The 115,343-nt window shown below is 45.1% G+C and carries 93 protein-coding genes, 1 tRNA gene and 2 pseudogenes (1 of these 96 only partly in view); 28 read left to right on the top strand and 68 right to left on the bottom strand.

Annotated features, from left to right (window positions below; all coding sequences use genetic code 11):
• From ACDZ28_RS15850 to sigK, 20 genes are all read right to left on the bottom strand, one after another.
• Positions 1–501: the beginning of a glycoside hydrolase family 66 protein gene (locus ACDZ28_RS15850; protein WP_375105155.1), read on the bottom strand. It extends 1,215 nt beyond the left edge of the window; the window shows 501 of its 1,716 coding nt (coding positions 1–501); the start codon lies at positions 499–501; its stop codon lies beyond the left edge, outside the window.
• Between the two features lie 122 nt (positions 502–623).
• Positions 624–2,198: an ABC transporter substrate-binding protein gene (locus tag ACDZ28_RS15845; RefSeq protein WP_042125256.1), complete on the bottom strand. Its 1,575-nt coding sequence runs from the start codon at positions 2,196–2,198 to the stop codon at positions 624–626.
• A gap of 80 nt (positions 2,199–2,278) precedes the next feature.
• A complete protein-coding gene (locus ACDZ28_RS15840) occupies positions 2,279–3,157 on the bottom strand; it encodes a carbohydrate ABC transporter permease (protein ID WP_042125254.1) in 879 nt (292 codons plus the stop codon).
• Positions 3,158–3,169: 12 nt separating this feature from the next.
• Positions 3,170–4,132: a sugar ABC transporter permease gene (locus ACDZ28_RS15835; protein ID WP_076207802.1), complete on the bottom strand. Its 963-nt coding sequence runs from the start codon at positions 4,130–4,132 to the stop codon at positions 3,170–3,172.
• Between the two features lie 75 nt (positions 4,133–4,207).
• Positions 4,208–5,830 carry a helix-turn-helix domain-containing protein gene (locus tag ACDZ28_RS15830; protein ID WP_076107173.1) on the bottom strand — a complete coding sequence of 541 codons (1,623 nt, stop codon included), beginning with the start codon at positions 5,828–5,830 and terminating at the stop codon, positions 4,208–4,210.
• Positions 5,831–5,836: 6 nt separating this feature from the next.
• Complete coding sequence (locus ACDZ28_RS15825; protein WP_375105154.1) at positions 5,837–7,585, bottom strand: sensor histidine kinase; 1,749 nt, start codon at positions 7,583–7,585, stop codon at positions 5,837–5,839.
• Positions 7,586–7,674: 89 nt separating this feature from the next.
• On the bottom strand, positions 7,675–8,667 hold the full coding sequence (locus ACDZ28_RS15820; protein ID WP_076099586.1) for a carbohydrate ABC transporter permease: 993 nt from the start codon (positions 8,665–8,667) through the stop codon (positions 7,675–7,677).
• Complete coding sequence (locus ACDZ28_RS15815) at positions 8,664–9,533, bottom strand: carbohydrate ABC transporter permease (protein WP_375105153.1); 870 nt, start codon at positions 9,531–9,533, stop codon at positions 8,664–8,666. The genes ACDZ28_RS15820 and ACDZ28_RS15815 overlap by 4 nt, the downstream gene beginning before the upstream one ends.
• Positions 9,530–11,812, bottom strand: coding sequence for a DUF5696 domain-containing protein (locus ACDZ28_RS15810; RefSeq protein WP_042125243.1), 2,283 nt, complete (start codon positions 11,810–11,812; stop codon positions 9,530–9,532). The genes ACDZ28_RS15815 and ACDZ28_RS15810 overlap by 4 nt, the downstream gene beginning before the upstream one ends.
• Complete coding sequence (locus ACDZ28_RS15805; protein ID WP_375105152.1) at positions 11,806–13,842, bottom strand: YIP1 family protein; 2,037 nt, start codon at positions 13,840–13,842, stop codon at positions 11,806–11,808. Before ACDZ28_RS15805 ends, ACDZ28_RS15810 begins: the two co-directional genes overlap by 7 nt.
• Before the next feature lies 1 nt (position 13,843).
• Positions 13,844–14,704 (bottom strand): carbohydrate ABC transporter permease, encoded by an 861-nt coding sequence (locus ACDZ28_RS15800; protein WP_076119313.1) that lies wholly within the window; start codon positions 14,702–14,704, stop codon positions 13,844–13,846.
• A gap of 39 nt (positions 14,705–14,743) precedes the next feature.
• Positions 14,744–15,688 (bottom strand): carbohydrate ABC transporter permease, encoded by a 945-nt coding sequence (locus ACDZ28_RS15795; protein ID WP_375105151.1) that lies wholly within the window; start codon positions 15,686–15,688, stop codon positions 14,744–14,746.
• Positions 15,678–18,677 carry an extracellular solute-binding protein gene (locus ACDZ28_RS15790; RefSeq protein ID WP_375105150.1) on the bottom strand — a complete coding sequence of 1,000 codons (3,000 nt, stop codon included), beginning with the start codon at positions 18,675–18,677 and terminating at the stop codon, positions 15,678–15,680. The genes ACDZ28_RS15795 and ACDZ28_RS15790 overlap by 11 nt, the downstream gene beginning before the upstream one ends.
• Positions 18,678–18,774: 97 nt before the next feature.
• Entirely contained in the window at positions 18,775–20,361 is a 1,587-nt protein-coding gene (locus ACDZ28_RS15785) for an ABC transporter substrate-binding protein (protein ID WP_042125234.1), read from the bottom strand.
• 48 nt (positions 20,362–20,409) lie between these two features.
• The gene (locus tag ACDZ28_RS15780) at positions 20,410–22,194 is read right to left on the bottom strand and encodes a glycoside hydrolase family 66 protein (RefSeq protein ID WP_375105149.1); all 1,785 of its coding nucleotides are present in this window, start codon (positions 22,192–22,194) and stop codon (positions 20,410–20,412) included.
• Between the two features lie 218 nt (positions 22,195–22,412).
• Positions 22,413–24,044 carry an extracellular solute-binding protein gene (locus tag ACDZ28_RS15775; RefSeq protein ID WP_375105148.1) on the bottom strand — a complete coding sequence of 544 codons (1,632 nt, stop codon included), beginning with the start codon at positions 24,042–24,044 and terminating at the stop codon, positions 22,413–22,415.
• Positions 24,045–24,068: 24 nt separating this feature from the next.
• Positions 24,069–25,475, bottom strand: coding sequence for a response regulator (locus tag ACDZ28_RS15770; protein WP_375105147.1), 1,407 nt, complete (start codon positions 25,473–25,475; stop codon positions 24,069–24,071).
• Positions 25,476–25,477: 2 nt separating this feature from the next.
• On the bottom strand, positions 25,478–27,133 hold the full coding sequence (locus tag ACDZ28_RS15765; RefSeq protein WP_306082147.1) for a sensor histidine kinase: 1,656 nt from the start codon (positions 27,131–27,133) through the stop codon (positions 25,478–25,480).
• A 1,296-nt stretch (positions 27,134–28,429) separates the two neighbouring features.
• Positions 28,430–28,615, bottom strand: a complete 186-nt coding sequence (locus ACDZ28_RS15760; protein WP_076099596.1) for a hypothetical protein — start codon at positions 28,613–28,615, stop codon at positions 28,430–28,432.
• A 450-nt stretch (positions 28,616–29,065) separates the two neighbouring features.
• Complete coding sequence (gene sigK / locus ACDZ28_RS15755) at positions 29,066–29,767, bottom strand: RNA polymerase sporulation sigma factor SigK (RefSeq protein ID WP_375105146.1); 702 nt, start codon at positions 29,765–29,767, stop codon at positions 29,066–29,068.
• Between the two features lie 289 nt (positions 29,768–30,056).
• Between sigK and ACDZ28_RS15750 the strand changes: the two genes are divergently transcribed.
• The 5 genes from ACDZ28_RS15750 to ACDZ28_RS15730 all read left to right on the top strand — a co-directional run bounded on the left by ACDZ28_RS15750 (position 30,057) and on the right by ACDZ28_RS15730 (position 34,858).
• Positions 30,057–30,728 carry a response regulator transcription factor gene (locus ACDZ28_RS15750; protein WP_339289755.1) on the top strand — a complete coding sequence of 224 codons (672 nt, stop codon included), beginning with the start codon at positions 30,057–30,059 and terminating at the stop codon, positions 30,726–30,728.
• Entirely contained in the window at positions 30,725–31,792 is a 1,068-nt protein-coding gene (locus ACDZ28_RS15745) for an ATP-binding protein (protein ID WP_375105145.1), read from the top strand. The genes ACDZ28_RS15750 and ACDZ28_RS15745 overlap by 4 nt, the downstream gene beginning before the upstream one ends.
• Before the next feature lie 210 nt (positions 31,793–32,002).
• Positions 32,003–32,536 (top strand): hypothetical protein, encoded by a 534-nt coding sequence (locus ACDZ28_RS15740; protein WP_375105144.1) that lies wholly within the window; start codon positions 32,003–32,005, stop codon positions 32,534–32,536.
• A gap of 76 nt (positions 32,537–32,612) precedes the next feature.
• The gene (locus ACDZ28_RS15735; protein WP_375105143.1) at positions 32,613–33,245 is read left to right on the top strand and encodes a hypothetical protein; all 633 of its coding nucleotides are present in this window, start codon (positions 32,613–32,615) and stop codon (positions 33,243–33,245) included.
• A gap of 164 nt (positions 33,246–33,409) precedes the next feature.
• Positions 33,410–34,858: a DHA2 family efflux MFS transporter permease subunit gene (locus ACDZ28_RS15730; RefSeq protein ID WP_375105361.1), complete on the top strand. Its 1,449-nt coding sequence runs from the start codon at positions 33,410–33,412 to the stop codon at positions 34,856–34,858.
• Between the two features lie 96 nt (positions 34,859–34,954).
• Here the strand turns inward: ACDZ28_RS15730 and ACDZ28_RS15725 are convergent, their stop codons facing one another.
• The 4 genes from ACDZ28_RS15725 to ACDZ28_RS15710 all read right to left on the bottom strand — a co-directional run bounded on the left by ACDZ28_RS15725 (position 34,955) and on the right by ACDZ28_RS15710 (position 42,665).
• The gene (locus ACDZ28_RS15725; RefSeq protein WP_375105142.1) at positions 34,955–39,304 is read right to left on the bottom strand and encodes a glycoside hydrolase family 3 C-terminal domain-containing protein; all 4,350 of its coding nucleotides are present in this window, start codon (positions 39,302–39,304) and stop codon (positions 34,955–34,957) included.
• Positions 39,305–39,434: 130 nt separating this feature from the next.
• Positions 39,435–40,340, bottom strand: coding sequence for a carbohydrate ABC transporter permease (locus ACDZ28_RS15720; protein ID WP_081389895.1), 906 nt, complete (start codon positions 40,338–40,340; stop codon positions 39,435–39,437).
• Complete coding sequence (locus tag ACDZ28_RS15715; protein ID WP_339289749.1) at positions 40,337–41,218, bottom strand: sugar ABC transporter permease; 882 nt, start codon at positions 41,216–41,218, stop codon at positions 40,337–40,339. Before ACDZ28_RS15715 ends, ACDZ28_RS15720 begins: the two co-directional genes overlap by 4 nt.
• An 88-nt stretch (positions 41,219–41,306) precedes the next feature.
• Positions 41,307–42,665, bottom strand: coding sequence for an ABC transporter substrate-binding protein (locus ACDZ28_RS15710; RefSeq protein WP_375105141.1), 1,359 nt, complete (start codon positions 42,663–42,665; stop codon positions 41,307–41,309).
• 150 nt (positions 42,666–42,815) lie between these two features.
• Between ACDZ28_RS15710 and ACDZ28_RS15705 the strand changes: the two genes are divergently transcribed.
• From ACDZ28_RS15705 to ACDZ28_RS15695, 3 genes are read left to right on the top strand one after another with little or no spacing between them, the layout of a single operon-like run.
• Positions 42,816–44,609, top strand: a complete 1,794-nt coding sequence (locus tag ACDZ28_RS15705) for a sensor histidine kinase (RefSeq protein WP_339289747.1) — start codon at positions 42,816–42,818, stop codon at positions 44,607–44,609.
• Between the two features lie 20 nt (positions 44,610–44,629).
• On the top strand, positions 44,630–46,192 hold the full coding sequence (locus ACDZ28_RS15700; protein WP_375105140.1) for a response regulator: 1,563 nt from the start codon (positions 44,630–44,632) through the stop codon (positions 46,190–46,192).
• The gene (locus tag ACDZ28_RS15695) at positions 46,192–47,184 is read left to right on the top strand and encodes a helix-turn-helix domain-containing protein (RefSeq protein WP_375105139.1); all 993 of its coding nucleotides are present in this window, start codon (positions 46,192–46,194) and stop codon (positions 47,182–47,184) included. Before ACDZ28_RS15700 ends, ACDZ28_RS15695 begins: the two co-directional genes overlap by 1 nt.
• Positions 47,185–47,240: 56 nt before the next feature.
• Here the strand turns inward: ACDZ28_RS15695 and ACDZ28_RS15690 are convergent, their stop codons facing one another.
• Positions 47,241–48,818 (bottom strand): sugar hydrolase, encoded by a 1,578-nt coding sequence (locus ACDZ28_RS15690; RefSeq protein WP_375105138.1) that lies wholly within the window; start codon positions 48,816–48,818, stop codon positions 47,241–47,243.
• 299 nt (positions 48,819–49,117) lie between these two features.
• On the opposite strand from ACDZ28_RS15690, the gene nrdI reads away from it, so the two are divergent.
• Genes nrdI through nrdF form a run of 3 tightly spaced genes read left to right on the top strand, consistent with a single transcriptional unit; the run spans position 49,118 to position 52,547 of the window.
• Positions 49,118–49,477: a class Ib ribonucleoside-diphosphate reductase assembly flavoprotein NrdI gene (gene nrdI / locus ACDZ28_RS15685; protein WP_042125226.1), complete on the top strand. Its 360-nt coding sequence runs from the start codon at positions 49,118–49,120 to the stop codon at positions 49,475–49,477.
• Positions 49,464–51,548, top strand: a complete 2,085-nt coding sequence (gene nrdE / locus ACDZ28_RS15680) for a class 1b ribonucleoside-diphosphate reductase subunit alpha (RefSeq protein ID WP_375105137.1) — start codon at positions 49,464–49,466, stop codon at positions 51,546–51,548. The genes nrdI and nrdE overlap by 14 nt, the downstream gene beginning before the upstream one ends.
• A gap of 39 nt (positions 51,549–51,587) precedes the next feature.
• On the top strand, positions 51,588–52,547 hold the full coding sequence (nrdF, locus tag ACDZ28_RS15675) for a class 1b ribonucleoside-diphosphate reductase subunit beta (protein ID WP_375105136.1): 960 nt from the start codon (positions 51,588–51,590) through the stop codon (positions 52,545–52,547).
• A gap of 64 nt (positions 52,548–52,611) precedes the next feature.
• Here the strand turns inward: nrdF and ACDZ28_RS15670 are convergent, their stop codons facing one another.
• From ACDZ28_RS15670 to ACDZ28_RS15655, 4 genes and pseudogenes are all read right to left on the bottom strand, one after another.
• Entirely contained in the window at positions 52,612–52,971 is a 360-nt protein-coding gene (locus ACDZ28_RS15670) for a hypothetical protein (RefSeq protein WP_042125220.1), read from the bottom strand.
• A 466-nt stretch (positions 52,972–53,437) separates the two neighbouring features.
• Positions 53,438–54,211 carry an SDR family NAD(P)-dependent oxidoreductase gene (locus tag ACDZ28_RS15665; RefSeq protein WP_076119925.1) on the bottom strand — a complete coding sequence of 258 codons (774 nt, stop codon included), beginning with the start codon at positions 54,209–54,211 and terminating at the stop codon, positions 53,438–53,440.
• A 538-nt stretch (positions 54,212–54,749) separates the two neighbouring features.
• Positions 54,750–55,748 carry a Ger(x)C family spore germination protein gene (locus ACDZ28_RS15660; RefSeq protein WP_375105135.1) on the bottom strand — a complete coding sequence of 333 codons (999 nt, stop codon included), beginning with the start codon at positions 55,746–55,748 and terminating at the stop codon, positions 54,750–54,752.
• A gap of 222 nt (positions 55,749–55,970) precedes the next feature.
• A pseudogene (locus ACDZ28_RS15655) lies at positions 55,971–57,485 on the bottom strand (spore germination protein).
• A gap of 144 nt (positions 57,486–57,629) precedes the next feature.
• Between ACDZ28_RS15655 and ACDZ28_RS15650 the strand changes: the two are divergent.
• On the top strand, positions 57,630–58,748 hold the full coding sequence (locus ACDZ28_RS15650; protein WP_375105134.1) for an endospore germination permease: 1,119 nt from the start codon (positions 57,630–57,632) through the stop codon (positions 58,746–58,748).
• 62 nt (positions 58,749–58,810) lie between these two features.
• Here ACDZ28_RS15650 and ACDZ28_RS15645 read toward each other — a convergent pair whose 3' ends face one another.
• A complete protein-coding gene (locus ACDZ28_RS15645) occupies positions 58,811–59,224 on the bottom strand; it encodes a zinc ribbon domain-containing protein (protein WP_042125211.1) in 414 nt (137 codons plus the stop codon).
• Positions 59,225–59,512: 288 nt separating this feature from the next.
• Between ACDZ28_RS15645 and ACDZ28_RS15640 the strand changes: the two genes are divergently transcribed.
• Together ACDZ28_RS15640 and ACDZ28_RS15635 are read left to right on the top strand one after the other, a co-directional pair.
• Entirely contained in the window at positions 59,513–59,731 is a 219-nt protein-coding gene (locus ACDZ28_RS15640; protein ID WP_375105133.1) for a PspC domain-containing protein, read from the top strand.
• A gap of 47 nt (positions 59,732–59,778) precedes the next feature.
• On the top strand, positions 59,779–60,462 hold the full coding sequence (locus ACDZ28_RS15635) for a PspA/IM30 family protein (RefSeq protein WP_375105132.1): 684 nt from the start codon (positions 59,779–59,781) through the stop codon (positions 60,460–60,462).
• Between the two features lie 39 nt (positions 60,463–60,501).
• On the opposite strand, the gene ACDZ28_RS15630 is transcribed toward ACDZ28_RS15635, so the two are convergent.
• The 4 genes and pseudogenes from ACDZ28_RS15630 to ACDZ28_RS15615 form a co-directional block, all read right to left on the bottom strand.
• Positions 60,502–61,203: a DNA alkylation repair protein gene (locus ACDZ28_RS15630; protein WP_375105131.1), complete on the bottom strand. Its 702-nt coding sequence runs from the start codon at positions 61,201–61,203 to the stop codon at positions 60,502–60,504.
• 22 nt (positions 61,204–61,225) lie between these two features.
• Positions 61,226–61,843 (bottom strand): DNA-3-methyladenine glycosylase family protein, encoded by a 618-nt coding sequence (locus ACDZ28_RS15625; RefSeq protein WP_375105130.1) that lies wholly within the window; start codon positions 61,841–61,843, stop codon positions 61,226–61,228.
• 163 nt (positions 61,844–62,006) lie between these two features.
• Positions 62,007–62,678 carry a VWA domain-containing protein gene (locus ACDZ28_RS15620; protein WP_375105360.1) on the bottom strand — a complete coding sequence of 224 codons (672 nt, stop codon included), beginning with the start codon at positions 62,676–62,678 and terminating at the stop codon, positions 62,007–62,009.
• 111 nt (positions 62,679–62,789) lie between these two features.
• Positions 62,790–63,305: pseudogene (locus ACDZ28_RS15615) on the bottom strand (TerD family protein); the annotation flags it as partial.
• Between the two features lie 110 nt (positions 63,306–63,415).
• Here ACDZ28_RS15615 and ACDZ28_RS15610 point away from each other — a divergent pair.
• A complete protein-coding gene (locus ACDZ28_RS15610) occupies positions 63,416–64,054 on the top strand; it encodes a 3'-5' exonuclease (protein WP_375105129.1) in 639 nt (212 codons plus the stop codon).
• 142 nt (positions 64,055–64,196) lie between these two features.
• On the opposite strand, the gene ACDZ28_RS15605 is transcribed toward ACDZ28_RS15610, so the two are convergent.
• Positions 64,197–65,153: a 3'-5' exoribonuclease YhaM family protein gene (locus ACDZ28_RS15605; RefSeq protein ID WP_042125202.1), complete on the bottom strand. Its 957-nt coding sequence runs from the start codon at positions 65,151–65,153 to the stop codon at positions 64,197–64,199.
• Positions 65,154–65,352: 199 nt separating this feature from the next.
• Positions 65,353–67,662, bottom strand: a complete 2,310-nt coding sequence (locus tag ACDZ28_RS15600; RefSeq protein ID WP_375105128.1) for an FMN-binding protein — start codon at positions 67,660–67,662, stop codon at positions 65,353–65,355.
• Between the two features lie 492 nt (positions 67,663–68,154).
• Between ACDZ28_RS15600 and hemH the strand changes: the two genes are divergently transcribed.
• Entirely contained in the window at positions 68,155–69,168 is a 1,014-nt protein-coding gene (gene hemH / locus ACDZ28_RS15595) for a ferrochelatase (protein ID WP_375105127.1), read from the top strand.
• Between the two features lie 86 nt (positions 69,169–69,254).
• Here the strand turns inward: hemH and ACDZ28_RS15590 are convergent, their stop codons facing one another.
• The 18 genes from ACDZ28_RS15590 to ACDZ28_RS15505 all read right to left on the bottom strand — a co-directional run bounded on the left by ACDZ28_RS15590 (position 69,255) and on the right by ACDZ28_RS15505 (position 90,168).
• The gene (locus ACDZ28_RS15590; protein ID WP_042125196.1) at positions 69,255–69,707 is read right to left on the bottom strand and encodes an IDEAL domain-containing protein; all 453 of its coding nucleotides are present in this window, start codon (positions 69,705–69,707) and stop codon (positions 69,255–69,257) included.
• A gap of 324 nt (positions 69,708–70,031) precedes the next feature.
• Positions 70,032–71,843, bottom strand: coding sequence for an adenine deaminase (locus tag ACDZ28_RS15585; protein ID WP_375105126.1), 1,812 nt, complete (start codon positions 71,841–71,843; stop codon positions 70,032–70,034).
• Positions 71,844–72,081: 238 nt separating this feature from the next.
• Positions 72,082–73,314, bottom strand: a complete 1,233-nt coding sequence (locus ACDZ28_RS15580; protein ID WP_339289734.1) for an alanine--glyoxylate aminotransferase family protein — start codon at positions 73,312–73,314, stop codon at positions 72,082–72,084.
• A gap of 132 nt (positions 73,315–73,446) precedes the next feature.
• Positions 73,447–74,688 (bottom strand): Zn-dependent hydrolase, encoded by a 1,242-nt coding sequence (locus ACDZ28_RS15575; RefSeq protein WP_339289733.1) that lies wholly within the window; start codon positions 74,686–74,688, stop codon positions 73,447–73,449.
• Entirely contained in the window at positions 74,685–76,079 is a 1,395-nt protein-coding gene (locus ACDZ28_RS15570) for an allantoinase (protein ID WP_042125190.1), read from the bottom strand. The genes ACDZ28_RS15575 and ACDZ28_RS15570 overlap by 4 nt, the downstream gene beginning before the upstream one ends.
• Before the next feature lie 33 nt (positions 76,080–76,112).
• The gene (gene uraH, locus ACDZ28_RS15565; RefSeq protein ID WP_042125188.1) at positions 76,113–76,499 is read right to left on the bottom strand and encodes a hydroxyisourate hydrolase; all 387 of its coding nucleotides are present in this window, start codon (positions 76,497–76,499) and stop codon (positions 76,113–76,115) included.
• Positions 76,499–77,449 carry a factor-independent urate hydroxylase gene (pucL, locus tag ACDZ28_RS15560; protein ID WP_339289730.1) on the bottom strand — a complete coding sequence of 317 codons (951 nt, stop codon included), beginning with the start codon at positions 77,447–77,449 and terminating at the stop codon, positions 76,499–76,501. Before pucL ends, uraH begins: the two co-directional genes overlap by 1 nt.
• Positions 77,450–77,467: 18 nt before the next feature.
• Complete coding sequence (uraD, locus tag ACDZ28_RS15555) at positions 77,468–77,989, bottom strand: 2-oxo-4-hydroxy-4-carboxy-5-ureidoimidazoline decarboxylase (protein WP_339289729.1); 522 nt, start codon at positions 77,987–77,989, stop codon at positions 77,468–77,470.
• Between the two features lie 4 nt (positions 77,990–77,993).
• A complete protein-coding gene (locus tag ACDZ28_RS15550) occupies positions 77,994–78,530 on the bottom strand; it encodes a (2Fe-2S)-binding protein (RefSeq protein ID WP_339289728.1) in 537 nt (178 codons plus the stop codon).
• Positions 78,517–80,811 carry a xanthine dehydrogenase subunit D gene (pucD, locus tag ACDZ28_RS15545; RefSeq protein WP_375105125.1) on the bottom strand — a complete coding sequence of 765 codons (2,295 nt, stop codon included), beginning with the start codon at positions 80,809–80,811 and terminating at the stop codon, positions 78,517–78,519. Before pucD ends, ACDZ28_RS15550 begins: the two co-directional genes overlap by 14 nt.
• 33 nt (positions 80,812–80,844) lie before the next feature.
• Positions 80,845–81,744 (bottom strand): FAD binding domain-containing protein, encoded by a 900-nt coding sequence (locus ACDZ28_RS15540; RefSeq protein ID WP_375105124.1) that lies wholly within the window; start codon positions 81,742–81,744, stop codon positions 80,845–80,847.
• A gap of 55 nt (positions 81,745–81,799) precedes the next feature.
• Entirely contained in the window at positions 81,800–82,729 is a 930-nt protein-coding gene (locus ACDZ28_RS15535) for an ABC transporter permease (RefSeq protein ID WP_375105123.1), read from the bottom strand.
• Positions 82,730–82,732: 3 nt separating this feature from the next.
• Complete coding sequence (locus ACDZ28_RS15530; RefSeq protein ID WP_375105122.1) at positions 82,733–83,875, bottom strand: ABC transporter permease; 1,143 nt, start codon at positions 83,873–83,875, stop codon at positions 82,733–82,735.
• Complete coding sequence (locus ACDZ28_RS15525) at positions 83,872–85,404, bottom strand: ABC transporter ATP-binding protein (RefSeq protein WP_076119944.1); 1,533 nt, start codon at positions 85,402–85,404, stop codon at positions 83,872–83,874. Before ACDZ28_RS15525 ends, ACDZ28_RS15530 begins: the two co-directional genes overlap by 4 nt.
• A 108-nt stretch (positions 85,405–85,512) precedes the next feature.
• On the bottom strand, positions 85,513–86,679 hold the full coding sequence (locus ACDZ28_RS15520) for a BMP family ABC transporter substrate-binding protein (RefSeq protein WP_042125171.1): 1,167 nt from the start codon (positions 86,677–86,679) through the stop codon (positions 85,513–85,515).
• Positions 86,680–86,916: 237 nt separating this feature from the next.
• Positions 86,917–87,468 carry an NTP transferase domain-containing protein gene (locus ACDZ28_RS15515; RefSeq protein ID WP_375105121.1) on the bottom strand — a complete coding sequence of 184 codons (552 nt, stop codon included), beginning with the start codon at positions 87,466–87,468 and terminating at the stop codon, positions 86,917–86,919.
• Entirely contained in the window at positions 87,431–88,555 is a 1,125-nt protein-coding gene (locus tag ACDZ28_RS15510) for an XdhC family protein (RefSeq protein WP_052414502.1), read from the bottom strand. Before ACDZ28_RS15510 ends, ACDZ28_RS15515 begins: the two co-directional genes overlap by 38 nt.
• A gap of 38 nt (positions 88,556–88,593) precedes the next feature.
• The gene (locus ACDZ28_RS15505) at positions 88,594–90,168 is read right to left on the bottom strand and encodes a PucR family transcriptional regulator (protein ID WP_042125168.1); all 1,575 of its coding nucleotides are present in this window, start codon (positions 90,166–90,168) and stop codon (positions 88,594–88,596) included.
• Positions 90,169–90,408: 240 nt separating this feature from the next.
• Between ACDZ28_RS15505 and ACDZ28_RS15500 the strand changes: the two genes are divergently transcribed.
• Both ACDZ28_RS15500 and ACDZ28_RS15495 read left to right on the top strand, forming a co-directional pair.
• Positions 90,409–90,792 carry a RidA family protein gene (locus tag ACDZ28_RS15500; RefSeq protein ID WP_375105120.1) on the top strand — a complete coding sequence of 128 codons (384 nt, stop codon included), beginning with the start codon at positions 90,409–90,411 and terminating at the stop codon, positions 90,790–90,792.
• A 71-nt stretch (positions 90,793–90,863) separates the two neighbouring features.
• Positions 90,864–91,556 (top strand): hypothetical protein, encoded by a 693-nt coding sequence (locus ACDZ28_RS15495; protein ID WP_375105119.1) that lies wholly within the window; start codon positions 90,864–90,866, stop codon positions 91,554–91,556.
• Between the two features lie 239 nt (positions 91,557–91,795).
• Here the strand turns inward: ACDZ28_RS15495 and ACDZ28_RS15490 are convergent, their stop codons facing one another.
• Both ACDZ28_RS15490 and ggt read right to left on the bottom strand, forming a co-directional pair.
• Complete coding sequence (locus ACDZ28_RS15490; RefSeq protein WP_375105118.1) at positions 91,796–93,190, bottom strand: amidase family protein; 1,395 nt, start codon at positions 93,188–93,190, stop codon at positions 91,796–91,798.
• A gap of 478 nt (positions 93,191–93,668) precedes the next feature.
• A complete protein-coding gene (gene ggt / locus ACDZ28_RS15485) occupies positions 93,669–95,246 on the bottom strand; it encodes a gamma-glutamyltransferase (protein ID WP_375105117.1) in 1,578 nt (525 codons plus the stop codon).
• 207 nt (positions 95,247–95,453) lie between these two features.
• Between ggt and ACDZ28_RS15480 the strand changes: the two genes are divergently transcribed.
• Positions 95,454–96,032, top strand: coding sequence for a chromate transporter (locus tag ACDZ28_RS15480; RefSeq protein WP_339289715.1), 579 nt, complete (start codon positions 95,454–95,456; stop codon positions 96,030–96,032).
• Entirely contained in the window at positions 96,032–96,568 is a 537-nt protein-coding gene (locus tag ACDZ28_RS15475) for a chromate transporter (RefSeq protein ID WP_375105116.1), read from the top strand. The genes ACDZ28_RS15480 and ACDZ28_RS15475 overlap by 1 nt, the downstream gene beginning before the upstream one ends.
• Positions 96,569–96,573: 5 nt before the next feature.
• On the opposite strand, the gene ACDZ28_RS15470 is transcribed toward ACDZ28_RS15475, so the two are convergent.
• A complete protein-coding gene (locus tag ACDZ28_RS15470) occupies positions 96,574–96,951 on the bottom strand; it encodes a PH domain-containing protein (RefSeq protein WP_042125154.1) in 378 nt (125 codons plus the stop codon).
• 180 nt (positions 96,952–97,131) lie between these two features.
• On the opposite strand from ACDZ28_RS15470, the gene ACDZ28_RS15465 reads away from it, so the two are divergent.
• The 3 genes from ACDZ28_RS15465 to ACDZ28_RS15455 all read left to right on the top strand — a co-directional run bounded on the left by ACDZ28_RS15465 (position 97,132) and on the right by ACDZ28_RS15455 (position 99,883).
• Positions 97,132–97,299 carry a hypothetical protein gene (locus ACDZ28_RS15465; RefSeq protein WP_156114741.1) on the top strand — a complete coding sequence of 56 codons (168 nt, stop codon included), beginning with the start codon at positions 97,132–97,134 and terminating at the stop codon, positions 97,297–97,299.
• 122 nt (positions 97,300–97,421) lie between these two features.
• Positions 97,422–99,386 (top strand): ABC-F family ATP-binding cassette domain-containing protein, encoded by a 1,965-nt coding sequence (locus ACDZ28_RS15460; RefSeq protein ID WP_375105115.1) that lies wholly within the window; start codon positions 97,422–97,424, stop codon positions 99,384–99,386.
• 26 nt (positions 99,387–99,412) lie between these two features.
• Positions 99,413–99,883, top strand: a complete 471-nt coding sequence (locus ACDZ28_RS15455; RefSeq protein WP_339289712.1) for an ASCH domain-containing protein — start codon at positions 99,413–99,415, stop codon at positions 99,881–99,883.
• Between the two features lie 101 nt (positions 99,884–99,984).
• On the opposite strand, the gene ACDZ28_RS15450 is transcribed toward ACDZ28_RS15455, so the two are convergent.
• The 4 genes from ACDZ28_RS15450 to ACDZ28_RS15435 form a co-directional block, all read right to left on the bottom strand.
• A complete protein-coding gene (locus ACDZ28_RS15450) occupies positions 99,985–100,137 on the bottom strand; it encodes a hypothetical protein (protein ID WP_170880319.1) in 153 nt (50 codons plus the stop codon).
• A gap of 201 nt (positions 100,138–100,338) precedes the next feature.
• The gene (locus ACDZ28_RS15445) at positions 100,339–100,956 is read right to left on the bottom strand and encodes an NUDIX hydrolase (RefSeq protein ID WP_339289711.1); all 618 of its coding nucleotides are present in this window, start codon (positions 100,954–100,956) and stop codon (positions 100,339–100,341) included.
• A gap of 34 nt (positions 100,957–100,990) precedes the next feature.
• Positions 100,991–101,869 carry a TRM11 family SAM-dependent methyltransferase gene (locus tag ACDZ28_RS15440; protein WP_375105359.1) on the bottom strand — a complete coding sequence of 293 codons (879 nt, stop codon included), beginning with the start codon at positions 101,867–101,869 and terminating at the stop codon, positions 100,991–100,993.
• A 117-nt stretch (positions 101,870–101,986) separates the two neighbouring features.
• A complete protein-coding gene (locus ACDZ28_RS15435; RefSeq protein ID WP_375105114.1) occupies positions 101,987–102,382 on the bottom strand; it encodes a winged helix-turn-helix transcriptional regulator in 396 nt (131 codons plus the stop codon).
• Between the two features lie 305 nt (positions 102,383–102,687).
• Between ACDZ28_RS15435 and ACDZ28_RS15430 the strand changes: the two genes are divergently transcribed.
• Positions 102,688–104,043 (top strand): dipeptidase, encoded by a 1,356-nt coding sequence (locus ACDZ28_RS15430; protein WP_042125142.1) that lies wholly within the window; start codon positions 102,688–102,690, stop codon positions 104,041–104,043.
• A 141-nt stretch (positions 104,044–104,184) separates the two neighbouring features.
• Here ACDZ28_RS15430 and ACDZ28_RS15425 read toward each other — a convergent pair.
• The 3 genes from ACDZ28_RS15425 to ACDZ28_RS15415 all read right to left on the bottom strand — a co-directional run bounded on the left by ACDZ28_RS15425 (position 104,185) and on the right by ACDZ28_RS15415 (position 107,838).
• Positions 104,185–104,258 (bottom strand) — tRNA-Gly (locus tag ACDZ28_RS15425).
• 166 nt (positions 104,259–104,424) lie between these two features.
• On the bottom strand, positions 104,425–106,551 hold the full coding sequence (locus ACDZ28_RS15420; protein ID WP_042125140.1) for a bifunctional diguanylate cyclase/phosphodiesterase: 2,127 nt from the start codon (positions 106,549–106,551) through the stop codon (positions 104,425–104,427).
• A gap of 327 nt (positions 106,552–106,878) precedes the next feature.
• Entirely contained in the window at positions 106,879–107,838 is a 960-nt protein-coding gene (locus ACDZ28_RS15415; protein ID WP_170880320.1) for an aldolase catalytic domain-containing protein, read from the bottom strand.
• Between the two features lie 285 nt (positions 107,839–108,123).
• Between ACDZ28_RS15415 and ACDZ28_RS15410 the strand changes: the two genes are divergently transcribed.
• From ACDZ28_RS15410 to ACDZ28_RS15395, 4 genes are all read left to right on the top strand, one after another.
• Positions 108,124–108,345 carry a FeoA family protein gene (locus ACDZ28_RS15410; protein WP_042125136.1) on the top strand — a complete coding sequence of 74 codons (222 nt, stop codon included), beginning with the start codon at positions 108,124–108,126 and terminating at the stop codon, positions 108,343–108,345.
• Positions 108,342–110,354, top strand: a complete 2,013-nt coding sequence (feoB, locus tag ACDZ28_RS15405) for a ferrous iron transport protein B (RefSeq protein ID WP_042125135.1) — start codon at positions 108,342–108,344, stop codon at positions 110,352–110,354. The genes ACDZ28_RS15410 and feoB overlap by 4 nt, the downstream gene beginning before the upstream one ends.
• A 45-nt stretch (positions 110,355–110,399) precedes the next feature.
• Positions 110,400–110,579, top strand: a complete 180-nt coding sequence (locus ACDZ28_RS15400) for a FeoB-associated Cys-rich membrane protein (RefSeq protein WP_081954019.1) — start codon at positions 110,400–110,402, stop codon at positions 110,577–110,579.
• Between the two features lie 103 nt (positions 110,580–110,682).
• Entirely contained in the window at positions 110,683–110,829 is a 147-nt protein-coding gene (locus tag ACDZ28_RS15395; protein WP_170880321.1) for a hypothetical protein, read from the top strand.
• A 107-nt stretch (positions 110,830–110,936) separates the two neighbouring features.
• Here the strand turns inward: ACDZ28_RS15395 and ACDZ28_RS15390 are convergent, their stop codons facing one another.
• The 4 genes from ACDZ28_RS15390 to ACDZ28_RS15375 form a co-directional block, all read right to left on the bottom strand.
• Positions 110,937–112,442, bottom strand: a complete 1,506-nt coding sequence (locus ACDZ28_RS15390; protein ID WP_375105113.1) for a leucyl aminopeptidase — start codon at positions 112,440–112,442, stop codon at positions 110,937–110,939.
• A gap of 123 nt (positions 112,443–112,565) precedes the next feature.
• Complete coding sequence (locus tag ACDZ28_RS15385; protein WP_375105112.1) at positions 112,566–113,669, bottom strand: ATP-binding protein; 1,104 nt, start codon at positions 113,667–113,669, stop codon at positions 112,566–112,568.
• A gap of 354 nt (positions 113,670–114,023) precedes the next feature.
• Positions 114,024–114,431 carry a hypothetical protein gene (locus ACDZ28_RS15380; protein ID WP_042125131.1) on the bottom strand — a complete coding sequence of 136 codons (408 nt, stop codon included), beginning with the start codon at positions 114,429–114,431 and terminating at the stop codon, positions 114,024–114,026.
• A gap of 228 nt (positions 114,432–114,659) precedes the next feature.
• A complete protein-coding gene (locus ACDZ28_RS15375; protein ID WP_076119962.1) occupies positions 114,660–115,199 on the bottom strand; it encodes a peroxiredoxin in 540 nt (179 codons plus the stop codon).
• Positions 115,200–115,343: the final 144 nt, after the last annotated feature.

Genomic DNA, 115,343 nt, shown 5'->3' with positions numbered 1-115,343 from the left:
TCGACCCATCGGATCGAGAAATTCATCTTGATGCGGTACAAGATCATCATGTCGGTACATCCAATCATAGAACTGTATAACATTCAAATGGAATTTGTTCATACTTTCGACGTCACGTAATTCTTCGGATTCTTCCTTGCGAAAATCGCTTAAGAATCCATACCGAGGCGCCCGACTCCAATGATCGGCAATATCGTACGAAGTATAAGCTGTTGACACTGCAAATTTATCGTAAAAAACTGTAGCCTTGACCCCGTACCCAGCCCACTCGGTATCTTCAGTGAACAGGGGAATGCGCGCAATTTGTCTCAATCCTTTTTCCAGGCTGATCTCAAATGTTTCTTCAGCAACCTGCTTTTCTAATTTGTAGAACTCAACAACCAGTTCCAGAACCCTATCCTCTTGGGTCTCCAGCTCGACTATAATACTGCCTGCTTGGCCGGATTTGTACTGGGCTTGATCGGGATACATATCTATATAAGTCAGCATCGAATATTCCATATGAATACTCCACTCCTCTTCGCTGTATGATCCATTACAATCAAAAGGGGCATAACTAACGCATTATGCCCCTTTTGTCCGTCAGATCCGTTTAACAAATGAAATTATTGATCACACTCTGCTTATTTCTTGCCGTTTTCAGCCAGCCAAGCATCCAACTGCTTTTGCGCTTCCGCAATTACTTTGTCTGATCCCGCTGCTTTTTGTTTTTCCAGCATCTTAGGAAGAGCTTCTTCCGGATCGAGTTGGCCGGACTTCAACCCGTCAACAAAGGTTTTATTTGCGTTGTCGATCGAGATTAGTTCATTTTTGACCGGCTCCGGATCAAAGATAAATCCAAAAATCCGCGAAGGGTTTGCGGTAATCTGTTCGTTGAATTTCTCATAGTTCTGGTATTTATTCGGGTCTTCGCCTACACGTGTATAGTTAAGCATTTGATTGCCCACTTGCCACATAATATCATGGTAGTAGCCGACATTTTCTGTAGTTTTGCCTTCCGGCAGCGCAATTTGTCCGTCTTTAAGCACATAATGTGTTCCTTCAATACCGAAGTTGAAAAGGGTCAGAAGCTCCTTGTCCTTATAGAAAAGATTAAGCAGCATCATGGCGCGTTCCGGATCTTCAGAGCTTTTTGAAATCGCATACATGGTTGCCGTCATTTTACCGGTCTGCAGACGGTCAATATTGAGCGGAATCTGCAGCATCTCGCGGCCCGCTTTAATCGAACCATTCGGTGAAACGGCAGCTTTGCCAATCTCCATATCAGCGATAATATCCATGTCAGTAACAAATGCAAATCCTTTACCCGCTTGAATTTTTTTCCAGGCATCCAGACCTGGTGTCAGTGCGTCCTTGTTAATATACCCCGCCTTGTACCATTTGTTGGTCAGCTTGGCAAGCTCCATATAACGTGGAGTAGTGAACGAGTTGATTACAGTATAGTCATCTTTTGCTGTTCCCACGGTGTTAATAACCGCAATGCTTGCAATGGAATCTAGATTCGTAGATGAATAGTAAGCTTCAAGCGGAAAGCTTGGCGCTACCAAAGGCGTAATCCCCGGTTCGTTCTCCTTGATTGTCTGCAGCATCGGTTCCAGATCTTCGACCTTTCCGGACTTCAAGACACTGAGATCAAAGTTGTATTTGTCCACCAACTCTTTGTTCAAATAAACTCCTTGTGTGCCGCCCAGCTCTTGGTGGGTATGGATACCGTACAGCTTGCCGCCGCGTTTAGCCGGATCATGATAATCCTTCTCAACAGCTTCGATATCCGGGCCGTATTTGGCGAGCAAATCATCAAGCGGCAGCAAGCCGCCCTTTGTCACCTGTTGCTGGAATCCGAGCCAATCCGCTGTAAACAGCAGATCCATTTTATCTCCGGAGGCCATCATCAGGTTTGTTTTATCGCTCCATGCGCCCCAGTCGATGGGATTCAGTTTGACCGTCATGTTCATTTCCGGATATGTTTTTTTCAGATAATCATTCATTGCATCCTGTACCAGCTGATTGTCATTCTGAGGCGCATCGGGGAATACCATTACGACTTCGTAAGGCTTCAATTCGGAGCTGGCCGTCCCCTCCGGCTGAGCTGTGCCCGCCGGAGAATTCGCAGCATTATTTCCGCCACAGCCGGTTGCCACAACTGAAGTCAGCACCAACGATGTCAGTACAACAGAACTCTTTTTCAACCACTTCATAAATAATAGACCTCCCTGGAATACTTCTGTTTTTCTTTAAATCCTTTACTTGCATATACTAATCCAGCATTATGCTGGGATCAGCCTTTCACAGCGCCTACGGTAAGACCTTTTACGAAATACTTCTGCAGGAAAGGGAATACCAGCACCAACGGTCCGATTGCAATCATCGCCATCGCCATCCGAATGGATTCCAGCGGTGTTGTGACCTGTGCGGTGGAACTATAAGCCTTATTCGCAATCGTCTGCAGGAACGAAGCGTTCATTAAGGTTTTGGTCAATAGATATTGCAGAGAGAACAGTTTCTCATTCTGGATGAAGACCAGGCTTGTAAACCAGTCGTTCCAGTAGGATACGGTGGTGAATAGTCCAATTGTAGCCATTACAGGCAAGGACAGCGGCAGAATAATGCTGAAGTATGTCCGGAATTCACCTGCACCATCTATCTGGGAAGAATCAATCAGTGAAGGCGGTATACTGTTCGTGAAGAATGTCCGCATGATGATAACGTTGAAGCCGCCGATCAAACCCGGAATAATAAGGGCCATCAACGTATCCTGAACATGCAAGAACCGGGTGTAGATAAGATACCAGGGCAGCAAGCCTCCCGAGAACAACATCGTAATCAGGATGTAGAAGCTCAGCGCCCCCCTGAGCGGAAACTCTTTCCGCGACAGCGCATAGGCCATTGCCGAAGTCACAAACAAACTGATGACAACACCAATCAACGTTACCGAGGCAGAAACGCCATAAGCCCGCAATATTTTTTCTGCATCTTCAAACAAATACTGATAAGCGACAAGACTGAATTTGCCGGGCCAGAAGCTGTATCCATTAACAGTTACCCAGTCTTCATCAGCAACCGAGATCATGAATACAAGCCAAAACGGGATCAAGCAGGCAAGGCTAAACAAAGACAGGAAAATAATGATAAAGGGATTAGTTCGTTTTTTTTCCATGGTTTTCTCCTTTTAGAACAAAGCATTTTCTTTGCTGAATTTACGGACAATCAGGTTGACGGTAATGACAAGTGTAAAACCAACAACAGACTGCAGCAGCCCTGCCGAGGAGGCGAGTCCCGTATCGCCGGTAACCATTAACGCCCTGTATACATAGGTATCGATAACATCAGTTGTCTCTTTGATCATCCCGGATGCCATGGTTGCCTGATAGAACAGACCGAAATCGGCGTTGAAAATCCGGCCAATCGCCAGCAATGTCATGATGATAATGATCGGAGCAATCAGCGGAATCGTAATTTTCGTCATTTGCTTCCAGCGGCTGGCTCCATCAATGACGGCTGCTTCATAATATTCAGAGTCTATCCCGACAATGGCTGCGAGGTAAACTACGGCCGAGTAGCCCACACCCTTCCAGGTGTTGACAATGGTCAAAATATAAGGCCAATGCTGCGCTTCCGCATACCAGTTTCTAGGATCTATCCCGAAGGGCTCCAGAATAAATTTATTGATGAACCCCAGTTCCGGATTTAAAAATCCATAAACGATGTAGCCGACAATGACCATGGAAATAAAGTTAGGCAGGATCACTGTGCTCTGAAAGAATTTGGAGGCAAATTTATTCTTGACCTCGTTGAGGAGAAGGGCCAGCATCACTGCCAATATCGTATTGATAAGCAAAAAGCTAATGTTGTACAGCAATGTATTCCTAATGATCAGCCAAGCATCGTTTGAAGCAAACAGAAACTTAAAGTTGTCCAGTCCGATCCATTTGCTTCCCCATATCCCTGCCGTATAATTCAAGTCCTTGAAAGCCAAGAAAATACCGAACATGGGCAGATAGTTATTGATCAGCATCAACAGCACACCTGGCAGTGCCAGAACGATCAAGGCTCTGTACTTCCATATGGTTTTCCATTTTAATTTGCGCTGCGAGATGCCAGATTGTGTCAGTGTTGCTTTTTCCGAAGCCATAGTTCCACACCTTCTTATTGGGTTATGGCTTTATTATAAGGAGATGCCAACAACTGCTCTGCCGTTTTTATAACCTCAGTCTAATCGTTTTGTGACTTTGCGATATTCCTGAGGATTGACGTCGAACTGCTTGCGGAACATTTTGGTGAAATGTGAAAAATTACTGTATCCTACCTGCTGCGCTATCGCGCTTACCGACATATCCGTGGTATCCAAAAGCTCGCGGGTGCGGTTCATCTTCACTGAGATCAGGAAATCAATGAGGTTCTGGCCGGTCTCTTTTTTGAACAGTCTGGAGAGATACGCCGGGTTCAATCCAACATAATCAGCGACGCTGACCCTGGAGATCTCTTCCTCTATATTCTGCTGGATGTAGCGAATGGACCGCTCAATTACACCGCCCTTTTCCTGCCGCTCGAATTCCGCCTCCATGACCGCCGATACAATCCCTTCTGCCCAATGCCTGTACTGAAGCAGTCCCCGTATGCGGGCGGTTGTCCAGTCTGTAAACAGGACTATGCTTCCCGCATTGATTCCTCTTACCTGCAAGAAGTGATATATAATCTGCAAGGTATCCTGATGCAAGGCGTCTAGATTTCTTCCCTGAAAGCAAGGATTGGCTTCCAGTTTCTCTGTCAGATTATGAATAAACTGCACAGCGGACTCACGCTTGCCATTCAGCATATAAGAGATCAAATCATTGAGCAGGATATCATCCGAATTAGGTGATAATAACATCTGGTCCTGTGGCATGTATAAAAGCACCGATTGTGTGCGAGAAATATTGTCACGCTCCATGATTTTTAAGCTTTCGCACATTCCCGGCAGCTCTTGAAGGGGTTTGAATGAGCCGACATAGCAGGTTACGATGCTGTAGAACAGCTCCCGGCAAGCTTTGATAAAACGTTTACCTATGTCCGTGAGCTGCTGAATTCTGAGCTTCCTAGTCGCCTGTTCTCCCATCGCGCCTTTGGCATACAGCAGAATGAACAAAACCCCGTTTTTGTCTGTGACGGCCTCCCCTTGATGCTCTTCTGTAAAAAATTCCTCCGCCGCTTTCTTCACGGCATATTCCATGATTTCCTGATCCCGCGGACTGAGCGGTTTAGTCCACTCCTCAATACTGATCAGAATAGGAAGCACCAGATCGTCAGAATTTAACCCCACGCCAGCCTCCGCCAGCTCCCGGTCAACAAAATCCCCAAAAGACAGGATACTGCGGGACAACAAATCCTGCCAGAAACGTTCCACACGCTTCGGCTTTTCTTTTTGCCATAAATTTAGATACTTATGATACATTTGGTTGTAGGACGCATACTCTTCCTTCTCACGGTTGGCTGCTATCATACCTGATACGACAGTCAACAGCTCATCTGTGTCAACAGGCTTCAGCAAATAATCAAAACTCCCGAGGTTAACGGCTTTCTTGGCGTAGGAAAATTCGGAATGACAGGTCAGAAATATCGATTCCGTCCAGGGAGAATATTCCCTAACCCAGCCAACCAGTGAAAGCCCATCTTCATCCGGCATTTCAATATCGCAAATCAGCAATTCTATTCTGTGTTCATTCAGAATCTCCCTGGCCTTGTCGGCTCTATTCGCCGTCAAGACCTCTTCAATCCCATACGCTTTCCATTCGCAGCAGTAGAGAAGCCCCTCTACAGCGAACTGTTCATCATCTACAATCAATAAACGCATCTCTCATCATTCTCCTTCCATATATTCAATGGGCAGGCTAAGCCGCACACGGAATCCGAACGGCTCATTTTCACTGAAGTGAATGTTGGCTTTGCCCTGATAGCGCATAGCCAATCTTTGTTTCACATTCCAGATACCAATGTGGCCGTCATCAGTTTCTGGCCTATAATCAGGTGAATTCAGCTCTTGTAGTTTTTGTTGAGTACTACCTCTTCCGTTATCCGAGATTTCAATAATCATTGTATCGGTGTTCTCTTCTGACTTGACTGCACAAATTTCCAGATAGAATGTTTCTGCTTTCAAACTTATGCCATGAAGCATGGCATTTTCTACAAAGGGTTGTACAATCAAGGAAGGTATAGAAGCGAGGATGATGTCTTCATCTATTGTGATTTGAAAATCAAAAGACTGCTGGTATCGCATCTTTTGAATTTCAAGATAATTGCGGAGATGATCAAGCTCCTGTTCCAAAGTAATGCTGTTATCCTTTACCTGAAGCATGAATCTGAAATACTGCACCAGATGCCGTACTGTCTTTTTTACTAATTCAAAGCGTTTCAGATCGGCGAGTTGGAAAATGATATTGAGCGTATTTAGAAAAAAGTGAGGATTAATTTGCATTTGCAAATGCTTCATTTCCGCTTTTTGAGCATTTAGCCGTTCCTCATACACGTCAATTTTCAGATTTTGTATTTCTACAACCATGGTATTAAAGGCCTGATTCAGCGCTTGAAACTCTAACAAGTTAGAAGAAGGAAGCTGGGCTTCCATAGACCCTTTTCTGATGCGGTGAATGCCGCCCAACAAATTCAGAATCGGACGAATGACTATACGGCGAAAATAATATAAGTAAACCAGTAAAATGATCAAAATAAAGAAGGGCAGTACATTAATAATCATTTGGAATGTATTCAAGCCCTGGAGTAGCTCGGAATCGGGGATTACCACAGATAGATTGATCCCCAGGGTGGATGACTGGCTAGACACAACTAACCATTTCCGGCCATCATGCATATAAGAAAATGAAGAATTCTGATTCATCTTATCGTGTGGCAGCTTGAAGTCGTAGCCCATCGATTTCGAAGAACTGGTTAAGATATTTCCTTCATTATCCACAATAAGCACATCACCGCCTGATTGCAGGTTCAGATTGCCCAGCGGTGAGCGCATAGAATCGATTCGGATGAGCGCGCCGATATAACTGGGATTGCTCAGGTTATTACCGACTGTCCGGTTTATATAGTAATCCCCGGCTATATTAACTATTGTCCATTTGTACCGGAGTGGTTCCATTTTATCTTCATTGTGAACCTTGCCCGTGATCCAGGCTCTGATTTCATCCATATATTCCTCCGTGTTCCCTAATACATTGGATAATGTCAACATATCATTGACGCCGGAGTACAGATAGAACATATCCACGCTATGATAATAGGCCTGATAGGCTTGATTTCTTTGCATAATTCCCATACGGGCAAAATAATAATCGGAATCTTTCAGCCCTGGACGGTTGAATTGAAGGAAATTCTCGTCATGATCAACAATATCTACCAGATTAATAGTTATATCCTCGAGACTTCTCTCCATCATTTTCAGATTGGAGTTGACCAAATTCTGATAGGATCTGGATACCTGAGCCAATACATTTTCCTTGGCATAGTATCCCCCTGCAAAAAGAACGGAAAGAAGCGGAATCGTTATAGCAGCAAAAAGTTGAATAAGCCTTACACCGAGCGAATTTTTCTTATTTTTCATAATTCGTCCTTTCCGTTTGTTTGTTCCACAACAAAAAGAAAGGGCCACTATTGTGACCCCGACAGATTTGTTCCTTCTTCCTTCTGTTGTCACTCCCCGGTAATCCCTGTCTTGTCAATGCTCTCCACAAACCATCTTTGAACAATCAGATATAAGGTAACGAGCGGAATAATGGATAATAACGTTCCCGCAAAGGCCTTCGCCTCCGTAAAGTTCAAATTCGGATTTTGGTTGAAGTCTCCGCTTTGACTGGCTTTGACCGCAGCGCCGTAAGTGTTCTGTAGATCTCCGAGCAGCATCGGAACCGTCCGAATTTTGCCGTCCAGATAGAATGAAGTCAGAAAGGTCTCATTCCAATAGAGCGAGAAGGCATAGACGCCTACGATAATAAAGGCCGGCCCCGCCATAGGGATAGCGATTCTCCAGAACGTTCTAAATGCACCTGCCCCATCGATAAATGCCGCCTCTTCCAACGCCTTCGGAATCATTTTGAAGAACTGGAAGAAGATCAAAATAAACAAAGCCGCCTGCTCTCCCTGTCCGGTCAATGCCGGTATAATAAGCGCACCCAGATTCCCCTTCAGACCGAGCTCCATAAAAATCTGAAACCGCGGAATAAAAAACAAAGTCTTCGGGACGATATAGGTGAACAACAGCAGCAGCAACACGATATTTTTCCCTTTGAACTGGAAACGCGCTAGTCCGTAGCCCACTAGAGCGGAAGAAATGATTACACTTATTGTCGAAGCACCCGCCACCATAGTCGTTGTCAGGAATGAGCCGGGCAGCTGCAATGCCTTCCAGGTCATTTCATAGTTGAACGTATACAGACTGCTCGGCAGCCATTTCACCGTGCTGTCGACCAAGTCCACGTTTGACATGAAGCTGGCCGATAACATATAAAGCAGCGGATACAGGAATATAAATCCGAAGATGGTCAGAATCGTATAGGTTGCCGCCTTATATACGAATCCGTCGCTGATCTGCATACCGAACAGAAACTTTTTGAGCGGAGGCGTGCGTCTTCCGATTTGCTGCTTCAATTGCTTATACGGCTTGATTTGGACCGGTTGTTGAGTCATTTGGCCACCCCCTCTTTGGAATTTCTGCTGCGGGTCGCAAAATACAGGATAAGTATGAGTGCGATTTGGATTAAGGAATACAGCAGGGATAGCGCGGAAGCATAGCCTTCACGTCTGGACCCGTCGAATTTGGACTCCATAATGATGGTATTGATCGGATTCAAATCAAAATTTGCCAGGAAAACCACCAGATAAATTACGCATATGCTTACCAGTGGATAAATGGTGGGCAAGGTAATCTTCCAGAAAGAAGTCCACGGCGATGCCCCGTCGATGGATGCCGCTTCGTACATATCCTTGCTGATTTTTTGCAGCGCTGCGAGGAAAATCAGGATTGGCACTGCACTATACCACATCAACTGCAGAATCAGCTCAAACAGATTCACAATCAGCAGCAAAGCTCCCTTAGATGGAATAATCGTCCCCAGCGTCTCAAGGATGAAGTGATTGGCAGTGATGGACATGCCTCCATATGTGCTCATATTCTCAATCAGTTTCCCATTCAAAATAATAATTGGCAGGAAGAACATCAACCGGTAGATTGCCTTTCCCCTTATTTTCTGGTTAAGCAGCATCGACACAATAATGGACAGAGCAATAATAACCGGGACATACACTAATGTGCCGATAAAATAATTTTGTGCTTCAATGACAAAGTCTGGCTCCTCTAACAGGATTCGTTTGTAGTTCTCTATACCCACCCAATTGTATCTCCACCCGGACTTCGATCCGAAGGATACCTTGTAGAAGCTCATATAGATCGTTCTGTACAGCGGATAAGCGACAAAGGCTAGAAAACCGAGAATCCAGGGACTTATAAAGAGAACGCCCATTAAACCTTGCTTGGTTTTTATGCTCAATTTCATAGAATCACGAACCCTTTTGATTTAATTCTAACGTCTTGATAGCGATACTCTGTATCCTTGTAATTAATCACTATTTTGCGGCCGTTGTCGTACTCTACAAGGACAACACCGTCGTCAATGATCGTATGGTTGATCATTTCACTACCCATTACATTATTTAGAGCTTCACTAACAACCGAATAATAATTGTCAATACGGTCCTCCAGAGTCTTCAGCTGCGAGACATAGACATCACTTGAACCTGTCCGTTTGATCTCATACGTCGATTCACCTGTCAGTACAAACGAAGGGAATACCCCGAATTCAATCAGCTTAAGAATGGCCTCCGCATCATTGGATGAGAAGTTCATGTAAGGCGAATACATATCCATATAACCGCTCAGGACTAACGGCACCAATGGAACTGTAGCATCAATGAAAATCAGATTGGAGGATACGATCGACGTGTCGTAATAATCACTGGCATATTTGAACAGATAAGCATCAGGCATATACAGGCCTGTTTTAATTCCATTATCATTCAAATACTTCAGAGTCTTCTCAGTGTACGCCATTCCCTCATTCGCATAACCGACTGTTCCATGATCATAGTGAGTAAATGGACTATTCCCGAATCCGTCCAGGGCCAGTTCGCCGATCTTATATTTCTTGAATGCCTCCAGATCCCGTTCAGCGAGGAAGGAATAGTACTTAGGATTATTCAGATAATTATACTGTGCCTTGTTTTCATTCAGGACGCTCATATCCTTGCGGTTTAACTTGCTCGCCGTATATTTCGTCTTCTCGTACCAGGATCTCGCGTAGTCCACATAATGGCTGAACTTGATATCATTCACGGAGAAATAATCCACGGCTTCTTTAAACGCCTTGCTTCCGCCAAGCTGATTCATCATGGTGAAACGATAAGCCCACTCATCCTTGACGAACATCTTGAATGAAACACTCAGCTCTGAGTAACCCTTCTCCTTCAATTTCCTTACGAGCTCCTGCGCCTGTATATATGTTGTTGCCGGCACGTTCTCCACGCCCAGTGTTCCCATCGCCAATTCATTATTGACGAAATCAATTTTCATCGGAACCTGGTCGTGTGTCCTCCCCTTATCTTGTTTCAGCAGCCCGTCTTGCTGGATCAGGAAGCTGCGGAAGCCCTTGGCTACCCCGACATAGTTCGATTGGTCGCCCTCCAGAAAAACATAGCGCTGCACCAGCTCAAACCGATTCGGCTCCTCCTGAAAGCTGAGAACAGATTGTTCCTGATTTGTCCGACTCTGCACCTGCGCATACTGTGTACGATAGGTATAAGTAAAATAGGACTGATAGAAATTCGTCTGCAAATCACGGGATACATAATTATAATTCGCATACCCCTCACCGCCCTCGGCAATCACAAGCAAGCCGGAGCGGCCTTCCTCGTGAATAATGCCATAAATCGGCAGCGTTATCCGTTCAAGCGGCTTCACAACGGTACGCCTGGGTGTGAACTCCGGAGTATCTTCATATCCCGGATCCGGACCATAGACAGGTGCCGAATAGCCAGTCGCATACTTCGGAATTTCTCTCAGCTTCACAATAGCTCCGGCCCCATCAGGCAAGACGATATAACCGTTCTCTTTATGAGTAGCACTGCCAAAAAACGGATATGGAATAATCTCGCTTAGCCGGATGTCGTTGTTTCCCGGCTTGCCAAGCTTGGGGTTATATTCCTCGATACTTCTGCGCGGGACATGAATAATTAAATCTCCCTCTTGTAGTGCAACAACAAGGTCAAACTTGATCTTAGCCTTGGTGAAATCTATCGTTGCTGTAAAGCCCTCGTCCCTGTACTGGTAAGTCAGCTTCGCATTATCTCCCAATATAGTTCTTCGGCCGGAGGTGAATTTGTTATACGTGACAATGGAAATCCCGGATTTAATATAGGCTGCAACCTCATTGCTGTACTTGTTACCTTTCGTATTCACACTGACATCATAAGAGAACCACGTGCTGCCGTTGCACTTGTCCTTAACCGCTATGGCTGCCGTTTCTTCCTCCAGATAAAGCTCCAGCTTCTCGTTGCCGGCCACCATCCTGAAGGCAGCCGGAATTGGAGCGGCACTGCCGGCGGCAGCGCCGCTATTGAAGCAAGTCTGCTGTGCATTGTTCACAATAATATCTTTATAATCATTCTGGGCAGCGGCTATGCCGTATTCGACCTTCTGGCTGTCGCCAATTAAATAATTTATACCGAGTGCCGCTGCAATCAGAAGAACTATTCCGTATTTCAACCATCTCTTTACCATTTTTTGCTCGCCTCCGTAATCACGTCATACCCGAAATCAAGTAATTGACTGCCCAGCGAGTACAATACAAACAGGAACAATCCGATGATAAGCATCGTAAACGTACTCTTGAACACGACGTTAACCGTCTCTCCAACCTCATAGCTGTGAATGTCCTTGATCATAAAAAACATCAGAAAGGCAATCCATAGCATCATGGCCTGAATCGGCAAGTGATAGAAGACCGATTGTTCCAGCGTCAAGCCGTTGCTGAACAAAACAAGCGGAGGCAAAACAACCAGAATTGGACTCAGCGCATATGCCGTGGCATTATAGACATCCCTGAATCTACCTTCCCCATCGCTGATGGAGCAAATGAGATAATTGGAAACCATCCATAACACCGCAAGCCCGAAAATGATCCATAACTGATGAAGAAAGTACCCTTGTTTTTCAACAAACAGACCGCTGGTGTGATCATGATGCAGAATGAATACGGCGAATATCAGCATGTAGATCAGAGTGGCCGATTTTCTGGATACTCTGTTCTGATATTTAATTTGGTAGAATCCATCCAGCGGATGCCTCAGAAAGGTGAAGATGAACATCAGATCGCTAATGACTTTGACCTTGTAGATAACCTTCAGCCGATCCTTAATCTTGGTCCAATATTGATATTTCCGGTTCGTAAATTTATGGGCATATCCAATAATCAATAAACTAAGTAACAGTGCGAAAATAACATCCAGATGGTTCTGCAGCCAGGACTGGCGGATTTCCCAGAATGCTTCCGATACGCCTGCCTTGTACTGGGCATCCTTGAATTCTTCATAGGCCTCACCAGCCTCTCCATCCCGAAGGTAAGCCTCACCCAGACCAATTCGCGCCTTGTCAAAAGTTGAATTGTATTTCAACGTATATTCCCAAAGCTTCTGGCTCTTGGCGTACTCCCCGTTCTGATAGGCGTCCATTGCTTGATGTACCGCACTTGAGAATTCGGACGAACGGTAGATTTGGAGCAATTTCATCCCTTGATCGACTACGATCACTTCATCCGTCGAATTGGAGGCAATGCTTACAGGCCGATTCAGAAGCCCGAGGCGGCTGGAGTTGAAATCCTTCCCTCCGAACATAAAGAGCAGATTGCCATTGGCATCATATTCAAAGATCCAGCCATCCGAGCTCACGGAATAGACAGTGTTATGACCTCCAACCCATACACTTTCCATGGAATAGGTCCCGATGATAGCATCTGGATAATAATTCGTTCCCGAGACATTGAACTTCTTGATCGGGTTAGATTCCACAGAAGATGTAACAGTGTAAATAAAGCCCTTCTTGTCAATCGCTAAATTGCTGGGAACGTCAGGAAGAACCTTCTCCAGTTTGTCTTTTTGAGTCTTGGTCAGAAGACTGGACCGCAATTGATCAAGAAAAGGAACCTTTAACGGATTCCCTCCAAAGAAAGTGATAAATTCTCCATCCCTGTTCAACATGATCAGACCGTTGACCGAGCCAGCGCTTCTTACGTAAATATTGCCTCTTAAATCAACCGCGATATGGGTCGGGCTAAAATCGTAGCCTTCAGTAAAAATCGGCGAATCCGGCTTGCTGATTTCCTTTTTGAATGCGAAAGAGGATTTGTCAAAGATATAAATCTGTCCTGCCCCGGCATCCACCACATAGATGGAATCCTTCGTTACAAATGTGCTTTGGACCGCGGAGAACTTATCACTTGTGAGTTCCTTGTAGAATCGTAATTTCCCGTCCAAAACAAATACCTTGTTCAATGCGCTGTCCGTAATATATACGTAGTCTTGCTCATCCACAAACACATGCTCGGGCGTATCCAGTCTTTGCCCGTTGATTTCTCCAATCTGCGTGACTGGCGTATAGGCGTCCTGCGTCCGGATCGTATAACCTTCACTGTCACTGGTGTAAGTGAAGTAGGGAGCATCCGAGGCCGCATAAGCCTGTGACGTACTGAGAAACACCATGATCAGCGCAACCGTCACCAATTTCAGCGTTCTTTGCATTGTCCACTTTCCCATATCACTTAATCCCCGTATGAGCCATGGAATCCATGACCTTATTTTGTAAAATTATAAACAGTATCAGATTCGGCAGGAACATGACTAGTCCGGCTACGGCCGACAATCCCGCCCCAGCAACGATGTTCCCCGATTGCGCCACCAAGGTGTTCAAGTAGAAGGGCAGTGTGCGCAGGGATTCATCGTTCATGAAATTGGCAGAGCTCTCAGCATTGCCCCAGCTGGCCTGGAAGGTCAATATCGCGACAGTCACGAGGGCCGGCTTCACCATCGGCAGCATCACGCTCCAATATACTCGCCAGTTTCCTCCTCCATCCATTTTGGAGGCTTCAATCAGATCATCCGGAACCTGATCCATAAATTGCTTGAGCAAGAAAATACCGATTGGCATCGCCAGCATCGGGATAATGTGCGCGAAGTAGGTATTGAACACACCCATTTTCTCAATAATGAGAAAACGCGGAATCGCTACAGCGACCGGCACAAACATCAGAGCCAGCGTGTTAATCTTGTTAAAGGTCTCCTTGCCTTTGAAATGCAGCTTCGACAGTCCGAAGGCCGCCATGGAACTAACCGCTAACGTCGACAGAATAACAATCGTTGTCGTGAGGACACTGTTAAATACGTATCTGGATAACGGAAGTCCTGATTCCGCGGAAAAATGAAGCAGTAGACGGAAATTCTCAAAAGTCGGCTGGCTTACGAAAAACCTAGGCGGATACGCAAACAACTCCGTAAACGGTTTGAATGAATTATTAATGATAAACACAATCGGAAGGACCATAAATATGGACAACACAAGCAAAAATATATGAAAGCCCAGCTGGTCTTTATGCAGTTTATCGGGATTGAACTTGACCATTCTTCTCACCACACTAACGAAAGGATAAACACTATTTATTTATTCTCCGAACAGCTTGTAGCTGACCTTGTTGAATAAAATAACAATGCATAACAAAGCTACAGTAACCGCAGAGGCATAGCCCATCTCATAACGGACAAAACCGAAATCGTTGGCATGGTCAACGATCAGCCATCCAACGTATTGGGGGGGCGGTGTCCCTCCGCTAAGTGTAGCGGCCATCCCCGCTGCATTAAATGTGCCGATAATAGCCATCACTGCACCGAACAGCATTTGCGGCTTCATGGACGGAATCGTAATGTAGAATATCTCCTGCCAACGGTTGCGGATGCCATCCATATAAGCAGCCTCGTACATTGTCCTGTCAATATTGAGCAGACCAGCCAGCATCGCCAGAAAGCCTACACCCATGCTTCCCCAAAGCGCGATAAATATCATGATCGGCATCAGCAGCTCCGGAGACTGCAACCATTGCACCGGCTCCCGGACGATGTTCAGCTTCAGCAGCCAGTAGTTTAGATAGCCGGCCTGATCTCCGCTGAACAGCACTTTCCATACAACCGCCATCATGACAGGGCCTGTTATGGAAGGAGAATAGATAATAACGGTATACAGGGTTCTCATTCTGTGAGTCACCTGGGACAGCATCCATGCCAGCATAAAAGCCAGCATGTATCCGAAGGGCCCTACGATAATGCCGTACAGCAGCGTATTCGGCACCGCATTCTGGAGAAACACCGTATCACCTGTAAACAAGTCGATGTAATTCCGGAACCCGACAAATCTAGGGAATTCAACTGTATTAAAGTACGTAAATGACATCACCGCGGCAATGACTACCGGAAGTACAATCAACAACAAAAACAATATGGCATAAGGCATGATGAACAGATAAGGAGAATCTGCTACGCGTTTAAAGCGGCTTTCGGTTTTTCCGCTCAGGCCAGGCTTCAATCTCCGGTTAATCGGGGTGCTACTTTCCATTTTCTCTCACCCAATTCTCTACATTATCAATGGTCGGAACCTTATAGGGTTTGACCAATTTCCCGTCAGCAATGTACCCAAATTCCTTCAGCTTCCTTTCAAGCTCCCGGTTGATGGTTTTGACCGCATTATCCAGAGCCGTTCGCGGATTTTGCTTACTAAAGACGACCGCATTCCATGCATTGCTGATCTCACGTTCCACCACGTAATCGCCCGGGACCTTCCCGGTCGCTTGAATCCATTCCCACTGCTCCATGATCGCGTCCTTCGAATCGGAAGGCCATGCACTGTCGGCAAAGCCCTTCAAATTCGCAGTCATATAGAGGAACTTCTCTCCCAGGGTCGATTTGATATTGTAAGAGAAATCACTTTGCACATTTGCGCTTTCCCACCACCTGATAAACTCCCAAGCCGACTTTTTCTTGTCACTGTTCTTAAAAATGATGCTGGAGGAGCCGTACGTAGGATCCCAGCGTTCAATTACACCCGCATCATTTCTGACACCCGGAATCGGAAGAACTCCCCATTGTCCTGCAAGATCCGGTGCAGCATACTTCAATTGAATGTAGGTATTAGCATCGCCAATTCCTACTGGTGCCTTCCCGTTTCTGAAGTTTTGGAAGAATTCTGAGGTTGTAATCGGCACGTTATAGACCGTGAATAGGTCTGTCATGAATTCAAAACCCTTGTAGGCGCCTTCTTTGTTGATGGCGGTCTTACTTCCGGTTTCATCGTACAATTGCCCGCCAAACTGGTATAGAAATGGCGTCGTGGTATCGAATCCCTTAAAGGAATTATTTGATCCCAGCGGAGTATAGAAGTTCATATCATATTTCTGCAGCATTGGGACAAGGCCCGCTACATCCTCCCAGGTCTGCGGAGGCTCTTCACCCAGAAATTTTAGGATATCCTTCCGGTAGAATAACAGCTTGACATCCTGAGTTTCCGGAAATGCATAAACACCTTCATCGTAAATAAAAGGAATAAATGCTCCAGGATGGAACTCTTCAGCCAATTTGTAAAAACCGTCGTAACCCCTTAAATCCTCAATAATTCCCCGAATGGCCAATTCAAAGGGTTTGCCAAAGCTGACACCCATCGCTGCATCAGGGGTGCTGTTAGCCGCATTGGAGAGCACGATCTTGTTTTCGTCCGGCAATATGGACAGATTGATCTTGATTCCAGTAGCAGGCGTAAACTCCTCATCGATCATCCGCTGCATAATTTCTACATACAATCTGGACTGATTGACCCAAATCTCAACCGTGTCATCATCTATCTCTCCGGCCTTTGCATACCGGGGATTGCCAAAGGAATAGAAGAAAGCTTTAACATTCTCGACAGAGCTTGTAAGCAAGCCGGAATCTGCCTTGGGCAATTCCTCGCTGTTGCCAACATAGATCTTGTCCAGATGCATCGGATTATACACCAGCATAGGCAGGACCGATTTAATCCGTCCGTAAGCGGAGGATTGGTCGCCCATAAATTTGCCCATGTAATGGGGCAGCTCATTCGAATCCCCAATAAATTCCTCCACCAATTGCTTGGCTACTTCAAGCTGTGACAGCGCAGGTAAATCCCTATTACCTGTCTCTTCGATCAGGGCGAGCTTCTGCTCCTCAAGCTTTGCAGAAATTCCTTCCAGATAAGTTGAGATTTCAGGAATATATTTTTGTATATTCCATTTCCTCTCTTTATCGACAAGCCCTCCTGTCAAGCGGTTAACGCTTTGACTTGTGGAATCAATCATCTCAGCCGTTTTGAGCAGTTCATGATAAATATCTCTTATCCGAGTATTATCAATGGACAGCGACAGGGTATGTTTCCCTTTTTCCAGATATATTTCATAAGGAACACCTTGTTCATCCTGAAGAGTTGCATTCGTCCAGCCGCTGGAATAGTCAAATGAATAAGACTTCAGTTCACTGAAGGGAACTTCTCCGTCAATTTCAATACGCCGGTGTGTCGGCATCCCGTTATTGGTATCTTGGGAATACTTGAAGGTCAGATGATAGAAGCCGCTTTCCTTAACCTCAAGCGGATAAGAGACCTTGTCACCGCTTTCTCCGAACGAATAACCATCCAGCACATTCAACAGCCGGTGTTTGTATGAATAGGGAGTAATGCTCGAATTACGGACATATTTGGCCCGAATGCTTTGTCTGCTTTTCACGGCGATATCTTCGGCTTCAATCGTCACAACAGGTTCTGAAACCGGCTTCTCTGCCCCATGTGCCGCCGCATATTCATTATAAGAAAGCTCGGGACTGGCCGTATTGTTCAACCACGCCTTCCCGATCAGCACATATCCCTCCTTCAGCGTGAACGAAATGAGATTTTTGCCTTTGTTCAAATGGAATTTCATGGGCTCCGTATAAAAGAAGTTAGGATCAGAAAGTCCTTCATTCCGCCAGGACGCAGAGATCTCCGACTTGGGAGTCAGTTCGTCCCCGTAACGGTCAACCTTGTGCTCCGTATTCTGTGTTTTCCAATCTATTGCGAGCTTCAGCTCATTCATTTCGTTATACTGCTTCTTGCCGTTGATCTCTACCTGGAGCTCAGGGTTTAAAGTAGACTGCTCTAAAATATAGTCGTCGAGCCAAATTTCATACAGACCCTCGTCCTGGACCTCTACTTCATAAGTCAGAACATCCTTTGGTGCAGCGTAAAGGACATCGCCGCCATAGCCTTCACTTCGCGAAGAACTATAGATTTGCCCGCCCTTGACAAGCTTCATTGGAATGCTCTCAGGCAGTATCGGAGCAGCAACCTGGTCTTTGGTCCACTGTTTGAGAACATTGTAGTAGTTACTGTCACCGCTTTTGTTGGTCATATAGGCCTCGACAGCCGCTATGCTCCGTTGAGATTCGGCTTGCGACAACACGGTTCGGGCATCGTTATCCGTTAAGCTGACGGCAAGTACTCCGGCAGCCACTGCAATGAATCCAAAACCGGCTATTACATACCCGATTTTTCCCTTGGTTTGCACTTGATCACAACCTTACATCGTCAAGTTTTACTAAAGTGACCATAACTACCGATCGGATTCCGCCTAACCGGTAGTTATGGGTATTGCAGTGTTTGTTTTATTTAGCGTTATACTCGCCCAGGTAATCATCAAGCGTTTTGTTCATCATTGAATCCCATTCCGCTGCGACATCACTGTACTTTTTGCCTTTGTCTCTGATCTGATTTCTGATTTCCCACGGGTTCAAGGTATCATAAGCTTTAACGACGCCCGGAAGCTGTCTCGGGTAAGGCACCGGATTGGACAGCATTTGCTGGAAGTCGACATTCTGGAATGCCTGGAAGTTAAAGATGGCCAATTCACTATCTTCCGGGAAGCCCTTAACCAGGGGGTGGTTCTTCAAGACTTCAGGATTGGTCGTAACCGGCCAGCCCTGAATGAAGTCCATCAGCTGATCCTCCGCCCGTATTGGCGCATCTTCGGGAAGACCCATATACTCGTCGATCAATGCCCAGCGGGATTTCAACCCCTCTTCACCGTAGGTCAGCCATTTAAGCAATTGATAGGCTGCTTCAGCTTTGACCGGATCTTCATCCAGTGCGCTGGACAAGCTTAATGTGTCATAATATCCATGCAGATCCGTGATGCCCCCCTCAGGTGCAGTCGGCATCGGGTAAATATCGATATCCATTTTCCGGGTTTTGATCATTTCATTCACATCCGTACTCAGTGAATACAGCCAGAAGTTTCCGACCGCTTCCAAACCGTCTGCCCAAGGGTTGGTAGATTCGCCAACCTTCTTCTTCCTGACATCTTCCGGCAAATCCCAGAACCATAAGCCTTGCTTATCTTCCTTTGCGAACTGGTCTAGCCACATACCGTATTTCTTGCTGTTCGCGAAATCAAATCTCTTGGTTTCGGAGTTAAACCCTTTCCAGCCGTTTGGAATACCGTCAAAATAGTGTGGGCCATGGTCGATAAAACCGATGCCTCCCGGGAACACCGGATTATTCGGAGTAAGTTTGGCGACCTCCGAACGCAGGTGTTCATAATCTGCATAGGTCCAGTTGTAAGGCGGTATAGCGATATTATTTTCCTTCAGCAGATTCAGGTTTACTGCAGGGAATTCGGACACAGACTGGAACGGAATCCCATAAATCCCCTTCCCGTCATACGTGGTCATAAAACTTTTCGCATTTTCAGAAATCCATTTGGACTCCGGGTCTTTGTCAAGATAGGATGTTAAATCTAGCGTAAGCTCACGGTCATAGGATTCGGCGGCCAGCGGCGAATAGAAAATATCGGGCAGCGTTCCCTCCATCGCTCTCGCCGTCAGAATTTCGAGTTCATCCGTATCTGACTGCTCAATGGCGAACTGGGAATCACGGACAACCGTGATGTTCGGATACTTCTCCATGAATTTGCGGATGTTCAAGAACATCGGGTTCGTATCATCATTTTCACCGTAGAAGCGCATGGCATAATCCAGTTCAATTTGCTTTTCCTGCCAGTCAGCTACGCCGTTTCCATCCTCGTCTGTCCAGTTCGTTTCGGCTTCCTGGCCTTCTGTATTCTGATTATTTCCACCATAGACTTCCGAGTTGTTTACATTTGCCGAGTTCGTGTTAGCGTTACCGGAGCAAGCGGATAGCAGAAGTGAGAAAACTAACATGATTGAAGAAACAACAGTTATTCTCTTTTTCATAAGACCCTCCATAATTTGCATATTGATTTCGTTGAAGCTTAAGCTCCATCATTCGTATTCGACGGTGATTAGATCCCAGTATTTTAGTTTCGGCAGTTGCAGGAATACGTTTCCATCCTTCTGCTCAAATTTCAGTATGATTGGGGAGCCCTGATAATAATCAGGGGAAGCAAACATGACTTTGCTTACCTTCCGTTTCGCAGGGAAGACAACGTCTACCTTTTCAAGCTCGGGCGGTTCAGCTTGCTCCGCCTGATTGTCCTTCCACTCCATCGTTGTCGCACCGATGAAATTGATGAAATGAATAATATCAGTATCAGCCTTGTGCTTTGTGAACGACCAAATTCTCCCTTGTTCAGGTTGCGGTTTTATTTCAACGTCTGCCGACCCGGAGACCTTAAGCTCCAAATTCTTCAGGCCGTCCCGTAAAATGTTTTGGTAAGCTGTGAGGAAGTCGTAGTAACGAATCAGCTGTGCTTCAAGCTCAGGCGGCACAGACAAATTTTTGTTGGGGAAATATTCATTTGACAGCATATTTTCCCCAAGCTCCAGATGAGACCCGCCCGATGCAAATATCACTGCATCCGTCAGCAGCACGCCCGGTGTATTGAACATTCCCTGTCCGGATTTGGAATGCTCATAGTTCATATAAGCAGCTAGGACCGTATTTAATTTATTTCTGCCGGCGCGGTTATTGCTGTCAATAACCTCTTTCAGATCCCCATATTCAGGATAGGACCAGACCTCTGTATAGAGAAAATCAACAGGTGCCAATGCCGCCAGTAATCCTTGTCCGTACTGATCAACCGCATTCATGACATAATCGACGTCCAGCTCTTTTTTAGCTGCTTTTAGAAATGAAACGTAAGCTTGCGGAAGCTTGACGATCTGCCCCTCCGAATTATAGAGCGTTCCCCGGTCTCCCAATTGATCAACATGCCATCCGTCGAACGGCAAGTGCTCAAGCACTCCCTTTTCTTTCGCAATCAGATAGCTCTGCCATTCAGGATTGCTCGGGTCATACAGCATAATATCACTGATCCAGCCCGGAAGTGGATGCTTATCCTGATCAGTTAGGTCGCGGTCTTTAAACAACCCCCATTCCTTACTGACCCCATCTTTGGCCGCATCCTCATAAGCGCCAAAAATGAGATTATAATTCATGGCCTTCATATTTCGGCTGTGGGCCAGATTGATATAGCTTTTCACTGTATTGAAGGAAATCTTCCTGCTCGCGATATCCTCCCATTCTTTCGCAGGTTTGCCGTCAAAGGTTTTGATCGGGTCATGATGCTTGTATTGCCAATCGTAGAATTGGATTCCATTAATATGGAATCTGTTCAAGCGTTCAATGACTTTCTCCACTTGTCCCTGACCCATACTCGGGAAATCAGACAAGTAACCATAACGCGGAAATTTGCTCCAATCCGAGGAAACGTCAACCGCAATATTCATCTGATCTGTAATCTTGTAATCTCGGGACACAAAAACTTCCACCATGTATCCTTTATAGTCTTCCTTGGGTGGAGTCCAGCTCCAGGAGGCCTGACCTTCATCCGTTTTCACCTTTTGACTGCCAATCTTCTCACCTAAATGCCGGTACTGGATGATCAGCTCCGCCTTAGGCGCCGGCGAACTCAACTGGAGGGAGAAGCTCACAGATTCACCGGGTTTATAGTTGGCCTTATCTGTTGTTAAAGCCTTCACCCCTCCTTGACTTACCACTTGCACAGCGGAAATTTCACTGATCGGCCTGCATCCAGATACTGCGAGCGTCATGAAGCAGGCCAGCAAAATTCGGGAGTGTTTCACTTTCGTCAGATGCAATTTCATCCATTTAAACACCTCTCATATTAATAAAGGAATACTGCTGCAGCCGCAAAACAGCTTTGCAATCGCTTTCAATTCAATTCGATTCCTATATATTAAGGATACAAGGAAAGGACGGATTCCTAAGATAGGAATCCGTCCCGAGATAAGGTGGATAAATGATTAGTGCCAGACGACATTCCCCCTCCTGATGAGCGACGTATGTCTACCTTCAGATCCTCTTAAGGGGATATTGCCTTTGCAATCCCATCGGTAATCTGCTCGCCTCCCTGGAGCTTCCAATTTTGGACCCACTGATCGAACGTTTCCAGCGGAACCACCCCCATAATGATTTGTGTAAACACATCCATCTCCTCATCCGCAAGATACTTCCATTGTTTCGCGAAAGAATTCCTGCCTTCATTGTAGATGCTGTAAACCTTATTCAAATTCGGATCATACAGGTTCTTTCCTCCGACCAGCAAGGAATAGGCACGTCTGAAATTACCGTCCCGTAGATTCCAATATTGAATATCGGTGTTATCGTAAGGAGGCCGTTTGACATTATAAATAGTTTCCAGATCACTTGCCAGCATCGGATACTCTTCCTTCCCCTGAAAATTGCCCGCCTCCTGCCTTCCGGCCATCACGTCTTGAATAGCTCTTACCGAAAAGGCAACTTCATCCCGTGGTACGAGCATATTCTGTAAAGGTTGAAAAACATCCCCATATTTCTCCCTGTCTCTCAATGTCAAGTTCGCAATTTTGATAATAGCCTCAGGATGTTCATAGCCCTTGCGCACAACAATATAAGATTGCGTCGGCCGGAATATCTTCACATTAAATTTGCCTGCGATATCAAGTGGCAAGGCGTAAGCCTGCCAGTTCGCCCGCGGATTATTCTTCAGCGCTTCCGGGATTGGCCAATCTCCCCCGAAGGAAGGAGCGAAGAATATGCCTGCCTTACCCTCGATCACGACCTCCGCCTCCGTCTCACGGATTCCCATTTCACGATCAATCAGCCCCTTGGCATACAGCTCACGAAGTGCGGCCAGCGCAGTTCGGGTTTCCGGCTGAATCGATCCGTAAACTGGCATTCCGTTCTTACCTTTCAGCCAAAAACCCGGGTATGAATCATAGGCAGAGAATATTGGATTCAGGTTAAAACTTCCTGGCCCTGCATTGTATTCGTCATAAAGGGAAGTTCCAGCGGCAATGCCGATTGTGTCCTTTTGCCCATTGCCATCAGGATCTTGTTCAACAAACGCCTTCGCTACACTCTCCAATTCTTTCATTGTGGATGGAGGTGCCAATCCCAATCTGTCCAGCCAATCTTTCCGTATCCACATCATGCTAAAATCTTCAGGATTAGCTGAAGGTAAAGCAAGCATTTTTCCGTTTATCATAACGTCTTCCTTTAGTCCCGCGTTAGTGCCTTCAATAATGCGTTTCATGATCGGTGAGGCGTACTCCTCATAAGCTTTTGTCAGATCCTCCAGTTCATCCGCCTCAACCATTTGATTAAATTGATAGGGAGAAACCACCATTGCATCAGGAAGCACATTACTGGAAATCGCCAAGTCAATTCTTTGATCCATATTCTCATGTGTAGCAAACCAGTCGATATGGATATTCACATTCAACTTGGCTTTAATTGTCTTAATCCACGGATTATTAGCGGGGGTTTCCCCTGTATATGACTTGTAGTTGGGATCAACTCCCATTACGATATTCAGCGTAGTCGGTACTTCGTATTTCTCGAACGCTGGATCCTCCCCCCTTTCCTTGATGATATCGGTTTTGTTATGACTGCAAGCGGATACAGATAATATTAGCGATATGAGTAACAGAATCATTAAACTTCTTTTCAGCATGCGGTCCTCCTTAAACACAACGATTTATTGGGGAATACGTTTACGAACCCGATATTCACTCGGAAGTAGTCCGGTTAAATCGCGAAAGGTGCGGCTGAAATATTTTTCATCCGTATATCCAGTATGCTCGGCAATCCATTGAATCGTATTGTTCGTATGCACCAGATACTGCTTCGCCTTTTCCATCCGTAATTCACGAACGTAATCCTTGAAAGTACGTCCAATGATATCTTTAAAGCACTGACTAAAATAACTCCGGCTCATATTCATTTCTTTCGCCACCTCGGCAGAGGTCAACGGTTGATCTAATCTCATCCGCACCTTTTTCTCCGCTTTCAGCACACAGTTGACAATCTCCGGGGAGTAATTAGTTTGAAGCGCTGTGTACCGAATCATTGTGCGGGTATCCTCCAGCCAACGCTCAATCTGAAACCAGGAATGAAGTGTCTCATCAAGCTTGATCTTTCCAAACACCGTTCCGGCAAAAGCTCTGTTCCATTCGTTAACAAAAGAATATAATAAACCGATCAGTCGCGTTTGCGGTATACGAAGCATCTTTAATTGTATTAATAGCCGCTGGAACAATACATCATCGTAAAGCCACTCCCCAGACAACAACAGTTCCTTCGGCTCTTCCAGTTGATCTCCTACTCCCCGATTCTGTTCATACAGATCGTCATAATTCTTATTAATGCACACCGACAGAATCGTGTTGTCGGGATTATATTCATAGAATAACTCTTTTTCCGTAAAGCTTCTAACCCATCGCTGAACTTGAGTCAATGTGAATTGTTGCAGATCCGACAATTGAATTAGCACAACGTTCTGCAACAAACGGATACGTTTTGATAGTTCATCAAATAGATCGCGCTCATTTCCATTTAAAGCAAGCACTAACCAGTTGTTTCGATCCACTTCAACCACCTTGATATCAGGGATATATTTCAATTCCTCGGCCCAGTCTTTTAAATCCTTGTGATCAAGAACCACGACGGAATATCCTTGCTCCAATGCCCCATCTTGGTGGACTATTCCTTGACGTGCTTGCCCTTGTATTCTGTCGGCAATTCTTCCGAGCATGTCTTCAAGCTGCTCCTTCTCTAAATCTAGATCGACCTTGGAAATATAATCTATAGCCCCAAGCCGAAGCGCCTCTTGCACATATTCAAAATCCTGATGCACCGTAAGAACGACAACGTGAAGTTCTGAATAACGTTTGCGTAAAACCCGCATTAACTCAATGCCCGACATGACTGGCATGCCTAAGTCAGTCAATACTAAATCAACAGAATGAGACTCTAAAAACTGGAGGGCCTTTTCCCCATTGCTCGCCTCACCAACAACCTTCATATCAAATTCCTGCCATGGCATCATTGAAATTAGTCCTTTACGGACCAATTTGTCATCATCCACAACAAGTACCTTAATCATGTTTATACTCTCTCCTCTTCTAGCGGTAGCGTTAGGAAAATACTAGTTCCTTTGCCTGGTTCGCTTTTAATCTCCAGCTTGGCCAGCTGACCATAACGGGATTCAATCGTCCGTTTAACGTAATTCATTCCGATTCCCATCCCTGACTTCTGTTGCTCTGATGTCTTGTTGGTCAACAGTTTTTGAATATGTTCATCGGACATTCCCACTCCATTGTCATGTACGGCAATCTCTATACCTTGGTTCAGCCTGACAATAACCAGGATGTATCCTTCATCGTCAAGCCCATGGTACAGGGAATTCTCAACGAGCGGTTGAAGGATAAACCGGGGTACCTCTTTTTTTAGCAAGACTTCGTCAACCTGGATACGGACATCGAATTGAAAATCATATCGAATTTGCTGCAGCGTCAAATACTGCTTAATAGCATTAATCTCTTCCTCAATGGTAGAAGGACGGCCTAATTTCCCCAGATTATAATATAATAATTTATTCAAAGCCTGGATGAGGCGGTCAATTTCATGCTGACCGTTCATAACCGCCAGCCAGTGTGCGGTATCTAAGGTATTCATCAAAAAATGGGGGTTGATTTGGTAGAGCAGCTTTTCCACTTCCAGATCAACGCGTTGCTTTTCTTTTTCCTTAACTTCGCCGAACAATTCCCAAATGTTTTTCTTCATATTTTGAAATTGTCGCAGTAAACTGTCGAATTCCGGGATCTTCGTTGACTTAAGAGTCACTTGATGCTCGGCGTGCGTCATCATCTTGATTTCGTTATGGAACAAATTAAGCGGCCTGTAGACCATTTTCCACAAGACCCAGGCCATGATTAATGCCACGCTAAGGAACACTAAAGAGAATAGAGAAATTTGAAGGAACCACCTGTTCTTTTCCCGGTTGAAATCCGCTTCCGCAAAAACTGAAATTGCGCTCCAACCTTGCTTACTCTTTTGTTGGAACCAGTAATAATCGTTGCTATGGCCGGAATTTTTTCCTTTGTCAGATTCAGGGAAAAATGTTCCACTCTTGAACAGACGTGGAACTTCACTGTATATGATCCTCCCCTCCGCATCCAGAAGAATCAAGCGTGAAGAGTTGTTTTGTGCCTCCTCATTATCAAGCATGTTTTTCAATAATTGAAATCCTGATTCAATATAGACATACACATCATCCCGTCCGGGAAAATTCACTTTTCTAAGTACAGACAATACGTATTCATTATCAAGCCGGTTAAAACTTTCGTGCGGCCCGTAGTAAGTAATGCCATAAGATTGGGCAAAAAGAGGCAGTTTGTTGGGAGAAAAACTATACTTTACTGGGAAATTGGTGAAATGATAGGTTTGATCTTTATCAAAATAGTACATAGCAAGGCCGATCTCCGGATTAGTGAAGGTGATCAAATTCAATTTACTTTTGAACTGATGCTGCAATTTCATCCGACGAAACGGTTCCTCCGTCCGCATTAGCTCATCCAGTTCTTTCAGGATGGTGCCTTCGTAAGCAAACTGTTGCGAGATGTGATTAAGGCTACTGAGCGAGTTATCCAAGGATAAGGTCACTTGCTTAAGATTACTTTGGATACCTGTTTCAAGTTTATTGGTTAGAATCGAATTGATCGTATAATATGAGATCAAGCTGATAAAAACAAACGGAATCAACGAACTTATTAAATAAATGAAAAAAATCCTTTTCTTCAAAGTCATCTCAGGAACACCTTGTTTTCTATAGAATCGTAGTCAAGAGATATCAGTGTTTTCAATTCCCTTAGTAGATTGGTATAAAAGCTCTATCACTGAGAAATATACTATGTATGTAAAAGTAACTTATATCTCTGCAATAGATTTAGTGTATTATGACAGACTGGAAACGATACCTTTCCAGATTGTAACATACTAACTATAAGGAGTTGAACTAAGTCAATTAATATTTATTTATAACTTTCAATTCAACACTTTTGAAAATTAAGGACCTAGATAAGATATTTACTGACCCTATTGTATTGCTCGTAGACCTTCTTTATCAGTCTCTTATCATCAAGATCTCGATCGAATTCTTTGTGTTTTAGAGGAGCGTGATACCCATTTCTTGCGACCACAGAACCTTGCAATGATGAGTAATTAGACATTCATTTCGAATTTTTCAATCTTTTCATACCACTCTTTTTCATGTCCTGCATCCAGACCTACGAGCACTTTTTAGCATTTCTTTCTTCTACTTCAACCGCTCGATTTACCTATTTTGTCGACATATTTCCTCTTAGTCCTCGCTGATCCCCAAGTCCAAACTCTCCAAGTTCCTGATATTCTTAATCCAAGCCTTCAATTGAAGTCTGTTCGTTATTCCAAAACTACTCTATATTTTTGTGATAGATCTTCAACGACTTGAAGATGTATTTCCTTCACCTTTATCTGACATATCACTATAAATCTTTAATAGTTTTCTTTTCAGATGTTCTATTATAGATTCGATTAGGAATCAGAAAAATCAAATTTCCGGTTGATTATTCTACCAATTAAACTAACATCCTTATTGAAATTGATATTAACTAAAGAAAGTAAGTTAATCAAATAAGAAAAATTTTCCGAATTATCTATATCTTTAACAAGTCCATCTACTGATCCTTCTAACTCTTCAATTCGATCTCTTAATCACTAATAGTTTCCTCCGCACTGGGTAGCCCCACTAAAGACAAGACCTTGAAGGGTTAATTCCGTTCAATACAAATTGAACGGTGAGAACGTATCCTTACTTATATGCGCACCTTTAATAGCGAGCGTTGTTATAACTTTCAACGAAACATAGAATTAATCAAGAGCTTCTTCAAAAGGAAGTTGCCCATTGCTCTTGGTATTTTTATTTACCTTTAATAATATGACTTTTCCGACTTTTTAAATCTCCTATGAAGATTTGATTAGGGTCAGACGGATCATATTTTCGGTTAACTGCTTTATTAATTAAATCAATTCCTTAGCAAAATCGTAAGAATTGAGTCGGAATCCCAACGTCCTCTTTAGCGGTCTATAGTATTTGATTAGTATCTGTTTAGCTTGAACTTCCTCATAACCAAGAAGACTAAGTTCACGAATGACTTCTTTAATATAGGGTCTATCCATCATATGTCTGCTTTTCGAATTGTCCATGCTAATTAACTCCATTTCTTTTCCTTAATCTACTCATTGGTCTTTAATTTAGGCTTAATGTATATCTTCACTTAAAGTATTCTTCTGAACACCACTTTATCATTAGTTCTCTACTTTTCTCATGAATTTTTATTAACTGGTTTAAAACAAAAATTCGTTGAACTATATCTTCAGCTATAAAAAACTGTCTCTTAAAATAATTAAGTTGCTTCTGATATGGACCTTGGTACTTTTCATTATTTTCATATACATGTAACAATTGAATATGTAGATCATATATTTCTTTATATGACATAATAGCACCCCTCAGCAGTTAAAAGTTAATTTTCTGAATTTGCTTTTTTTATGTTCAATTAGCCCAACTATTTGAATTAACAAAAAAGCAACCCCCTTGTTGGCAAGTCGCTTTTAACAAAATCTATTGTGAATCTTCAGTTATTATCTAAGATCCTAACGCTTCGCCTTATAAAACTCATGGTACAGCTTCATGAGCGCCCGCTTCTCAATCCGTGATACATAGCTGCGACTGATGCCAAGCTCCTTTGCAATCTCCCGCTGCGTTCGTTCCTCACCGCCCGTGTCTAATCCAAAACGGCCCACTACGACTTCTTTTTCCCGGTCATCCAGAATATCAAGGTTACGATAAATCTTGCTTTTCTCAATCTTAAGATCGACCTCTTTAATGACATCATCAGCCTCGGAGCCAAGGATATCGATGAGTGTGATCTCGTTCCCCTCTTTATCAGTCCCTATCGGATCATGTAATGAAACATCCTTGCGGGTCTTTTTCAATGATCTAAGATGCATCAGGATTTCATTTTCAATACAACGTGCTGCAAATGTGGCCAGCTTTGTGCCTTTGTTTGGACGGTAACTCTCAATAGCTTTAATCAAGCCAATAGTTCCGATGGAGATCAGATCCTCCATGTCTTCCCCAGTATTATCGAATTTTTTCACTATATGAGCTACTAATCTCAAATTGTGCTCGATAAGCAAATTCCGGGCTTTAGCATCCCCTTCAGCCATCATGCCTAAGTATTTGCTTTCCTCCTGCTCCGAGAGCGGCTGTGGAAATGCTTTGTTCCTTACGTAGGATACCAGCAACGTCAGTTCTTTGATTAGCAACGCGATCGTACTTAAGAATCCAGGCAACTTGGCGACACCTCCCGCACTTGTACAATGAAACCGATCTGTTAGCCTTACGGGTTCATGGTCATCTTATTGTATGTGGGTAGATGCCTAGAAGTGCATGTACGTGGGAAATTGTACAGCCCCTGCTTAGTCTCTCAGCTACAGCTTCATTAATGATCTCTTCCATACAACAACAATTAAAGGTTCGATAGCCAGTGTCCAAAATGTTATATTTTCACACAGTTTTCAAACATTTTTTTAACATATAGCGATTATAATGAGTTCATTCGTCTTAGAAAGGAAGATCCCTATGGTCAATATTCTTGTTGTAGAGGATGATATTAAGCTCAATCAAATTTATTGTACATATCTGAGTAATAACTCATACGACGCCAGAGGTTGTTTCAACCCGCGTGAGGCATACGATTTGATGTATAACAATCTATACGATCTTATCATCTCAGACATTATGATGCCGGAGATTGATGGCTTTGAATTTGCAGAAACGGTGAGAGGGATTAACAAGACTATCCCTATTCTTTTTATAACCGCCCGGGATGATTTTTCCTCGAAACAAAAAGGGTTCCGCGCAGGCATTGACGATTACATGGTCAAGCCCATCAATATGGACGAAATGATACTGCGTGTAGAGGCACTACTGCGACGGGCCAATATTGCCCATGACAAAAAACTCGTGGTAGGAGGTCTCGAGATGGACGCCGACGCTGTAACTACAACGCTGAACGCTAAAGAAATCCCTGTAACGGTGCGAGAATTCAACATCCTCTATAAGCTGCTTTCCTATCCCAACTTTACCTTTTCCCGTGCCCAGCTAATGAACGAATTTTGGGGTATAGACTCCGAGACTAGCTTGCGTGCAGTCGATGTATATATAACCAAGCTTAGGGACAAATTTTCTTGCTGTGAGAATTTCAAGATTGTGACGGTACATGGGCTTGGCTACAAGGCTGTGCTCACATGAGGAAAGATCAGAATCAAGACGCGAGAATCAAGTCACAGCATTTTTCATGGAAGGAATTTGTATGGACTTATTTTGTACTGATGACGCTGACCGCAGGGCAATCCATGATATACAACGCCTACGTCCCGTCAGAGAATGTTCCAACGGAGTTTATTTTCGGCATGGTGGGCTATTGGATCATTGTCACCTTCATTTTCTGTCTTATTACTGCACGTCAGAAGTACAACGCCTTTGATAAGCCCATGAAAAAACTCAGTATGGCAGCAAAACAAGTAGCAGAAGGTGACTTCTCAATCTATCTAGAACCTGTACACAGAGCCGACAAGAAAGATTATGTAGATGTCATGTTCGAGGATTTCAACAGAATGGTGGAGGAACTCGGCAGCATTGAAACGCTTAAGAATGACTTCATTTCCAACGTATCTCACGAGATCAAAACGCCTCTGGCTGTTATTCAAAGTTATGCCATGGCGCTGCAAAAAGATGATTTACCTAAAGAACTCCGGAAGGACTACACGGACACCATCATTACGGCCTCTCAGAAATTATCAACGCTGGTGATCAATATTCTGAAGCTAAACAAATTAGAAAATCAGGAGATTAATCAAATTGCCGATCCTTATGATTTATGCAGACAGCTATGCGACTGCGCTCTTACTTTTGAAAAATCTTGGGAAGAAAAAAACATCACCTTTGTAGCAGATATTGAGGATCGTGCGATCATTCACGCGGATGAAGGTATGCTGGAAATAGTTTGGCTTAATCTCATCTCCAATGCTCTAAAATTCACAGCACCCGGTGGAAGCATCACCTTAACACAGACTTCAGATGAAGATACTATTACTGTCATGGTCACAGATAACGGGTGCGGTATGGATGAAGCAACGTTGAGGCATATTTTCGATAAATTCTATCAGGGAGATACTTCGCACTCTGCGGAGGGCAACGGCCTGGGCCTTACTCTTTCACTGCGAGTCATTGAACTGTTGGGCGGGGTTATCTCCGTTCAGAGTGAACCCAATATCGGAACGACATTCACCGTTAAATTAAAAGCAGGGAATTAAGTACTTCGTCTCTTGAATTAAAGTGTCCTCTCCATAAAGCAGCCTGAATTCGAAATTGAATTCGGGCTGCTTTTTTGATATCCAATAAAGAAGCTTCAATTAATATTTTATAAACATTTCGTAAGCAAATCATAAATATATCAACCCTAGAATGGGTTAAGTCAAGCGTTAACAGGGTTCATCAAATATAAATACAAGGGAGAAATAATCATGAGTGAGATCACGAGAAACGAAAATAACTTTATCGGCTACGAGTACAAGGATATTACGATAAAGCGTAGCCTGGAATCGATATATGCCGATGGATATTGTAATTTTGGCTGGGCACTGGAGGGAACTTCGAACTCTGTTCACAATATAAATTCCGTAACCATGAAGTTCAAGCGAGATCGAAAAATTCGCAACAAAGTCGAGCTAACTCGTCTGCAGCGTCAGTTTGATGCTTATGCTTCGGAAATCTATGCACTCGAGCAATCTAAAGTCATCCGTGCTTCAGTAGTTGCTTATATCATTGGTGTTATTGGTACAGCATTTATGGCTGGCTCAGTATTTGCTTATATGGCTGACATGCTACCTCTTTCTATAACACTAGCCATTCCTGCCTTTACGGGCTGGATCATTCCGTATTTGGTTTATTGCAATATTAGTAAGAAAAAAACGAACAAGGTAGCCCCACTGATCGATCAGAAATATGACAACATCTACGATGTGTGCGAAAAGGCTAATGCCTTACTAGCAAAGTAGCACTACCTGCTGATATCCGAAACCGTTCATAACACGAAAGGAGGAGATTCCCATTAAGCAATTACTTGATCGCTACTTGGAGGATTATCAAGACCGTGCTGCCATATTAAACGTTCCATCACTGATCATCAATGCGTTATTTGGCATCGGTAAGCTGATTCTTGGTGTGTATCTCCTTTCTGGATGGTTCATCATTATCGCGGTATATTACTTACTTCTGTGCGCGGCAAAAGCTCAAGCCCTTTATAAATATACGGTAGCCAAGAGTATCGAAGATCCTAAAGAAAGGCATTGTATGGAGCATTTTGTTTACAAGCGAAGTGGTACCTTCCTTTGTCTTCTAGGACTCTCATATTTGTTAGTCTGCCTGAGAATGTATTTTGTAGGCGATGTTATCTTATACAGGGGTTCCCTTGCTTATTTAGTAGCAACTATCGCTTTCTCCAAGCTTGGTTTTGCTATTAGCGGATTTATAGGTAAACGGCATCTGAAAGGACCTATTGTAGCCTCACTGAAAATGTTCAGCTTTACAGACGCAATGGTTTCCATTGTGGTGACTCAATACACGCTGCTTGCGATAGAGAACCCAGCCAATGCCATAAGCTCCAGCGCTATGTTTGGTATGGGGTGCAGTGTTTTATTCTGTAGTCTAGGGATTTATATGCTGCTGAAAAAGATGAGTGTCCCACTAGCCTCACCTAAGGAGTGAAAAAAAGAATGGTAAGCCAGTTCATTGTCCTCTTCCTCGGCTTCCTCATCGTCAAAGAATATTTCAATCGTACATAACATTTGCTATTGAAAGGATGTAATAAAGTGAGTAAAGAGTTAGGAGCAAACATCAGCTCATTAAAAAGAGGTCCTATTGTGTTCATTATGATTTTGGGTGCATTTCTTGCAACACTGAATCAGACCATAATGAGTGTTGCCTTACCAAGTTTAATGATAGATTTCAATATATCGGCCTCAACGGCCCAATGGCTGACAACGGGGTATATGCTAGTTAATGGTGTACTGATTCCAATTACAGCCTTCTTAATGCATCGATTTACCACGCGCGAGCTCTTCCAAAGCTCAATGATTATCTTTCTAATCGGTACAGTCTTCTCTGCTTTAGCAGGAAACTTCCCCGTTCTCCTGACTGGACGTTTGATTCAGGCGGTTGGTGCAGGGATTATAATGCCGCTGCTCATGAATGTCATTTTAACGCTTTATCCTCCTGAAAAAAGAGGCGTAGCCATGGGGACGGTAGGATTAGCTGTTATATTCGCGCCTGCAATTGGGCCTACCCTTGCCGGATATATCATGGAACATTACAGCTGGAAATCCATGTTCTATGGCATGATTCCTCTAACTGTTGTGATTATCATCAGTGCGTTTATTTACTTGAAAAATGTATCCAAACGCTCTTACCCCAAGATTGATATCCTAAGCGTCATCTTATCGACGATTGGATTTGGTGCTATGCTGTATGGTTTTAGCCAAGTGGGCGTCCACGGATGGTCCAGTACAGAGGTGCTCTTTTCACTTGGTGGAGGTGTTGTCGCCCTTGTCTTATTTGTCTGGAAGCAGTTAGCTTCACAGAATCCTCTTCTCGATCTGCGAGCCTTCAAGTACAGCATGTTCTCCTTAACGACCGTAATTAATATTGCAGTCACGATTGCCATGTATGCAGATATGATATTACTTCCTCTCTATCTTCAGAATGCTCGCGGATATACAGCTATGGAATCTGGCTTGTTGCTACTACCCGGATCGTTAGTGATGGGACTCTTAATGCCAGTCACCGGGAAACTATTTGATCGGTTTGGAGCAAAATGGCTGGCCATCATCGGTATGCTGATTATGATTGGTACAACCCTGAGCTTTACTACCCTAACGGACTCAACTGGTTATCTCTTTATGGTCCTGATGTCAACCGGTCGACGAATCGGAATGGCGATGATTCTCATGCCTATACAAACTGCAGGTTTAAACCAATTACCAGCCAAGCTTAATGCGCATGGTACAGCGATTTCTAATACCGTTAAACAAGTGGCTGGAGCAGTAGGCACTTCTCTACTTGTAAGCATAATGACGAACAGTACTACTGCGCATATACAGAGTATGGCGGCAAACGCTACAGGTAATGTAACGCAGGAGCATATGCTAATGGAGGCCTCTATACAAGGCATCAATGATGCCTACATCGTAATCGTGGGTATCTGCATAGTCGGTTTACTGCTATCTTTATTCATTAAAAAGGTAGGGCAGGCGAGCGAAGCACAACACGTAACAAGTTCTGCAAAGAAGATCATTAAGATACAAGCTAAAACTCCTAACTGACAGACTGAATGAACACTATCAACAACAAAAGACCCACGGGAGAAGTATCTCTCGCAGGTCTTTATTTGCCTACCTTATCCATCTACATCCGCTAGATCATTTTGTGTAGGTATTGTAGATTAGCACAGTTGCTTCGGCCCGGCTCGCTGTTCCACCCGGATTCAAATTCAACCCGTCACCTTTAACTATACCTGCCTTGACCAATGAAGCAATGCTGCTTACTGCATAGCTAGATACTTTCGAATTATCTCTGAATCCTTTCAGATCTGCCGCTGAACCTTCTTCGGGAAGCTTCCCAGTAGCCTTCAGTACCCTTGCAATCAGAACCATCATATCCTGTCGGCTTATTTCGGCATTCGGATTAAAGCTTCCGTCCGCACTACCCTTAGCAATTCCAAGAGCTTTGGCGATGGACAACGCCTCGGCATAATAAGCGCCTGCCTTGACGTCGGCGAACTGATCTGTTGAATCCGAGCTGAGCTTGAAAGCTCGAACTGCCATCACAATAAAGTCCGCCCGCTTGATCTTACCTCCCGGTGAGAACAAACCATCACCTGTACCTTTAATAATGCCTTCTGCTGCAAGCTTGTCGATGGCCTGCCTTGCCCAGTCATATCGGCTAGGGATATCCCGGAAAGATGTTGCCGACTGTTCCGGTGTTCCCGGCTGCGGATTTCCAGAGCTTGGGGTCTCCGACGCTGATGGGGTACTAGTTGGTATTGGTGTTGGCGTTGCAGGGGTACCCGGATTGATCGTCCCGCCGTCACTGCCACCACTGCTACCGCTTGTCGGTGTAACCGATATGTCCGACTTAACTCCTTCGCCTAACAGATTGCTTGCTGATACTGCGAACGTATAAGATTGGCCATTGATCAAATTTGTAATGACCGCGCCAAGACCGTTATCCTTCCAAGTCATATGCTCAGTAACTGGTGTGTAAACTTCTCCTTTTTTAAGGTAAACATTATAGCTTTCAGCATTGGCGGCAGCTGACCAGTTTATAGTAGCTTGCTGGTTCCCAGCCTGGGCTGTCGGAACTAAACTACCTGGTGCAGCGCCGGACAACTGGATGCTATCCACTCGGATATCTGGATTTTTAAAGACTAGGTATAAATCATGCGTACCGGAGAGTGTCGTCAGCAACTCCCCAGTTACATCCGTATAATCCAACTCGGTCACTTTAAAGGTGCTGCCCGGTACCTCACGGACTGCTGGCGCAGTCGCGTCAAATGTAACGACCGCCAAACGGGTTCCCGTTGGAGAATCTGCTCTAACCTCAACTACTGAACTTGTATTCGTAGAAGCCCCACGCAAGGTAATGCCAGTTACACCGGATAAACGAACTTGATTAAGTGCTACCCAGGAGTTGCTGTTCTTAGACATGACGGCATAATATCCGTTCTCGGCTTCTTTTGCCTTAAGCCCTTCTGCTGTACGAAGCTTGGATACCTCTCGATATACCACATCTTTAGATGCAAAGGCGTGGTCGAAAATATTGGCAGGCGCATTGGCCGCATCAAGCTTCGCAATACTCTCATCATTGTAGGAGAGCGCAGCGGATATAGGAAGATCACTAGACGATTTACCTACCATCAGAGTGTAGCTTCCCGTTTCATTCACGTAGTCATTACGGTTAACGTCCCACACGGCGAAATCAGATGGGTTCACTGTAAGCTGAACAGTCTTTGTCTCTCCGGCCGGAATGTACACTTTTTCATAGGAAACCAGCTGTTTCTTAGGTGTATGATCACCGTACTTGGAGGTATTGTTTTTGATGTACAGCTGAATCACCTCAGAAGTATTAACGGCTCCTGCATTCTCCACATCTACGTTGATGGCAAAAGGCTCCTTGCCGCTAACATTAGACGGCACGCTTAAGTTCGAAAATACGAAGCTGCTGTATCCCAACCCGTAACCGAATGGATACGTTACTTGGGCATCCGTATACATGTAGGTCAGCTTACTCTCAAGCGGATCACCGTTTGTCATGTCCACTGTAAACCGCGGGTCGAGTTCCCCCAAATTCACAGGAGTTGTTACCCCTTCGGGCAATGAATATTTATCAAGAACCGGCAAAGCTTCCATGCCGGCATACCATGTCGAAGACAAGCGACCCGTAGGTGCATAATCACCGAACAGCACATCCGCAATTGCCTTGCTGTCGTATTGACCGGCATATGGCTGATACATAATGGCAGCTACATTCTCATTGTTTTGAATGGCTTCTATATTCACCGGCGCATTCGATTTAACAATAACAACTGTCTTTTTCGGAAAAGCCTGCGCCACTTGAGACACAATCTTATACTGATCTTCTCCCAGATTAAGATCCGATCTGTCGGCGCCTTCGCCTGCGCTGTGTCTGGCCGGTGCACCGACGACAACTACAGCGTAGTCGTTGCCGGAGGCCCAAGCGCTCGCATCAGCGCCCGCTTCCTTCAAGACAATCTCTTGAAACTTCTGATTGTCAGTTCGTGCCGCAGCGCCTGCTTGATTGGTCAGCGTCGTCGACGATAGATCAAGACCATCCGATCCATTCACGGTAACAAAACGGCCAGCAGTATAGTAGGCGGTTTCAAACCCGCCTCCGAAGCTTTCCGAATACGTGCCCGAGATTAAGGAAACGGTCCCGTCGCTATTGGCTTCATGACGGAAGCGACCCGGAAGCGTACTGGCATCTGCTACATTAGAGAATGGATTTTCCACAAGATTAAGCTTGGTGCCATCGCTGTTTTGCACAGTACGACTGCTGCCGTTCGTTACATCCTTCAGCCATTTTCCATTGGCAAGTGACAAGTAACTGTAACCGCCTTGGCCCCATGCGTAAGCCTCAAAAGCTTGGGATGCCGTATAGGCTTTTCCGGCGGCGTTATAGCTATAGACACTATCTGTAACGGTTGTCATATCTGGCGCGATATAATTCGCAGTAAGCTGAGCTCCGTTCGTATAGGTGGAAGCCGTAACCGTTTGATGATTCGAGACAGAATCGAACGCTATTACGGGAGCTCCTGTACCAAAGGTGACTTGGTCACTACCAATCGTTTCTCGAATAGCTCCTAGCGGGGATAGCCCAGCCCCAGGCAATACCGGTGTTTTAGATACAGAGTAAGTTGCTTTAAACCGGGTATCTGCTAAAAGCCCTGTAACAGCTACATTGCTGGATTTAGACAACGGCAGCAAGTTGTTGTCATTCTTCAGCAGAACGATACTTTCCCGCGAAGCGTCAAGCGCAACATTCTGGCTTTCGCTCAACGAATAGTTTTGCGGACTGCGATCGCTGGCTAAATCCGAGAAAGGATAACTTTTTGGAGAACCATCCGGGTTTTTCTCATTAAAGTATCCGGTACGCACCCACATCTCGATTTGACCGCGGACACTGTGCTCCAGCTCCACACGCGTCACACCGAAAGTCCCATTGTTTACAGCATTCAAAATATTCGTGCGGGTGGAGCTTGTCGTGTTCGCATGATTCCCGCTAAGCAGCAAGAGCGCTGCCGCACCATCCGCATCCGTATAATTCTGATAACCATTGTTGAAGCCTGCGGTCATCGCGCGATCGGCGGCTATAAAATCACCTACCGGCAACATACTGTAAGGATTTGCATTCGATGCACGGATAATATTCGGTGAAATATGGTTAGGAATTCCGTTCGTACGCCCATAGGTGGTCATAATGCTTTGGACTACACCGGCTTGCAATGGATATAGAAAGCTTTTCATTTGGTATTCATTAAGCGCCCGAGCACTTGCATAAAATTGACCGCTCGCTCTGAACCATTGCGCCAGATAGTTGGTATAATGCTTCGTCCCCAACTGAGCTTTTAACCAGAAGCCATCCTCATTGCCAACCTCCCCGTAACCGGTAATTCCCTTAGCCATGGAATTGATCATCGTACCGGCAAGGACGGGGTCCTCCGCGTAGCCCTCTTCAAATCTGCCGCTGAGCGGGTTCGTCCGTAAATCAGATACGGCAGAGAACATCAAAGTGTTAGGATTAGCCAAAGCAACTTCACCCCGCCGCTCATTCCCCATGACCGTTCCCACTTGGCTGACTAGCTCCTTATTCCAGCTTTGCCCCAAAGCGAGCATGGAAGGCATATCTGTACTTACACCCATAACACGGTCTACTCCACCGGCTGCCGTTCCCGGCAAAGTATAACCTGCCGCGATTGTACGGGCTGTGCCGGCACTCTTTTGATCCGCGTAATACGCCAAATCCTCAATGCTCATCTCTGCTAGAATTAAATCCACAAATGCGTCCAGATGACTCGGCACCCCGTCAAAGATCGGCATGTTAGAAGCGCCTCTAGCAAACTCAATCGGTTCAGGATCTGCCGCACTCGCTTGGTTCGGTGATACCGTTGATATCATGGAGGCGATAAGCGCCAAAATCAGGCTGACCACTGCTATTTTTTTGAGAGAAATCATTTTCATTCCACTGCTCATGTGATTGCTCCTTTTTATTTTTTTGGACAAGTCTCTCGCATTTAACTGATGACAGTCTTGTTGCGCGGCTGCCCTTCTCAGACATTTAAAGAGTCGTCGATGAGAGATCACAAGATGCAGTTTCTGAAGGTTAGCCTTTCACGGAACCCACCGTAAGTCCGCCTACGAAATACTTCTGCAGAAACGAGAAGGCAATCAGTAGCGGAAGCGCACACAGCATACAAGCTGCGAATAGGACATTCCACTGGGTTGGATTCTGCTGGTCACCCATAAAGCCAAGCATGGCTAGCGGCAGGGGTGACTGCGAGGACTTGGAAATAAACGTCATATTGAAAAAATAGTCATTCCAAATCCAGATGCCTTGCGTGATGATGACCGAAACCGTAACAGGAATCAGCAGCGGAAATACTACTGTCCAGAACCGACGTAAAAGTCCCGCACCATCAATATGTGCCGCTTCTTCTACCTCCTCCGGGACGCCGCTACGAATAAATCCGGTGTACAGAAACGTTGAAAATGGTAGGCTGCAAGTAACGAACATCAGGATCGGCGTATACTGCGTGCTTGGAATCCCCAAACTGTTGATCATTTGCACGATTGGAATCAGAACCATCTGTCCGGGTACGACTAGTCCGGCAAGGAAGAACAGATACAGAAACTGGCTCCATCTGCTTCTGATTCGGGCCATCGGATAGGAAGCCATAGCCGCGAAGATGACAACTAGAAGAACGGAAATCGCTGTCAGCACCACACTATTTAGTAGGGCGGAACCAAAATGCATCCGTTCGAAGGCTGTCCGGTAGCTCGTAAATGATATCTCATTGAACAAATCAAGCGGGTTTGTGTTGTTGTCCGGTGATCTCAGTGAGGTGGACAGCACAATCACAAGCGGAATCAGATTCAGTACCATAATCAAGATAACGATCAGCTGAACAAGTATTTTTTTGAGAATTGACCCGGTTCTAACAGGCTTCCGCACGTTCCGGATAGGCTTATGCTGCTGCTGAAGATTGCCTGCTGCTGTTCCATTGCTCATGCTGACACCTCTTTTCTGTTCATCATCAGGACGGAAACCGCTGTAATAGCGATAATCAGCATAAACGAAATAATCCCGAGCGCCGAGGCCTTGCCGAACATTTGCTCCGTAAACGCCATTTTGTAAATTGAATAAATTAGGGTGTTAGTAGAAGTTCCAGGACCTCCATTGGTCATAATAAACGGAAAATCGAAGGCTTTCAGACCATTAATTAAACTTAGCGTTGTATTAATCGTAATGGATGTGGCGAGCAGTGGGAGCTTCACAAATCGTAATAGCTTCCAGGCGCTACAGCCATCAATTCTACCAGCCTCGAGCAATTCACTCGGAACAGTCTGAAGACCTGCAAGAAAGATAATCATCGTTGTTCCGACGTTCTTCCAGATTTCTACGAAAATAATAGAATACAGCGCCGTAGAATAGCTGCCGAGAAAATTCAAATTATCATTCGCAATCCCGAGCTTGGTCAAGAACGTTGCAATCATCCCGCTGTCCGGCATATAAACATAACTCCAGATGAAGCCGACCACAATCGCACTGAATAGAGTCGGAATGTAGGAGATGGAGCGGTAAAAGCCCTTGCCTCGAATCTTCATGTTCAGCAGCAGCGCCAGTCCAAGCCCGATTAGATTGCCCCCCACTACGCTGACAACCGTATAAATGAGAGTATTCTTGATCGAATTGCCCAGTGTACCTCCGCTAAACAAGTCTTTGTAGTTATCAAAGCCGATATAATTAAAGGTTTGGGCGTACCCGTTAAAGTCAGTGATGCTGTATTGAAACAGCTTAGTGATCGGAAAGATCCAGAATGTTAAATAAAAGATTAGCGCCGGCAACGCGAAAAAATACATCGTTTTTTTCATTACAGTCGATTTCATCTCTGTCTTATCCTCCTATCCAAAACCGTACCGCCAGCTCAGCTATTTTGATGTCAGGACTGGCGGGACGATCTTCAGTGATTCCGGTTTAATTTTTCCACAATTCCTTGAACTTGGCGTCCATAGCCTCTGTAACTTGCTCCGGCGTAGTCTTTCGTCCGCCGATAATTTCTGCGAACTTAGCTTCCATCTCTTCAGCTACACCCGTTGGCCACATTTGGTTCGGGAAGTATACGGACTTTCCATTATTCAGGTAGGAATCATTAACTTCTTTGAACAGGTCATGATTCAACGGAACACCTTTATACACACTGATTGAACTGTTGGCTTCGGTCCAAGCCTTGAACAAATCTGACTGACCATCAAACAGGTAATTCATAACTTCCTTGGCAATGTCCAGATTCTCCGATTTAGCGTTAAGCGCAAAACCAGCAGCAGTGGCAGCAGAGACATAAGTGGGCTGGCCTGAATCGTTAGCAGGCAGAGAGAAGAATCCACGGGTAAAGTCGGCTGCACCTTTGGCTGTCAATGTTGCATAATCCCAGGTTCCGTCAAACACCATAGCCGCTTTACCATCTACGAACAGTTGAGCCGCTTGAGCACTTCCAAGTCCAAGTGAGTTCTTGACTACATAACCTTTGTCATATAATTCCTTCATTTTGGAGATCGTGGCTACCCACTTTGGATCTGTTAACGATTTTTCGCCCGCTTGAAGCTTGGTATCGAAATCCATTTCATCCGGATAAACCTCATTCGCTGCGATTTGATACATCCCGAACTGGAGGAACCAAGGATCCTTGTCCGCGAGTGAGATTGGAGTTATTCCCGCATCCTTCAGCTTCTGGCAAGCTTCCAGGAATGAGGTCCAATCCTTCGGCATTTCTGTGACACCCGCCTGCTTGAACAAATCCTGATTGTAATACACCCCTAGATAATCAAGACCCCCAGCGATTCCATAAGGCTTACCCTCATAAGACATATCATCTTTCGCCCCTTGGCTGATGTTATCCCAAAAGGTTAAATCCGATAGATCAGCCGCATAGCCGGCCTTTGCCATGTCTAGGACACCGAGGGATGCATTTCTTGGGAATACCCAGTAAATATCCGGCCCTTTACCTGAAGCGAGCTTTGTACGAATCGAAGTGAAATACTGCTCATCCGGAAGCTTGGAAGTTTCGAGCGTAACGTTAGGGAACTTTTCCTTAACGAGCTTAGGCATAATATCAAGTGCAAAATCCTGTCCGTCCGGGGCTTTGGTACCAGATACCATCATGGTCAGCGTCACCTTTTTCGCACTGTCCGTTGTAGCTGCCGGAGCATTTGTAGCGCTTCCACTATTTTCAGCGTTACTATTGTTGCTGTTGTTACCTGAGCCGCACCCTGCTAGAACAGCAAGTAACAGCGCTAGCATTAAGGCTCCTGTCCGTTTTTTAGTACGTAATTTCATAGAATAACCTCCCTGTTTTCATATCACTTCTATTTCCCGGCATCCATTTTTGTTGGTTGCTGTATTGTTATTTTAATCTTGTAAGCGGTATAATTACTTTTGCATTTAGAGTGCACTATTTTACGAACGGCTTAAATCGGAGGAGAGCGAATGAAATTTTCCAGCATCAAAACGAAACTCTTTCTAGCACTCGTTCTTGTATCTGTCATTCCGATTGTCATCGTCACGTATAACTCCTACCGGAGCTATACCAATCTGGTCAACCAGCAAACCTCTCTCGTTGCCTCCAACACCATCCATAATACCGTTAAAGGCATTGAAGATATTTTCGGGAATATTGAACGTATTTCACTTACCATTCAGCAGCAAACCTCCAGTGCGACCGCATACACTACCGTTAGCGACGAGCTAAAAAAACTGGCCAGCACCAGTGATTCCTATGACATTTTTATTATACAAAACAAGCTGAAGCTGATCTTCGAGAATCTGCTGCTGAGCTATGATTATGTAAATGGAATCTACCTTTTTTCTCCTGACGGCAAAAATATCAGCTATGGCAGTACGGCGGAACTGAAGGTGGGTTATGTCCCACTCCAGGATGCGTGGTATCAGAAGACCATTGCCAACAAAGGTCAGCTTTATATTGGCGAGCCCGGTGTAAAGCCTTATATCATTAATTCTGAGCCGTCCCTGGTATTCTCCCGCGCGCTCTACGATATGAAGACTCAGCAGTTCCTTGGTGTATTTATGCTGGACTGTAGCTTAGATATTTTCAAAGGCCTGAATCAAGATGCTGTGCCTAATATGAGCTATTTTGTGCTAGCCAACGACGATGGCAACATTATCTACGACAGTACCGGTCAGAACACAGACTCACGGCTGCCGGAGGATTTAACCCGTAAGACCGAGGCGATGCAGGGCGATGAGCTGGAATTTTACAATGAAAATAATTTGACGGTTATTCAGCGGCTTCCTGTGTACCATTGGACGGTTATCGCCAATATTTCATTGAGTGAGCTGTATGAGAAATACGGAATTTCCAACAAACTGATCCTTTATATTTCCCTTACTTGTGCGGTCATTTTCATTCTGCTGTCCATCCTATTGTCCAATTGGATTACTAAGCCGATTACCCAGCTCGCCAAAATCATGCGCAAAAATAAATCACAAAAATTCGTTACAACCGAGATCAAACCTAAGAGGGTTGACGAGATCGGCTTTCTGTATACGGAATACAACAAGATGATGCAGGACATCGACATCTTTGTCAGAGAGAGCTATCAGAATAAAATCCTGACGATGGATTCACAAATGAAAGCGCTTGAAGCGCAGATTAATTCGCATTTTCTGTATAATACACTCGAATCTATCAACAGCATAGCTGAAATTGAAGAGGTTGAAAGCATTGCTGTAATGACCAAAGCTTTGGGAGATATGTTCCGCTACAGCATCAAGACTGACAGTGAACTAGTATTTGCCCGTGACGAGATTCAGCATGTCGATAACTATATGGCCATCCAGCAGATCCGCTACGGCAGCAAAATCTGTTTTGTTAAAGAGTTGGAGGACTCCGTTCTGGAAGCGAAGATTCTCAAGCTGATCCTTCAGCCCTTAGTGGAAAATGCCGTCTACCACGGCTTGGAGAATAAAAGAGGGAATGGCATGCTCTTACTGAAGGGCTTTCTGGAGCCTGACACCAAGCGGATTATTTTTGAAATCCGAGATGACGGAATAGGTATCCAAGAAGAACGACTTAAGGAAATTCAAGCATTGCTAGATCAGCCACCGGAATTCATGGGGCTTGGCCACCGGAGCAGACAGAGCATCGGTATTAAGAATGTGCACTCTCGTATTGCCCTGTATTACGGCTCAGATTTCGGACTGACCATAACCAGTGAACCAGCGCTGGGTACGACGATCACCCTAACACTCCCCTCTAAATAACGATAAAAGGAGACTGGATCATGTACAAATTCATAATCGTCGACGATGAGCCTTTGATCCGTCAGGGTCTACTGAAAAAAATCAAGGCAGTGACTAATGAATTGATCTTCAGTGGTGAAGCCGACAATGGCGAGGATGCCATGGACCTTATCCAAGCGGAGGACCCACATCTAATCTTCACCGATATGCGGATGCCAGTTATGGACGGAAAATCCCTGCTTCGTCAGCTGCAAAATGATTATCCCGATAAAAAAATCATCGTCATCAGCGGATTTTCTGATTTTGAATATATGCAAGAAGCGATCTCAGCCAGAGTAGTCCACTATTTACTAAAGCCGTTCAGCAAAGACGAGATCCACCAGGCGATTGCCAAAGCGATAACCGCCATAGAGAGTGAGCAGTCCGCTAAGGCAGAAACTCTGAATATAACCAAAGAAGCGGAACAGCTAAGCCTACAGGGAGATTTGCAGGCCCTTCTTCAATACCTTGCCGGCTTCTACCCGGCTGAGAAGCCGCCTAGCTTCCGATCAGCCCCATTGCTCAATCTGATGTCATCTAGACAAATGATCCTTTTGACGCTCTATAATCCGGAAGATTTAGCTGCCCAAGAGCCCTATCTGGAGAATACTAGTATCTTTCTTCCCCATCCACAGAGCAGGAAACTCGCCTTTTCACTCCAGCTATGTGATGCATCACTCAGCGATTCCAAGGTGCTGGAACTGACTTCTTACGAAGCCAAACAATTGATCGAAGAAACCGGACCCCAAGCTTGCATTGGCATAAGTGGGATAAAAAAAGATCTGAAGGATCTTCCGCAGGCACGCCAGGAATCGATATCCGCATTAAACTGTCGTGCAATCGCCGACCAGGGACAGTTTTTTCACTACCGCCCGGGTAGTTACCAGGCTGGGCCGGAAATGTGGGAAGGCAGTCGGGACCTAATCTTTTTCATCGAATCTGGAAACATCGATAAAGTGAAAGAAAGGGTTCATGACTATTTTGACTATTATCGAGGGCAGCCCGCAGCGACAATCCATCAGTTGAAAGAGAATTGCCGAGCAATCATCACAGAGGTCAAAACCTTGGTCTCCGTCTATTTTCCTGTGGAGAACGGACAACATACCTCATCCAGCCTTGAGGGCGTACTAAGTATTTCATTTGATGCAGAAGAAATACGGGGGTATTTCCTGACCGTGCTGACCTCCATAGCGGAACTGCTGAAGGAACAATCGGTCTATTCCTCTCCCAACGTCATTGACAATGTGAAGGTATATATCCGCAAAAACATTTGCTCACCTCTCACACTAGAGCATTTATCGAATCTGTTCTATATCAGTCCGAGTTATCTCAGCCACCTGTTTAAGGAAAAGACGGGCGAAAATCTGATTGATTATGTTAACAAAGAGCGTATCGAACGTGCCAAGCTGCTGCTTCGCACCAGTGATGAGAAAATTTATAAGATTGCCAAGAGCCTTGGGATCGATAATACCAAATATTTTTTCCGGCTGTTCAAGAAAATGACCGGATTCACACCGGAGGAATACCGAAAGGAAAGAGATGCTGAAAAAGAGGGGGCAGGCTAATGGATCATAAGGAACTTGATCAATACCTGCGCCGCCTTGATGTAATTGAAGCCAAACAGCAGTACACCCGCCGAAACATTAATGAATTCGGCGGCAAAGAATTGATCCTGCCTCACGGAGAACGGGTTCCTCGTCTGCCGGTACATCATTTTTTTAGTCAGGGCGATTACCATATCAGCAAGCACCACCGGTTCGCCGATATGCCGGAGCATACGCATACATTTATTGAGCTCAATTATATGTACTCAGGTCGTTGCCGGCAGACCATTGGCGGGTCCGTCGTAGAACTGAGTCAAGGCCAGATTTGCTTGCTGGATACGGATGTGCCCCATTCGATTTCTACACTTGATGAGGACGATATCCTAATCAATATTTTAATGCGAAAGGAAACGCTGAACGCGGCATTTCTGACCCGGCTAGGATCTGACGGAAGATTAAGCGATTTTCTGATCAACGCCCAATCTCCCGCCGCAGCCCATGACCGTTACCTCGTCTTCCGATCAGATAGCTGTCATAACCTGCACCATATCCTCGCTAGCATGATGTGCGAGTACTTTGATCCCCGTGATTTTTCCACGGACATGATCAACGGTTATATGATCCTCGTGTTTACAGAGCTCATGCGGGTTCTAAACCAGGACAGCGTATCCAGTGGATTACCTACCACTAAACGGAGCGATCTACTGGAAATTCTACAGTATTTGGAACGCCATTTTAATGACTGCTCCCTAAAGGATTTGGCCGCGCGCTTTAATTTCAATCCTAATTACCTGAGCAATCTACTTAAGAAAAGCACGGGCAAAACGTTCGGTGAACTGGTACAGGAGCATCGCATGGCTTATGCCGCTCTCCTACTCGCTAACAGTGATCGACCGATTGGAGATATAGCGGGAGAATGCGGATATGAGAGTCTCAGCTTCTTCTACAAAAAATTCGCGGAACGGTACGAAGTTACTCCGCTTTTGTACCGCAAGCAGAATCAAACAACCTGAGAGACCACTTGCAACGGTGCTCAGGTTGTTCTGGCCGCTAACGATTATGCATCTGTTTATAATTGATATTTGCGGATCAGATACGTTGGTGTGCAGCTCCAGGCATGACAATAGCTGTTAATCAAATGACTGCCATAGGGTGAAAAGCTCTTATCGCTTGGATTATACAGCTCCCAGAACGTATCAGCCCCGTCTTTAATCATCTGCCCCCAATACTTCTTGATCTCCGAAATGGCGTTGTCTCTGTCACCTACCTGGATCAGTGCCTCAATGAAATGGTGAACCATATAGGGTGTGGTCATCGGAATGGGAGACGAATCCTGCTGAAGCCTGAGCAATATTTCCTTCCCACGCTCCTCTTCTTCAACAACTCCAGCAAGCACCATCCAAATTTGAGAAGCCCACGAAACCTGCCTAATGTCCCCGCTGACGAAATAGCTTAATTCAGAGTCCCATAAGTGTTCCAAAGTGGCTTGCGTAAGCTGTTCAATCGTCTGCCGCAAACCATCCTGTCGTTCATCTCCGAGAAGAACAGCCAGCTCCAGAGCGCATTTCAAGTTATAGATTAAGATGGCCTGCGCCGGAGCCTGTTTGTTCAGATCCGGATGCCAGTCAGTAAAAGCCCACCAAGTCTCATCGTCGGTCACAATGCCACGCTCATCCAATCGCTCTAAGGCTAATTCTATCTGCCGATAAGCAGACGGCCACAGCTCTTCCAACGTATTCCGGTCATCTGTAGCCAAGAAATAATCGCACAGAGTAGATACAAAAAAGAGTGAATAATCATAGAGATACGTATCGTCAGGGATCACATGGGGTTTCATGAACAAGTTGGCTGTGATCCGTCCCCGCTCATCAGGATAAGCTGCAAACAAGTATAGGCATCGCTTCACCAAATCGTTACCCGAGAATGTTTCGTAATTGGCCAGCGCCTGTAGCCGCAGATCCCCAAGCCACAGTCTGCGGTCCCGCTTAGGCCCGTCTTCGAAGACCTCCTGCATACATTCTTCGAGGGTCTTCACACTGACCTCATCAATGGCCTGCAGTTCGGCATCCAGGTGGTCCAGCGGAGTCAGAAAAGAGCGGTCAGCTGAGGTTTCTGCTGTACAGCTGATTTCGGCAAAGGATACTTTATATTTTGGTGACGTATCAAGAACCTTAAGCTTTACATACCGAAAGCTGTATCTACGCTCCAGATTTAGTGATGCAGGAAGCACATCCAGATGAACCCGCTCTTCCTGCAGCCATGAGCTGCTAAGCCAGCCGTCGTACTCTGAGAAAGGTTCAGCCATCTCCACCGGCATTTCTCCGAGGGTGATCTGCAGATATAGCGGAGCATCCGGGGGGCTGCCTATAGGAATGATCTGTATCGTCAACCGTCCAACCAGATGTTCTCCGAAATCCAGAATAACCTCCTCCCCCTTCCCAAATACAATGGAAGAAAGGGTCTCCGCATTTTGAATCGTCTCAACCTGCCAACCATGCACCGCTAGTTCACTCTTTACAACCCGGATCATCTGCTTCGGTGAACATTTTCGGTAAATAAGCTTCGGCAGAAGCTGCTCTGCGTTTAAAGCAAATGCCTCATTTTTATGGATAGTTACTGCTTGCTGGCGCTGCATCGCTTGAGTCATAACCAATCTCCTCCTTCGTTTGTCTTATTCCCCCTCTAGTAAACCTCAATTCCACTTGCCTGAACATGCAGTGAATACAGGTAATCTTACTCTTATTACAGGTCTGTTCGACTTAGCATTACTAGACAACTTCCACTAGAAAGGATGTACTTTTCATGTTGACTTTTCAACATATAGTGATTAAAATAAACAACGCACACTAAATATAGTATTCATATGATTTTCCAGTATTTATAGCTTATCTATTCAATCTTTACAGTATTTAAATTAGGTTTAATATATACAGGGGGAGAGACTCCATGCTAGTCGCATACGATTCGAAAACGGGAAACGTCAAACGCTTCATTGGTAAGCTTAAGCTGCCCGCTGTGCAGATTGAAGAGCATATGACCATTGATGAGCCCTACGTGCTTATTACATATACCACCGGCTTTGGACAGATTCCAGAGAAGGTGTCTATTTTTTTGAAGAACAATTATTCCAATTTGAAAGGCATCGCCGCCAGCGGCAACAAGAACTGGGGCGAGCTGTTCGCGCATAGCGCAGACTTGATTGCAGATCGGTACAACGTACCGGTTATCGGTAAATTTGAGCTATCGGGCACATTTGGCGATGTAGAACGAATTAAACAGGAGGTGAGCCGAGTTGCGGCATATTGAACTAAACAACATGTTGATGAAGAGAGACGAAACTGGTTTCTTTCAATTGGATAAAGACCTTGAGGCAGTAGCCGAATTTATGCGGGATGTAGAACGGCGGAGCTTGGTTTTTGAGAATACAAAAGCCAAGGTTGATTATATGATTGAACAGGATTTCTACGAAAATTTTTACGAACAGTACAGCTTAACTGAGATTGAAGAAGTCTACCAAATTACCCATTCTTACAACTTCAGCTTTCCATCCTATATGGCAGCTTCGAAGTTCTATACGGATTACGCTGTAAAAAGCAATGACCGCAAGCAATATCTGGAGCATTATCCGGACCGTGTGGCGGCAGTTGCCCTTCACCTAGGACGCGGTAACGCCGCTACTGCCGGCATGCTTGCCCGTTCGATGATGGAGCAGCGCCTGCAGCCAGCGACGCCTACCTTCTTGAATGCCGGCAAGAGCCGGCGCGGTGAGCTTGTCTCCTGCTTCCTGATCGAAATGGACGACTCGCTTAATTCGATCAACTATGTGCTCAATACCTGCATGCAGCTATCGAAGATCGGCGGTGGCGTGGCTGTCAACCTGTCCAAGCTCCGTTCCCGCGGAGAGACCATCAAGGGTGTCGAAGATGCGGCTAAGGGCATTATACCTGTGCTCAAGCTGATGGAAGACGGCTTCTCCTATGCTGACCAAATGGGTCAACGTAAAGGCTCTGGAGCCGCCTACTACAACATTTTTGGATGGGATGTTCTTGAATTTCTCGACAGCAAGAAGATCAACGCCGATGAAAAAACAAGACTCAAAACCCTGTCCATTGGCCTAATCATTCCGAATCGCTTCTATAAGCTGGCGAAGGACAATGAACCGCTGCATGTATTTGCACCTTACAGTGTGTACAAGGCCTACGGTACGCATCTTGATGACATGGATTTGGATGATATGTACGATAAGCTTTTAGCCGATCCTCGTGTCAAAAAGAGAAAAGCCATGAGCGCGCGGGATATGCTGACCAAAATCGCCATGATCCAGCTGGAATCTGGCTATCCATATATTATGAACAAGAGCAACGCCAATGCGGCCCATGCCCTGAAAAATGTCGGACAGATCAAAATGTCCAACCTCTGCACGGAAATTTTCCAGCTGCAGGAGACTTCAGAGATTAATGATTACGGGCAGGAGGATACGATCCGCCGTGATGTAAGCTGCAATCTGGCTTCTTTGAACATTGTCAACGTGATGGAGCATGGCAAAATCCGTGAATCGGTACATGAAGGTATGATCGCCCTGACCGCTGTCAGCGATATGACCAGCATCTCCAATGCCCCAGGCGTAGCCAAGGCCAATAAAGAGATGCACTCGGTCGGACTTGGCGTGATGAATCTGCACGGCTATCTAGCCAAGAACAAGATTGCTTATGAGAGCGAACAGGCTCGCGATTTTGCCCGGACCTTTTTCATGACCATGAACTACCATTCCCTGGAGAAAAGCATGGAGATCGCTGCCGTAAGCGGCCACTCTTTCCATGGATTTGAGGCCTCTGATTATGCTACAGGAGCTTATTTTGAGCGTTATCTGACAACAGATTACCGCCCTGTAACGCCAAGAGTACAAGAGCTGTTCGGAGATATTTTCATCCCATCCCCTTCGGACTGGGAACAACTGCGGGATGCAGTAAAAGCAAATGGCCTGTACCATGCTTACCGATTGGCGATTGCGCCAACAGCCAGCATTTCCTATATTCAAAATGCCACTTCAAGCGTTATGCCTATTGTAGAGCAGATTGAAACACGGACATATGCCAATTCAACGACTTACTATCCGATGCCGTACCTGCGTCCGGATAATGTATTTTTCTATAAATCGGCTTACCAAATGGATCAGTTCAAGGTGATCGATCTGATCGCGGAAATTCAGCCCCATATCGACCAGGGCATCTCGACTGTTCTGCATGTGAACAGCGATGTTTCAACCAGAGAACTGGCCCGCTCCTATCTGTATGCGGCGCATAAAGGCCTGAAGTCGCTGTATTACACCCGGACCAAAAAGCTGTCCGTCGAGGAATGCCTCACCTGCTCGATCTAACTGGAAGGCTATAGCCGCAGAAAAGGAGATTGCCATATTATGACCGCTATCCAAGCCGTAAACTGGAACCGTCCCGACGACGATTTCTCATTGATGTTCTGGAATCAGAACATTATGCAATTCTGGACGGACGATGAAATTCCATTATCCGATGATAAAATGTCCTGGCTCACGCTTAGTGAGCAAGAAAAGGACTCCTATATGAAAGTGCTCGGTGGCCTGACACTGCTGGATACGATTCAAGGCGGAGTAGGTATGCCGCAGATTATGGAGCATGTCGAAGGCCTTCAGCGCAAGGCTGTGCTTGGCTTTATGGGCATGATGGAACAGATTCACGCCAAATCGTACAGCAGCATTTTCACCACTTTGTCCTCCACGGAGGAGATTGACAGTGTATTCCGCTGGGTAGAAGAGAACCCATACCTGCAGTTCAAAGCGGAGACGATATCGCAATATTACAAAAAAATAGACTCACCTAAAGACCTATACCTCGCTATGGCAGCCTCCGTGCTGCTCGAGAGCTACTTGTTCTATAGCGGCTTCTTCTACCCGCTTTATCTGGCCGGCCAGGGTAAAATGACTTGCAGCGGTGAGATTATCGACCTTATTCTTCGGGATGAGAGCATCCATGGGGTATATGTCGGTGTACTGGCGCAGGAGATCTTTGACGGGCTTCCAGAGGACGAGCAACGCGAGCTTCACCAGCAGCTCGTTGACCTCCTCAGACTGCTGCATAAGAATGAAGAACGTTATACCGAGCAGATCTATGCTCCCATCGGACTAGTGGAAGAGGTTAAGACCTTCCTTAGATATAATGCTAATAAAGCTATGATGAATCTGGGCCATGATCCGCTATTCGACGAGGAAGAGATCAACCCGATAGTTCAGAATGGTATCAGTACCCACACTAAGCAGCATGACTTCTTCTCGAAAAAAGGCAACGGATATGTCCGGGCGCTTAACGTGGAGCCGCTAAAGGATGAAGATTTTCAATTTTAAATATAGATAAAGCAAAAAAGTGCGGAGAAAATTCTCCGCACTTTTTGCTAACTGTAATATTAGATTATTGCAAGCTTTTCAGGTATGTTCTAGCTTCTTCGTAGGTATCGTAAGCATCTGCAAAATCTCTACCAAAAATACGTTTCAATTGCATCTTCCAAATTGGGTTTTTAGTTACATAGGCCCATCCTGCTTGACCAGCTTCACTCGCCATCGCACCTGTAGGGGCTAGCATAGCTGCAACCTCAGGAGTAAGTACACTTTTAGAATCAGTTACATCAGTTGTTCCTGTAAATTTAGGTTTAACAAGCTTCATGATATTTTCAAAATCTTTCAGGTATCCTTGAACATCTTCAGCTGAAAAATCGATAGATACTACATCGATATGGTTCTCATTTTGGTTGTACTTAATTGTGTATGGCATAATTATTTTTCCTCCAAGTTTTAACGTTATTTTTTTAATAATAGAGATGAAATGTATGTAACTTCACAGACAAAAAATACCCGCCCCATGCTTTTTCAGGGCGACGACATCTACTTCCTGTATTGTTTTTATAACAACACCCTTTCTAGAATATTAACTAATACATATTACCTATATTATTATCGACAAATTTCTTTTTTTATTTATATTAAAATACAATTTTCTACAAATTCCAACATATCCATGGTCATATTTTCCTTAATTCATTCATTTTTGTGTATCTGCTGTCTCTTGCAACCATTCAATTTGCCAACATACGAAGAATCTGTTTTTTTAGACAACTAAAAAAGGCTCTGCGTGCGACTTCCGATTCCAATCCAGTCATCCTTCAGGTTTTTGGAATCAGAATACGCCGCAAAGCCTCTAATACTATATTTTAGTTGTTATATAAGTAAACTATCCGGGATTACTTAGTTGCGGAATAGCCCCCGTCAATCACATGTGCTGTACCTGTAATAAACGAAGCCTCATCACTTAGTAGGAAGCATGCAAACGCAGCTACTTCCTCAGGCGTACCGTATCTACCCAGAGCCGTTCCAGATGCGATAAGAGATTGAAGCATCTCTACATCATCAGACAACAGCTTTTCATATCTGTTCATGGTTGGTGTAGGGATAGGTCCTGGGCAAAGAGCATTTACTCTAATGTTACGGTGACCCACTTCTTTGGCAACCGATTTAGTCATCCCCACAATAGCATGTTTACTTGCTGAATAAGCTGCATCATTGGCCATTCCGATAAAAATACCATGCAAAGAGGAGCAGTTTAGAACGGAAGCTCCAGATTTCATATGAGGTAATGTATAATGCAACATGTAGAATTGGCTAGTGAGATTTGTCTGAATCACTTTTTGAAACAACAACGGATCATAGTCTATAACATCCGTATTGTCTCCTGTAATTGCTGAGTTATTATATAGGCAATCAATTTTTCCATAAGCTGCTAATGTTTGATCTACGATATTTTTGCAGTCTGCTTCGAGAGAAACATCTGACCGAACAAACATCGCTTCCCCACCTAGAGCCTTAATTTCCTCAACTGTGTTAGCGCCGGCATCTGATCGATTGGCAACTACTACAGTACCGCCCTCTCTTGCTACTCTTAAGGCTGTAGCTTTTCCGATTCCGGTACCTGCACCTGTAATAATAACTACTTTGTTCTCAAATCTGTTGATACTCATAAGTGCACCACTTTCTTATGTCTTTTTCAGGAGGAGGATTCGAACCTCATAGACCCTAATATCGCCTGATACAATATGGATTGGAACATTTTTGCAGAAAAATCGACAAAATTATCCTCTATATGACAACTTTATTGTATTTAATTGTATATAGCAATCAATATTTTAATCTGTTTTTACAACCATTGAGAATTTGGTTCGATCGTCACAAAAAATAGACCCCTTAGAATTTCATCAGATAAACAAGAAGTTTTATCCGATGCTTATTCTAAGGGGTTTGATAATTTGTAAACCTGTCGTTGTTAATGAAACCATATTCCAAATAAATTATTTATTGGCTTATAGATAAAAATAATTAGAAACAACGGACTGGGGATGTTCAATTTCAACAACGAACAGAAGGTCGCGCCCAGACCCAAAATCCAAACTATAAAGTATATGCTAAGATCACGTACTCGGCGCTTTCGAATTAACTTAGGTAAATCAAGTGCCATACAACCTATAGCAATCACCAAAAAAAACAGTAATACCATTTGTCTCACTCCTTGATTTGTTTAAGAAAAGAATTATCGGTTAGACCAACGCGGTTAATAACTACTGAGGCACTGTAATGGATGGGCAAGGATTTAAGGTAGTCTCCGCCCTTTTTGTGCTGTAGCTTGGCCCATGCTTTAGGGCTGTCATGATAGATCGATTGTCCAAATCCCATAATATCAACGTTGAAGCGATTATTTACTTGCTCCACCGTGTTTTGCATCCGCTCTACAATCCGTTTCTCTGTTTCCTTTTCCAAACGTCTTATAGTACTTTCCGATTCCAAATTCTCTATACTATGCACTTCTTCAATATTGCAAAGCGCCTTAACATTAAGGTAAATATGCGGCTCCCCATCAATAATTTTCACTTTGCGCTTGGTTGAAGCTTGGATCGCTTCGATAACAATGGGCTTTCCGTCTTCTCCTGCTATCGGGCCAGAATGTGCGGTTACCTTATCATTGATATAATTGTAACCGATCGTTTCACCCTCGTTTAGCCAACCGATCAGTTTGTCTTTTCTGAACACAGCTACCGTATGATATTCCAATCTCGTCTTAGGCGTTGTTCGCTCTACATTGCTTTTTTCTTCCCCATCTTTTGGATTTCCCATCACTTCCACTCCGGTCAGTACAGGATTTTCACCTTGAGACAATAAATTTTCAATAAAATCATCCAGCGTGACGGCGACTGTTTTTGCTGAATCTTTATAAGAATTATCTAGGGAACTAAATAATTTGTTCGCTGGTAATTTATCCATAGGTGTAAGGACATTCAAGACATCACTGGCAGTTGTACCTCTGGCAACCATAACGTAGAAATCCATACGTGGTTCCCGACTTCTTTTAAATACATCCAGTATCTCACCCACTCCGGAGCGGGCAAGCTCCTCCCCAATAACCAACACCCGGATATGACCAAGATAACTTGTCCTGGAACTATCCAGATTCAACATACGCTGTGCATCATAAAACGTAAGTACCGTGAATTTATAAACAACCACAGGGACTCCAGTGCCTCCCCCTCCTCCAGTACGATTGTGAGGAAATCGCAGACGGAATAACGACCTGCATCGAAACTGTATAACCCTTTTCAGCCTTGTCAATCCCTATCCCCAGTACAAAGGCTATTTCATTCAGTTCCTTCCTTTCCCAACAACCACTTAGCACCAGCGTAAATTGGAGAGCTATCATCAATTGGAGAACGCCTCTAACTAATTTTTTATTCATTTTTTTGATTCCTCATCACTGGTTCTGCTTTGACGAAATAGGTTCTGCGTCTTGTTTTCGACGGGTCTTGTCTTTAGTAAAGGCCACGGAAAGCGAAAGATAGAATCCTTTAAGTCTTTGGAATTATAAGGCCCAAGCGGACTCATATAAGGCATTCCGAAAGAACGCAAGCTCGATAAGTGCAGCACGATGATAAAAATACCGAATAGAATCCCATATAATCCGATAAATCCGGCCAAACCTATTAGCACAAAACGGATCATACGGGCAGCTATAGACATTCCTGTCTCCGGAATAACAAAACTAGAAATCGCTGTGAGCGATACAATAATGACCATTGCAGAAGAAATAAAACCCGCTGCAACTGCGGCTTGCCCAATCACCAACGTTCCGACAATGGATATCGCCTGTCCAATGTTTTTGGGTATCCGTACCCCAGCCTCCCGCAAAATCTCATATGTCATTTCCATGATCAGCGCCTCGACAAAAGCAGGAAAAGGAACACTCTCCCTCTGGGCAGCTAAACTAATTACAAGATTGGTCGGTATCATCTCCTGATGATACGTAGTAATTGCAACATATAATGAGGGAGCTAGCAAAGTAATAAAAAATGAAATAAAACGAACTAATCTCAGCAAAGTTCCAATATCAGCCCTTTGGTAATAATCCTCGGCAGACTGGAAAAACGCTACAAAAAATGTGGGAACCAGCAGCACAAAAGGAGTTCCATCGACAAGAATAGCCACTTTTCCTTCCAAAATACCCGCTGCAATTGTATCCGGACGATCACTGTTGTATACGGTAGGAAAAGGTGTCACTGCCGTCTCTTGAATAAACTCTTCAATATATCCACTCTCGAGGATACTGTCCGTATCAATTTTATTCAGACGGCGTTTTACTTCTTGCACCAAATCCTTATTCGCGATGTTGCTTAGATACATAATAGATACGCTGGTTTGAGTCACCCTTCCGATCTGGACGGTTTCCAGCCATAAATGGCTATCTTTGATTTTCCGCCGAATCAGTGCCGTATTCGTCCGCAAATTCTCAGTGAATCCTTCCATGGGTCCCCGAACAACCGTTTGTGAGCTAGGCTCCCCTACATTACGATCTTCCCAGCCAGGTAAACCGATCCGGAGAGTGGTGGATGTCCCATCGAGCAGCAGCATTATACTACCGGACAATAATTCGTGTACAAATTGGCTGAAATCAACGATGACGGTTAGATCACCGGCTATTAATATTTGTTTCTTAATGATCTCAATTTTCTGCTCGGGCTCAAGCTTCCCTAGCTATTCATAAGGAATATGTTCCTGCAAAGAATACAAAATTGAATTATGCAGCACCTGAGTATCCACAAGACCATCTATGTAAACCAAAGAAATATGAGTATTTTCTTCTATCTGTAACTCTTTTATCACTACATCAGAACTTCCGCCCAGCAATTCGTACAACTGATCAATATTGGTTTTCAATCGGTTTGATAGTCTGCCAGTCTCCGAACTCTTCATGATGCAGCCTCCACTTCTCTATAGATAGATGAGTATAGTTTGATGTTAATTATGATAATTATTCCTCCGGAATAAAAATCGTGATGGCATAATTCTGGTAACTACAACCATACTAAAACTAGTCCAATAAATTTGAGGGGGTATATGAGTTTGGAGAAAGATAGAATTAGTACCAATCAAATGATTATACTCGGGCTATTCACATTTATTGGGGATATGGCGCTTGTGTATCCGGCATTAATGGTAGCAGGAGCGAAACAAGATGCATGGATCGCTGCTTTGATTAGTATTCCCTTGGGTCTTGCGAGCATAAAACTGTTACTTTACTTAGCAAATATTGAACCCAACAAGAATATTATCGAGCTTAGCCTTCAAATTTTAGGAAAGTGGGTTGGAACTGCTGTAGCCTTGTTCTATCTAGTGTTCTTCCTGATTGCCGCATCCACTTACATAAGAGAAATTGAGGATTTCATGTGTACACAGATTTACGAGAAAACACCTGGCGGGGTTATCCGTTTCATGGCTATTTTCCTACTGGTATATGGCGTAAGACTTGGCCTAGAAACATTGGGGCGGGCAGCTCAGCTTTTTTTCCCTTTATTTGCAGTTTTTTTGATCGGTCTTCTGCTTCTGCTGACGCCCGATGTCAGAATGGAGCGAATATACCCCATCATGAACACACCCGTACCGGATATGCTCCATACTTTGATGTATGGTGTTTTTTATCCTTTTGGCGAATTGTGCGTATTTCTTATGATATATCCTTATGCTCAGAAGAATAGCAAAACAAGCCGGGATATTTTCATAGCCCTGATCATCGGAGCTCTGGGACTTAACCTCATCTTATTTTTTTCACTTACCGTTCTTGGTGTTTACGCTTCTGAACATCAATTTTATGCCGCATATATTCTTGCTCAAAAAATTAATATTGCAAATTCTCTGCAACGTATCGAAGCGCTTATGGCTACAGCATGGATTATCAGCACATACTTCAAAACTGCCATTTATTACTATGCTCTAACTTTAGGTACAGCCCAATTATTTAAACTCAAAAGTCACCGTCCTCTGATCATACCCACTGGATTTTTGTTATTTGGTATGTCACAACTGATTGCTAAAGACATCATTTTCTATGTAAAGGAAATCCCCACCTACTGGGTAGATTGGGATTTCACCTGTGCATTTGTTCTACCGCTTATGTTGCTTATTGTGTATCATTTCAAGAAACGTCATGCTGCCAAGTTAAATAACCTCTCTCCCTAAAATAAAAAAAGGACAGCTATTGGGCTGTCCTTTTGTTCATGAATTTCTTACACGCAGTAAGGTTATTCCTTCTTATCCAAAGTAATCGACGATGGTGTTACATCCCGAATTGGCTCTTGAGCTACTTCAAAAGTTGATCCACAGCTCGGGCAAAACCGAGCCTCAATTGCCACATTGCCACCGCATGCTTTACATTGCTTCACATCGGACAACCCCGCGATTTGCGCAAGATTAACCTCAATCTCCGATTTCAGTTCAAGAATACGGGAAATATTCTTCTCGATCTGCTCACTCGGCAGTGGTCCTGCACCTTGGGTTACAGCTTCAAACAACAGTTTACCCATAACCTGATACTGCTGGTCAATGTCATTCTGCTTGCTGTTGTTCTGTAATTTCAATCGATTGATCTCCACCACTGTCTTTGCTTTATTCCCAGCCTCGCTTACGCCTGCTTTTACCTTGTTAAAAAAGCTCATATTCAGCCCCCAATTCCGTAGTAGTCATAATATAAGCATATTTCGACACCTTCACAAGTATTCCTTTCTTTATTGTACTTAACTTCAACCACAATTTGTAGTTCATCCACAATTATGAACTTATTTCCCCCGCCTTCCTGCGGGAACGAACCTCGACTCAGGTCTGGTAACAAAAACCGTCTTCAGGCTGTTTTGCCACATTCGAAAAGACTTTACAATGAGTACATAAGCAAGCGGGTAGCAAGATTCAATAACAATCACCCCCATAAGAGAGGATGACAATAATAAATGAAAAAATTATATCGATCCAGAAGTGATCAAAAAATTAGTGGTTTGTGTGGAGGACTTGCTCTTTGGTCAGGCATTGATGCTACAATACTCCGTCTCGTGACCGTTGCTGCAGCACTTTTCAGCTTTGGTACAGTCCTTATCTTTTACATCATCGCCAGTATCATCGTCCCTAAAGAACCTTTTGGCAGCTTTTCAGATGGACCTGATTTCTACTAACAGACCGTCATTCATTCACAATCAAACATACTAAGGAGAGATAAAACATGAGTCTATTCAAAAGAATTTCCACCCTTACCAAAGCTGCCCTACACGAAGGTCTTAATAAATTAGAAAATCCAGTGCTGCTAACAGGACAGTATCTGCGCGATCTTGAGAACGAAATAGCTACTGCAGAACGCAATGAGCGTGATTTAAAGGTTACAGCGAGTGTATTGGAACGCCGTAAGCAAGAATATACTCAGTTGATAGAGCAAAGCGAAGCTGAAGCCGTTCAAGCGGTTGAGCAAGGAAATGAAGAAAGAGCACGTCTTGCACTCATGGCCAAGCTGCGGTATACAGAACAATTAGATGAAAGTATCAATAGTCAGGCACAAACTCAGCAATCCCTGGCAGAGCTGGAGATCAATATCGCTAGAGCTAAAGAAGAACGCGAACATCTTAAAGCGAAAAGAACCGAACTTATCGCTCGCGCTCAGCAAGCTACAGAAACACTAAGCTCGGCTCCTCATAGCAATATTGTAAAAGGACCAAATGTGGGTACCGCTTCACGTGGCTTCGAACGAATGGAAGAGAAAATTTTCGAGTGGGAAGCTCTGGCGGAAAACTCCAAGTATAAATCCAACTCAGGCGCAGGCGTAACTTCATCCATTGATCCCAACCTTCGTAGTGCCGTAGATGATGAAATTGAACGTATTCGCAACCGGAAAATGAATACTGACAAAAAATAAATATACTAATAAGCCCCTTATTTCTCAGCTACTGAGCTACTAAAGGGGCTTGTTTTTTCTATTCCTCTTCATCCCGCGTATCATTTTTTTCGTTTCCGGATCTACACGATAAGACTCTGTGATTTTCTGCAAAGCCTTGTTATAGGTGAAATCATCTAAGTTGTTGGTTCTCAAATAATCTACCGTAGCCGCAGGCAACTTTACATAACACATTGAAAGCGCCCAAGAAACCGCCATTTTTACATAATACCCTTCATGTCTGACCTTATCGAGAAGTTGTAGAATCCGTCGGATGTATGCCTCTTCGATAAAAAAATTTAACATCATTACTACTGCAAATCGAATCTCATATTCTTTTTCAGATGACAGATAAGGCACTATAAAGTCCCACATCTGCTCTTTATTCTTTTTCGTAAACTTCAGGCCAGTGCAAAAGCTATCGCATACCGACCAGTTATCGATTTTAGGAATAAAGTCCGCCATATAATGCAGAATCTCTTCAAGATCTGTCTTCACATAACCAAGCACCATCCCTTGCAGCATTATTTCTTCAAAATAATCAGACTCGGCTTGCTCCAAATAAGCTCTCCAGTCTCCCTTTGCAATGGTTTTGGCGAGCTTACGCAACTCCGGTAGCCTGACCCCTATCACATTATCGATTGTGGGAAGTAAAGTCGCAGAAAACTTCTGGTAGTCCACGTCAGCTAACTCCACGAGCTGTTCCTTTATTGTTTTGTCCATGAAAATACTCCCTGCTTTTTAATTATTGAAATGAAATCTCCCACAAATATATGGAGGCTACTGAACCGAGTGGTGAGTACCCAAGACGGTATTGTTCGAATTGCTCTTTGGTAAGCGTATCAAGCCCATACAGCTTCATCATGCCACGACGGATGGCGATATCTCCCCAACTAACTACATCTGGACGCTCCATACAATTAATTAACATCATCTCTGCTGTCCATTTGCCAATTCCTTTTAGCTTCATGAGTTTTTGAATAACCTCTTGATCGGACAACCCATATAACTCCTCCAGCTTAAAATCACCCTGCGCGACCAGATTAGAAATATCATGAATGCATAATGCCTTTTTCATCGTCATGCCGCAACCCTGTATCTCATCCGCTGTGTGTATAGATAGCTGCTGCGGGGTTATTTCTCCGAATTGAGCCTGCATTCTTGTCCAGATGGTCCGAACGGCTTTGACTGATATTAGCTGACCCACTATGGCATAAATAAGCGCAGTGAAAAGATCCGGAATAATCACTCGCTCCACTTTCCCCATCCGCGCCATCGCCGCACCTAGCACTGGGTCGACACTTCCTAGGTAATTCATTTCTGCTTGCCCATATTCAAAAAATTTAGTAGTTACAGTGCTCAAAATATTACCTCCCGTATCTGAGCTTAATAATAATATACAACATCTATTTTGCAGTGTACGGATTCTTGAATAGGATAGCAAGATAACGAAAATTGAAAAAGCTACAACACTTCTACTCGAGTAGACGGTTATAGCTCCTATTCAGATTAATAAATTATTTACGCTACGCTCGAATGATTCGCTTTTCCTTCGCTGCCTTCAGCCACAACGGGAATTCATTTAGTAGCTGATCATACAGCTCCTCATCCGTCACTTCTTCGATCCGGTCTAGATGAATAAAATTAGCGTTATCCACCAAACGTCCCTTCATCGTATCGAGTTGCATCAAAACTTCAAAATCCGAATTTCCAATCCCAACAAACTGCCAGAAAATCGGTTGAACAGAAGCCGCCGTAATCACCTTCTTAGTTGGTTTCACGACACCGCCATCGTTGATGAAAATGATAAATACCGGTGTAAAATCAGGTTCTTCCTCCGTGTATTTTTTTATAACATCTTCCATCACCAGTGGTTCATTATTGCGGCCAAATTTATGAATTTTATTATTCTTCATAATATGTGTAAACACATAACTTCCTAATTCCTGCTCTGTCACAGGCGGCAAGCGACTAAACTCAGTATCGTAGACCCATACATCCAGTGAATGGTTATCATCGAATTTACAGGCGACTGCCAATATACGCTCTACCACTTCTTGCACTGTCCCATTCGTATAAAGGTTTCTCATCGAGCCTGTAATATCCAGTACGATCCCTACTCTCGCTGTAACGCCTATCAGTTTCTTTTTTTCTAAGGTGATCTGGACAATCTTTTTACGTAAATCAATGTTTGACAGCACGTTCTTCTCTTCAGAAGTAATCGGTACGAAAGGTATGGTTAACTCAGGGGTAGCAGTTACCTCATTATTTCCCACATTTTCTTCAATATCTAACCCATAGTTGGTGCATAATGCAGCCAATCCCCCATCAAATCCACTACCGATAGCACTAAATTTCCATTCTGGACCATACCGATAAAGCTCTCCAACTACAATTGCTGTCTCCTTGGAAAGATCAGATCCGTAATCAAAAACGAACAATTCCTCATTACTATCGCCATCTACTAAACGCAAATAAGGAGTGGAGACTTGATTCATAGAGTGGCCTGATTGTTCTCCTTCATAAATTGTTAATGTTAAAGCTATTCTAGTAATGTCCACAGGAAGCCTTGAGAGCGTGATGGCGATAGCTTCTTTATCTCCTTGTTGTAAGACTGAGTGACTTACCGCTTCGTCTATAGACACCGGATTTCCATAAAAGATGAAGTTCTCATCGCGTTCGCAGCGATTCCGGTCAGACAACAAGAAGGCAGCAGTATCTATACCAATCCTAGCATCAGCAGTTGTCCAACCAAACTTCAGTACCAGCTTGTTTACACTTCGCCCTTTCGTGAGATCCACCTTTTGTCCTTTTATAAGCCTCACGCTCTCATCTCCTTATTGTTACTCGACTACTATTGCATTTGTACTAGATTGTATTTATCATTTTACTACTTTAATATGAATGTATATATGATAGATAAGGAGCTTTACGAATGGACTTTATAGCAATTGACTTTGAAACGGCGAATTCCAGTCGATCCAGCGCCTGTGCTTTAGGACTCGTGGAAGTAAAAGATGGAAAGATAACAACAGAACATTCTTGGCTGATCGATCCCAAGCAGCGGTTTGACGGCATGAACATTTCAATACATGGCATCACCCCCTCCATGGTAATCGGTCAACCCACCTTCGATGAACTGTGGCCTACCGTTGAACCTTTGTTGCACGGGCAAATCGTCGTGGCACATAATGCCGCTTTTGATATGAGTGTACTGCGATATTGCCTCGATGGAATGTCCTTAAGCTATCCTAGCTTTCAATACATATGTACATACTTATTAGGCAAAAAAATGCTGCCCGAGCTCCCCTCTCATAAGCTTAATGTAGTCTCCGAGCATTTCGGCATTCAGCTGAAGCACCATGACGCTCTCGATGACGCGCGCGCTGCAGCCTCGGTACTGTTAAGACTTATGGAGCAAGAATCACACCGTGATCCGCTTTCGCTCTCCAGCAGCCAAGGATATACTAGCGGAACTATGTTTGCTGGTGGGTACACTCCTTTTTCTGCTCGTAAGAGTAAACCGGCTAAGAGACCTGTGAACAAACAAAGAACGAACAACTTCTATTTGTAATAAAATGTTTCGTTATTCAGCAAAAAAACACCCAACCGACTCACTGCCGGTTGGGTGTTTGAATTTACAGGGAAGAACTATCAGCGATCTGTGAACATCCCATCGGTTCATCCAAATCACCAACCAAGATCAACACAACACACTAGATCTTCATCCGATAGACTGCTTTATTCTCCAGTCCTCTAATGAATGGCGTCCATTCTTCGGTTTCTGGTGTGGTATCCAGAGCATCCTCCACCATTTGCAGCTTCGCATCCATCGCGTCGATATGATGCAATGCTACCGCTTCAGCCGTCTGCGGCTGAACAGGACTGCCCCATTCGCCCAAATTATGGTGAGACAATACGAGATGCTGTAACGCCAGAACCTTCTCCGAATTCAAATCAATATCTAAGCGGATAGCTGCCTCCGTAATCCAGTTGGATGCCATCGAGATATGACCAATCAGCTTACCCTGTACGCTATATTCCGAGACAATTCCGAGCTGTGAGATCATCTCCTCCGGCTTCGCGATATCATGCAGAATAATCCCAGCCTTCATTAAATCCGGATTCAAGAACGGACGCTGCTTGCACAGAAAATCCCCGATCTCCAGCATACGAACCATATGATAAGCAAGTCCGGCAAAATAAGCATGGTGATGCGTCTTGGCAGCCGGATAATGCATCAATTTCTCTTCCACTTTGCTTACACAAAAGGAGACAATTGAGGCAATCTCCGGATCTGTGATGCTTGCCATAACCCCTTTAATCGTATGAATAAGGTCTACTGGACGAATAGGAGCGGAGCGAATAAAATCCGTTAGCGCAACGCCATCCTCATCGTTCACTAATCTGATTTTAGTTACTTTGATTTGCAATTTCTCACGATAAGTGTGCGCAATCCCGCGAACCTTCACCAGTGCCATAGGAAAAAAAGTTTCTTTATCGGTTGTGCTGACATCCCAATATTTCGCGGACAATTGCCCACTGGAATCCCCCAAGACTAGGTCGAAATAATCCTTTGGAGGGGTACCGTTCGTTTGTTTGATCGCTAGCTCTCTTAAGAGATAAAAGCCAACAAATTCATCCTGTGGAGCGAGCTGTTTAATTTGTGTCATGTTGAAGCCTCCTATTAATAACAGGCTTTGTACCTGCTCTCTATATTAAACTTTAGACACTCACGTCCAAAATCCCTTTAAATCACTATACGATCTATTTTCATTTTTATGTACAGGTAGATAAAGGAGGTTACTCCACGGGCCATAATATGGCTCTAGAATAACCCCCTTTATAGATTAACTATTGATTGAAAATTGCTTATTTACCAGCGGATTCAAGCGCTGATTTAATAGCTTCTACCACTTTAGCAGATACTTCTTTCTCGGCATCATTATTTCCGAAGGCTGCTGCGCGATATCCATACTTGTGTAAGCTATAGCCTGTTGAAGTCGACTCAATCTCGCTCTTCACAGCCAGCTCAGCGTCAGTCAACTGGTTAACTGCTCTGGTGCTTCCGTTTTTATCTAGATAGTAAACGAGCATTTTAACAGGAACGCCATGTTCAACATACGTCATAACATTTACAAGCTTATCAGCACTTACACCAATGAAGATTCCATCGAAGTAAGCCGCTTTATTAGCTTCAACAATCTCAGCTTTCCCGTATGCTCTATCCACCGCAGTCTTAAGAGCTACACTACTGCTAGTTGCACCGGAAACAGCGTCCACATCTTGAACAGCTTCTCTAGTACCTGCTGCAAGGATGCTAGTAGTCAATTGCGGAATTGCTTTTACCACTTCTGGGTAAGCTGCTTTACCTCTATCTACAAGATTCATTCCTACACGATATAAGGCAACGTTTACGATCTTACCGTTACGCAGTGTAACGTCTGCTCTGTTTGTTCCTTTATCATAAGCATCTCCAAATGCAGTGAAGGTTCCATCTTTATAAGTACCTTGAACTTTGGATGCGTTGGTCAAAGCATCCGTCAGTGCAGCTTTAGCCGCTGCGGATAACTCTTCTTGACCTGTGATATCGGACATTTGTACACCTTTAGCAAGTAATCCTGAAGTAAGTGTACCTACCAGGGATTTTTGTTCTGCACTTAATTTGTCATCAGCAATCAGCTTGCCGTCAGTTCCAAACAAGCTTAGTTTAATGTTTGTGACTGCATCTGAAGCAACATCTACAAGCAATAACACTTTAGACTGGTTATCTACACCTGCAAATTTGCCGTCAAAATAATTAGCTTCACCAGGAACTTTCAGTGCTTTTTCAAAAGCTCTTTCTACAGCTTGGTTCCAACTGTGACTGCTTTCTGTAGCTCCGGAAATACCATCAACCTTCTCATCATAATTAGCGAAGTAAGATCCGTTTTCGAGCAGCTTAGCTGTCATAGGAGCATTAGCTTTTACAACTTCAGCATAAGCCGTTGCACCTCTGTCAATTAGGTTGTTTCCAAGTCTGAACAGCTTAACATCCACTAGCTTACCATTGCGGATCACGATGTCAGCTCTTTCAACACCAACACTTCTTGCAGTTCCATAAGAGGAATAGAAACCGTCTACATAAGCAGAAGTATTGTTAATCTTTGCATTCTGCTCAGCATCCCAGAAAGCATTAGTCGCAGCTTTAAAGTCGGCTTCTAGTCCTGCAACAGGCTGCGCAGCTGTTCCTTTAGCCAGCAACGCTGGCGTTATAGCTGCAACTGCTGCGGATTGCTCAGCTGTGTAGGCCTTCTCATCCACGAAATCACCGGCACTGTTCAGCGGGTACACTTTAACAGCTGTGAGCTTATTGGATTCGTAGGTTGCAAATACTGCATATTTACCTGTAGGATCTATGCCCATATGAACACCATCAAAGTAAATTGCATCTGTATCTTTCACTGTTAGAGCTCTTTCAAACGCTCTGTCTACAGACAATTTCCATCCATTACTAGAGCGGGTAGCTCCCGAAACAGCGTCTACTGCTGCTGCTCCATCTCTTGTTTTGCCTAGCAATTTATTCGTCATCAATCCATAAGCTTGCCATAAAGCGCTATAGTTGTTACGAGCATCTCTATCGATCAGCTTAGGGCTGGTTCTCAGGAGATCAATGCTAGTGATTTTTCCATCTTTAATTTCGATCTTAGCGCCCTCAGTACCTTTGGAGTATGCATCGCCATACGCTACGTAAACTCCATCTTGATATACATTTTCTTTAACTGTAACCGGCAATGTTGTTGGCTCAGGCTTAGCAGTCGCAGCAGGTGCTACTGTAGCAGCAGGTACTGTGGTTGCTGCTGGTGCAGCGGTTGCTTTTGGCGTTGTAGCTGGTTTAGCTGTCGCTTTTGGTGTTGCTGCCGGAGCCGCAGTTGCCTTTGGTGTTGCTGTAGGTTTTGCTGTTGCTTTTGGTGTTGCTACTGGTTTTGCTGTTGCTACTGGTTTTGCCGTTGCTTTTGGTGTTGCTACTGGTTTTGCCGTTGCTGCTGGTTTTGCCGTTGGTTTGGCTGCTGGTGCTTCCGCTTCTTCAGAAGCTGCTGATACTGCATCCACCTTCAAGTTTAAAGCAGGCACATTAAGTGTGTAAGCAAATGGCGCTAACAATATTGCCGCGCTAACCGTTAAAGAAATTAGTTTTTTCAATAAAATTCTCCTTTACCAAATCCCCAGTGATATATAGCTTTTCTTAACTAAACTTACCTTTACGGCGCCCCTTCTCTTCTTATGAAGCATTACTTCTCTCTTCATAAGAATTCATCCCCCCTCTCATGCCTTTGCGCTATCCATCACTTTCCAAAAAACGTCTAAAATCTATTCATTTCTTCCTTTTAACAAAAAGCCGCATAAAAGGTGAAATAATTCACATATAATGTTAGAAAAAATTGAAGACGCTTTTTCAATCAATTTCTGGTTTGATACTACCAAACTTTTCCGTCATTCCTCTGTATCTAAAATCACATACCCTATAAGAAACATCACTATTTGCTCATAAATGTGATTTTCGATTATTTTTTCCAAACAAATACATCCCACTTCCTCTTCCCTATGTAAATAAAGTGATCTCGATTATTGTGAATCCAAGATTAGTTGTGCTATTTTAGAACGATCTCTAACATGGGAAAGGAGTTCAAAGCTTTGAACAAACAGCCACCTATTGGAGTTATACTCGCCCAAATCGGCACGCCTACAGCACCTACTGCAAAGGCGGTACGCCCTTATCTGAAACGTTTTTTATCCGATCGCCGAATTATAGATTATTCACCTCTGCTCTGGCAGCCTTTGCTGAGAGGTGTTATTCTGCGCACACGTCCACGCCGGTCGGCTGAGCTGTACAGACAAATATGGACTACAGAAGGATCACCCCTGCTCTCCCACTCATTAGCTCAGCAATCTGGTTTGCAAGCGCTTCTAGGCCCACGATATCAAGTTGAGCTTGGCCTAGCGTATAGCGAACCAAGCATGGAACAAGCAATGAATAAATTGGAAGCTGCCGGAGTCACACGCATCATCATTGTTCCTTTATTCCCTCAATATTCGTCCACTACAACGGGATCCGTATTCGATCAGGCGAGCTTCGCTGCGTTAGGACGCCAAAGCTCCACTGGACCGGTAACGAAGCGCCTTATTCCAGCTCTCAGATTTATGGATGCTTATTATAATGAACCTGACTATATTTCAGCTATGAAGTCACATTTATTGCACCAAATGGAACTTCTGGGCTCGGAGCCTGATTATTTCGTACTGACCTTCCACGGGATCCCCAAACGGTATGCAGATACAGGTGATCCCTATCCAGAGCAATGTATGGAAACAGCACGCCTTCTAGCATCTGCTATGAATTGGGAGCCCGGGCGTTGGCAGGTTACTTTTCAATCGCGCTTCGGACGTGAAGAGTGGGTAGGTCCCTCTACAGCAGATGTTTTGGGAAAGCTAGCGGAACGCGGAATTCATAAACCTTTGATTTTCTCTCCAGGCCTTGTTACCGATTGTCTGGAAACGCTGCATGAGCTAGCAATAGAAGGGCGTGAACAATATGAGGCTGGAGGAGGACATGCTGAAGACTTCACTGCGGTCCCCTGTTTGAATAATCATGAGGACTGGCTTCATTTTCTGGCTCAGCATGTTGAACGAAACGCCATGGGCTGGTAATGCAAAAAACCGTCTTATCCGCAAATATTCTGCTGCAGATAAGACGGTTTACTATGTCAGTTCATAAGATTTAAGAACATGGATACTTATGCTGTAAGTTGCTTATATTTAGTAGTCAGTTCATGGAACCACTGCTTGTCCTGTAAGGTCAACGCAAAATCAATCAGCTCGGCAATCTCACTCGGCTGTAAATCAGCTGAATCATTAAACGATACTTCAGCCGTCGCCGTAGCTTCTCCATTCCCATTCTCTGCGTAATCATATGAGAAGCATATCTTGATATCACTATCCAGAAATTCGTTACGAAGGAAATACAACACCTCACACATTAGCACAGGTCTAACATGATCATCAAAGACACATTCCATAACCTTTGCCCAATACTGCTGGTTGCTGAGGTGTAGCTTATCATTGGTTAAGAGATATTTCTCACCCTGAAAATCAGTGACAAATCTCAGCTCAAGCGGCTTCATTTTAAAAATAGCAGCCATTTGCTTCATGCTAATATTCAAAATATCTTGCGTTTCTAATCTGATCATCTCTCATGCACCTCGTCCCTCTTAGTTGGGTTACCTGAAACCTGATGATATCTATAATTTCGTTATATGCCAATAATGTAAAATTAACGCCATTCATTCGCTTTAATTTTTATCTAATTTAACATTATTATCGTCTGCTGACTACGCTTTATTAATATTTTTTCATTAATTCCCTAGAAAAATGTTTCAATCTTAATTCATCTGTTTAATATATATCTTTTAAAAACCTTACAGTTTCTTATTTACCCAACAAAAAAACTGTTCTGAATGGTCATAAACAACCTCAAAACAGTCTTTTGCTTAAGTATATTTAGTTCACTTTAGTTAAACAAAAAGCGGCACTAACTGTATGCCTTCAGGCGAGATCCGAACGAGACCCTTATCTGTGATGCGTAGCGTCGGGATAACCGCCAATGCAAGCAGCGATAAGGTCATAAACGCATAATTCAAAGTACAACCTGCATCATATAGCGCTTTGCTGATCGCAGCTGATTTTGCGGCAGCTATTTCGAACGGTTCCGTGGACATTAGACCTGCAATAGCCAACGGAAATAATGTTTCTCCACTGGATGTGATCATACAGACACCACCCTGAGCATCCGCCACCGCATTGGCAGCTTTAGCCATTAGCTCATCATCATTGCCGATGACAAGTACATTATGACTATCATGCGCAACTGTCATCGCAATGGCAGCAGGCTCTTTAAATCCGATGCCTTCTACAACGGCCACTGATTTATTGCCTGTACCTTTATGACGTTCGAGCACAGCGATTTTGCACAAACCTTCTACGGCATTTACATTCAATTGACCTGCCACTACAGGTATCGGAACCATACGCTCAATGGTCTCTACGTGATTTTCTCTTACTTTAATAACTCTGGTAGTAAGTTCACCTGTTTGAATTGGAGCTGTAATGATGAAGTCTTCTGAAGTAGGACGCTGTGGCAAATGAACCGATGCCAACACTTCCTCCGGATAAGTAAATTTAGCAAGCTCTGCTGTCATTACCCCGTTCTCCGCAACGACTACACCTGCGGCAATCGTCAGCACTACATTAATATCCGCCAAATTCCCGTCCAGCAGAATGATATCTGCAAAAGAACCCGGAGTAATAGAACCAATATCCCGCGCTAAACCGAAGCGTTCAGCAGTATTAATAGTAGCCATTTGGATAGCCGTTATAGGCTTAACACCTTGAGCAATGGCATCACGCAAAACGAAATTCATATGACCTTCATCTCGCAAAGACTCTGAACTGCGGTCATCCGTTACCAGCATCATCCGGCGTGTATCAATTCCGTATTCTGTATGAGCCGTAATTGTCTTAGCCACATCATGCCATGCTGAACCACGGCGCATTTTGGCATACATCCCCAGTCGAACGCGCTCAATCACATCGTCTGCTGTAACACATTCATGATCACCAGTCACACCCGCCGCCGCATACACTGGCAGTCTCCAGTCGCTGGAAGGCCATGTGAAATGACCGTCTACAAATCTGCCTGCTCGCAGCGTAGCTTGAATTTCTCCAAGCATTTTTTCATCGCCGTAAACAACGCCAGGGAAATTCATTACTTCTCCTAGAGCAATCACATCAGGTCCCCAAGTGAAAGCTTCTGCCACTTCTTCCGGCCCTATAGAGGCTCCCGTTGTTTCGAATTCCGCACCTGCCGCAGGCACACAAGAAGCCACCTGCATATAAGCAGCTAACGGCGTCCCCCGCATCTCATCGAGCATCAATTGAATCCCCTTCAGCCCGAATACGTTAGCAATCTCATGAGCATCAAAGAAACCACCTGTTGTGCCCAGCGGCAGAACCGCACGGGAGAATTCAGTAACGGTCAGCTGTGTGCTCTCAATATGACAATGGCCATCAAGTAGTCCCGGAGCTATATACTTGCCGTTCGCCTCAATAACCTGTGTTCCTTCACCAATCATATGTGTCACATCTTTCCCAACATAAGCGATGCGTCCACCTTGCACACCAACAGACATTCCGTCTAAAATTTCACCTGAGCATACATTAACCAGCTTTCCACCTGTAATTACTAGTGTTGCCGGTTTGTCTCCTCTTGCCGTAGCCACAAGCTCAGGTACACAGTCTGCTAAAGGCTTTCTTGTAAAAGTTGTCATCTTCATCTCTCCCCCGTCAGTATCCAAGTGCTTTCTTGATGTAGTGAATAGATTCATAATCATAGAGGATTGCTTAACCATCGGCTGTGTTAATATCATGGTTGGCATATCTGATATTGTACGAAAAAACGGCTCCGTCATCCCTGCAGATGATAGCCGTTTTCTTATTCCAAAGATTGTCCAACATGCTGGACATGCCCCCTGGTATGAACTCACCCGCCAGCATCTATTCCAACGATTATCTTACGTTTTCCTCATATACGTCAAGTGCCGCTTGAACACCAAGCCCGTAAGCAACTCCAAATCCGTGTCGTAGCAAAGCTGCTTCCAAAGCACCAAGCAAACGCAGCACATTATTCGTACGGCAGCTAAAGCCCATCGTGCCGATGCGCCAGATCTTTCCTTTCAGAGCTCCAAAGGAGCTGGCAATTTCGATGCCGAACCGATCCAGCAGCAGCGTGCGTACGGATTCCCCTTCTATGCCCTCAGGGATCAGCACACAGGTAACAACGCTAAGCTTGCAGGAAGGATCACCGTAAAGCGCAAGCCCCATTGCTGTTAATCCAGCTACAAGTGCTTTTTCATGGAGCAGATGTCTGGCGAATCTGGCATCCAGTCCCTCCTCAAGCGCAATCCGCAGGCCTTCCCGCAGTGCATAGAGCATAGAGGTCATCTCTGTATGATGATTGAGACGTTGCGGGCTCCAATAATCCTGAAGCATGCCTAGATCGAAATAATTGCTGCGGACAAAAGACAACTCACCAAGCTGGGCATCGCTGGTTCTAATCCCACGCTCCACTCGCTTCCGGGTCATGAGCTTAGCTTCAGCGCGATCATTATACGTTATCGGTGCCATTCCGGAAGGGACGGACAGGCATTTCTGTGTACCTCCTACGACCACATCCAGCATCCAAGCATCCGTTTCGACAGGAATGCCCCCAAGAGTTGCAACTGCGTCAACTATGAAAAGAGCATCCATTCGGCGGCAGGCTCTGCCAATCTCCGCGAGTGGCTGCACCCGTCCTGTAGAAGTCTCACCATGCACCATCGCCACCACATTTGGCTTAAAAGTCTCCATAGCTGCTATTACTTCCTCCGGTTCAAACACACTTCCCCATGGTTTTTCCAGAACGAATACCTCAGCACCACAACGTTCGGCAATCTCATGAAGCAGATGTCCAAAGCGGCCAAAGATCGGAATCAGCACACGTTCTCCCGGTAGGATCAAGCTGACCATCACCGCCTCAATACCAGCGCGCGAGGTCCCGTCTATGGGGTAAGCCCAAGCATTCCGGGTAGCGAACAGCTCCCGCAGCATCTCCATCGTTTCATTCATCATATGGGTGAACTCTGGATCAAACTGCCCCAGTACCGGAAAAGACATCGCCCGCAGCACACGCGGATCAACCTCCACCGGACCCGGAGTCATAATGCAGCGCAGGGAAGGCGACAAATCTTCGTAACGCTTCATGATGATCTCTCCCTTCAAGTAGAAACGGCTATGCCGCCCTTTAAGGGACGGGCTCCGTTTCAGCGAGAAATATAAGGATAAAGTATAGAGTAAAACATATACTTCCTTATATTTAAAAGTTCCATGAACTCTCTAATACGCTAACTCATATAACATCGCAGTCAGCACCTCAAGACCAGTAGCAAGCTGCTTGGGGGAGGTATACTCTTCCGGTGAATGGCTGATACCGGATCGACTTGGCACAAAGATCATCGCAGTGGGGCAACGCGGTGCAAACAGCTGAGCATCATGACCCGCTCCACTTACCATCGTACGGTAGGTTTTACCCTGCTGCCGACAGATATTTTCCAGTGCTGTAGAGAGCTTCGTATCCATAGGTGCAGGGAGTGTATGAAGCACAGGTGTAACTTCTAAGGTTACTCCACGTTCTGCGGTGATTTCATAATATCGCGAAAAAAGCTTCGCACAGAAACACTCCAAATCGTCCTCTTCAATGTGACGGATATCTAGTGTAAATAAAACCTCACCCGGAATCACATTTGGTGTATTTGGATGCACCTCAAGCTTGCCTGATGTTGCTACAAGAGGTTCACCAGCCAATTTAGCAGCACCTTCTAGTACATACAGCATCTCTACCGCACTAGCCAGTGCATCCTGCCGCATCAACATCGGCGTTGTACCGGCATGATTAGCCACACCACTAACCTTGACCATGTAACGTCTCTGTCCAACAATACCCTGAACTACGCCTATCTGCGTGTCTGTTTTCTCCAGAATAATTCCCTGCTCGATATGCAGCTCCACAAACGCCCCAATATCATTTCTGGCTCCATTCCCTTCCGTTACACCTTGCAAAAAGCTAAATTCCTCCATTGCTGCCTGTAATGATATTCCATCAGCATCCTTACAGGTTGCGGCTTCACTTCCGTCATACCTTTCCGTGACATGACCCGAACCCCAATAAGCAAGTGGAAATCGGCTACCCTCTTCTTCACAAAATGATACAACCTCAAGCGTCCGCTTCGGCTGACCATAGTTCATCTGCAAATCTTGCAGCGCAACCATAGCAGCGGCGATCCCATAGGCACCGTCATATTTTCCGCCATTGACCACGGTATCGATATGTGATCCGGTTAAAATAACCTTTTCCTCTGGACTGCGTCCACACAGGCGACCATATACATTCCCAACCTTATCTGTAGTAACCTTTAAGCCGAAACCAACCATTTTTTGCTGCAAAAAAATCTGCGCCTGTCTCCATTCCTTCGTATATAGTAATCTAGTAACTCCCGGCCCAGACGCGGTATATGCCCCCAGCTCCTCCAGCAGCTCCAGCAGTTTCTGGGTAGATGCTTGAACTCTGGAATCGTTCATAGACTATACTGCTCCTTCCTTATCCGCAGCCACTGTCCACCTTCCTCGGCAATCACTCCTTCTTCAGAAGTATAGACTACCTGCCCACGGCATATCGTAGCAGCTACCTTACAGGATAGCGTTCTTCCGATATATGGGCTGTGCTTGTGGCGATAGAACAAATCTTCAGCAGCCAGTGTATAGGTTGTGTTTGGATTCAGCAGTACGAAATCGGCATCCAGTCCTAGCGCTATAGTGCCTTTAAGATGCTCCAATCCAAAGCGTTTTGCGGGTTGCCCTGCAAGCAAGCGAGAGATTAATGTAACCGGCAAGCCCCGGACATTCACACCTTCATGGAACATAAGCTCAAGACTGCTTTGCGCTCCTGAGATTCCGCCCCAAGCCTCAAAAAAAGACAACTCCGCTTGCACCTTCAACTCCGTAGGACACGGAGAATGGTCTGAAGCGATCAGATCAATTTTGCCTTGGGCCAGCATCTCCCATAACTTCTCCTGCTCCAGCCCACTTCGCAGCGGAGGTGCACACTTGGCGACAGGTCCGAGAGTCTCCATATCTGTTTCTGTAAGGACCAGATAATGGGGACAGGTCTCAGCCGATACGTCCAGCCCTCGAAGCTTAGCCTCATGGATCTTCTCAATAGCGGCAGCAGTACTGATATGGACAAAATGCAACCGACATCCCGTCCGTTCACTATATAACAACGCCCTAGACACTGCCTCCAGCTCCGCCTCAGCAGGACGGCAAGCCGCAAAATCACGCGCACTGCTTCTGCCGTTTCGCACTGCATCTGCAGTCAACACTGCCGTGATAGCCTCACTTTCGGCATGAAGGGCGAGAATCCCGCCTAAAGCAGCAATTCGCTGCATCCCTTGATAAAGCGTATCCTCATCCACTTCGCGGAATCTTCCTTCGCCTTCCCCTCCGGGATTGGAGAGAAAGGCTTTAAATCCAGTGACACCAGCAGCTGCCAAGGCTTCCAAATCATCCAGATTCCCAGGAACGAGCCCTCCCCACAGCACATAATCAACCGCGGAATTACCAGCCGCAGCCTTCACCTTATGATGGAGTGCAGCCTCGTTCACCGTAGGCGGATTGCCGTTTAGCGGCATATCGGCATAGGTTGTGCAGCCGCCAGCTGCCAATGCCGCAGAACCGCTGCGAAAGCCTTCCCAATGTCCCAGCCCCGGCTCATTAAAGTGCACATGCATATCGATCATCCCTGGAAGAACATAGTGCCCTTCGGCATCAATAACTTGGGTCAGCGGAGCAGTAGAAAGCCTCTCGCCCAATGCGACGATCCTTCCTTCTGATACAGCAATATCCAGCTTAAGCACCTGATCAGGCAGGACTACATTCCCATTCTTAATCACAAGTTCATAGGGCTCCTTCATGAGCTGCTACCTCCTCCGGTCATCAAACCTTCCCTAACTTCCTCGATACGTACTGTATCCACCAGGAGCAACTAACAAAGGTATATGGTAATGGTCTGTAGAGCTTCCAATGTGAAAACGAATAGGGATCTGTTCTAGAAAAAAAGGCATCGAGCTTACCGGACTCCCTATACCAACTGCCGGCTTCTCCACATCAGCACTACGATAGTAATCGCCGACCATAAACAACAGCTCATAGCAGCCTGCCTCCATCCCGTTCCCTTCCAGCAGCGGAGCATTTAGCCTCCCGTCACTGTTCGTAATCCCTTCACACAGAAGCTTGCTCATCCCCTCCGTTAGCTTCCAGAGCTGAAGTGTCAGGCCTGCAGCGGGAATCCCCCGCGACAGATCCAGCACATGGGTGGTAAGACGCCCGCTCATTACGCTGTTTCTCCAGCCAAATCTGCACGACTGACAGAAAACCCCTGGAAACCATAAGGTGGACGAGGTTCGGTGAACACTCCACCTTTGCTTTCTTCAGGTTCAACAATCGTTTCCCAAGTCCGGTTATTGGACTCAAATGAGACTGTAGCCAGCTGTGGAAAACGGGACAATACACGCAGACCAATTTGATAAATCAACGATTGGATCGAAGGACTGTTCAGTTCATGAAAAGCACTATGGGCGATGTCACGAATGTGCTCCGCAGCTACATATTGGCCTTGATCTCCATCCAAAGCATGCTCGACATCATTATAGGTCCAGTTAATATTCAGAAAAATATAAAGCGGACGGTCAAAGCTCTCCGGTAAAGTTGTATACTCATCACGGACAAATCCATAAAACGAGCTTCCGCTCACTTTTATAAGCTGTAAGTCCTTCAAACGGCATTCATGAGCGACAACCTCAGACCCATTGTCTCCACGTTTTACTGTCAGCGAAGCCGAATAGGATTCATTATTGGAGTGCCGCAGCACCAATTGACTCTGCTTAAGCCCTTCGCCTCCGGGGACCATTACCTGTTCAAAAGGCAACCGATCTGCGGACACAGAAACTGCAGTGACATGACTGTATCTATCCATAAACCGGCTGCTGAGAAGCTGCAGCAACCCTTCCGTTGTGCTGCCCGTGTAGTCGGCGGTATTGCGCAGAATGAAATTTTTCATGGAATCGGTGGCTACGACCATAGAATTATCCCCTTCTGAAAAAGAAGAGAGAAAAGCTTCGCCCGTAACGGCAAATGTAATATTATGCGCGAATATAATGTTATCGCAGCCCGTGAAGGAAGATTCGGGAACAGGGGTAACGGCCAGCGGTTTCGCATAGGTACGATAAGTTAGAACATCGCTTTTTCCATAAAACATTGTACGTCCGTTAATTGGTTCCAGCATGGCTGACATCCTCCCCGATTATGATGAATGAATGATTAAATCACTTAAGCGGAATTTTGTAATAAGGCCGATCTCAGAAAAAGCTTGAACCCATTCCTCCTGAGGTGAGCGCTCTACCCGTGCTTCAATGGCACTGATGATGTCATCTTTGTTTTTGCCACGAACTGCTAGAATAAAAGGGAACTGAAATTTATCCGTATACTTTCTATTAAGATCGTTTAGCAGATTGAACTCTTCCATTGTTAGCCGATCTAGTCCAGCCCCCTGCTGCTCCGATGCTGACAAAGGTGTAACTTGAAGCCTAGTCGCCAGATCTGGGTGAGCTTTTAATAGTCCCTCCATTCGGCTACGGTCTGCACTCAGTACGGTCTCCATCATTGTGCTATGCAGATGCTCTATTGAATGGAACGGGATCTGCTTATAAGCTTCCACTGCCACCCACGGCGAGTGTTCAAAAATCCCTCCCAGATGCTTCACAAACTCCGTTATGCTCATGGCATTTACTTCATCCAGCGTAAACTTGCATTCAGAAATGACCATCCACTCATCCCCCAATAGCTTTGTTAACCGCTCGCAAAATGCCTCCATATCCTGTACAGCGGCAAATGTTACCCGATAAAGCTTCTTCCACTTCGACCTGAGTAGGATGCGGGTTCTCATCCAGCAGGGCAACCACCGAGATGACCATCCCAGGTGTGCAATAACCGCATTGGAACCCGCCTTCTTCTAAAAAAGCACGCTGAACGGGATGTAGTCCCGCCTCACTAAGACCCTCAATCGTTGTAATTTTGGCACCTGAGCATTGATAGGCCATCGCCAGACATGAATTCACAGGGCGTCCATCCACCAGCACCATACAGGCTCCGCAGCGGCCAATCTCACAAGAGCGCTTCGTTCCAGTCAGCTCCAAATCTTCACGAATAACATCTAAAAGCCGGCGGGAAGGGGGAATCTCGGTGGATATCGCTTTACCATTAAGGTTACATCTGAAGGTGAACCTCTCTTCTGTAAAAGCTTCTTTAAATGATGCTGGATCAAGATTCTCTTCATTTAGATTCGAATTCGGATTAGTGTTCCGCATGGATATTCACCGCCTTTTGTGGAATAAACGGTGTAGACTGCAGCCATTCGGGATCAATGGGCAGCTTGGTTACCCGTTTCCCTACAGCCTGGAATATGGCTGATGCGACAGCCGGAGCTAAATTGACGGAACCCACCTCTCCGATACCGCGAGGACCGTACGTATCATGATCCGGTAAATCCTCTATCGGCTGCACTTGAATGCTGCCATTCATATCGGCAATGGTCGGCACCAAATAGGTGTCTAAATTTTTGGTGACATAGCTGCCGCCTGACATTACAGCATCCTCTGACAAGGTGAAGCCCACCGCCATACTGCTGCCACCTTCGATCTGCCCGAGGTACCCTTGCGGATTCGCCACCGGCCCCGCCGCTACCGTATGATATTGGTCCAGTACACGAACACGTCCTGTAAGCAGATTAACTTCCACCCGGACCGCAATGGCGGAATAGGTGTAAAGGAAATGCGCCCCCACTCTTTTAAAAGGCGTGGTTGGATAAGTGAACTTCGTATTACAGACAATGGGTTCTGAAATCCTCTCTGCCAGATCCTTGTATGTCAGAAGCAGACCACCGTCTTTTTGCCAAATGCCACCAGGGCCGAGCTTCATTTCATAGTCATCCAGCTCTGGCTTTATCGTCGCAGCTGCCTGCAATACTCGAGAGGTAAAGTCTGGACGTAGCCGTTTGAGAGCCATCCACATCATGCTAGTTGATCGCGAAGCCGTACTAGATCCGCTGTCAGGTACGACATCCGTATCGCCAATGACGATGCTTATGTCCTCTGCTGCCAAGCCAAACTGTTCAATCAGCATTTGTTCCATGGTTGCAATTAAACCCTGGCCAAACTCCTCGTAACCAAAAACCGCCTCAATCTTGCCCTCTAGAGTCAGAGATAACCGACCACCCGCCGGATCGGGGATGCCATAACCAAGTCCTGCACCATGCATAGCTATCGCAGCACCCGTTCCAGTGACGATCCATGGTTCCACGAAACCTGAGTCTTTGTCTGTATACGCGCCCTCAGTCATGAGAGGCGAATCAGCCAGCGCTTCCCACACCTGATAGGCTCCATCGGTCTGGGCAATCTCCTGACCTAATGGACCGAGATCACCGTATTTACGCAGATTGCGGCGGCGCATTTCCCACGGATTAATCTGTATTCGCTCTGCCAAACGATCGATTTGTCCTTCCAAAGCGAATATCGCCTGATTGCCGCCAAACCCTCGGAATTCACCGGACACACCGTTATTGGTGTATACAGCGAAGCCTTCCACATCCACATGATCGATGATATAAGGGCCCATTACATGTTCTGTTGCGAAGTTAAGCACCTCCGCACCAAGCGTTGCGTAAGCTCCCGTATCCGAAATAATTCTAACCTGATGTGCCCTGATGATGCCTTCGTGGTCACAGCCAGTTTTCATGGTAATTTTCATGGGATGGCGTTTTAGTCCTGCACGTACCGATTCAGCTCTCGAATTATGAAGTCGCACCGGACGGAGTGTTAGCATTGCAAGCAGTGCTCCGTATGGCTGTACATTCAGCTCGTCTTTTCCTCCAAAGGACCCGCCGATAGGACTCGAGATGACGCGGATATCTTCTTGAGGAATAGCCAGAATTCTGGATAGCTGCATCCGATCCATCAACCCATGTTGTGTAGCTGAATACACGGTAAGCCGTCCGTTATCTTCGGGGATAAACAATCCGCCTTCAGTCTCCATATAGGTGTGCATTTGGCGAGGCGTATAATACGTCTCCTCCACTATGTGGCAGCAATCCTTAAATTCAGCTTCCGGTTCCCCCTTACGGTATTCCGTATGATGAAGTACATTTCCCTCAGCATGCAGCAGGACTGCGTCCGACTTCATCGCCTCTTCCGGATTCTCCAGCAAGGGTAGAAGCTCATAATCCACTTCAATAAGGGATAGGGCATACTCCGCAATTTCATCCGTCTCAGCCGCTACTGCCGCAATCGCATCGCCGGTGTAACGCACACGTTCACTGCAAAACACCGGTTGATGCGGCAAAGCTATACCAAATCCATTAAGTCCGGGCACATCCTCGTGAGTAATAACAGCGTGTACACCCGGAACCTCCCTGGCCTTCTCAATTCGCACAGACAAAATACGGGCATGTGCCTGTTGACTGCGGAGCACGCGGCCGATTAACATTTCTTCCGCTCTCATGTCGGTCAAATACTGCAGCTTGCCGGATACCTTGCCCTCTCCGTCGGGCCGTGTACGCCAGCGGCTTCCGCTGGATTCCTTATTCAGCAGCATTTTCCCTCGCTCCTTTCATGGGGGTCTCACCTCTTAGCTCCGCCTATTCATAACCTTCCAAAGCTCAGCTAATAGCAGGTTTCCAGCTGTTTTTTTCTTGTAGAGCTCTGTGGCAAAAGGATCACCATACGTCTCGAAGCTGTTCTCAACCACTTCATATAGAGCAGGTAGCAGCGAGTCTGTATACACCTCATCTTCAAGCATAGCTTCAGCTCTACTTAACCGCTGCGGACGCCCCGTCCCCCCGCCTGCTGCGATACGAACCTCACGAAAACGGTGTTCAGTATCGATCCATGCGGATATCGCTACCGTTACAAGTGAAGGGGTGAAAGCCTCCCTTCGGCCAACCTTACGGAAAATTTCAAGTCTATCTGTTAATGGATTCTCTCGGCGAGCAGGTGATATGCGAATCTCAGCCACTAGATCTGCCGCAGGTTTCATCCCACTCCAGTGATTGTTTAGCCATTCTGTCAACGGTAATGACGTCATAAATTTACCGTCAAAGGAGACCAACTCAGCGTCATATACCAGTAATGCGGGTAGAATATCACCGAAGCCAGAAGCGATATTGCCACCAAGCGTGGCTAGATTACGCACCGACGGAGCAGCTATGCAACGTGCGGCTTCTTGCAGCGCTGGAGCCACTGCCTGCAAATGCTCATTGCTGCGGCACTGAGAGAGCGGAACAAGAGCACCCAGAGACAAGTAGAATTCCGTTTGAGTAATATCAGCAAGACCTGAAATTTGACGAAGATCAATCAGCTGTTTAGGTATAAGGGCTGTTCCACTTTCCCACCCTGTTCTCAGCAGTGTCCCTCCCGCGACATATCGGGCACTGTCCCCGAGCGCCATTTTCCTTTCCCAAGCTTCGTGCAGGCTGCGGGGCTGAATTACATCAGAGAGCCTTCCATCCTCTTCCCGTAAAACTCCCATACACTCCGCCTCCTTTTAAGCACAAGTTGCTGTCTCTCTACGCCTACGCTTTGCCTTAAAACCTTTGTTCCCGAATATAAGGAACTCCGAGTGATTCCGGTGTGCCGGATGGTTTATTGCGATTGCGGTACCCCAGGTACATCAGGACTAGGATAGTCACAAGGTACGGTATCATTTTGAGAAAATAAGGCGGAACCGCACTGCCCAGCAGTTGAATGCGGAAGCCAAGCGAATCCAGTGCCCCGAAAAAGTATGCACAGAACAAGGCACGCAGCGGATTCCATCTGGCGAAAATCACAAGACCCACCGCAATCCATCCTCGACCTGCAGTTAGACCTTCATTCCAGGTTGGAGCGTAAGCCAAAACCATATCTGCTCCTGCCAGACCGATGAGGGCAGCGCCGATGATCACATAGCTATACCGGATAAGCTGTACCCGAATCCCCATCACGTCAGCGGTAGCCGGACTGTCTCCGACTGCCCGCAAATGCAGCCCCCAAGAAGTGCGGTGAATTAGCAGATGCAGAGCGAGCACTAGCATCAGACTGAACCAGGTCAGGTAGTCCATATTACCGAATATTTTCCCGATGACCGGAACATTCTCCAGCCACACCAAATGCAGCTTAGGGGATGTTCCCGGCAAAGGAATGCCACTGATCGGTTTGCCCAGATAAGCGCTCAGTCCACTGCCGAACAGAGTCATCGCAAGACCGGACATCGTTTGGTTTGCCCTTAAGGTCACGCAGAGAAAAGAATGAAGTAAACCAAGCACAGCCGTTATAGTTACGGTAGCCAGCAGAGCTAACAGCAGATTTCCTGAGCGAATATACACGATACAAGTAGTGACTGCTCCCATCAGCATCAGCCCTTCAGCTCCAAGCTGTATAATGCCGGCTCGTTCGTTTAAAATACCTCCAAGAGTAGCTAATAGCAGCGGGGTCCCTGCGGATATTGCGGCGATTAGGAGCTGTGTAGTAAAATCCATGGGTTATCTCCCCCCTTTCAGCTGAACCCTGCTACGGCGGATACGGAAACGATAAATCATATCGCCAGCAATCAGAAAAAACAGGATAGAGCCTTGCAGCATTTCCGAAATTGAGGAGGGTAGCCCAATGGTCTGAACACTGTATCCACCGACAATTAAGCCACCGAACAGGACGGAAGTAACGATTAGGCCGAGTGGGTTTAATTTGGCTAACCAAGCCACAATAATGGCGGTGTAGCCATAACCGGGAGAGATGCCTTGCATCAGCTTGTGAGTAACACCGGAGACCTCAGCCATCCCCGCTATACCAGCGAGCCCTCCACTGATCAGCATGACGATAATAATATGCCGCTTGATATGAATGCCGGCGTATCTGGCAGCCACAGGATTGGCCCCAATCAGACGAAGCTCATACCCCCACTTGGTGAAACGAATCATCAAGTAATAAATCACAACAGCGATAAGTCCAAATAACAATCCGATATGCAATCTCGTACTTCCGAGAACAGGCAGGGATTGAGCCGAAGTAAACATTGGCGATCCGGGGAAATTAAACCCTTTAGGATCTTTCCAAGGTCCGAATACTACATAATCGAGTGCCAATAAAGCAACATAATTCAGCATCAATGAAGTAATCAGCTCATTCACGCCAAAATGCGTCCGGGGGATAGCAGTCAGTAGCCCCCAAAGCGCTCCTGCCGCAATGCCGAACAGCAGCATTAAGGATAGAGACCAGAATGAAGATAAATTAGGAAAATAAATCGTGACTGCGGTAGCCGCCATAGCACCAACGGTTAACTGGCCTTCTGCTCCAATATTCCATACAGAAATGCGGTAAGCCACAGCAATCCCAAGCCCACATAGGAGTAGCGGGATCGCTTTAACCATCGTTTCAGTGAGCCCATACGTTGTGCCAAATGCGCCACGAAACATTTTTTCATAGACCATTACCGGATTTATCCCATTCGCTGCGATAAATAGGGCACACAGCAATAACGCTAGAATTATAGATACAATAGGGGTCCACCATGGCGAACGGATGCGGCTGGCATCGTATTCCAAACGCAGAGAGAATCGTTTCCCGGAGTGGGAGGGAAGGGGTTCTAGTACAGCTGCTGCGGTATTTCTTCCATTCTCCAGGCTCATACGGCGCTCTCCTCTCTGTTATGAATACCAGCCATTAGCAGTCCGATGCTTTCTCGATTCGCTTCCTCATGCGTACTCTCACCAATAATTGAGCCGTTGTAGATCACTAGAATCCGGTCGGACAACTGAAGTAATTCATCTAAATCCTCCGAAATTAACAGCACGCCACTACCTGAACCGCGCAGCTCCATAAGAAGGTCGTGAACACCAGCCGTGGCGCCTACATCCAGCCCTTGTGTCGGATGAACGGCGACCATCAGCTTCGGCCGATGGCTGATCTCACGTGCAAACAGCAGCTTCTGCTGATTACCGCCTGACAATTGCTGTACTGGCGTATCCAGCTCAGGTGTTTTGACATTAAAGCGCTGGACCAGCTCCTCTGACCACGAGCGGTTCTTCGCAGACTTCAGGAAACCATATTTAGAGTGCTCCACTGAGCGATACGATTTGAACAAAAGATTATCTACCGATCCGAGACGTCCGGCTAAACCGCTCTTCATCCGGTTCTCCGGGACATGAGAGATTCCCAAATCAATTGCCCCTCTAACCGAAGCAGATTTCACCGTGTTTCCATCAAAAGTAATCTCACCACTTTTCCAGCCCCTGAGACCTGTTAACACTTCGGCCAGTTCCTTTTGCCCATTGCCAGCTACCCCAGCTACGCCAACAATCTCTCCTTTGCATACATTCAGCGAGAAATGATCTAACGCTTTTCGTCCATGATCGGCATATACGTCCAAGCCCTTCACTTCTAACAAAGAGTCTCCCTCGGTGGCCTCCCGTTCTTGCCGGGTAATGGTTACTTCTTTACCCACCATTAGGCGAGCCAGCTCCATTTCATCCGTATCCGCCGTGGTCAGCGTAGCGATCATTTTTCCTTTGCGCATGACGGAAATCCGATCGGAGGAAGCCATAACCTCTTTCATTTTATGAGTCGTCATGATGACCGTCTTTCCAGCCTGCTTCATGACCCGCAGCGTTTCAAATAACTGCTCCACCTCCCCCGGAGTTAGCACAGATGTCGGCTCATCCAGAATAATAATGTCAGCCCCTCGATACAGCGTCTTAACAATTTCAACACGCTGCTGTTCACCAACGGACAGCTGCCAAATCGGACGATCCACCGGGAAATTCAATCCAAAACGTTCTGCTAACGCCTCTATTTCTTTGCGTTTATTCTTCATCCACTTACGCCCACGCCAGAAAGACGACTTTTCGCCAAGCACGATATTTTCCGCAGCAGTGAGACTTTGCACCAGTCTAAAGCTCTGAAACACCATACCTACACCAAGCTGGGCTGCATCTTTAGGAGAACGGATGTGAGCAGCTTTTCCATGAATGAGGATTTCGCCTTCATCTGCTCTGTACACCCCTGACAGCATGCTCATCACTGTACTTTTTCCTGCCCCATTCTCCCCAAGCAGTGCATGAATCTCCCCCGCATTTGCCGAAAAGTCGACTTGATCACTGGCGGTTACTGAGCCGAATTTCTTCACAATTCCCCGCATTTCAACTGAAGTTTCCCGCATGGCCTGTGCCCCTCCTTCCTTCAAGTTGTAGTACGGGTGGGGAAGTTCCCACTTCATGGAATCCGCCCCACCCATAGATCGTGCACATTTTTTTAGTATGGTTACAAATTATTGCGGGATAGTTCCTTCCACACCTTTTACAAGCCAATTCATACCCAGCACTTCCTCCAAGGTCAGCTTTTGGCCGTCCTGAACCTTCACATTTCCTTGGTTATCTGAGATCGGGCCTGTGAAAACCTCAAGCTCACCAGTGATGATCTTGGATTTAGCGTCCTCGACAAGCTTTTTCACATCATCTGGTATTTTGTTCCCGAAAGGAGCCAGCTCAACCATGCCGTCAGCCATATCGCCGGAATATTGCTCGCTTTTCCACGTTCCGTCCATCACTGCTTGCACTGCTTTTACGTAATAAGGACCCCAATTCCATACTGGATTCGTTAAATAATTATCCGGAGCGTATTTACTCATATCCGAATCATTCCCCCCGGCAAAAGCTCCACGTTCAGCAGCAGCCTGTAGTGTCGCAGGTGAATCCTGATAGGCCAAAAGCACATCTGCCCCTTTATCCAGCAAGCTGATTGCCGCTTGACGTTCGGTCGTGGGGTCATACCATGTATTCGTCCAAACCACGTTCACCTTCACATCAGGATTGACGCTTTGTGCGCCAAGGGTAAAAGCATTCAAGTTATAAATCACTTCGCTGATCGGAAAAGCACCGACATAACCTAGCTGATTGTTTTTGGTCATTTTCCCTGCCGCAATACCGCTCAAATAACTGGCTTGATAATTCTTTCCGAAGTAAGTCCCCATGTTCTCTGCGGTTTTGTAACCAGAAGCATGCAGAAACTTCACATTAGGAAATTTGCCCGCTACATTCAATGTAAAATCCATATATCCGAAGCTCGTTGTAAACACGATGTCGTGTGATTGTGCAAGCTCTGTGATGATTCGTTCAGCATCGGCACTTTCTGGGACATTTTCTACAAAGTCGGCTTTAATTCCAAGCTCCTTCTCCATATACTGCCGTCCTTGATCATGTTGGTAGGTGTAGCCGCCATCCCCTGGAGGTCCGATATACACAAAAGCAACCGTCGGTTTCTTAACAGCCGGCTCTGTAGTTGCAGTTGCCTCTGTTGCCGCCGTTGTTGTCGCTCCTGCCTCTGTCGCTTTTGCATTTGAAGAAGTATTATTATTGCTCCCACACCCCACCAAAACCACTGTCATCAGAACCATTAATGCAAGACAAGATGTAATGAACTGACCCCTTTTTTTCATAATTCTCCTCCTCCAAATCATCTCTCATCATGGCTGTAACCATTAATGTACTTCTACTATACTTAGAGGTAGCTCTTGCGTAAATTTATATAACATACGTTTGTGTTTGATGATAAGAATCAGCACTTTTTTTGTGTGTAATGCACTAATAGGTTTATGGATAAGGATTTTATATGTCATATTATATGACTCGATGTGGGAAAGGAACACTTTTACGATCAATTTTTCGATTACTTTCTATTTTCCGTTCCTCAGTATCCATCGCTCCTGAATCTCACCAAAATCCTCTTCAGTATCAGCATCCATGAAATAGTGGGCGGAGTCAGACTCCAGAACAATCCCCTTATAATCAGGTGATCGCAAAATCGCCGCCGCTCCACGATCGCCATCCAATCCCTGTAGCGCTGGAAACAGCGCTTTTGAGAACAAAGCAGGGGGCATAGCCGACCCATCACTGACACTAGCTACATAATCCATCTCCGGAGATTGTTCAAACGTTTGTATTAGACGATTCACTAATGCCGTAGTAATAAAAGGCTGATCTGCTAGAGCCACAACTACTGCATCCGGCTGCAAAGGCAGCACAGCATTAAGTCCGCATCGAAGAGAAAAAGACAATCCTAAGTGTGCGGTTAAACAAGTTTCGGTACGTCTAGTTCCTTGCGGCTCAATCGCTGGTGGCAGCCATTCCAAGTTGTCATCCGCACGTACTACCACGATAAGCGGCTCAAGATTACAGCGATCCAATTCACTAAGCGCGACGCTCCCGAGTGAGACCTCCTGTGACAATTTCAGTGAAACCTTGGACACGCCCATCCGCCTGCTCTGCCCTGCTGCCAAATATATTCCCGCTACTTTCAAATCTATCCGCTCCTTTAGGCAGCTCTCGTAAGCCCGCCCTTCTAATTTGAATGATTTCTGCAATAATACTGACCGCAATCTCCTCGGGACCTTCTCCACCGATAGGCAACCCTACAGGTGCATATAAAAAAGCAGGGACCTCAAGCCCTTCCAGCAAAAGAGCGATCCGCGCCTTTGAACCAATAACTCCAATGTATAGCGGAGCTTGCGGAATCACACTCTCCAGGAACTGTTTATCCCTCCCAATTTGGTGACTACAAATCAGCACATAATCCTCCTGAGCTACACCTAAGCGTTGAACAACCTCCGTTGGGGAACAAATAATCCGTTCAGCGTGAGGAAACTCATTTTGCAGACTCCCTTCACGCCAATCTGCTATCACAACCCGAAAGCCGACTTTGTTAGCAAGCTCAGCAATTGGAACGACATCACGTCCCCCACCAAAAATTACAAGTCGCGGTTTGGGCACAAAGCATGTATGAAATGCTGTCAATTCAGCTTGAGCGGCCATAAAGCGACCTGTCGCCATGCTTTCTTTTGCCAAGGGGGATAATTTCGGATGTTTCTTGTTCTGCGATAGTGAAATATCAGTATCCAGCTCTAACTTATAGTCAAAACCTCTCCCAACTGCTTCACGGAACAAGACCAGCCTCTCTCCGGCATAAAGCCTGTCACTCGCCAGCACCAACAGATCTTGCAACTCTCCTTGCACAGGTTCAAGCACCACTTTGATTTTGCCACCGCAGCCGACAGTCTCACCCCATGACAGATCATCTGGAGACAACATATTGTATTCCACAATCTCCGGCAGCCCTCGCTCCCAAATCTCAGAGGTACGTAGCTGCAGATCGCTTTCCAGACACCCTGGACTTATACTTCCAATCGTGCCGCCTTCAAAAAACAGCATCACTGCCCCGGGTTTACGATACGAATGCCCCTCCACTTCTATCAGCGTTGCCAGCACCGCAGGCGCTTTATGGGTTTGAATATGCATTGCGATGTCATGTGTATTCACGAGGCTCCCTCCTCCGTGTTTGCATTTCAACCCATACCTTAGTCCCGCCCAAGCATCCTCCGAAACATGAACACTAGCTTAAGCCTCATTAGATCATTTATTTTTTTAAAATCGACATCCAGTAACTCACTAAGCTTCTCGATCCGGTAGGTGGCTGTGTTCCGGTGAATAAACAGCTTTTTAGCCGTCTCATTGACATGACCATCGTTCTCTAGATAAACCTCCAGCGTCCGCAGCATTTCTCTGACATACTCCGGCTCGCGGCTGAGCAGTCCTCTAAGGGTTCCGTTGCAATATTTCTCCATAACTTCTGTCGGGATTTGCCCGAGAAGCAGGGTAAGCTCAAGCTGCCGATAATGCACAACACTTCCATGTACGCCCCCGTGCTGAAGCATTCCCATACATTCCTTTACCTCTGCAAAAGCTTCCCTCAGCCCATCCGCCTTCGTTTTACAACTACTAATCGCAGCTCGAGGATAATACCCCTTATCAAACTTCAGGTTGTCAAAACAAGCTTGGACTAACTCCTGAAATTGTTCAGGACTCTGACGATCTCCCGGATAGATGGACAATAATCCTTGATCAACGATCACATGAATTCCCTTTAATTCCCTCAGCACAGGGTGCTCGTTGTACTCTTCTTTTAATTTAAGCAGCTCACTCTGGCGTTCCTCACCGGTTGCAGCAGTATCGGTTAATATCAGCCGAAACGGCGACAGAAGCAGTTCAATTTCCAAGCTGAGCGCAGCCTGGGCTAGATCCGTGTAGGTTAAATGCCCACTCAAGCAACGCCTAAGTAATCTACTAAACTCCCTGTGTTCCGACTGTTCAAAATAATCCTCGTAGCCTGAATGAATATGATATGAAATAAGTTCAGCACCCTGAACAAATAAACTCTCTTCCACAGGAAGCAATAAAGGATCGATGGAACAATACAATAGATATCCGGAGCACTTTTCTCCTTGAATTAGTGGAGTACGATAACCCGTCTGATCTTCTACACGGAAGCGATGATTCCGTTTCTGCCATGGCCACCCTTCGAGAAGCTGTGAGGGCTGATATTCTGAGTTGTTGTAGATCACATCCCCACGTGCGCTAACCACCACAAGTGAATGGCCAATCACTTCAGACACTGAATCAAACAACTGACGGCTACGGACGGATCGCAAAGCGAATTGCATCAGCTTTTTCTGCTTCTCCATAATGCTCTGCAGAACATGAGTACTGCGGCTAAGCTCGGCGCGGAACAGACCATTCATCTGATCCGAAAAAGTGAACTGAAACGGTAACTGGATTAAAGGGAAGTTAAGACTCTCCGCTTCAGCAATCAATTGCACCGGTACCTCATCCCAAAATCGCCCCAACTTAATACCCAAAGCCGAAGATCCCCTGCGATTCAATGTTTGCAGCAAAGCAGAGGCATCCTCCAGATTGTCCTTAATTAAATAGGCTGTCGTTAGCAGCATTTCACCTTCTTTGATCCAGTCCGAAATATCGGGTGCATCCATCACATTTATCGACTTCACAATTCGATGCTTCCCCTTGGCCCCCGCAATAAGCTTCGCCTCGGACAAAGGATAAATGGACAACGCTTCTTCAACCGTAAGATGCATGCCATCCCTCCTTTTTAGGATCAGTCAAACCATTCCTGATCTTTTAATGTTATTTTATGTAACATTATAATTAAAATGAACCTGATTGAATAGAGAAAAACTAAATTTATATGTTTTATATGTAAATAAAATTAACATACGGTTGCGTCTATGATTAATTATTCGTCTTTAGCTCACATCACTTGTGCAGGTAGTATAATTAGATCGGACAAAATACATAATGGATTCGGAGGAGATCTTTTGAGTAAAAAGCAAGTGTTTACAGGTTCACCCTGGGAGTCGGTCGTTGGCTATTCTCGCGCCATTCGAATCGGCAATCGTATCGAAGTCGCAGGAACAACCGCCATGCAAGACGGAGAAGTAGTCGGTGTAGGAGATCCTTATGCCCAGACGAAATTCATTCTACACACCATCGAAAAAGCGCTAAACCAGCTAGATGCTGATTTGTCTAATGTGATAAGAACAAGAATGTTCGTGACAGACATTTCCCGATGGGAAGAGGTAGGCAAAGCACACGGCGAATTCTTCAAAGACATTCAGCCAGTAGCAACCATGGTTGAGGTAAAGGCACTCATCGATCCACTACTGCTAGTAGAAATAGAAGTCGAAGCATTCGTAGAATAGATTTCGCACGGGGCATAGGCATGGAGTACGGGGCATGGAGCACGAGGGCATGGAGCACGAGGCACAGGGGCATGGAGCACGAGGCACAGGGCATGGAGCACGAGGCACAGGGCATGGAGCACGAGGCACAGGGCATGGAGCACGAGGCACAGGGCATGGAGCACGAGGCACAGGGCATGGAGCACGAGGCACAGGGCATGGAGCACGAGGCACAGGGCATGGAGCACGAGGCACAGGGCATGGAGCACGAGGCACAGGGCATGGAGCACGAGGCACAGGGCATGGAGCACGAGGCACAGGGCATGGAGCACGAGGCACAGGGCATGGAGCACGAGGCACAGGGCATGGAGCACGAGGCACAGGGCATGGAGCACGAGGCACAGGGCATGGAGCACGAGGCACCTTCTTTAAGGAAGGTGCTTTGTTTGTTTTTCAGAATAAAATATGAGCGTGTTTCGGCTGATCTCTATGGTGCAGGGCATTTATGGCTTTCATTTCGGGCTATAGCGCCGGAATTTCTGCATTCCGGTGCATTTATACACCTCTTTCAGGCTATATCGCCAGAATTCCTGCATTCTGGTACATTTATACACCTCTTTCCGGTGATATCGCCGGATTTTCTGCATTCTGGTGTATTTTTACACCTCTTTCCGGTTATATCGCCGGATTTCCTGCATTCTGGGGCATTTATACACCTCTTTCCGCTGATATCGCCGGAATTCCGAAGTCCTGAGGCATTTTGGCCGTTCAATTTAGCTACATGAGTCAATTTCTTACACTCTACGAGATTTATACCGTTCTTTTTCATCACATAGAGGTGTTTACTAAACCTCTAGTCTTACGCCCACATTTGAGCGCTGTATTTTTCTTTTTACTCTAATGCACCGTTATTGAACCCACTTCGTCACGTTGAGATCTTTTGTTTTCAAAACCAATTTCACCTATCATCTCAAAACCATCAAGAACCATTAAGAACCATTAAGAACCATTAAGAACCATTATCTCAAGACCGCCGCCACACCTCCTTCACCCATGTGAGTAACCGATGATCCTGACCATGTCCTGCGATAACGGACAATCCCAACGGTGCCCCATTTGTTGAGCGCATGGGTAATGTCACTTGTGGCAGGCCTGCCAGTCCAGCTATACAGCTCAACATCATCGCCCCACTACGATTCTCCTCCAATTGACTCAAATCCCCTCCACGCAGTGGCGCTGGACCAGGTACTGTCGGAATCACAAGACAATTATCTTCTCCCATCAGATCGCGTAATTGGGCAGAAATTTCCTTACGCTTATTCTGAGCGATACTATGGTCCTTGCCCGCTAAACTGGCAGCCCAAGAGAACCGCGCTGCAATATCAGGCCCAAAGACTGGTTTTACCTTCTCAATCCAGGCGCTATGCGTTGCCCATATTTCACTACCTTGCAGCTCTCGAAAAATATCCATCCAGATCTTCAAACCTTCGGGAGCTATTATAGTATCGAGGGTATGATAAGCACCGTTTCGTAAGTGGTTCAGTCCATCTGTTAGAATATCCACATCCGTTGGAGCGACCAAATTCCAACAGTCCGTAGCAACAAATAATGTTTTCATTTTTTCTTGTAAACTTTCCACTTTAGCCTTCTGTGAATTACTCTCCAGTCCCTTCTTCACCTTTTTTTCCGCACCATTTTCTATACTCTCTAAATTTTTCTCTATCCTAGTTTCTAAACTCATCTCTATACTCTCTAAATTTTTCTCTACCCTAGTTTCTAAGCTCATGTCTTTACTCTTCTCTAGACTTTCCTTTTCCTCCATGCTTATCGTTTCTTCTTCAACTCCGCTCCCAGTACCAAGTAAAACCTCCCCAACCTTCTGGAGTACATCGATACGGTCAGCCATCCAACCTACCGTATCAAATTGCGGCGACAATGGAATCACACCTTCTATATCCACAGCACCATGCGTCGGTCGAAAGCCATATACGCCGCAATAAGCAGACGGGACGCGAATAGAACCACCTGTGTCTGTTCCAAGTGCAAAATCAACACTGCCAGAGGCTACCGCTACTGCCGACCCACTGGAAGAACCACCTGGGATACAACCTGCAGCACTTGGATTTATCGGCGTTCCATAATGATGGTTCTCACCACCCAGACTGTACATTAGCTCATCCGTATGAGTTGCTCCTTGAAGCGTCGCTCCCGATTGAAGCAGCTGACGCACTACTGCCGCATGTTCTGAAGGCGGATTGTGGCTCCGCAGCCAATCTGGGTTGCCTGCGCTAGAACAATGTCCAGCCACCGCATATACATCCTTCACCGCAAAGGTAAGTCCGTCCAATATCCCGTTTCCTAAATTCCCGACTGTTAGTTCGGGATCTATAAACGCACCATACCGATTATCCAGAACCATAGCTCCATCCTCCTCCCGTCACCATTCCTTATAAAATCTTAAACATCCCATCTCTGATCTTAGTCACCTCTCCTAAACTCTCATTCATACCTCTCTAATCAACACTTCTAAAATCTTAATCATTTAGTCTAAAAACTTTTCGTGACGCTAAATTAAGATCTCTTATGCTACTTATCCAAGAAACTTTTCAGTAAACCCTTTCTCCGAAATAACAGGAGGACGAAATTAGGCGTACGAGATAAGTAAGGTTTGGCTTAACGTCTAGCTTAAGACTTGGCTCTAGGGCGTAGGTCGAAGGCTTAGTACGGATCTTTAAATTGAATCTTTAATTCAAATCTTCAGTTCAAGTCTTTAGAAAAATACCTTTAACTCCCCCTCTGAGAACCTACATCCAAACGCACAAAGCTTTCTCCCATCCCTTTCACTCTCCAGCCTATGTCCTACCTCCATCCCGAACTCTAGCTACTCTCATCCCACCCTACCAACCAATCGCCGCGCCATCGCAGCGCGGGTCCGTCCCTCCACTACGATATCCATTGTCATCTATCGAAATCGCGTGGGCATGACCCACGATCCCGTCATATGCGTCCAGTTTCCGGACTATATGACCGGCTCCCGCCAGACCTGCCAGCACGTCATCTGCTACCCGTCCCTCCACCTTCAGCTCCTGCGTAAGCTCCCCCCAGGTTCTCCCCCATACAAAACGCGGTTCACTTATAGCCGTCTGAGGATTCATTCCATAATGCAGCATTCTTGTAAGGAGCAGCGTTTGAGTCTGAGGCTGACCTTCGCCCCCTTGTGTACCATACAAAATCGCTGGTTTGCCCTCTCGGCAGGCCATGGCTGGCATCAATGTGTGGAAGCTGCGCTTATGCGGCTCAAGTGTATTGATATGACTCGGATCAAGCGAGAAAAATGAACCCCGATTCTGCAGCAGAATCCCGGTATTCCCAGCTACCACACCGGAGCCAAACTCAAAATACAGACTTTGAATAAAAGAGACCGCATTCCCTTCCTCGTCCACAACCGCAGCATATGCAGTATCACTCCCGATGGGCTGACTTGTCAGCTGTGCCGCTTTTTGCATCGAGATCGTAGACGCCAGTTGCCCTGCATAGTTCTTATCCAGCAGCTGCACCAAAGGAATAGCACTGAAATCAGGATCTGTAAGCACTCTATCCCGATCGCGAAAACTCAGCTTAAGCGCCTCAACAAGCAGGTGATAATATTCATAAGAGCCATGCTCGATTTCTCCGAAATTAAAATACTCCAATAAATTAAGACTCATCAATCCCGTAAATCCTTGTGAATTTGGCGGCACTTGATACACCGTATGCCCGTGATATTCCGTATGAATCGGCTCGACCCAATCCCCCTGATGATCCGCAAAGTCATCCCGTGTGAGATAACCCCCAGCTGCCAGCATATAATCACAGATATCTTCAGCGATCTTCCCCTTATAAAAAGCATCCCGTCCATCCGCAGCCAGCGTCCGCAGTGTTACAGCCAGTTGTGTCTGCTGAAATCTCGACCCAGCAGATACAACCCCTCCGCCCGGCATGTAAATCGCAGATGCCTCTGCCGACAATGCCGCTCCAGCAAGCAGAGTATTATTCCGCTGATCCGGCGACATCGGAAACCCGCCCTGAGCATAGCCGATGGCTGGCTCCAGCACCTCCGCTAGCGTTAAACGGCCATACTTACTCAGCATAGAATCCCAGCTATCCACCATCCCCGGCACGGTGATGGCACTACGAATCCCTCGCCTAGGAATGGCATTCTCGCCAGTGAAGCAACTTCTGCGAACTCCGTAACCCGACCGTCCACTTCCGTTATAAGCCCGAACACAAGCCTCCTGCTTGTTATAGGTCAACCAGAACGAATCCCCGCCAAGCCCTGTCATATGTGGGTAGACTACGGCCAGCGTCGCACTAATCGCCACTGCCGCATCATAGGCATTTCCCCCTTTTTCCAACACGCGTGCACCCGCAGCCGAAGCTAAATAATGGGGGCTGACGACCATCGTTTTTGTGCCTATTACGGGTTTCTCCGCCATGTTCCCCATCTCCCTATAAACTTCTCGCTTAATTAATGTCATTTAACATTACATAAAAAACCCTTGTCAATCGATTACGCCAAACCGCAAAATAACCATCCTCTTTTTGTGTCCCATGCACAAAGATTAGTTAATCGCTAGTCAACCTCGTAGCTTCACACATATGAATTGTATAAAATGAGCTCTAAAAACAAGGGGAGGTCTCATGTGATATTCATCCATAACGACTATGTACAATTAGCTATCGCCATGTTCAGAACTGGAATTGTTGGCTATGGAGGAGGACCTTCCGTGATTCCATTGATCCGGCATGATGCGGTAACTCGCTACACTTGGCTAAGTGATGATGAATTCGGAGAGACATTGGCGATTGCCAACGCACTCCCCGGACCTATTGCCACCAAAATGGCGGCCTATCTCGGGTATAAACTTCGAGGAGTTAAAGGGGCTATTCTTTCGGTACTGGCACATATTTTACCTAGCTGCATGGCCATGATCTTCCTGTTGTCTGCTGTAAATTATTTAAGTGGCTCGAAGGTAGTCGCTGGAATGATCGCGGGGGTATCCCCTGTCATTGCGGTCATGTTAGGAATAATGGCATATGAGTTTGCGCAAAAAGCCTATAAAGGGCTAGGGAAATTTCTCAGCATAGCCTTCACCCTACTCGCATTACTCCTGTTACAAATATTTAAAATACATCCAGCTATCGTAATTGTACTTTTCCTTGGTTACGGAGCATTTCATTACCGGATCATTGCGAAGAAACAACAAGGAGGATCAAGCTGATGGACTGGTTAGAGCTCATATACGGATTTTTCATGGCTAATCTGCTTGGTTATGGCGGCGGTCCTTCCTCTATTCCGCTGATGTATCAAGAAATCGTTCCCCATTACGGCTGGCTAACCGATGAACAATTCTCCAACATGCTTGCACTAGGCAACGCCTTACCTGGCCCGATTGCTACCAAAATCGCTTATGTTGGCTATGATGTCTACAGCTGGATTGGACTAATTCTGGCATTATTAGCGACCGTACTCCCCTCCGCAGCAGCGCTTATTATCCTGTTAGAGGTCATGCAAAAATACAAGCAATCCCCCGTAGTGAAAGGGATGACATTGCTTGTTCAACCGGTCATTTCTATTATGATGGCTGTGCTCACTTGGACAATGGCGAAAGGTCCTGCAGACTCTATCGGAATCTGGCAAACACTGCTCATTGCCGTAATCGCATTCTTTGCCATAAAGCGGCTTAAGCTGCATCCTGCATTAGTCATCTTAGCCGCTTTTGCCTATGGGGGTCTGGTACTGCGCTACACTGTCTAACGAAACTATTTCAAAATATACTGGGACAACACCGCCTGTACCTCATAAATATTTACGGATTTGTTAAAGGTCTTCTTGAGCGGCACAGCGCTGCTGGATATATAGATACATAACTCCGCATCCAGATCAAAGTGTCCTGCCGTCTCCACGGAATAATGCGAGATGCTTTTGTAAGGAATGGAATGATAATCCGTCTTTTTGCCCGTCAGTCCCTGTTTATCCACTAGAATCAATCGTTTGTCCGTAAAAATAAACATATCTCTAATCAGCTTGTAGGCTCGTTCAATTTTCTCTTGAGGGGCAAGAATTTGTGCGTATTCCCGCTGTACTTCTGCCAGATTCACTTGCGATGCATTCCCCATCAATCCGTCAAAAAGCGCCATTTAGCTCCCCCTTTTCATCTGTTAAATTTCAGTGGATTATCTCCCCCACATAGAACCATATTATTCCACGATTTATATTCTATGCAGTGTAAGCCCCCTCTCTGCCATCTTTTTACTTGCTAAATTTCCGATTATTGTTTACACTGTCATTAAATTTGTTAAGAAAGGGGTGTGGAAGGAATGGATCACAATTGGACCAACAGTGTTATGAGTCGGCTACCTAAAGCGATAGCTGGCATTGCTCATGTAAATGGCGATAACGGGAGAAGTCTGTCCATTTCCATGAATTTAATAACACTACACAATTGTGAAATGCCTTTCCTGCCATCACCCGGACGGATCAGTTAACTGGAGAATGATAAGGCCGTGGGGAAATTTCCCTACGGTCTTTTTTTATGGTTTTTTTACAGAATACCAGTTTCGATTTAGGGTTCTGGCGGTGCAAAGGGCATTCTTAAAGGAGAATATATATGATTATTCAATGCCAAAATGTTCAAAAATACCACGGTGCACAGCTAGTACTGAATAGCATCACCTTCGATATCCGCCAAGGGGAAAAAATCGGCCTAATCGGCCGCAACGGCTGTGGTAAAACTACGCTTTTCCACTTACTGAATGGTGAAGAGCGCCCCGATCAAGGGCAAATCTCAATTCGCAAAGGCAGCGTAGTGGGTACGCTGGCTCAAATTCAAGAGTTTAACGAAAAAGAAACTGTACATGAGGTTCTACAACGCAGTTTTGCTGAGCCTCTGCAGTGGCAACAACGCCTGCGAGAGCTGGAGCTTGAAATGTCCACCTTCAATACCGGAACGGATGAAACACAATGGAATCGACTACTGAAAGAATACGGTAGTCTTCAGGATAAATTTGAGACCGCAGGAGGCTACGAAATTGAATCCACTATTCAGCGGGTTGCCACTGGTCTAGGAATCGGAACTGGGCAATATAGCCGACTCTTCTCCTCACTTTCTGGCGGCGAGAAAACTAAAGTCGGACTCGCAGAACTGCTGCTGCGTAGACCTGATGTACTTCTACTCGATGAGCCAACCAATCATCTAGACATGAACGCCATTGAGTGGTTAGAGCAGTACTTACAGAGCTATGACGGTACAGTGTTAGCCATTTCCCATGATCGTTACTTCCTCGATGCTGTAGTCAAGAAAGTGATCGAGATTGAGGATGGCGAGGCTTTTACCTTCCATACCAACTACAGCGGCTATCAAGTAGAGAAGGAAACACGCCTGCTTCAACAATTCGCTAATTATCAAGAACAGCAGAAAAAAATAAAACAAATGCAGGAGAGCATCAAACGCCTCATAGAATTCGGGAATCGCGGGACGCCTCCTAACCCTGCCTTTTATCGGAGAGCAGCTTCCATGCAAAAAGCACTGGATCGTATGGTGAAGGTTAAACGTCCTATTCTAGAGCGAAAATCGATGGATTTGCAGCTGCAGCAAAACGATCGCTCCGGGAACCAGGTCGTCATTCTGGAGGATATCGGTAAAGCCTATGGAGCACGAAGCCTGTTTACTGACGCAAACGAAGTGCTTCGCTACGGAGAGACTACAGCGCTTATTGGTGGTAACGGGGCAGGGAAAAGTACACTTCTAAGAATTATATTAGGTCAGGAAACGCCTGACACCGGAAGCTGTACACTGGGTTCAAGAACTGTTGTCGGTTACCTTGCGCAAGAGGCTGTCCCTGACAATAACAAACAATCTGTACTCCGCTACTTCCGTGAAGAGGCCGGACTAGAGGAAGGTGAAGCTCGCGGACAGCTTGCACGTTTCCTGTTCTATGGTGCCGATGTGTTCAAAGACATCACGAATCTGTCTGGAGGAGAATGGACCCGCCTACGTTTCGCTGTGTTGATGCATCGCAAACCAAACCTGCTGATTTTAGATGAACCAACAAACCATCTAGATATCGACTCCCGTGAGGCGCTAGAGGAAGCCTTAGAGGAATTTCCGGGTACAGTACTGGCCGTATCGCATGACCGCTATTTCATTAATCGTCTGTTCCATAAGCTCTGGTCCATTGAAAGTGGACGATTTGGAGTCTTCAACGGTAACTATGAGTATTACAAAGAGAAGCAAGCTGAACAGGTATTAGCAGCACCCGTCTCTATTCCTGAACAGCCTAAGCCTTCCTCTTCAGAAGGAATCATTTCACGCTCCGGCAAGTCTCCATCTAACGGATCCGTGAATGGGACTACGGCTAACTCATCAAGTTCCCGCAAGAAGAGCAACCTTTTCGATTGGGAAAAGGCTATAGCAGAGGCTGAGGAGCAGCTTGGGGAAATCGATGCCAAAATGCTAGATCCACAGATCAGTAGCAATGCGACAGAACTCACCGAGCTGCAAAAAGAACGCGATGTAGTGCAAGAGCAATTGGATGATCTTTATGCGGGTTGGATGGAAACAGCTGGACACTAACGTTTATTAAACAAGGAGATACGAATATGAGTAACGAAACGAAGATTAAGCTTTTTTGGGAAGAATACACCCAGCTTCATCCACAAGCAGCGAATAGCTACGAGGCTTGGGCCTTTGGCGACAGTCCTCAAATGGCCGATGAACTGCTGGATCTGGTCATCCGCGGGATTAAGACAGGAACCGCTTCAAACTATGAGGTTTATGAAGTCTGCGATGACGAGACCTTACCGGAAATTGGACGACATAGTATTCTGTTGGATGGCCGCGGCCATCCGCAAGCAGTAATCGTTACGACAGCAGTACAAATTACGCCCTTTGATGAGGTTGGCGCTGACTTTGCCTATAGCGAAGGCGAAGATGACAGAACGTTGGAGTCGTGGCGCTATGAGCATGAGAAGTTTTTCACCAGAGAATCCTTAGCATTTCTGAAGAAGCCTTTTGATTCAAAGATGAAGGTCGTTTGCGAGAACTTTAGACTAGTATATACGAAATCCTAAGAAACTCAGGAAACTAAAAAGGCGGCCTCTTCAGTTACGAAGAGACCGCCTTTGATGTATACTATACAACTATTAGAGTTAGATAATTATTAGAATATGGCTCAGTGCCAAAACCCCAGAATCCAGCCAATCACAGAGATCCATAATGGAATGCTGATTAAGATACCCCAAACCAGCCCAGTGGCAATATTGCCCTCTGCAGGACGCACCACATTTTCCTGTTTTAATGGAATGCTCAACTTTTCTTGTTCCATGCGATCCCCTCCTAAAATTCTTATCGTCACAGTAGAGGAAAAAATGTAGACCGCTCGACCCAAAAAACTTAGAATATTGAACTTTTTTAGATATAAAGGCTCAGCGGCCCAACATTGTAAGTGCTTACATAATAGTTATTACCCAACATTTAAATCATTAAAAACAACACTTTACGGAAGTCATATATAATATGTAGGTTCTTAGTCCAATATTACTACTTTTTCTGGATTTCGTAAATATTCAAACATCATGCGAATCTGCACCTCTGTATTCCGCTCAACTGAGAGCTCAGGCAGTTCATCTTCAGCAAAAAAGGATACTTCACTAGTCTCCACTCCTTGCATCGCTTCGCCGCCCACAATTCTGCACAAAATAAAAAACTTGTACACGTGATACGGCTCCGGAGGGTGGTTATGAAATTTTTTATCCAGAACAGCCAGCAAGCGAATCGCTTCCGCTTCAAACCCTGATTCTTCCCCAATTTCCTTAACAACGACCTCACTCGGTGACAGCCCTATATCCCCCCAGCCTCCAGGAAGCGCCCACTTTCCATCCAATTTCTCGCGGACAAGCAGAATTCTGTCTTCCTGAAAAACAACACCGCGGATATCTACTTTCGGAGTAGCATAGCCACCCTCACTAGCAAAGGAGAGTCTTATTCTCTCCTTGCTTTCGAACGTATAATTAGCGAGGATATCCACACTTAGCTCCCGCAAAGCTTGATACCGTTCTATATCATAGACATCTTTAGCGTAAGTTAGACCAGTCTGTGCGATGGCCTGTATTTCTTTTGCCCAGGTTAACCATTTCTGCTCCATTTTGCTGCACCCCTTTTAAATACCTTCATTAGGATTACTGGCAAAGCATTAAATGACGTGAGAACAAACCCTTTTTAGCTTCACAACGGTCTATAATCGTAAATCCAGCTTCCGTGATCATCTCATCCATCGGTTCAATCGCAACGATCACCACACGGTCAGCAATCCGGCGAGCATTCACTAGAATAGCAAACTGTTCCTCGGGTGTAATACTAGAATATAGATTATAAGGCATATCTACAATAGCTACATCGTAATGTTCAGTAATGTCAGCAATATCCCCAAGCGTTACCTCACTAGTGAATCCAAAATGGGCAATATTCGTTCTGGCACCGATCGCGATCTGAGGGTTAATGTCACGTCCGACCATATTGATTCCCATCGACAGTGCTTCTACCATCACGGTTCCGATGCCGCAGCAAGGATCAATTGCTCGCACACCTTCCGGGTTCGGAACGGCTATATTGACCGCTGCTCTGGCCACTCGTGTACTAAGCGCAATAGAGTAGCTGCGCGGTTTTTTCATCTGACGGAACCAGGTGGCCTTGTTCTTATGATAAGATCCAAAGTACCAGCGACCGCCCAGCGTAACAATACCGTATACCAACTCAGGGTGGTTTACATCCGCCTCTCCTTCAATACGCAGCCCGATTTCTCGTTCGATCACTCTACGCTCATCATATTCTATTTTGTCCGCAGGAGTCAGATCATTGGTCTTTACAAAAATAACCTTAAACGTCTTACCCCCAAGCTCCACCTGCTCCGTCTGATCATAAATCTCAGGCAAGCTGTCTCCCTCGTACATGACATCAACTCGCTCTTTAATGAAGGGACTGCGGCTTACATCCACTTCTACCTCACTCTTAAAGATTGAAGAAGGTACTTCCTCTCCAAAAAGACAACGAAGCTCCATCTGACATAGTGATAACTCGTCCTCTGAACAGGTATACGTATATATAAATGTGTTTTTTTCACTTTTCTTTAGCAAAATAATCCATCCTCTATCCCAGTAAATTGTAATGTTAGCTTGCTACTCCTGCGTTTCGTGCTGACGATCATAACCAATACGCGCCTTAGCGATTTCAGCATTGTTCCTATTGACCCATTCCACTAGGGAAGTTAGAGGATCTAGCAGGGACTCTCCTAGTCTTGTTAGACCGTATTCAACAGTCAAAGGTACCGTAGGCGTGACTTTACGCCAAACTATACCGTCTCGTTCTAAATGACGGAGCGTCTGGGTCAGCATCCGTTGTGATATACCACTACAACGCCGCTGCAGTTCTTTAAACCGCAGTGCCTTTGCACCCAAATTCACAACAATGAGCACACTCCATTTGTCCCCAACCCTGTCCAGAATTTGGCGGGTGATGGAGCAATCCTCCAGCGTTGGCATTAAGCGAATGGGTTCGTCCATTGAATGTTCCAACTGTAGTTACCTCCATGTAACTTAAGCATGTAATAGACCTTCTTGTCCCTTAAGCTTATCCAGCTTATCATGGTTACTGTTAGTAATCAACAACCGGAAAAGAACTATTAATTACGAAAAAAAGCTCCGGTCACGAAGACCAGATAAGACGTCTTTCTAATCGCTTTTGATCCATAATGAGTTCTCCAGTATAATGATTCCTATAGAATGCTAAACAAGACGGTCACGCATGGCGATAAAGCTCATGCCCAGGCGCTTACGAAGCCGGTTTTGCGCAGCAAAACTTAAGGAGGTACATACCCACTATGTCATACGAAACGTATTTTTCAACGCACCGGGATGAACATCTCGAAGAACTAAAACAATGGCTCAAGATTCCAAGTATTTCTGCCTTGTCTGAGCATAAGGACGATGTACTAGCTGCAGCCCATTGGCTGACGGACACACTAAAGAAAGCCGGACTTGAGAACATTGAACTTCATCCGACAGCGGGACATCCCGTCATATATGCTGATTATCTTCATGCTCCGGGTAAGCCAACCATTCTTGTATACGGCCACTACGATGTGCAGCCAGTAGATCCACTAAACCTGTGGACCACACCTCCATTCGAACCAGAAATCCGTGAGGGCAAGCTATATGCACGCGGAGCAACGGATGACAAAGGACAAGTATTCATTCACCTCAAAGCAATTGAAGCGATCCTGAAACAGGAAGGTACTCTTCCTGTTAACATCAAGCTCTGTATCGAAGGTGAAGAAGAAATCGGCAGCGTAAATCTGCCTCCATTCCTGGAAACTAATAAAGAAAAGCTGGCTGCGGATGCGGTGCTGGTCTCCGATACATCCCTGCTCGAACGCGGTCGTCCTGCAATTTGCACCGGACTGCGCGGCCTAGGATCACTTGAAGTGAGCGTGACTACAGCTCTTACAGACCTTCACTCCGGATCTTACGGCGGCGGTGTTCCGAATGCACTACATGCTCTCGTGTCCTTGCTCAGCTCTCTTCATGACGACAAAGGTCGTGTTTCTGTAAAAGGCTTCTATGATGGTGTACCTGAACTTTCACCTATGCTACGTGAAGAATTTGTGAAGCAAGGCGTGAATGAAGAGAAAATCCGCGAAGGACTTGGACTCGATGCATTATACGGCGAAGAAGGTTACTCCTTTGTAGAACGTATTGGTGCTCGCCCTACACTTGAGCTTAACGGCGTCTATGGCGGTTTCCAAGGCGAAGGTAGCAAGACGGTTATTCCAAAAGAAGCACATGCGAAGATTACCTGCCGTCTCGTTGGCGATCAGGACCCACAGCATATTCTTGATGCCGTTGAGGCGCATCTGAAGGCTAATATTCAAACCGGAGCGAAAGTGCATGTGAAGCAAATGGAGAAGGCTCGTGCCTTTAACATCGATCCATCGAACCCTATTCTGCAAACAGCAGCAGACGCTTACGGCAAAGTATACGGAACCCGCGCCCTCTTCACCAAAGACGGTGGCTCCATTCCGATCATGGAAAGCTTCGCCCGTGTACTTGAAGCACCCGTGGTCCTGATGGGCTTTGGTCTTGATGATGAGAACCTGCATGCACCGGATGAGCATTTCAACCTTGAGAACTTTGATAAGGGACTGCTCACCATTGTTGAGTTCTTGAAAACTGTTTAAGTGAAAAGGTGTATATAAAAAGCCAGGCTTCTCTTCGTTGAGGAGCCTGGCTTTTTGATAATCTAAGCGCAATTCATAATAAAACCAACTGCCAAAACATAAAAAAATCCTTGCATCGCAAGGATTTGGAAGTTTAAATTATGGAGCGGGTGATGGGAATCGAACCCACGCTATCAGCTTGGAAGGCTGAAGTTCTACCATTGAACTACACCCGCATTAGAAAGTGAGTACAAGAGTTATTGTATCACCCCCATAAATAAAAATCAACATTTTTTTGTTCTAGCATAAACGCCTTTCGGCGTCCTTATAAGGACGCCGAAAGGCGTTTAGCTAGAAATATAAGACATAGAGTATGGTGTGAAACTTATACTTTCTTATATTTTACAAGGAAGCACCGAGGGGAGCCTTTTTCAAAAAAGATGTCTCAAATTCAGCAGCGTGAATAGGTTTACTGAACAAAAAGCCTTGAGCTTCATGGCAATGCTGCTCGCGCAAAAACTGCAATTGCTCCTTGTTCTCCACCCCTTCTGCTGTAACCTTAAGCTTCAAATGATGCGCCATAGAAGTAATCGTAGAGACTATAGCCGCATTATTACTATCCTCCATAACCTCGGAGACAAACGATCTGTCTATCTTCAGCCTGTCAATCGGCATATTCTTCAAATAATGCAATGAGCTATAGCCTGTTCCAAAATCATCGATGCTAATAAATACACCAAGATCTTTCAAACGCTTCAGCTGATCAAAAGCCGTTTCTTTGTCCAAAGTCATACTCTCTGTAATTTCAAGATCGACATAACATGGATCTAATCCAATATCGGTCAAAATGGAATGAATCTTGCCTGCAAGGTTCGGTTGAAGAAATTGACGCATAGATAAGTTGATGGAGACGCATATCGGTTGATAACCAGCTAACTGCCACTGTTTATTTTGAAGACAAGCCGTCTTAAGTACCCATTCCCCAATCGGAACAATCAGCCCACTATCCTCAGCCAATGGAATAAACTCATTTGGTGAGACAATACCACGCTTTGGATGATTCCAACGCAATAATGCTTCCATTCCTACAATCTCTTCCGTCTCCAACTGCACCTTTGGCTGATATACGAGATAGAACTCATCACGTTCAAGCGCTCTTCGAAGATCATTTTCAAGCTTCAATCGTTCCTTTGCCTTCATCTGCATGGCTGGGATATAACGACGAATCTCTACTCCCTGTTCCTTCGCATTATGAACCGCAGTATCCGCATTTTGAATTAGATGTTCAGCCGTTTCCCCGTCACCAGGATATATACTCATCCCTAAACTGAGCGAGATATGATACTCACCAGAGTCTATATTAACGGGGGCTTCAAATAATCTAAGCAACTCTGCAGCCCTTTCCAAACATTCTCCAAGACTTGCTCTATCTGTCATCAGAAAAGCAAACTCATCTGCCCCCATACTATACAGCTCTTCACTGGGTCTAGCCTCATTACCAAGCCGCTCAGACACCAATTTTAATAATAGATCTCCGGCATAATGACCTAGAGAGTCATTTATATTCTTAAAATGATTAATATTCATAATGGCCAAAGCTGAGAATTGATCACTAGTGTCTGGCTCTCCAGCATCAATCATTTCTTCAACACGCTGTGTCAGCCGACGTCTATTTGGAAGTCCTGTTAAATCATCATGATAAGCCAAGTAATTGATCCGTTCTTCAGCCAACTGCTTCTCGTAAAATGGCTCTTCAATCGTCAGTCGATACACACCGGTAAGCAACTGGTAATATGCAACTCCGTTACATAACATCCCAAAGAGATCATCAATATTCCCTCCACTTATGGGAGTCATAAAAAACGCCTGGCCTAGAGAGAAAAAAATCAGTGCCCGAATAATAACAAGCATCGAGGCTGACTTTTCATTATTGCCAGGAAATACAATGACAGCGACACTCGCCAAGTAAACAAACAGTACCCCCAGATCAACGAATTGTTTAATCGTACTCATCCAAGGCTTAGTAAACAACTCCGGCACTGCCGAGTGGATAAATATAAATAATGCGATAAAGAGCACAATCAACATGAAGGCGATTCTGAATACATTTCTTTTTTCTGTGACGGTCACAGGTTTATCTTCTCTACTAAAAATGAACAATATGCCTAGCCCGCTGGATAGCCGTGAAAAGGTAAGTAGCCACCTTGACTCCTCAGGGGTAATAAATGATGATATCAATGGAAATGCTACAAAACCGAGTGTATGCAAGAAATCAATAATACATATTCCGCCAAAAAGAGCAGCGACATATAATCTTCCTTTAGATAATCTGCTAGAGAAGAACAACCAGCCCTGTGCAAATATCGCAAACCCAAAAGCAACAGTACAACAGCCGACAATGAGGTAGAGTGCAGAAATAATATCCCAATTGTCCAATCGGTTTAGCGATGTATGGAAAATTTGAATGAGTAGGAACAGTAAGGCTCCTATAATAGCCGCTTGAATTGTCTTTTTCTCTTCTTGTCTCATAAGTCCCTCGCGTCTGAAAATGATGTCTATTAATAAGCAACTATGTATAGTCTTGTCCTATGTATAAATATCGGCTAGATCGGTCTTTAAAGTTACATTTCTTTTGTGAGGTAGTATTTTCATAGCGATTATTCATAAATCTTGCATAAATATAAACCATTTTCTTCTAGCAGGCAAGCATTAATGCCTCCAACTTCCTTATAGGGACGGTCCGCATCTTAAAGAAAAATTATAAGAACAATTTAATTAGAGGAACTTATAGAATTTTTATTCAATAAAAAAAGCACTTCCCCCTATGAAAGGGTTCAGTGCTTCTGAACAACAGGTTTATTTATCTCCGAAGTTAACTTCTGGTGTCGTAAGCTTATCATAGAAATCAACCGCTTTATCCTTATCCGCCGATGCGCGTAGCGCCATAGCCGAACGCGGATGCTCATCAAGCGTTCCAGTGATCATGTAAGGAATGATATAGCCCCACTCTTCTTTTTCACGCAAAGGAATCATCAAGCGTTCAATGATATCAATTACAGGACGCAAAGTGTAACGAGTATTCTTCAAATGAGTCACTAGCAACTCTGTAGGACAGTTTCCGGCAGCACGTCCCATTCCATAACAGGAAGCGTCCAGCAGCTCTACACCTTTCTCAGCAGCAATCAATGTATTAGAGAACGCCAGTTGAAGATTATTGTGGGTATGTACGCCCAGGCGTTTGTTAGGCAGATGAGTTTTGAACTTCTCAACCAAATAGTTGATATCATTATGATCTAGACTACCGTATGAATCCACAATGTATACTACATCAACTACGCTCTCACGAATCATTTCGAAAGCTTCTAATAATTCATTCTCCATTACATTAGACAAAGCCATAATATTGATCGTTGTCTCATAGCCTAGATCATGGAAAGTTTGTACCAGCTGCAAGGCTTTCTCCACATCTTTGCTATAACAAGCTACCCGAATCAGATCCAGCATACTTTCGCTGCGAGGTAAAATATCATTCTCATCCACACGACCGATATCAACCAAAGCGGAAAGCTTCGTATGTCCCTTTTGCGGGATAACTTTACGTAAGAAGTCATCGTTCAGAAAACGCCATGGTCCAGCACCTTCTGCTCCTTTGAGCAGTTTAGGGGAGTTTTTATAACCGATTTCCATATAGTCAACACCAGCCTCATTCAAGCCGGCATACAAATTTTGCACAAATTCCACGCTGAAATCCCAGTTGTTAACGAGCCCCCCATCGCGAATGGTGCAGTCAACAATTTTACATTGATTAGTCTTCATAATTATCTCCCTTCAATTCCTGCAATCATCGTAGCCGCTATTGCAATCATTATAACCGCTAGCATAGCTTTACTATGCAATTTATATCGTTCAATCATACTTTAATGAAGAATAAATTGTAAAGGTTATTTCACCTTTAACTCATAGATGTTATTATCACATTATGTCTGCGACAAATATCACAGTATACAAACACTTAAAAATGCTACATTACAACTAAACAGTTGAGATTGATTATCAGTCTCTTTTGGAGGGATTACAATAGCTACTTCTACCTGCTGTACCTTGCTACAACTACAACCTGGTTCTGCCGGCTGTATTCATAAAATAGAAGGAATGAACCCCGTTCTACGCCGTCGTCTTGCGGATCTCGGAGTGTCAGAGGGTGTCAACATCCGTCTTAAAGGAAAGGGACCTTTTTGGGGGCCGATTACGCTAGAATGTAACGGCCAGCTGTTCGCCATACGCCGCAAAGAAGCTTCTCTGATTGAGGTGAACGTATCTTGAGTTCTATAGCTCTTGTGGGCAATCCCAATACAGGTAAGACCTCTCTCTTCAATACATTAACGACTTCATACGAATATGTAGGTAACTGGTCAGGGGTTACGGTTGAGAAAAAGATCGGAAATCTGAAGAACGGGGCAGGCAGGCTTATAGATTTACCCGGCATCTATTCTCTTCACCCACTCTCCCGCGATGAAGGGGTCGCAGCCCAATATCTAATAGAAGAATCCCCAGAAGCATTAATTAATATCGTGGATGCCTCCCAGCTGGAACGTAATCTGCTGCTCACCCTTCAACTACTTGAGTATGGCAAGCCTACTGTACTCGGTCTTAATATGATTGATGTCGCTAATGCGCGTGGTATTCGTATCAATCAAACCATTTTACAATCAAGATTGGGTGTCACCATCCTCCCACTTATAGCAAGAACCGGTAAAGGCAGCGTACAGATGCTCAGCATCCTAGAAGAGTCGTCAGCTATTCCTGCTGTAAAGTTCAAGCTGAATTATGGTGAGGTCGTCGAGCGAGCGATATCTTCTATAGAAAAGGAATTACGTTCTATAAAAGATCTGCCCAATCATCGTTGGGTCGCTCTACAGCTAATGGAGCAGAATCCGGTTATCCTTCAGTTTCTGAAGTCGCGTATAGATGTTACGGGACTGCTAAATATCTGTGAGTCTTGTCAGAGTGAGCTGCAAATCAAAAAACTAGCCCTGACACTCCCGCAATGGATTCGCTCGAACCGTATGGAGTATATTCGCAATATTTGTGTCGAAGTCCTTGATACGACAGCTCAGAAGCCCCATAACTTAACTGAACGATTAGATTCGGTATTGACTCATCGCTTTTTGGGACTGCCCTTATTCATTTTCTTTATGTATGTTCTCTTTAAGACTACATTTGACTGGGTTGGCGGACCCCTATCGGATATCTTAGATGGTCTGATATCCGGCCCTATTAGTGATGGAACGAATTCACTGCTTCAAACCATAGGAGCTTCCGGCTTCACACATGCTTTGATCGTGGATGGTATCATCGGCGGTGTAGGCGGTGTACTGGTCTTTATTCCGCAGATCTTCATTCTCTTCCTGATCATTTCCTTTCTGGAGGACTCCGGATACATGGCAAGGGTCTGCTTGTTGATGGACAGTACCATGGAACGAATGGGACTCAACGGAAAAGCATTCATTCCATTCATCATTGGTTTTGGTTGCAATGTACCGGCCATAATGGCGGCTCGAAGCATCGAACAGCCCAAGGACCGCATGCTGACAACCCTATTAATGCCGCTGATGTCTTGTTCAGCAAGATTACCTGTTTATGCATTATTTGCAGTTGTATTCTTCCCTGAGCAACAAGCGTTTGCCGTTCTCTCTATGTATGTTATGGGTATTGTATTTGCCCTAATTCTTTGTAAGGTATTCTCTAAATACTTATTCAAAAATGAATCCTCTGTCTTTATCATCGAACTCCCTCCTTACCGTATGCCGCAGATTAAGACCTTATCGCGCAGCACTTGGGAGAAGGGCAAAGGGTTCCTTCGTAAAGCGGGAACGATTATTCTAGCTGGCTCAGCGATTATTTGGTCTATGTCATATGCGGGTCCCGGCGGATTTGATGTAGAAATGGATCATAGCTTCCTGGCTAAATTCGGAGGCATGATTGCACCACTACTGGAACCGCTTGGTTTCGGAACGTGGCAGGCTGGCTCTACCTTGGTTCCAGGATTTTTAGCGAAAGAGGTTGTTGTGTCTACGATGAATATCATCTATCACGCACCGGATACCGCTGGATTAGAGAATCAAATTTCACAAGTCTTTACACCGCTGAGTGCAGTCAGCTTTATGGCCTTTATCCTGCTATATATTCCTTGTCTGGCCACTGTAGGGGTTATCAAAAAGGAAACAGCCTCTTGGAAATGGACTTTCTTCTCCATTGGCTATTCTCTTGCCCTGGCGTATATCGTATCTTTTGTTATTTTCCAAGGCGGGCGATTATTAGGCTGGTCATAGAACTTGTAATTTGTTGATTCTCTTAATGAAAGTGGGGGCACCGTAATGATAAATGTTCTAATCGTCACTCTGATCTTCGGTTATTCAGGCTGGATCATCTATCGACATGTGCAAAAGGGCAAGCAAGGCGCTTGCGCTGGCTGTGATAAGGGCAAGAGCTGTTCAGCAGCGTCTTTAGATTCTCCCCTCTCCTGCTGCTCAACACCTGTTAACAAGAAGAATTAGGCTTGCACTAACAGTTATATGTAAGGGTTCATAGTTTAGCTTTCAAAGCTTTCGGGTATGTTTGTTATAAGCAATTACAGACTATACCAAGGAGGTAATCACTATGAACACAAAAAAGACATTTTTAACAACCGCTGCATTGGGAGTAGCCTATTTACTGAAAAATAAGGGAACTCGCGATAAAATTATGAACAGTATTCAATCCTTTACTTCCCAATCGAAGACTAAAAAATCCAATGGCACTGTTTAATCTTTTTCATCCTTACAAAAGCAAAGAAACCTCGCCTTAGCGAATGGTTGGTCATACAGACCATCTCCCTAAGGCGAGGTTTCTATTTGTTGTTTATGTAGAGCCAATTATTCGCTTTCGCTGAGTAGCCACTGAACCAATGTGCGAACCATAACACCTGTACCGCCTCTAGGATTAACTCCACGTTCTTTAGATAAAAATGCTGTTCCAGCAATATCTAGATGTATCCACGGCAGACCTTCCGCAAACTCACCTACAAATAACCCAGCGGTAGTGGCTCCCCCGAATCTTCCTGCAGTGTTACGAATATCGGCCACTTCACTCTTTAGCATTTCGCGGAATTCCGGGTAAGCCGGAAGCTGCCATATTTTTTCACCCGAAACATTAGCTGCTGTCAGAAACTGCTCCATGAATTCTTCGTTGTTAGTAACAGCACCTGTAGCTATGTCTCCCAATGTCGATAACACTGCACCTGTCAGCGTGGCGACATCAATAACACGTTTCGCTCCCCACTCGCGGGCATAAGTCAGCGCATCCCCAAGTACAAGTCTACCTTCTGCATCGGTATTCAACACTTCTATCGTTCTTCCGCTCATTGATGTAATGATATCCCCGGGTTTAAAGGCATTAGCAGAAGGCATATTCTCAGCAGATGGAATGACCATTACGACATTAATTCGTGGACGTAATCGGCCTAATGCCTCCATTACTCCAAGTACAGTCGCTGCGCCTCCCATATCACTGATTAACTCTTCCATACCTGGGGCTCTTTTTAAGGATATCCCCCCTGTATCAAAAGTAATCCCTTTACCGACCAGCCCCACTACATTATCCCAGTGACCCGTTCCCTGGTAACGGATAACGATCATTCGCGGAGGGTTTACACTTCCTTTTCCGACTGCGAGCAATCCGCCCATTCCTTTTTGCTCAATTTCCCGTTCATCCAACACTTCGGAAGGAAATCCATAACGTTCAGCTACTTCTATAGCGGCCACAGCAAGGTCAGATGGAGTCAGCAGATTGCCAGGCATATTCGTCAAGTTTCGTGCTAGATTCGTAGCCTCACCAAAAGCCAGCCCTCTCTGCATACCCAGATTCCAGCCATGCTCGAAAGTATTCTCTGGCTTCTTCTCCATAGTGAAAATAACCGAGTTTGGACCTGTATATTGTGATTGCTCCTGCTTATACGTGGGACGACGGTAGGAACCAAGTGACACCCCCTCAGACAACGCGTAGGCAATAGATACGCTATCCCCATCTACTGTTAGCTCCTGAATATTTCCCGGCACCTGAAACACTAGCTGTACCGCCTTCAATCGAAGTGCTGCACGTGCTGTCTGAACTGCCATTTGACGTAGATCTTCAGTCGTAAGAAGTTGGTCCCCCTTTCCAACCAAAATCGCAACAGGACAACCGGATGTCTGCTCTAAAGGTAGTACATAAGTCTGGTTTAGCTTTCCACTAAATAGACCTGTCTTCCCTAATAGGCGAATGCTGTCATTCCATCTCTCTGAAAGACCTCCATGTTGGGCCTCCGACTCAGAGATAATAAGGATAAGGGCATCACCCTGTATTTCATCAATGGAACTGCCGCTGTGGAATTGTATATTCATTATGTCTACCTCCATTTGTCTCCCAAAACCAATCCCCATTGTAACATAAGCAAGGCTGATCTCTGCATCTGTATTATCCGCAGGGATCAGCCTCTTAAACGCTTTATATTCTAATTAAATGTACTAATGGATTAATGGCAATGAGATCACAAAATGAGTACCTTCATTAACTCTACTGCTGACAGAAATACATCCGCCATGATTTTTGATGATTCGGTCACTCACAGAAAGCCCAAGTCCAGTCCCATTCTCCTTCGTCGTAAAAAATGGATTGAATAACCTGTCCAGTGTACGGATATCCATTCCCTTACCGTTATCAGAAATGAAAATACGGACCTCAGAGCCCTCCCTGCCGGCTCCAACCTCTATTTTACCCATTAGACCATCTGCTCTATCCGCAACGGCCTCCATAGCGTTTCTAATCATGTTGAGGACTACCTGTTTCATTTGTTTCACATCTCCAGAAATCATCATATCCTCCTGAAAAGGATGTAGATTGATCTGGCAACCTTTCATCAAGGCTTCGCTTTCTGTAAGCAGCACCACCTCTTTAAGTAAGGCTGACACAGGAATCATCCCCACTTGAGGAACTGATGGCTTGGAAGAGGTTAGAAATTCATGAATAATATCGTTCGCACGATCGATCTCCGCCAAGATAATCTTGCCATATTCCTGCTTTCCAAGCTGTTGTAGATGCGGATGAAGCAATTGAATGAATCCACGAATTGCTGTTAATGGATTCCGGATTTCATGGGCAATAGATGCGGATAATTTACCTAGCATAGCTAAACTATCGTTCTGATAAGCTGTTTGCTCAATCAACTTATAATCGGAGATTTCTTTAACTGTAAACAAATAACAACCCTTCATTTGCTCTCCACAGCATAATGTAACCTTCCAATAACGACCATACTCGTCTAAAAACTCATAATTAGATTTTCCTTTGTATACCATCTCTCTATAGCTTTGCAATACTTGCTTTTTCTTAAAGCGGCTCAATCGAACATTAGATAACAGGTGTGATATTGTACAGCCCACAAGGGAGTGTCGGGTTAACTCAAGCATCCCGTACATTTGCTTATTTACAAAACTTATAACTCCCTCTTCATCAAAAAGCATGATTCCGCTGTCAATATTCTCTAGTACATCCTCGTATGTAGTATCCGCAGGTCCTGATTGATAGGTTCTTCCCGGTAATAGAAGACTTTCTTGATATTGGCTAATCACGATACGAAGTTCCCCCTTTTACTGCATTTGACGAAGACGCTAAAGCGACATCAAATTACTATGTATTTGAGTATATGACGAAGCCGCCAGAACATTCGGTAATCGTTGCACTTTTTCCAACCGGTTCAATTATATCCAAGTGAAGTAGACAACGCAATCAGAGAAACTGTCGAATGATAAAAAAATTCATAAAATGATTCCAAAGACATATAAAATATCACATCAAATTTTATTTATTACTATTAGTTCGTTCAAATGTATTACACAGTTATAAAAAAACAGAAAAACTAAAAAGCCCTCGCAGTTGCGAAGGCCTTGAAAAAGAAATGGGTTAGACCCAAATTACAAATAATCTTATGCTTTCTGTTGCAGACGAAGGCGTCTCTGACTCATCACAGCTAATCTTTTCTTCAATTCCCGTTCCCACTTCGTGTCCTCAATCTGTTTGGCTACAGCAAGCAGGTCAAGTGCCATATCGATCTGGCTCCGCACAATAGCTAGAGGCTCTTCACTCTCGATGTTAATGACATTCTCGAATATTGCAGTTTCGTCTTCCATGACATAGTCCTGAAAATCCACATCAGTAACTCCGTCCCCATGTGCGTATTCCGCCAAGATCTCATATTCATTCTCGACCTTATAGTGAACCTCTACACGATGACATACCGGACAAAAAAGCAGGGGAACATTATGGACTTGCGTGCGATAATGTTTAAGGGTTCCCTTTGTTCCTACCATACTCGCTCCACAGCAAAAGCTCATATTTGTTCACCCTCCTTAGATTAACTAACTCACCTGAGTTTTTATTATTGTATTACATTACCCTAATGGAGATTCCTCCACTCGAGGACATAATATAACTTTTCACGCCTATTTTCAAATCCATTTTTTTATTTTAGACTTTTTGGAGCAAAAAACCTCCTTACAGAAAAATTTCTGCAAGGAGGTTCAAATCAGAATATCAAAGATCAGATAATAGCAGAGGATCAGTTAAAGGTTTCTGTCACCTGGTTTCCAGTCCATTGGGCATAAGCCACCCGATTGCAGTGCTTGAAGAACTCGAAGTGTTTCTTCTACGCTGCGACCTACATCATTGTGATTAACAACTTGGTATTTCAATTCGCCTTCAGGATCGATTATGAACAATCCACGTAATGCAATGCCTTCTTCTTCAATTAGAATGCCGTAGTCTTTCGCAACTTGTTTCGTAATATCTGCAGCAAGCGGGAAGTTCAAACGGCCAAGACCATTGGAATCCTTAGGTGTATTGATCCATGCTTTGTGGCTGTGGATCGAATCTACACTTGCGCCGAGAATTTCTGTATCAAGTGCTTCGAACTGCGCAGCAGCATCACTAAGAGCTTTGATTTCAGTTGGGCATACAAAAGTGAAGTCCAGAGGATAAAAGAAGAATACCAGCCATTTACCACGGTAGTCGGATAGACTTATTTCACCAAAATCTTTACCATCACCTGATACGGTTTGCATTGTAAAGTCTGGGGCTGGTTTACCTACTAAACGTTCAGCCATTGCCAAAATCCTCCCTTAATTATGTAAGAAACCAACCATTTCTTGTCATGATATGCTGGAATAATTTACATCTTGTCTACATATCAAATGGTATCATCGTACAAAATCAAAGTCAATCTTAGACAATTTCCACTCTACTCGTAA

This window comes from Paenibacillus sp. RS8, from assembly GCF_041956825.1.
In the GTDB taxonomy this organism is placed as follows: Bacteria; Bacillota; Bacilli; order Paenibacillales; family Paenibacillaceae; genus Paenibacillus_AQ.
Note: the sequence above shows the minus strand (reverse complement) of the source record. Positions and strands in the feature narration are given on the sequence as shown.

What these genes read in the sequence shown, in the direction of transcription:
- ACDZ28_RS15845 (WP_042125256.1), bottom strand. Translation starts at nt 2,198, where the DNA reads ATGAAGTGGTTGAAAAAGAGTTCTGTTGTACTGACATCGTTGGTGCTG.
- ACDZ28_RS15840 (WP_042125254.1), bottom strand. Translation starts at nt 3,157, where the DNA reads ATGGAAAAAAAACGAACTAATCCCTTTATCATTATTTTCCTGTCTTTG.
- ACDZ28_RS15835 (WP_076207802.1), bottom strand. Translation starts at nt 4,132, where the DNA reads ATGGCTTCGGAAAAAGCAACACTGACACAATCTGGCATCTCGCAGCGC.
- ACDZ28_RS15830 (WP_076107173.1), bottom strand. Translation starts at nt 5,830, where the DNA reads ATGCGTTTATTGATTGTAGATGATGAACAGTTCGCTGTAGAGGGGCTT.
- ACDZ28_RS15825 (WP_375105154.1), bottom strand. Translation starts at nt 7,585, where the DNA reads ATGAAAAATAAGAAAAATTCGCTCGGTGTAAGGCTTATTCAACTTTTT.
- ACDZ28_RS15820 (WP_076099586.1), bottom strand. Translation starts at nt 8,667, where the DNA reads ATGACTCAACAACCGGTCCAAATCAAGCCGTATAAGCAATTGAAGCAG.
- ACDZ28_RS15815 (WP_375105153.1), bottom strand. Translation starts at nt 9,533, where the DNA reads ATGAAATTGAGCATAAAAACCAAGCAAGGTTTAATGGGCGTTCTCTTT.
- ACDZ28_RS15810 (WP_042125243.1), bottom strand. Translation starts at nt 11,812, where the DNA reads ATGGTAAAGAGATGGTTGAAATACGGAATAGTTCTTCTGATTGCAGCG.
- ACDZ28_RS15805 (WP_375105152.1), bottom strand. Translation starts at nt 13,842, where the DNA reads ATGGGAAAGTGGACAATGCAAAGAACGCTGAAATTGGTGACGGTTGCG.
- ACDZ28_RS15800 (WP_076119313.1), bottom strand. Translation starts at nt 14,704, where the DNA reads ATGGTCAAGTTCAATCCCGATAAACTGCATAAAGACCAGCTGGGCTTT.
- ACDZ28_RS15795 (WP_375105151.1), bottom strand. Translation starts at nt 15,688, where the DNA reads ATGGAAAGTAGCACCCCGATTAACCGGAGATTGAAGCCTGGCCTGAGC.
- ACDZ28_RS15785 (WP_042125234.1), bottom strand. Translation starts at nt 20,361, where the DNA reads ATGAAAAAGAGAATAACTGTTGTTTCTTCAATCATGTTAGTTTTCTCA.
- ACDZ28_RS15780 (WP_375105149.1), bottom strand. Translation starts at nt 22,194, where the DNA reads ATGAAATTGCATCTGACGAAAGTGAAACACTCCCGAATTTTGCTGGCC.
- ACDZ28_RS15775 (WP_375105148.1), bottom strand. Translation starts at nt 24,044, where the DNA reads ATGCTGAAAAGAAGTTTAATGATTCTGTTACTCATATCGCTAATATTA.
- ACDZ28_RS15770 (WP_375105147.1), bottom strand. Translation starts at nt 25,475, where the DNA reads ATGATTAAGGTACTTGTTGTGGATGATGACAAATTGGTCCGTAAAGGA.
- ACDZ28_RS15760 (WP_076099596.1), bottom strand. Translation starts at nt 28,615, where the DNA reads ATGGACAATTCGAAAAGCAGACATATGATGGATAGACCCTATATTAAA.
- ACDZ28_RS15750 (WP_339289755.1), top strand. Translation starts at nt 30,057, where the DNA reads ATGGTCAATATTCTTGTTGTAGAGGATGATATTAAGCTCAATCAAATT.
- ACDZ28_RS15745 (WP_375105145.1), top strand. Translation starts at nt 30,725, where the DNA reads ATGAGGAAAGATCAGAATCAAGACGCGAGAATCAAGTCACAGCATTTT.
- ACDZ28_RS15740 (WP_375105144.1), top strand. Translation starts at nt 32,003, where the DNA reads ATGAGTGAGATCACGAGAAACGAAAATAACTTTATCGGCTACGAGTAC.
- ACDZ28_RS15730 (WP_375105361.1), top strand. Translation starts at nt 33,410, where the DNA reads ATGATTTTGGGTGCATTTCTTGCAACACTGAATCAGACCATAATGAGT.
- ACDZ28_RS15725 (WP_375105142.1), bottom strand. Translation starts at nt 39,304, where the DNA reads ATGAGCAGTGGAATGAAAATGATTTCTCTCAAAAAAATAGCAGTGGTC.
- ACDZ28_RS15720 (WP_081389895.1), bottom strand. Translation starts at nt 40,340, where the DNA reads ATGAGCAATGGAACAGCAGCAGGCAATCTTCAGCAGCAGCATAAGCCT.
- ACDZ28_RS15715 (WP_339289749.1), bottom strand. Translation starts at nt 41,218, where the DNA reads ATGAAATCGACTGTAATGAAAAAAACGATGTATTTTTTCGCGTTGCCG.
- ACDZ28_RS15710 (WP_375105141.1), bottom strand. Translation starts at nt 42,665, where the DNA reads ATGAAATTACGTACTAAAAAACGGACAGGAGCCTTAATGCTAGCGCTG.
- ACDZ28_RS15705 (WP_339289747.1), top strand. Translation starts at nt 42,816, where the DNA reads ATGAAATTTTCCAGCATCAAAACGAAACTCTTTCTAGCACTCGTTCTT.
- ACDZ28_RS15700 (WP_375105140.1), top strand. Translation starts at nt 44,630, where the DNA reads ATGTACAAATTCATAATCGTCGACGATGAGCCTTTGATCCGTCAGGGT.
- ACDZ28_RS15695 (WP_375105139.1), top strand. Translation starts at nt 46,192, where the DNA reads ATGGATCATAAGGAACTTGATCAATACCTGCGCCGCCTTGATGTAATT.
- ACDZ28_RS15690 (WP_375105138.1), bottom strand. Translation starts at nt 48,818, where the DNA reads ATGACTCAAGCGATGCAGCGCCAGCAAGCAGTAACTATCCATAAAAAT.
- nrdI (WP_042125226.1), top strand. Translation starts at nt 49,118, where the DNA reads ATGCTAGTCGCATACGATTCGAAAACGGGAAACGTCAAACGCTTCATT.
- nrdF (WP_375105136.1), top strand. Translation starts at nt 51,588, where the DNA reads ATGACCGCTATCCAAGCCGTAAACTGGAACCGTCCCGACGACGATTTC.
- ACDZ28_RS15670 (WP_042125220.1), bottom strand. Translation starts at nt 52,971, where the DNA reads ATGCCATACACAATTAAGTACAACCAAAATGAGAACCATATCGATGTA.
- ACDZ28_RS15665 (WP_076119925.1), bottom strand. Translation starts at nt 54,211, where the DNA reads ATGAGTATCAACAGATTTGAGAACAAAGTAGTTATTATTACAGGTGCA.
- ACDZ28_RS15650 (WP_375105134.1), top strand. Translation starts at nt 57,630, where the DNA reads ATGAGTTTGGAGAAAGATAGAATTAGTACCAATCAAATGATTATACTC.
- ACDZ28_RS15645 (WP_042125211.1), bottom strand. Translation starts at nt 59,224, where the DNA reads ATGAGCTTTTTTAACAAGGTAAAAGCAGGCGTAAGCGAGGCTGGGAAT.
- ACDZ28_RS15640 (WP_375105133.1), top strand. Translation starts at nt 59,513, where the DNA reads ATGAAAAAATTATATCGATCCAGAAGTGATCAAAAAATTAGTGGTTTG.
- ACDZ28_RS15635 (WP_375105132.1), top strand. Translation starts at nt 59,779, where the DNA reads ATGAGTCTATTCAAAAGAATTTCCACCCTTACCAAAGCTGCCCTACAC.
- ACDZ28_RS15630 (WP_375105131.1), bottom strand. Translation starts at nt 61,203, where the DNA reads ATGGACAAAACAATAAAGGAACAGCTCGTGGAGTTAGCTGACGTGGAC.
- ACDZ28_RS15610 (WP_375105129.1), top strand. Translation starts at nt 63,416, where the DNA reads ATGGACTTTATAGCAATTGACTTTGAAACGGCGAATTCCAGTCGATCC.
- ACDZ28_RS15605 (WP_042125202.1), bottom strand. Translation starts at nt 65,153, where the DNA reads ATGACACAAATTAAACAGCTCGCTCCACAGGATGAATTTGTTGGCTTT.
- ACDZ28_RS15590 (WP_042125196.1), bottom strand. Translation starts at nt 69,707, where the DNA reads ATGATCAGATTAGAAACGCAAGATATTTTGAATATTAGCATGAAGCAA.
- ACDZ28_RS15585 (WP_375105126.1), bottom strand. Translation starts at nt 71,843, where the DNA reads ATGACAACTTTTACAAGAAAGCCTTTAGCAGACTGTGTACCTGAGCTT.
- ACDZ28_RS15580 (WP_339289734.1), bottom strand. Translation starts at nt 73,314, where the DNA reads ATGAAGCGTTACGAAGATTTGTCGCCTTCCCTGCGCTGCATTATGACT.
- ACDZ28_RS15575 (WP_339289733.1), bottom strand. Translation starts at nt 74,688, where the DNA reads ATGAACGATTCCAGAGTTCAAGCATCTACCCAGAAACTGCTGGAGCTG.
- ACDZ28_RS15570 (WP_042125190.1), bottom strand. Translation starts at nt 76,079, where the DNA reads ATGAAGGAGCCCTATGAACTTGTGATTAAGAATGGGAATGTAGTCCTG.
- uraH (WP_042125188.1), bottom strand. Translation starts at nt 76,499, where the DNA reads ATGAGCGGGCGTCTTACCACCCATGTGCTGGATCTGTCGCGGGGGATT.
- pucL (WP_339289730.1), bottom strand. Translation starts at nt 77,449, where the DNA reads ATGCTGGAACCAATTAACGGACGTACAATGTTTTATGGAAAAAGCGAT.
- uraD (WP_339289729.1), bottom strand. Translation starts at nt 77,989, where the DNA reads ATGGTCATTTCTGAATGCAAGTTTACGCTGGATGAAGTAAATGCCATG.
- ACDZ28_RS15550 (WP_339289728.1), bottom strand. Translation starts at nt 78,530, where the DNA reads ATGCGGAACACTAATCCGAATTCGAATCTAAATGAAGAGAATCTTGAT.
- pucD (WP_375105125.1), bottom strand. Translation starts at nt 80,811, where the DNA reads ATGCTGCTGAATAAGGAATCCAGCGGAAGCCGCTGGCGTACACGGCCC.
- ACDZ28_RS15540 (WP_375105124.1), bottom strand. Translation starts at nt 81,744, where the DNA reads ATGGGAGTTTTACGGGAAGAGGATGGAAGGCTCTCTGATGTAATTCAG.
- ACDZ28_RS15535 (WP_375105123.1), bottom strand. Translation starts at nt 82,729, where the DNA reads ATGGATTTTACTACACAGCTCCTAATCGCCGCAATATCCGCAGGGACC.
- ACDZ28_RS15530 (WP_375105122.1), bottom strand. Translation starts at nt 83,875, where the DNA reads ATGAGCCTGGAGAATGGAAGAAATACCGCAGCAGCTGTACTAGAACCC.
- ACDZ28_RS15525 (WP_076119944.1), bottom strand. Translation starts at nt 85,404, where the DNA reads ATGCGGGAAACTTCAGTTGAAATGCGGGGAATTGTGAAGAAATTCGGC.
- ACDZ28_RS15520 (WP_042125171.1), bottom strand. Translation starts at nt 86,679, where the DNA reads ATGAAAAAAAGGGGTCAGTTCATTACATCTTGTCTTGCATTAATGGTT.
- ACDZ28_RS15505 (WP_042125168.1), bottom strand. Translation starts at nt 90,168, where the DNA reads ATGCATCTTACGGTTGAAGAAGCGTTGTCCATTTATCCTTTGTCCGAG.
- ACDZ28_RS15495 (WP_375105119.1), top strand. Translation starts at nt 90,864, where the DNA reads ATGGAGCACGAGGCACAGGGCATGGAGCACGAGGCACAGGGCATGGAG.
- ACDZ28_RS15490 (WP_375105118.1), bottom strand. Translation starts at nt 93,190, where the DNA reads ATGGTTCTGGATAATCGGTATGGTGCGTTTATAGATCCCGAACTAACA.
- ggt (WP_375105117.1), bottom strand. Translation starts at nt 95,246, where the DNA reads ATGGCGGAGAAACCCGTAATAGGCACAAAAACGATGGTCGTCAGCCCC.
- ACDZ28_RS15475 (WP_375105116.1), top strand. Translation starts at nt 96,032, where the DNA reads ATGGACTGGTTAGAGCTCATATACGGATTTTTCATGGCTAATCTGCTT.
- ACDZ28_RS15470 (WP_042125154.1), bottom strand. Translation starts at nt 96,951, where the DNA reads ATGGCGCTTTTTGACGGATTGATGGGGAATGCATCGCAAGTGAATCTG.
- ACDZ28_RS15465 (WP_156114741.1), top strand. Translation starts at nt 97,132, where the DNA reads ATGGATCACAATTGGACCAACAGTGTTATGAGTCGGCTACCTAAAGCG.
- ACDZ28_RS15460 (WP_375105115.1), top strand. Translation starts at nt 97,422, where the DNA reads ATGATTATTCAATGCCAAAATGTTCAAAAATACCACGGTGCACAGCTA.
- ACDZ28_RS15455 (WP_339289712.1), top strand. Translation starts at nt 99,413, where the DNA reads ATGAGTAACGAAACGAAGATTAAGCTTTTTTGGGAAGAATACACCCAG.
- ACDZ28_RS15450 (WP_170880319.1), bottom strand. Translation starts at nt 100,137, where the DNA reads ATGGAACAAGAAAAGTTGAGCATTCCATTAAAACAGGAAAATGTGGTG.
- ACDZ28_RS15445 (WP_339289711.1), bottom strand. Translation starts at nt 100,956, where the DNA reads ATGGAGCAGAAATGGTTAACCTGGGCAAAAGAAATACAGGCCATCGCA.
- ACDZ28_RS15440 (WP_375105359.1), bottom strand. Translation starts at nt 101,869, where the DNA reads ATGGAGCTTCGTTGTCTTTTTGGAGAGGAAGTACCTTCTTCAATCTTT.
- ACDZ28_RS15430 (WP_042125142.1), top strand. Translation starts at nt 102,688, where the DNA reads ATGTCATACGAAACGTATTTTTCAACGCACCGGGATGAACATCTCGAA.
- ACDZ28_RS15420 (WP_042125140.1), bottom strand. Translation starts at nt 106,551, where the DNA reads ATGAGACAAGAAGAGAAAAAGACAATTCAAGCGGCTATTATAGGAGCC.
- ACDZ28_RS15415 (WP_170880320.1), bottom strand. Translation starts at nt 107,838, where the DNA reads ATGAAGACTAATCAATGTAAAATTGTTGACTGCACCATTCGCGATGGG.
- ACDZ28_RS15400 (WP_081954019.1), top strand. Translation starts at nt 110,400, where the DNA reads ATGATAAATGTTCTAATCGTCACTCTGATCTTCGGTTATTCAGGCTGG.
- ACDZ28_RS15395 (WP_170880321.1), top strand. Translation starts at nt 110,683, where the DNA reads ATGAACACAAAAAAGACATTTTTAACAACCGCTGCATTGGGAGTAGCC.
- ACDZ28_RS15390 (WP_375105113.1), bottom strand. Translation starts at nt 112,442, where the DNA reads ATGAATATACAATTCCACAGCGGCAGTTCCATTGATGAAATACAGGGT.
- ACDZ28_RS15380 (WP_042125131.1), bottom strand. Translation starts at nt 114,431, where the DNA reads ATGAGCTTTTGCTGTGGAGCGAGTATGGTAGGAACAAAGGGAACCCTT.
- ACDZ28_RS15375 (WP_076119962.1), bottom strand. Translation starts at nt 115,199, where the DNA reads ATGGCTGAACGTTTAGTAGGTAAACCAGCCCCAGACTTTACAATGCAA.